Source organism: Aequorivita sinensis (genome assembly GCF_006346335.1).
In the GTDB taxonomy this organism is placed as follows: Bacteria; Bacteroidota; Bacteroidia; order Flavobacteriales; family Flavobacteriaceae; genus Aequorivita; species Aequorivita sinensis.
Genome location: NZ_VDMC01000004.1, coordinates 57672 through 173014 on the forward strand (window position 1 = coordinate 57672; position 115343 = coordinate 173014).

At 35.3% G+C, this 115343-nt stretch carries 119 protein-coding genes and 1 tRNA gene (2 of these 120 cut by a window edge); 39 read left to right on the plus strand and 81 right to left on the minus strand.

Annotated features, from left to right (window positions below):
- The 5 genes from FHP04_RS06940 to FHP04_RS06960 all read left to right on the plus strand — a co-directional run.
- Positions 1-400, plus strand: the 3' portion of a protein-coding gene (locus FHP04_RS06940; RefSeq protein ID WP_246051402.1) for a RidA family protein. It extends 11 nt beyond the left edge of the window; the window shows 400 of its 411 coding nt (coding positions 12-411); its start codon lies beyond the left edge, outside the window; the stop codon is at positions 398-400.
- A gap of 106 nt (positions 401-506) precedes the next feature.
- Positions 507-779 carry a DUF3764 family protein gene (locus FHP04_RS06945; RefSeq protein WP_139855372.1) on the plus strand — a complete coding sequence of 91 codons (273 nt, stop codon included), beginning with the start codon at positions 507-509 and terminating at the stop codon, positions 777-779.
- A gap of 189 nt (positions 780-968) precedes the next feature.
- Positions 969-1094, plus strand: a complete 126-nt coding sequence (locus FHP04_RS14780; protein WP_260402631.1) for a hypothetical protein — start codon at positions 969-971, stop codon at positions 1092-1094.
- A gap of 137 nt (positions 1095-1231) precedes the next feature.
- The gene (locus FHP04_RS06955; protein ID WP_139855374.1) at positions 1232-2752 is read left to right on the plus strand and encodes a tetratricopeptide repeat protein; all 1521 of its coding nucleotides are present in this window, start codon (positions 1232-1234) and stop codon (positions 2750-2752) included.
- Between the two features lie 106 nt (positions 2753-2858).
- A complete protein-coding gene (locus FHP04_RS06960) occupies positions 2859-4883 on the plus strand; it encodes a ComEC/Rec2 family competence protein (protein ID WP_139855375.1) in 2025 nt (674 codons plus the stop codon).
- Between the two features lie 26 nt (positions 4884-4909).
- On the opposite strand, the gene FHP04_RS06965 is transcribed toward FHP04_RS06960, so the two are convergent.
- From FHP04_RS06965 to FHP04_RS06980, 4 genes are all read right to left on the minus strand, one after another.
- The gene (locus FHP04_RS06965; protein WP_139855376.1) at positions 4910-5443 is read right to left on the minus strand and encodes a thioredoxin family protein; all 534 of its coding nucleotides are present in this window, start codon (positions 5441-5443) and stop codon (positions 4910-4912) included.
- A gap of 85 nt (positions 5444-5528) precedes the next feature.
- Entirely contained in the window at positions 5529-7313 is a 1785-nt protein-coding gene (locus FHP04_RS06970; RefSeq protein WP_139855377.1) for a peptide MFS transporter, read from the minus strand.
- Between the two features lie 201 nt (positions 7314-7514).
- Positions 7515-9104 carry a peptide MFS transporter gene (locus FHP04_RS06975; protein WP_139855378.1) on the minus strand — a complete coding sequence of 530 codons (1590 nt, stop codon included), beginning with the start codon at positions 9102-9104 and terminating at the stop codon, positions 7515-7517.
- A gap of 21 nt (positions 9105-9125) precedes the next feature.
- Positions 9126-11306 carry a S9 family peptidase gene (locus FHP04_RS06980; protein WP_139855379.1) on the minus strand — a complete coding sequence of 727 codons (2181 nt, stop codon included), beginning with the start codon at positions 11304-11306 and terminating at the stop codon, positions 9126-9128.
- Positions 11307-11661: 355 nt separating this feature from the next.
- On the opposite strand from FHP04_RS06980, the gene mgtE reads away from it, so the two are divergent.
- A complete protein-coding gene (mgtE, locus tag FHP04_RS06985) occupies positions 11662-12978 on the plus strand; it encodes a magnesium transporter (protein ID WP_139855380.1) in 1317 nt (438 codons plus the stop codon).
- Between the two features lie 85 nt (positions 12979-13063).
- On the opposite strand, the gene FHP04_RS06990 is transcribed toward mgtE, so the two are convergent.
- From FHP04_RS06990 to rpsL, 36 genes are all read right to left on the minus strand, one after another.
- Positions 13064-13978 (minus strand): dimethylarginine dimethylaminohydrolase family protein, encoded by a 915-nt coding sequence (locus FHP04_RS06990; RefSeq protein ID WP_139855381.1) that lies wholly within the window; start codon positions 13976-13978, stop codon positions 13064-13066.
- A gap of 63 nt (positions 13979-14041) precedes the next feature.
- On the minus strand, positions 14042-15328 hold the full coding sequence (locus tag FHP04_RS06995) for a citrate synthase (RefSeq protein WP_139855382.1): 1287 nt from the start codon (positions 15326-15328) through the stop codon (positions 14042-14044).
- Between the two features lie 180 nt (positions 15329-15508).
- The gene (eno, locus tag FHP04_RS07000) at positions 15509-16795 is read right to left on the minus strand and encodes a phosphopyruvate hydratase (RefSeq protein WP_139855383.1); all 1287 of its coding nucleotides are present in this window, start codon (positions 16793-16795) and stop codon (positions 15509-15511) included.
- A gap of 43 nt (positions 16796-16838) precedes the next feature.
- Positions 16839-17948 carry a glutamine-hydrolyzing carbamoyl-phosphate synthase small subunit gene (carA, locus tag FHP04_RS07005; RefSeq protein WP_139855384.1) on the minus strand — a complete coding sequence of 370 codons (1110 nt, stop codon included), beginning with the start codon at positions 17946-17948 and terminating at the stop codon, positions 16839-16841.
- A gap of 138 nt (positions 17949-18086) precedes the next feature.
- Entirely contained in the window at positions 18087-18563 is a 477-nt protein-coding gene (rplQ, locus tag FHP04_RS07010; protein WP_139855385.1) for a 50S ribosomal protein L17, read from the minus strand.
- Positions 18564-18706: 143 nt separating this feature from the next.
- Positions 18707-19699 (minus strand): DNA-directed RNA polymerase subunit alpha, encoded by a 993-nt coding sequence (locus FHP04_RS07015; RefSeq protein WP_139855386.1) that lies wholly within the window; start codon positions 19697-19699, stop codon positions 18707-18709.
- Positions 19700-19721: 22 nt separating this feature from the next.
- Complete coding sequence (rpsD, locus tag FHP04_RS07020) at positions 19722-20327, minus strand: 30S ribosomal protein S4 (RefSeq protein ID WP_139855387.1); 606 nt, start codon at positions 20325-20327, stop codon at positions 19722-19724.
- A gap of 132 nt (positions 20328-20459) precedes the next feature.
- Complete coding sequence (gene rpsK, locus FHP04_RS07025; RefSeq protein WP_139855388.1) at positions 20460-20861, minus strand: 30S ribosomal protein S11; 402 nt, start codon at positions 20859-20861, stop codon at positions 20460-20462.
- 11 nt (positions 20862-20872) lie between these two features.
- The gene (gene rpsM, locus FHP04_RS07030; RefSeq protein WP_139855389.1) at positions 20873-21247 is read right to left on the minus strand and encodes a 30S ribosomal protein S13; all 375 of its coding nucleotides are present in this window, start codon (positions 21245-21247) and stop codon (positions 20873-20875) included.
- Positions 21248-21250: 3 nt separating this feature from the next.
- On the minus strand, positions 21251-21367 hold the full coding sequence (gene ykgO / locus FHP04_RS07035; RefSeq protein ID WP_009779203.1) for a type B 50S ribosomal protein L36: 117 nt from the start codon (positions 21365-21367) through the stop codon (positions 21251-21253).
- Between the two features lie 48 nt (positions 21368-21415).
- Positions 21416-21631: a translation initiation factor IF-1 gene (gene infA, locus FHP04_RS07040; RefSeq protein WP_139855390.1), complete on the minus strand. Its 216-nt coding sequence runs from the start codon at positions 21629-21631 to the stop codon at positions 21416-21418.
- A gap of 104 nt (positions 21632-21735) precedes the next feature.
- On the minus strand, positions 21736-23079 hold the full coding sequence (secY, locus tag FHP04_RS07045) for a preprotein translocase subunit SecY (protein WP_139855391.1): 1344 nt from the start codon (positions 23077-23079) through the stop codon (positions 21736-21738).
- A gap of 12 nt (positions 23080-23091) precedes the next feature.
- On the minus strand, positions 23092-23544 hold the full coding sequence (rplO, locus tag FHP04_RS07050; protein ID WP_139855392.1) for a 50S ribosomal protein L15: 453 nt from the start codon (positions 23542-23544) through the stop codon (positions 23092-23094).
- Between the two features lie 14 nt (positions 23545-23558).
- Positions 23559-23738: a 50S ribosomal protein L30 gene (gene rpmD / locus FHP04_RS07055; protein ID WP_139855393.1), complete on the minus strand. Its 180-nt coding sequence runs from the start codon at positions 23736-23738 to the stop codon at positions 23559-23561.
- An 11-nt stretch (positions 23739-23749) separates the two neighbouring features.
- Positions 23750-24274, minus strand: coding sequence for a 30S ribosomal protein S5 (gene rpsE, locus FHP04_RS07060; protein WP_139855394.1), 525 nt, complete (start codon positions 24272-24274; stop codon positions 23750-23752).
- An 8-nt stretch (positions 24275-24282) separates the two neighbouring features.
- Positions 24283-24639 (minus strand): 50S ribosomal protein L18, encoded by a 357-nt coding sequence (rplR, locus tag FHP04_RS07065; protein ID WP_139855395.1) that lies wholly within the window; start codon positions 24637-24639, stop codon positions 24283-24285.
- A gap of 11 nt (positions 24640-24650) precedes the next feature.
- A complete protein-coding gene (gene rplF, locus FHP04_RS07070; protein WP_139855396.1) occupies positions 24651-25193 on the minus strand; it encodes a 50S ribosomal protein L6 in 543 nt (180 codons plus the stop codon).
- A 15-nt stretch (positions 25194-25208) separates the two neighbouring features.
- A complete protein-coding gene (gene rpsH / locus FHP04_RS07075) occupies positions 25209-25610 on the minus strand; it encodes a 30S ribosomal protein S8 (protein ID WP_139855397.1) in 402 nt (133 codons plus the stop codon).
- An 89-nt stretch (positions 25611-25699) separates the two neighbouring features.
- The gene (rpsN, locus tag FHP04_RS07080; RefSeq protein WP_139855398.1) at positions 25700-25969 is read right to left on the minus strand and encodes a 30S ribosomal protein S14; all 270 of its coding nucleotides are present in this window, start codon (positions 25967-25969) and stop codon (positions 25700-25702) included.
- A 3-nt stretch (positions 25970-25972) separates the two neighbouring features.
- The gene (gene rplE, locus FHP04_RS07085) at positions 25973-26524 is read right to left on the minus strand and encodes a 50S ribosomal protein L5 (protein WP_139855399.1); all 552 of its coding nucleotides are present in this window, start codon (positions 26522-26524) and stop codon (positions 25973-25975) included.
- 2 nt (positions 26525-26526) lie between these two features.
- Positions 26527-26841, minus strand: coding sequence for a 50S ribosomal protein L24 (rplX, locus tag FHP04_RS07090; protein WP_139855400.1), 315 nt, complete (start codon positions 26839-26841; stop codon positions 26527-26529).
- A gap of 13 nt (positions 26842-26854) precedes the next feature.
- Positions 26855-27223 (minus strand): 50S ribosomal protein L14, encoded by a 369-nt coding sequence (gene rplN / locus FHP04_RS07095; protein WP_045079247.1) that lies wholly within the window; start codon positions 27221-27223, stop codon positions 26855-26857.
- A gap of 2 nt (positions 27224-27225) precedes the next feature.
- Positions 27226-27489 (minus strand): 30S ribosomal protein S17, encoded by a 264-nt coding sequence (gene rpsQ / locus FHP04_RS07100; protein WP_139855401.1) that lies wholly within the window; start codon positions 27487-27489, stop codon positions 27226-27228.
- Between the two features lie 15 nt (positions 27490-27504).
- On the minus strand, positions 27505-27696 hold the full coding sequence (gene rpmC, locus FHP04_RS07105; protein ID WP_139855402.1) for a 50S ribosomal protein L29: 192 nt from the start codon (positions 27694-27696) through the stop codon (positions 27505-27507).
- Positions 27697-27707: 11 nt separating this feature from the next.
- Positions 27708-28127, minus strand: a complete 420-nt coding sequence (gene rplP / locus FHP04_RS07110) for a 50S ribosomal protein L16 (RefSeq protein WP_062622470.1) — start codon at positions 28125-28127, stop codon at positions 27708-27710.
- Positions 28128-28145: 18 nt separating this feature from the next.
- Positions 28146-28868: a 30S ribosomal protein S3 gene (gene rpsC / locus FHP04_RS07115; protein ID WP_139855403.1), complete on the minus strand. Its 723-nt coding sequence runs from the start codon at positions 28866-28868 to the stop codon at positions 28146-28148.
- Between the two features lie 4 nt (positions 28869-28872).
- Positions 28873-29283, minus strand: a complete 411-nt coding sequence (rplV, locus tag FHP04_RS07120) for a 50S ribosomal protein L22 (protein WP_139855404.1) — start codon at positions 29281-29283, stop codon at positions 28873-28875.
- A gap of 6 nt (positions 29284-29289) precedes the next feature.
- Positions 29290-29568, minus strand: coding sequence for a 30S ribosomal protein S19 (rpsS, locus tag FHP04_RS07125; RefSeq protein WP_139855405.1), 279 nt, complete (start codon positions 29566-29568; stop codon positions 29290-29292).
- Between the two features lie 3 nt (positions 29569-29571).
- The gene (gene rplB / locus FHP04_RS07130; RefSeq protein WP_139855406.1) at positions 29572-30396 is read right to left on the minus strand and encodes a 50S ribosomal protein L2; all 825 of its coding nucleotides are present in this window, start codon (positions 30394-30396) and stop codon (positions 29572-29574) included.
- A gap of 26 nt (positions 30397-30422) precedes the next feature.
- Complete coding sequence (gene rplW / locus FHP04_RS07135) at positions 30423-30713, minus strand: 50S ribosomal protein L23 (protein ID WP_139855407.1); 291 nt, start codon at positions 30711-30713, stop codon at positions 30423-30425.
- Between the two features lie 7 nt (positions 30714-30720).
- Positions 30721-31350 carry a 50S ribosomal protein L4 gene (rplD, locus tag FHP04_RS07140; RefSeq protein WP_139855408.1) on the minus strand — a complete coding sequence of 210 codons (630 nt, stop codon included), beginning with the start codon at positions 31348-31350 and terminating at the stop codon, positions 30721-30723.
- Entirely contained in the window at positions 31350-31961 is a 612-nt protein-coding gene (rplC, locus tag FHP04_RS07145; RefSeq protein ID WP_139855409.1) for a 50S ribosomal protein L3, read from the minus strand. Before rplC ends, rplD begins: the two co-directional genes overlap by 1 nt.
- A gap of 207 nt (positions 31962-32168) precedes the next feature.
- Positions 32169-32474: a 30S ribosomal protein S10 gene (rpsJ, locus tag FHP04_RS07150; protein ID WP_010181931.1), complete on the minus strand. Its 306-nt coding sequence runs from the start codon at positions 32472-32474 to the stop codon at positions 32169-32171.
- 11 nt (positions 32475-32485) lie between these two features.
- Positions 32486-34615 (minus strand): elongation factor G, encoded by a 2130-nt coding sequence (fusA, locus tag FHP04_RS07155; protein WP_139855410.1) that lies wholly within the window; start codon positions 34613-34615, stop codon positions 32486-32488.
- Between the two features lie 3 nt (positions 34616-34618).
- Entirely contained in the window at positions 34619-35095 is a 477-nt protein-coding gene (gene rpsG / locus FHP04_RS07160) for a 30S ribosomal protein S7 (protein WP_139855411.1), read from the minus strand.
- An 81-nt stretch (positions 35096-35176) separates the two neighbouring features.
- Positions 35177-35551 carry a 30S ribosomal protein S12 gene (gene rpsL, locus FHP04_RS07165; RefSeq protein WP_073215344.1) on the minus strand — a complete coding sequence of 125 codons (375 nt, stop codon included), beginning with the start codon at positions 35549-35551 and terminating at the stop codon, positions 35177-35179.
- A gap of 423 nt (positions 35552-35974) precedes the next feature.
- Here rpsL and FHP04_RS07170 point away from each other — a divergent pair, with 423 nt between their 5' ends.
- From FHP04_RS07170 to rlmB, 5 genes are all read left to right on the plus strand, one after another.
- Positions 35975-37672: a POTRA domain-containing protein gene (locus FHP04_RS07170; RefSeq protein ID WP_139855412.1), complete on the plus strand. Its 1698-nt coding sequence runs from the start codon at positions 35975-35977 to the stop codon at positions 37670-37672.
- A gap of 121 nt (positions 37673-37793) precedes the next feature.
- The gene (locus tag FHP04_RS07175; RefSeq protein ID WP_139855413.1) at positions 37794-40847 is read left to right on the plus strand and encodes a SusC/RagA family TonB-linked outer membrane protein; all 3054 of its coding nucleotides are present in this window, start codon (positions 37794-37796) and stop codon (positions 40845-40847) included.
- Positions 40848-40870: 23 nt separating this feature from the next.
- A complete protein-coding gene (locus FHP04_RS07180) occupies positions 40871-42301 on the plus strand; it encodes a RagB/SusD family nutrient uptake outer membrane protein (RefSeq protein WP_139855414.1) in 1431 nt (476 codons plus the stop codon).
- Between the two features lie 19 nt (positions 42302-42320).
- On the plus strand, positions 42321-42749 hold the full coding sequence (locus FHP04_RS07185) for a hypothetical protein (RefSeq protein ID WP_139855415.1): 429 nt from the start codon (positions 42321-42323) through the stop codon (positions 42747-42749).
- Positions 42750-42951: 202 nt separating this feature from the next.
- The gene (gene rlmB, locus FHP04_RS07190) at positions 42952-43689 is read left to right on the plus strand and encodes a 23S rRNA (guanosine(2251)-2'-O)-methyltransferase RlmB (RefSeq protein ID WP_139855416.1); all 738 of its coding nucleotides are present in this window, start codon (positions 42952-42954) and stop codon (positions 43687-43689) included.
- Between the two features lie 23 nt (positions 43690-43712).
- On the opposite strand, the gene FHP04_RS07195 is transcribed toward rlmB, so the two are convergent.
- Positions 43713-44507, minus strand: coding sequence for a rhomboid family intramembrane serine protease (locus FHP04_RS07195; RefSeq protein ID WP_139855417.1), 795 nt, complete (start codon positions 44505-44507; stop codon positions 43713-43715).
- 93 nt (positions 44508-44600) lie between these two features.
- On the opposite strand from FHP04_RS07195, the gene FHP04_RS07200 reads away from it, so the two are divergent.
- Positions 44601-45878: a replication-associated recombination protein A gene (locus tag FHP04_RS07200; protein ID WP_139855418.1), complete on the plus strand. Its 1278-nt coding sequence runs from the start codon at positions 44601-44603 to the stop codon at positions 45876-45878.
- Here FHP04_RS07200 and FHP04_RS07205 read toward each other — a convergent pair.
- From FHP04_RS07205 to radC, 6 genes are read right to left on the minus strand one after another with little or no spacing between them, the layout of a single operon-like run.
- On the minus strand, positions 45875-46681 hold the full coding sequence (locus FHP04_RS07205) for a hypothetical protein (RefSeq protein WP_158319125.1): 807 nt from the start codon (positions 46679-46681) through the stop codon (positions 45875-45877). The genes FHP04_RS07200 and FHP04_RS07205 overlap by 4 nt on opposite strands.
- Positions 46681-48072 (minus strand): DUF5723 family protein, encoded by a 1392-nt coding sequence (locus FHP04_RS07210; protein ID WP_158319126.1) that lies wholly within the window; start codon positions 48070-48072, stop codon positions 46681-46683. The genes FHP04_RS07205 and FHP04_RS07210 overlap by 1 nt, the downstream gene beginning before the upstream one ends.
- 25 nt (positions 48073-48097) lie before the next feature.
- A complete protein-coding gene (locus FHP04_RS07215; RefSeq protein WP_139855421.1) occupies positions 48098-48643 on the minus strand; it encodes a hypothetical protein in 546 nt (181 codons plus the stop codon).
- A gap of 49 nt (positions 48644-48692) precedes the next feature.
- Positions 48693-49382, minus strand: a complete 690-nt coding sequence (locus FHP04_RS07220; protein WP_139855422.1) for a YjjG family noncanonical pyrimidine nucleotidase — start codon at positions 49380-49382, stop codon at positions 48693-48695.
- Positions 49372-50667, minus strand: a complete 1296-nt coding sequence (locus FHP04_RS07225) for a DUF7033 domain-containing protein (RefSeq protein ID WP_139855423.1) — start codon at positions 50665-50667, stop codon at positions 49372-49374. The genes FHP04_RS07220 and FHP04_RS07225 overlap by 11 nt, the downstream gene beginning before the upstream one ends.
- A 6-nt stretch (positions 50668-50673) precedes the next feature.
- Entirely contained in the window at positions 50674-51369 is a 696-nt protein-coding gene (gene radC, locus FHP04_RS07230) for a RadC family protein (RefSeq protein ID WP_139855424.1), read from the minus strand.
- Between the two features lie 353 nt (positions 51370-51722).
- On the opposite strand from radC, the gene FHP04_RS07235 reads away from it, so the two are divergent.
- From FHP04_RS07235 to FHP04_RS07270, 8 genes are all read left to right on the plus strand, one after another.
- Positions 51723-52235 (plus strand): YceI family protein, encoded by a 513-nt coding sequence (locus FHP04_RS07235; protein ID WP_139855485.1) that lies wholly within the window; start codon positions 51723-51725, stop codon positions 52233-52235.
- Between the two features lie 113 nt (positions 52236-52348).
- Positions 52349-53227, plus strand: a complete 879-nt coding sequence (locus FHP04_RS07240; protein WP_139855425.1) for a pirin family protein — start codon at positions 52349-52351, stop codon at positions 53225-53227.
- A gap of 54 nt (positions 53228-53281) precedes the next feature.
- Entirely contained in the window at positions 53282-54259 is a 978-nt protein-coding gene (locus FHP04_RS07245; RefSeq protein WP_139855426.1) for a quinone oxidoreductase family protein, read from the plus strand.
- A gap of 168 nt (positions 54260-54427) precedes the next feature.
- Entirely contained in the window at positions 54428-55357 is a 930-nt protein-coding gene (locus FHP04_RS07250; RefSeq protein ID WP_139855427.1) for a DUF5996 family protein, read from the plus strand.
- A 39-nt stretch (positions 55358-55396) separates the two neighbouring features.
- Entirely contained in the window at positions 55397-55681 is a 285-nt protein-coding gene (locus tag FHP04_RS07255; RefSeq protein ID WP_139855428.1) for a GNAT family N-acetyltransferase, read from the plus strand.
- 38 nt (positions 55682-55719) lie between these two features.
- A complete protein-coding gene (locus tag FHP04_RS07260) occupies positions 55720-56613 on the plus strand; it encodes a pirin family protein (RefSeq protein ID WP_139855429.1) in 894 nt (297 codons plus the stop codon).
- Entirely contained in the window at positions 56610-57185 is a 576-nt protein-coding gene (locus tag FHP04_RS07265) for a TMEM175 family protein (RefSeq protein ID WP_139855430.1), read from the plus strand. Before FHP04_RS07260 ends, FHP04_RS07265 begins: the two co-directional genes overlap by 4 nt.
- 4 nt (positions 57186-57189) lie before the next feature.
- Positions 57190-57396: a (4Fe-4S)-binding protein gene (locus FHP04_RS07270; protein WP_139855431.1), complete on the plus strand. Its 207-nt coding sequence runs from the start codon at positions 57190-57192 to the stop codon at positions 57394-57396.
- Positions 57397-57531: 135 nt separating this feature from the next.
- Here the strand turns inward: FHP04_RS07270 and FHP04_RS07275 are convergent.
- The 16 genes from FHP04_RS07275 to mraZ all read right to left on the minus strand — a co-directional run bounded on the left by FHP04_RS07275 (position 57532) and on the right by mraZ (position 74444).
- Positions 57532-57605 (minus strand) — tRNA-Arg (locus FHP04_RS07275).
- Between the two features lie 118 nt (positions 57606-57723).
- Positions 57724-57975 (minus strand): GIY-YIG nuclease family protein, encoded by a 252-nt coding sequence (locus tag FHP04_RS07280; RefSeq protein WP_139855432.1) that lies wholly within the window; start codon positions 57973-57975, stop codon positions 57724-57726.
- 150 nt (positions 57976-58125) lie between these two features.
- Positions 58126-58575: a GatB/YqeY domain-containing protein gene (locus tag FHP04_RS07285; RefSeq protein ID WP_139855433.1), complete on the minus strand. Its 450-nt coding sequence runs from the start codon at positions 58573-58575 to the stop codon at positions 58126-58128.
- A 158-nt stretch (positions 58576-58733) separates the two neighbouring features.
- Positions 58734-60710 (minus strand): cell division protein FtsZ, encoded by a 1977-nt coding sequence (gene ftsZ / locus FHP04_RS07290; protein ID WP_139855434.1) that lies wholly within the window; start codon positions 60708-60710, stop codon positions 58734-58736.
- Between the two features lie 46 nt (positions 60711-60756).
- Positions 60757-62115, minus strand: coding sequence for a cell division protein FtsA (ftsA, locus tag FHP04_RS07295; protein ID WP_139855435.1), 1359 nt, complete (start codon positions 62113-62115; stop codon positions 60757-60759).
- A gap of 4 nt (positions 62116-62119) precedes the next feature.
- Entirely contained in the window at positions 62120-62836 is a 717-nt protein-coding gene (locus FHP04_RS07300) for a cell division protein FtsQ/DivIB (RefSeq protein ID WP_139855436.1), read from the minus strand.
- Positions 62826-64181 carry a UDP-N-acetylmuramate--L-alanine ligase gene (gene murC / locus FHP04_RS07305; protein WP_139855437.1) on the minus strand — a complete coding sequence of 452 codons (1356 nt, stop codon included), beginning with the start codon at positions 64179-64181 and terminating at the stop codon, positions 62826-62828. The genes FHP04_RS07300 and murC overlap by 11 nt, the downstream gene beginning before the upstream one ends.
- The gene (murG, locus tag FHP04_RS07310; protein ID WP_139855438.1) at positions 64181-65278 is read right to left on the minus strand and encodes an undecaprenyldiphospho-muramoylpentapeptide beta-N-acetylglucosaminyltransferase; all 1098 of its coding nucleotides are present in this window, start codon (positions 65276-65278) and stop codon (positions 64181-64183) included. The genes murC and murG overlap by 1 nt, the downstream gene beginning before the upstream one ends.
- A gap of 44 nt (positions 65279-65322) precedes the next feature.
- Positions 65323-66516: an FtsW/RodA/SpoVE family cell cycle protein gene (locus tag FHP04_RS07315; RefSeq protein WP_139855439.1), complete on the minus strand. Its 1194-nt coding sequence runs from the start codon at positions 66514-66516 to the stop codon at positions 65323-65325.
- A 50-nt stretch (positions 66517-66566) separates the two neighbouring features.
- Positions 66567-67904 (minus strand): UDP-N-acetylmuramoyl-L-alanine--D-glutamate ligase, encoded by a 1338-nt coding sequence (gene murD / locus FHP04_RS07320; RefSeq protein WP_139855440.1) that lies wholly within the window; start codon positions 67902-67904, stop codon positions 66567-66569.
- Between the two features lie 40 nt (positions 67905-67944).
- The gene (gene mraY, locus FHP04_RS07325; protein ID WP_139855441.1) at positions 67945-69177 is read right to left on the minus strand and encodes a phospho-N-acetylmuramoyl-pentapeptide-transferase; all 1233 of its coding nucleotides are present in this window, start codon (positions 69175-69177) and stop codon (positions 67945-67947) included.
- A 4-nt stretch (positions 69178-69181) separates the two neighbouring features.
- Positions 69182-70645: a UDP-N-acetylmuramoyl-L-alanyl-D-glutamate--2,6-diaminopimelate ligase gene (locus FHP04_RS07330; protein ID WP_139855442.1), complete on the minus strand. Its 1464-nt coding sequence runs from the start codon at positions 70643-70645 to the stop codon at positions 69182-69184.
- Positions 70642-72642, minus strand: coding sequence for a penicillin-binding protein (locus tag FHP04_RS07335; protein WP_139855443.1), 2001 nt, complete (start codon positions 72640-72642; stop codon positions 70642-70644). Before FHP04_RS07335 ends, FHP04_RS07330 begins: the two co-directional genes overlap by 4 nt.
- A 42-nt stretch (positions 72643-72684) precedes the next feature.
- Positions 72685-73005: an FtsL-like putative cell division protein gene (locus FHP04_RS07340; RefSeq protein WP_139855444.1), complete on the minus strand. Its 321-nt coding sequence runs from the start codon at positions 73003-73005 to the stop codon at positions 72685-72687.
- Positions 73006-73087: 82 nt separating this feature from the next.
- On the minus strand, positions 73088-73984 hold the full coding sequence (rsmH, locus tag FHP04_RS07345; RefSeq protein WP_139855486.1) for a 16S rRNA (cytosine(1402)-N(4))-methyltransferase RsmH: 897 nt from the start codon (positions 73982-73984) through the stop codon (positions 73088-73090).
- Positions 73971-74444: a division/cell wall cluster transcriptional repressor MraZ gene (gene mraZ, locus FHP04_RS07350; RefSeq protein ID WP_139855445.1), complete on the minus strand. Its 474-nt coding sequence runs from the start codon at positions 74442-74444 to the stop codon at positions 73971-73973. The genes rsmH and mraZ overlap by 14 nt, the downstream gene beginning before the upstream one ends.
- A 203-nt stretch (positions 74445-74647) precedes the next feature.
- Here mraZ and FHP04_RS07355 point away from each other — a divergent pair, with 203 nt between their 5' ends.
- The 5 genes from FHP04_RS07355 (at position 74648) to FHP04_RS07375 (ending at position 78461) form a co-directional block, all read left to right on the plus strand.
- The gene (locus tag FHP04_RS07355) at positions 74648-75412 is read left to right on the plus strand and encodes an alpha/beta fold hydrolase (RefSeq protein WP_139855446.1); all 765 of its coding nucleotides are present in this window, start codon (positions 74648-74650) and stop codon (positions 75410-75412) included.
- 54 nt (positions 75413-75466) lie between these two features.
- Positions 75467-76078 carry a ribosome biogenesis GTP-binding protein YihA/YsxC gene (yihA, locus tag FHP04_RS07360; protein ID WP_139855447.1) on the plus strand — a complete coding sequence of 204 codons (612 nt, stop codon included), beginning with the start codon at positions 75467-75469 and terminating at the stop codon, positions 76076-76078.
- A 154-nt stretch (positions 76079-76232) separates the two neighbouring features.
- Positions 76233-77027, plus strand: coding sequence for a DUF547 domain-containing protein (locus FHP04_RS07365; protein WP_139855448.1), 795 nt, complete (start codon positions 76233-76235; stop codon positions 77025-77027).
- A 163-nt stretch (positions 77028-77190) separates the two neighbouring features.
- The gene (locus FHP04_RS07370) at positions 77191-77934 is read left to right on the plus strand and encodes a TIGR04283 family arsenosugar biosynthesis glycosyltransferase (protein ID WP_139855449.1); all 744 of its coding nucleotides are present in this window, start codon (positions 77191-77193) and stop codon (positions 77932-77934) included.
- Positions 77935-78026: 92 nt separating this feature from the next.
- Positions 78027-78461 carry a hemerythrin domain-containing protein gene (locus tag FHP04_RS07375; RefSeq protein WP_139855450.1) on the plus strand — a complete coding sequence of 145 codons (435 nt, stop codon included), beginning with the start codon at positions 78027-78029 and terminating at the stop codon, positions 78459-78461.
- A gap of 82 nt (positions 78462-78543) precedes the next feature.
- On the opposite strand, the gene FHP04_RS07380 is transcribed toward FHP04_RS07375, so the two are convergent.
- The gene (locus FHP04_RS07380) at positions 78544-80145 is read right to left on the minus strand and encodes a DUF4139 domain-containing protein (RefSeq protein WP_139855451.1); all 1602 of its coding nucleotides are present in this window, start codon (positions 80143-80145) and stop codon (positions 78544-78546) included.
- Between the two features lie 70 nt (positions 80146-80215).
- A complete protein-coding gene (locus FHP04_RS07385) occupies positions 80216-81262 on the minus strand; it encodes a glycoside hydrolase family 113 (protein WP_139855452.1) in 1047 nt (348 codons plus the stop codon).
- Between the two features lie 128 nt (positions 81263-81390).
- Between FHP04_RS07385 and FHP04_RS07390 the strand changes: the two genes are divergently transcribed.
- The 4 genes from FHP04_RS07390 to FHP04_RS07405 all read left to right on the plus strand — a co-directional run bounded on the left by FHP04_RS07390 (position 81391) and on the right by FHP04_RS07405 (position 86581).
- The gene (locus FHP04_RS07390; RefSeq protein WP_139855453.1) at positions 81391-82698 is read left to right on the plus strand and encodes an NAD(P)/FAD-dependent oxidoreductase; all 1308 of its coding nucleotides are present in this window, start codon (positions 81391-81393) and stop codon (positions 82696-82698) included.
- Between the two features lie 7 nt (positions 82699-82705).
- Positions 82706-84292 carry a 4Fe-4S binding protein gene (locus FHP04_RS07395; protein WP_139855454.1) on the plus strand — a complete coding sequence of 529 codons (1587 nt, stop codon included), beginning with the start codon at positions 82706-82708 and terminating at the stop codon, positions 84290-84292.
- A 100-nt stretch (positions 84293-84392) separates the two neighbouring features.
- The gene (locus tag FHP04_RS07400; RefSeq protein WP_139855455.1) at positions 84393-85094 is read left to right on the plus strand and encodes a glycosyltransferase family 2 protein; all 702 of its coding nucleotides are present in this window, start codon (positions 84393-84395) and stop codon (positions 85092-85094) included.
- Complete coding sequence (locus FHP04_RS07405) at positions 85091-86581, plus strand: cellulose synthase family protein (protein ID WP_139855456.1); 1491 nt, start codon at positions 85091-85093, stop codon at positions 86579-86581. The genes FHP04_RS07400 and FHP04_RS07405 overlap by 4 nt, the downstream gene beginning before the upstream one ends.
- 82 nt (positions 86582-86663) lie before the next feature.
- Here the strand turns inward: FHP04_RS07405 and FHP04_RS07410 are convergent, their stop codons facing one another.
- The 12 genes from FHP04_RS07410 to FHP04_RS07465 form a co-directional block, all read right to left on the minus strand.
- A complete protein-coding gene (locus tag FHP04_RS07410; RefSeq protein WP_139855457.1) occupies positions 86664-88025 on the minus strand; it encodes a UDP-N-acetylmuramate--L-alanine ligase in 1362 nt (453 codons plus the stop codon).
- 84 nt (positions 88026-88109) lie between these two features.
- Complete coding sequence (locus tag FHP04_RS07415; protein ID WP_246051401.1) at positions 88110-89138, minus strand: tetratricopeptide repeat protein; 1029 nt, start codon at positions 89136-89138, stop codon at positions 88110-88112.
- Between the two features lie 59 nt (positions 89139-89197).
- Positions 89198-89719, minus strand: coding sequence for a DUF4136 domain-containing protein (locus FHP04_RS07420; RefSeq protein WP_139855458.1), 522 nt, complete (start codon positions 89717-89719; stop codon positions 89198-89200).
- 202 nt (positions 89720-89921) lie between these two features.
- Entirely contained in the window at positions 89922-90920 is a 999-nt protein-coding gene (gene obgE, locus FHP04_RS07425; RefSeq protein ID WP_139855459.1) for a GTPase ObgE, read from the minus strand.
- Positions 90921-90974: 54 nt separating this feature from the next.
- Positions 90975-91547 carry an adenylate kinase gene (locus tag FHP04_RS07430; RefSeq protein WP_139855460.1) on the minus strand — a complete coding sequence of 191 codons (573 nt, stop codon included), beginning with the start codon at positions 91545-91547 and terminating at the stop codon, positions 90975-90977.
- A 415-nt stretch (positions 91548-91962) separates the two neighbouring features.
- On the minus strand, positions 91963-93375 hold the full coding sequence (locus FHP04_RS07435; RefSeq protein WP_139855461.1) for a helix-turn-helix transcriptional regulator: 1413 nt from the start codon (positions 93373-93375) through the stop codon (positions 91963-91965).
- A 140-nt stretch (positions 93376-93515) separates the two neighbouring features.
- Positions 93516-95540 (minus strand): T9SS type A sorting domain-containing protein, encoded by a 2025-nt coding sequence (locus tag FHP04_RS07440; protein WP_139855462.1) that lies wholly within the window; start codon positions 95538-95540, stop codon positions 93516-93518.
- 267 nt (positions 95541-95807) lie between these two features.
- Complete coding sequence (locus FHP04_RS07445) at positions 95808-96908, minus strand: hypothetical protein (RefSeq protein WP_139855463.1); 1101 nt, start codon at positions 96906-96908, stop codon at positions 95808-95810.
- A 69-nt stretch (positions 96909-96977) separates the two neighbouring features.
- Positions 96978-97526: a GNAT family N-acetyltransferase gene (locus FHP04_RS07450; protein ID WP_139855464.1), complete on the minus strand. Its 549-nt coding sequence runs from the start codon at positions 97524-97526 to the stop codon at positions 96978-96980.
- Positions 97527-97630: 104 nt separating this feature from the next.
- Complete coding sequence (locus FHP04_RS07455; protein WP_139855465.1) at positions 97631-98539, minus strand: DMT family transporter; 909 nt, start codon at positions 98537-98539, stop codon at positions 97631-97633.
- 263 nt (positions 98540-98802) lie between these two features.
- Positions 98803-99117: a thioredoxin family protein gene (locus FHP04_RS07460; RefSeq protein WP_139855466.1), complete on the minus strand. Its 315-nt coding sequence runs from the start codon at positions 99115-99117 to the stop codon at positions 98803-98805.
- Positions 99118-99276: 159 nt separating this feature from the next.
- Positions 99277-99720 carry a hotdog fold thioesterase gene (locus tag FHP04_RS07465; protein ID WP_139855467.1) on the minus strand — a complete coding sequence of 148 codons (444 nt, stop codon included), beginning with the start codon at positions 99718-99720 and terminating at the stop codon, positions 99277-99279.
- A 260-nt stretch (positions 99721-99980) separates the two neighbouring features.
- On the opposite strand from FHP04_RS07465, the gene purK reads away from it, so the two are divergent.
- The 3 genes from purK (at position 99981) to FHP04_RS07480 (ending at position 103893) form a co-directional block, all read left to right on the plus strand.
- Positions 99981-101135: a 5-(carboxyamino)imidazole ribonucleotide synthase gene (gene purK, locus FHP04_RS07470; protein WP_139855468.1), complete on the plus strand. Its 1155-nt coding sequence runs from the start codon at positions 99981-99983 to the stop codon at positions 101133-101135.
- Positions 101136-101286: 151 nt separating this feature from the next.
- On the plus strand, positions 101287-101778 hold the full coding sequence (gene purE, locus FHP04_RS07475; RefSeq protein WP_139855469.1) for a 5-(carboxyamino)imidazole ribonucleotide mutase: 492 nt from the start codon (positions 101287-101289) through the stop codon (positions 101776-101778).
- Positions 101779-101874: 96 nt separating this feature from the next.
- Positions 101875-103893 carry a M3 family metallopeptidase gene (locus FHP04_RS07480; RefSeq protein WP_139855470.1) on the plus strand — a complete coding sequence of 673 codons (2019 nt, stop codon included), beginning with the start codon at positions 101875-101877 and terminating at the stop codon, positions 103891-103893.
- 18 nt (positions 103894-103911) lie between these two features.
- Here FHP04_RS07480 and FHP04_RS07485 read toward each other — a convergent pair whose 3' ends face one another.
- Positions 103912-104397, minus strand: a complete 486-nt coding sequence (locus tag FHP04_RS07485; protein WP_139855471.1) for a dihydrofolate reductase — start codon at positions 104395-104397, stop codon at positions 103912-103914.
- On the minus strand, positions 104394-104828 hold the full coding sequence (locus tag FHP04_RS07490) for a 2TM domain-containing protein (protein WP_139855472.1): 435 nt from the start codon (positions 104826-104828) through the stop codon (positions 104394-104396). Before FHP04_RS07490 ends, FHP04_RS07485 begins: the two co-directional genes overlap by 4 nt.
- 77 nt (positions 104829-104905) lie before the next feature.
- Between FHP04_RS07490 and FHP04_RS07495 the strand changes: the two genes are divergently transcribed.
- From FHP04_RS07495 to FHP04_RS07515, 5 genes are all read left to right on the plus strand, one after another.
- Positions 104906-105988, plus strand: a complete 1083-nt coding sequence (locus FHP04_RS07495; RefSeq protein WP_139855473.1) for an aminotransferase class V-fold PLP-dependent enzyme — start codon at positions 104906-104908, stop codon at positions 105986-105988.
- A gap of 127 nt (positions 105989-106115) precedes the next feature.
- Positions 106116-106628, plus strand: coding sequence for an inorganic diphosphatase (locus FHP04_RS07500; protein WP_139855474.1), 513 nt, complete (start codon positions 106116-106118; stop codon positions 106626-106628).
- Between the two features lie 299 nt (positions 106629-106927).
- The gene (locus FHP04_RS07505) at positions 106928-109432 is read left to right on the plus strand and encodes a sodium-translocating pyrophosphatase (RefSeq protein WP_139855475.1); all 2505 of its coding nucleotides are present in this window, start codon (positions 106928-106930) and stop codon (positions 109430-109432) included.
- A 153-nt stretch (positions 109433-109585) separates the two neighbouring features.
- Positions 109586-110851, plus strand: a complete 1266-nt coding sequence (locus FHP04_RS07510; RefSeq protein WP_139855476.1) for an MgtC/SapB family protein — start codon at positions 109586-109588, stop codon at positions 110849-110851.
- A gap of 8 nt (positions 110852-110859) precedes the next feature.
- The gene (locus FHP04_RS07515; RefSeq protein ID WP_139855477.1) at positions 110860-111855 is read left to right on the plus strand and encodes an App1 family protein; all 996 of its coding nucleotides are present in this window, start codon (positions 110860-110862) and stop codon (positions 111853-111855) included.
- A gap of 9 nt (positions 111856-111864) precedes the next feature.
- Here FHP04_RS07515 and FHP04_RS07520 read toward each other — a convergent pair whose 3' ends face one another.
- Both FHP04_RS07520 and FHP04_RS07525 read right to left on the minus strand, forming a co-directional pair.
- Positions 111865-112479 carry a deoxynucleoside kinase gene (locus FHP04_RS07520; RefSeq protein ID WP_139855478.1) on the minus strand — a complete coding sequence of 205 codons (615 nt, stop codon included), beginning with the start codon at positions 112477-112479 and terminating at the stop codon, positions 111865-111867.
- Positions 112480-112484: 5 nt separating this feature from the next.
- Positions 112485-113282 (minus strand): hypothetical protein, encoded by a 798-nt coding sequence (locus tag FHP04_RS07525; protein WP_139855479.1) that lies wholly within the window; start codon positions 113280-113282, stop codon positions 112485-112487.
- Between the two features lie 174 nt (positions 113283-113456).
- Between FHP04_RS07525 and FHP04_RS07530 the strand changes: the two genes are divergently transcribed.
- A complete protein-coding gene (locus FHP04_RS07530; RefSeq protein ID WP_139855480.1) occupies positions 113457-114338 on the plus strand; it encodes a GLPGLI family protein in 882 nt (293 codons plus the stop codon).
- A 201-nt stretch (positions 114339-114539) separates the two neighbouring features.
- Positions 114540-115343: the 5' end (the start) of a TonB-dependent receptor gene (locus tag FHP04_RS07535; protein ID WP_139855481.1), read on the plus strand. The gene runs 1956 nt beyond the window's last position; only the first 804 of its 2760 coding nucleotides appear in the window; the start codon lies at positions 114540-114542; its stop codon lies off the right edge, out of view.

The following is a 115343-nucleotide window of genomic DNA, read 5'->3' on the forward strand; positions in this document are numbered from 1 at the left end:
AACAATCAAAACAACTCCAGAGTATTTTCACCTACGTCCCGATGTTGAAAAAGCTTATAGCTATTCACACGCCATAAAAATTGGAGATGATATAAAAATCTCTGGTGCCGTAAGTATGGACGATGATGGTAACCCAACAGCCATTGGTGATCTGGAACAACAGATGAAAAATTGTTATGCTGACTTAGAGAAAATCTTAACACATTTTGGTTGCACGTTTGACGATGTGGTTGTAGAAAATGTATTCACTATCGATATGCCAAAGTTTTTGGAAGTTGCAGGATATCGTACAAAAATCTATAAAAAGCAATTTCCAACCGGTTCTTGGCTTGGTGTAAAAGAATTGGCTATTCCAGAATTTATGATCGAGATTGAATTGGAAGTACATAAACATCAATAAAACGGAACATTATGAAAACTCTTAAAACTTTACGTTATTAAAATATAAATATCGGAGCAGCTGAAAACCGTTTAGAGTAGGCATTCATAAAATAAATCACAATACAATGAAAACAGTAATTGTTCAACACGAGGTGAAAAATTTCATCGAATGGAAAAAAATTTTTGACGCAGATCAGTCCAATCTTCTAAAAGAAGGAGTTCAACTGAAAAATCTTTACAATTCGGCTTCAAATGCAAACAATGTAACCATGATTTTCGAGATACCTGATGAACCGGGATTATTTGACAAAGTAATGAGCGACCCGCAAAGACAAGCAGCTATGAAAATTGGTGGAGTAGTAAGCAAACCTACTATATCAATATTAAACAAAGTTTAGTATCACGATACCGATAAGACATGCACTAACAATTTAAATTACAATACAAGGACAACAGTAATAGGACGCCACAAAGTAGGCGATTTTAATACATGGCTTAAAGGCCATCAAGATCGGGTAGAATTATTTTCACCCTCAGTTTCTAGTTTTAAAACTTATCAGGATACAGATGATCCTAATTCAATAGTGTTGGTACTCGAAGTAACAGACATGGAAAAATTTAAAGCCATGCTAGATCGTACAGATAGTATAGAAGCTCAGAAAAGACATACAGTATTAAAACCGATTACTGTTTCAATGCCAGTAAATCCTTAACAACAGGTTTTGAAACATGGACTCAATTTTAAAAGCAAAAGCATGGTTCAAGTAATAGTTAGTTCAAAAAAAAAGCTTGTTTAGCTAAAGAAGAAATATGAAATGACTACCTTTAAACTATCTATAAACCACTAGTTATGAAATATATAACCTATTTTTTAATTCTGTTTACAATTATTTCCTGTAAACAACAAAAGAAAGAAAACATTCGATTAGGTGTTGTTGATTTATCTGTAAGTGGTAAAGAAAGTGCTCAACCTTATTTTGAAAAAGGACTTCTATTGTTACATTCCTTTGAATATGAAGATGCCCGCGATGCTTTTATAGAAGCACAAGAGGAAGATTCAGAAATGGCAATGGCTTATTGGGGAGAAGCGATGACCTATAATCATAGTTTATGGCAAGAACAAGATTATGAGGCTGCAACAAATGCCTTAAATAAGCTGGATAAAATTAAATTCGATAGTAATGAATACGAAATTGAACAGGATTTAATTAAAGCTGTGCGTATACTCTATGAACCAAAAATTGATAAGACCCAAAGGGATATCAATTATTCGAATTATATGGAGGAACTGCACAACAAATATCCTGATAACCAAGAAGTCTCAGCCTTTTATGCTTTATCACTATTAGGTTCGGTAGCTGAGGGCAGAGATGATGTTATTTATGGAAAAGGTGCCAAAGTTGCAAAAGGTATTTTAAACGAAAATCCAAAACATCCAGGAGCATTGCATTATCTAATTCACTCCTATGACGATCCCGAGCACGCCAACCTTGCTTTAGACGCTGCTAACATATATTCAAAAGTAGCCCCAGATGCTAGTCATGCGCTACATATGCCTTCACATATTTATGTTGCCATGGGAATGTGGGATAATGTTATTTCTTCAAATATAGATTCTTATCAAGCCAGCTTGAACCGAATGGAGAAAAAGGGATTAGATAATGATGCGCGTGGATATCATGCTTTTCATTGGCTAGAGTATGGATATCTTCAAAAAGGAAATTATGAGGAAGCGAGAAAAATGGTATTAGATATGCAAAAATACGCTACCGAAAAACCATCTAAAAAGGCAAGAACTCACCTCGTATTTTTAAAAGGAACGTATCTAGCCGAAACAGATGAATGGGATAGTGATATTGCAAACATAGCATTAGATATAAACGATTTAAATATTACCATTCGTTCACAATATCACTTTATAGAAGGAATGAAAGCATATACTAACGGCAATCTGAAAAAATTAGATAGCGTAATCGATGTTATGGAGCAAGACTATAATAGAGAGTCTTTTGTAGTTTCAAAAGGGAGTTCTAAATTGTGTTCTGCTGTTACTCGAGATGAGGCCAATGAAATGGATTTAAAAGAAGCTAAAATTAGACAAAACCAACTTCTGGCACTTCACGCTCAGCTAAAGGGTGACTCTAATTTAGCCGAACAACATTTTAAAGAATCCATTAGTATTGAAAACAGTATAAGTTACAGCTTTGGTCCGCCTACAATTCACAAGCCTACCCACGAACTTTATGCAGATTGGTTACTCTCTCAAAACCGAAATGAAGAAGCAGCAGCGCATTATAACCTAGCGCTAAAAAATGGCCCGGGTAGACTACGTGTTTTAAAAGGTATTGAAAACTCAAAACAAGTTATCTAAACCCATAAACAACTGAATTACTGAATATTAAGCTTCTATAAAATTGTAAATCGCGAAACTTCTTATATCTTTATAAGAATTCATTTTATGTTCAAAAGCCAGGCTTATGAAATTCATAAACTTCGCAATAGTTCGGTTTTCAATTTTTCTTACAATAGGGTTTCTTTCTGCACACTTCTACCCTGTTACAACATTTTTATTGCCTTATCTTTTAGCTTTTTTATTTGTTTTTGTGCTATTCTGGTTTTGGGCACGTAAACGAATTTTTCAATCTGTAGAATTAGGAATTGTAACATATTTATGTTTTTTCGCCATTGGATATGTGAGTTATCAGATGCGGTTGCCAATGTTCCAATCAAATCACTATACACATATTACAACTTCAGATATTCCTGAAATGCTTCAGTTAAAAATTACTGAAACATTAAAGGATGATAATTTTAACCATAAGTATTTGGCCGAAATTTATGAAGTAAATGGAAACAATTCAAAAGGAAAGATTTTAGTAAATGTTTCTAAAGACTCTATAGAAAGCAGGTTTTTAGTTGATGATCTTATATTAGTTTATTCAACTATTTCTGAGATCCCTAAACCTTTAAATCCACATCAATTTGACTATTCAAAATATATGAAATCACTAGGGGTTTATGGGAAATTGCATATATCTCCGAAGGAAATTATAAAACATCAAATTGGAGCCCCAACATTAAGAGGTTTTGCTCAAAATCGTCGTGCTAGAATTATAGAAAAACTTCAGAAAACAAAATTAGAAACAGATGAACGAGCAATCATTCAAGCATTAGTTTTAGGGGAAAAGAAAGATATAGATAAAAACCTATACGAAAAATATGCAGCGGCTGGAGCGGTTCACATACTTGCTGTTTCGGGCTTACATGTAAGTATCATTTATTTTATACTAAGCTTTTTATTAAAACCACTTTCAAGATTTAAGTACGGTTCATTAATACAAGTAATATCTATAGTTTTATCTCTTTGGGGTTTTGCTTTGCTTTCAGGTTTGTCACCGTCCGTTACAAGAGCTGTAACGATGTTTAGCTTCTTCGCCTTAGCCGAAGTATTAAACCGCGACACAAACGCTGTAAACACCTTATTCCTTTCTTATTTCACTTTATTGGTTATTAAACCGTTTTTACTGTTTCAAGTTGGATTTCAACTAAGCTATTTAGCCGTTTTCTTTATAATTTGGTTACTTCCTATTTTTCAAAATATTGGTTATTCAAGATATAAAGTTGTTCGTAAGGTTTGGACATTAATTGCAGTAACTATTTGTGCCCAAATCGGAGTATTGCCATTAAGTTTATTCTACTTTAATCAGTTTCCTGGCTTATTTCTTCTTACTAATATAGTTATCCTTCCTTTTTTATCAATAATAATGTGTGGTGGCATCTTGATAGTGATTTTAGCAAGTTTTGATTTCTTGCCAAATTGGTTAGCAGAGACCTACAATTTCCTAATAGAAAAATTGAATTGGTTTATTAACTGGATTGCTACTCAAGAACACTTTTTACTTGGCGATATACATTTTTCTGCATTAAAAACCATAAGTGCTTATTTAACAATTATAGCCTTTGCTTTATATCTTAAAAAGTTAACCTACCCTAGGTTAATTACTTCGTTAGTAACTATTGCCTTGTTAATTTCAGTATATATTTATGATGAAAACAGATATTCGAAAAGTCAATTAGTGGTATTTCAAAAAAACAGGCAAACTCTTCTAGCTTATCAAAATGGTAAAGACCTTAGCGTTTTTAAAAGTGACTCAACTGAAAACTTATCTCATGATTATCCAATAAAAGCATTTAAAACCAAACAGAATATTACATCATATTCTGAAAAGACACTTCCTTCTATTTTTAAATATAAAGACAAAAAAATATTGATAATCGATAGCTTAGGTGTTTACCCAAAGCACGAAAACATTCATACAATCATTTTATCCAATAGCCCGAAAATAAACCTCAACAGGCTTATCGATAGTATCAATCCAAGCCAAATTATTGCCGATGGAAGCAACTACCACAGTTATGTAGATAGATGGGAGGAAACTTGTAAACTAAAAAAGCTCCCATTTAGCCATACAGCTAAACAAGGAGCTTTCCTATTAGAATAACTCGAATATGAAACTTAGTGGTTATTCTAAAATGTATATTTAAAATTCTTTTGATATTCTTCCCAAGCAGAAGCAGTTGTTATTTTTAAATAATCATCACTTTGAATCATTTTAAGAAATATCTCCAATTGTTTAGGAGTTCTGTATCCTGGCACTGCTTGAATTAACTCACCATCTTCTTTAAAGAACACTACCGTTGGATAAGCATTAACTTTAAGAGCGTGAGCAAATAAATGCTGTGAGTTTCTACCTTTTCTATCTGGGTTATAGTTAGGATTAGTATATGTAAAATCTTTATACTTTATCTCTTCTGTACCTTCGGCATTAAACTTTACTGCATAGTAGTTTTTATTTATATACTCAATTACACTTTTATCGCTAAATGTATTTTTGTCCAGCATTTTACAAGGACCACACCAAGTGGTATAAACATCCATAAAAATCTTTTTCGGATTTTCTTTTTGGGCTGCTAAGGCTTCATTCATTGTCATCCAATTTATCTTTTGAGCTTTAACACTACCTAGTGTAAACAGGAAAACAATTATTAAAATATTTCTCATCAAATTCATTTTATTAATTCAAAAGTAAAGAAACAAAAAACGTTCCACAAAATGGAACGTTTTTTATAAATTAATGTAATATGCATTAACGAATTCCGTGCATTAATCTTTTCAATACTGGGTTTAAAAGCATTGCTATAAATCCAACAATAATTGGTACTACTGCAAAAATCAAGAAGAAAGTTCCTAAAGAATACTCCTCAGAAATTTTGTCAATCATACCTCCCATAGTGTTTGCAGCTTTTTGGCCTACAGCAATTGCTAAGTACCAAACTCCAAACATAAAACCTATCATTCGTGCAGGCACTAATTTACTTAGGTATGAAAGTCCTAATGGAGAAAGACAAAGCTCTCCCATAGTGTGGAATAAATATGCTAAAATTAAAAATATCATACTCACAGAAGCCGTTCTTGCTCCAGGAGGAATATCGGATGCACCATACGATAGAATAGCAAACCCTAGACCTAGTAAAACTAACCCAATTCCATACTTCATTGCAGCACTCGGATTGTATTTACTTTCCCACCATTTGGAGAATAACGGTGCTAAGGTAATAATGAAGAATGAGTTTAGAATTCCAAACCAAGTAGCATCTACTTTTAATTCTTCTGAAAAAGCTTTATCGTAAATACGATATAATACCAATGCCCAAACTAGAATAAAAGCTATTGCTAAAACAATATTAGAGGCACCAATTTTAGTAAATGTCTTTTTAAATATTAATACAATCACATACGTTATAATAATCAACGGAATGGTAGTTAATAAACCATCAATTATCTTAAAAATTATAGCTGCATTTCCTTCTAGGTTTCTATCGGTATAATCGCTCGCAAACAAGGTCATCGATCCTAAGGATTGCTCAAAGAAAGCAAAGAAAAACACTGTAAAAAGCGCAAAAATTGTAACTGCGATTAATCTATCTCTAACTATAGGTAAATAACGTGCGATACGTGTAATTAATAAAACTAAGAACATTGCCAGTGCCGCTAAAACAACCACATTTGTACCACTCATACCTCCTACTTCAAATGGAACTAAGGATTTAGAATATATCGTATCTAATGGATCATTAAACAAATACAATAAACCACCAATAGATGATAGTACTATTAACACATAATCAAATGTAGTAAATGGGTTAAGTTTTATCGCTGCTTCTACTTCCTCTTCAACTTCTTCTTTATCCGCACCTTCTTCTACATTTAAAACTATATCTTTTTTCTTTGAAGGTCTAGCTCCAACTTTCCCGAAGATTTTATGAGCTAATATAAACTGAAGCATTCCAAGGAACATAAAAATTCCTGCTAAACCAAAGCCATAAGACCATCCGTAATTTTCAGCTAAGTAACCACATAACATCATCCCGAAAAATGCACCAGCGTTTACTCCCATATAGAAAATGGTATAAGCACCATCTTTTTTGGATTCACGGGTTTTATACATTTCAGAAATAATAGAAGTAATATTCGGCTTAAAAAAACCAGTTCCAATTACTAATAGTGCCAAGCCCAAATAAAATGAAGCTGTTGTTTCCAATGCCATTGCTGCGTGACCTAGCGTCATTACAATACACCCAATTACAACGGCAATTCTATATCCTGTAAATTTATCGGCTATCCAACCTCCTATAATTGGGGTTAGGTATAATAGTGAAGCATATGTACCTATTAAAGACAGCGCGTGCTCACGAGGCCAGTCCCAACCAGGGTTATCACTCATTAAAGGAGCTGTTAGAAACAATATCAATAGAATACGCATTCCATAAAAGGAAAAACGCTCCCACATTTCAGTAAAGAATAAAATAAATAATCCAACTGGATGCCCTAAAACAGTGTCTTTAAATAAATTTTCAATATCCGTTTTCATTTGTATATGCTTTGGTTAGTTTTTTAAAAATTATGTTTTTAATTCTTGAAGTTAAAACCTATAAAGTTTTCACCTTTACATTTGCTTTTGATACTGTAATGTGTCTGACATAGTAATAGTTTATATTTTAAAAAAAATATTTGTTACTTTCTGTTTTATGTTCAGGTTTACTTAATTCAATTCATCGATATTCGAAAAGAATTAGTTTATCCCATGCATCATTTTCTTTAATTTCGGGTTGAATAGCAATAATAATACTGCTGCCGCAATTGGGATAGCAGCAATTATTAAAAAGAAAGTAGACATAGAATATGTTTCCGAAATTTTATCGATATAAGAGCCTGTCATACCAGCAATAAAGTTGGCAATTGCAGAAGCTGTAAACCAAAGACCAAATAATAAACCTGCTAGTCGTTTAGGCGATAATTTAGAAACATAAGACAAGCCTACTGGACTTAAACAAAGCTCACCTGTTGTGTGGAAGAAATAAGCTAAGATTAGCCAAATCATACTAACTGATGCTGTTTCAGCTCCTTGAGGAATACTATTAGCACCCACAGATAACACCACAAAACCAACTCCTACTAATGCTAACCCCATTGCGAACTTAACTGGACCTGAAGGATTCCATATTTTTTCCCACAGCTTACTGAAAGATGAAGCTAATGTGATAATAAAAAAGGAGTTTAAGATTTGAAACCAAGATACCGTAACTTCAGTATGCTCTAAACTGAATTCTCTATAAACTTTCCAAACACCTAAAATCCATATAATAATGAATGATATTGCTGTAAAAGTAATAGTTAAAGGGTACGCTTTAAAGATCTTCTTACCTAAGCCATATAGTACCCAAGACACAATAATGATTGGGAAAATTGTTAAGATGGCATCCACCCATTTAAAGATGGTTCCCGTACTTCCCTCTAATACTCTTTGTGTATAGTCTTTAGCAAAAACGGTCATAGACCCTCCGGCTTGCTCAAATGCAAAGAAGAAGAACATACTTGCAACCATTAATACACCAACAACTATTAATCTATCTCTTACAATATGTGGAGCTATTTCTTCTTCTTCATCTGCTCCACCAGCCATTGCATCTAATTCAGCTTGAGTATGTGTTCCTGGCTCTTCCCCTATTATTCCGAATATTTTACGTCCGAAATAGAACTGTAGCATACCGAATAGCATAAATACACCTGCTAAACCAAATCCATAATGCCAACCTACTTTTTCACCTATATATCCGCATAATAGCATTCCTAAAAATGCTCCTGCATTAATACCCATATAAAAAATGGTATATCCCGCATCTTTTTTAGTACTTGAATCTGGATATAAGTTTCCAACCATTGAAGAGATATTCGGCTTAAACATACCATTACCTACTATCATAAGCACTAGACCTATATAGAAGAATGTTGGATCTATCATTTCAAAGGCCATAGAAAGGTGACCTAAGGTCATAATTAATGCACCTAATAAAATAGCTTTTCTAAATCCAGTAAATTTATCGGCAATTATACCACCAATAAGTGGTGTTAAGTAAACTAAACCTGTGTACCAAGCATAAAGCTGCATAGCATCAGCATTCGTCCATTCCCAACCTCCTTTGGCTATTTCTGTTATTAAGAATACCGTCAATAACGCACGCATTCCGTAATAGCTAAAGCGTTCCCACATCTCTGTGAAAAACAAGATGAACAATCCTGCTGGATGGCCCATCACCATTTTATTATCAACACCTTTTTTAGCTAAATGCGCTATTAACTGAGGGTCATTTTCTTGGCTCATAAGATATAACTATTAAGTTTTTTAAAGATTATTTTTAATATATTCAGTCATTAAGGTATACAGGTGTAAACGAGTGTTTCCTCCATATATACCGTGGTTTTTATCTGGGTAAATACGCCAGTCAAATTGTTTATTGGCTTGCACCAGTTCTTCAATTAAGCGCATTGCATTTTGCACGTGCACATTATCATCTGCACTTCCGTGAATTAATAAATATTTTCCTTCTAGTCCGTCTACGTGAGAAAGTGGTGAGTTATTATCATACCCTGACGCATTCTCTTGTGGAGTTTGCATATAACGCTCTGTATAGATAGAATCGTAAAATCTCCAACTTGTAACCGGGGCAACAGCAATTGCCATTTCAAATGTTTCTGGTGCCTGAAATAATGCGTTAGACGACATAAATCCACCATAGCTCCATCCCCAAATTCCAGTTCTAGAAGAATCAATGTATGGTAAACTACCTAGTTTTTTTGCCGCAGCGATCTGATCTTCAACTTCATATTTACCCAGTTCTTTTTGAGTCATTTTTTTGAAATCACGACCTTTGAAACCAGTTCCTCGCCCATCAACACAAACAACAATAATATCTAATTGATTTACTAGCATTTCGTGCCAAAAGTCATTTGTACCCATCCAACTGTTTGAAACACTTTGCGAACCTGGTCCAGAATACTGAAACATAAATAATGGATATTGCTTAGACTCGTCAAAGTCTAAAGGCTTTATCATATACATATTCAAGTCTTCACCATTCACATTGATAGTAGAGTACTCTTTTGGTGAAATATTATAAGAGGCTAATCGATTCTTTAAACCGTTATTGTTTTTAATTTCACGTAATAGTTTGCCAGTTTTAGCTTCGTGAAGTGTATATACAAAAGGTGTTTTAGAATCTGAAAATGTATTAATAAAATAAGTAAAGTCTGAACTAAATGAAGCATTATTAGTTCCTATCTTTTGCGTTAAACGAACCTTATTTTTTCCCGATGGCAAAATAGAATATACATCGCGATTAATACTTCCATTTTCAGTACTTTGAAAATATATACGACCAGTATTTTGATCGAAACCGTAATATCTAGTTACTTCCCAAGGACCACTAGTAACTTGATGAAGAAGTTTTCCGTCTTTATCATATTGATAAATATGATTCCACCCATCTTTCTCGCTAGTCCAGAAGAAACTATTGTTATTTAAAAATGTAAGGTTGTCGGTTACATCAACATAAGCATCATCTTTCTCAGCTAAAATTAATTTTGAAGTATTGTTTGACGTATTTACAAAAACCAAATCAATAACATTCTGATGGCGATTGGTAAGTTGAACACTTAAAATATTATTGTCTTGCGTCCACAACAAACGTGGAATGTAGTAACTGTTATAGCTTGAAAGATCTACTTCAGAAGTTTTTTTACTTTTAAGATCGTATAGTTGTAATGAAACTTTAGAGTTTTTCTCACCCGCTTTTGGATACTTAAAAGTATCGGCAGAAGGATAAAGTTCCTTTCCGTATAAATCCATGTTGAATTGTGGAACTTCTGTTTCATCAAATTTAATGTAAGCCAATTTATCACCATTCACACTCCATTCAAAAGCACGAACAAATGCAAACTCCTCTTCATAAACCCAATCAGTAATACCGTTGATGATACTATTCTTTTTACCATCAGTAGTAATTTGAGCTGTTTCATTAGAATTCAAATCTTTTATAAAAAGATTGTTTTCAAATCCGTAAGCTATTTTATTCCCATCATTACTGAAAGTTGGCTCCTGTACTTTATTAGCAGAAACAAGGGTAAATTCTTTAGTTTTTACATTGTAAACATAATAAGTTCCCAATGTTGAACGACGATAAAGTTGTTGTAGCTCTGTTGAAAAAAGAATTTTAGATTCGTCCTTACTCAATTCATAAGAAAGCACTAAATCAATTCCTTTTAAATCTTTAGTATTTAAAAGTGTACTTACTTTTTTACCACTTTTATAATCGTAAACATCGATAGATGATTCTTTAGATTGGCGGTCGTAATTAAGCACTGCATATTCCTTACCGTTCTTCAGGGAACGTAGAACGTCAAGACCTTGAGTTCGAAATGCACCACCCCAAATTTCTTCAAGAGTTATGTCTTTTTGTTGGGCAGTAATAGCAGAAAATGCTGTGAAAAACAGCATTATAAATGAAAGGGAAATTAACTTCTTCAAAGTGTTAAAATTTGATAGGCCAAGTTTACTAATTTTTTGTGAAATTGAGGGTCGTTTTTTTGTTAAATAAGCCATTATAGCTCTATTTATTTGTAATTACAATCTGTTGTAACCCCACGCAATCCAATCTACATAGAAGAAAATATATTTTAATCCCTAAAAAATTAACTTTACATGGTTCCTTAAGCTTAATTAACAAGTTAATTTTATAATGTTAAAATAAATTACAGAAAAACACCAAAGACTAAAAACTAATTTACATTAAAGCCCTTTGTACCTTTATTGATTATATTTACGCAAGTTCACCTTTCCTATTTCTAAAAATAACACTTCATATCATTTCAATTATTTAGTTATGGTAAATTTTCAAAATCAACATCCAGCAGACGTAGCTGAGCAATTAAGAGATATGGACAACGACGAAAGAAACTTGTCTTTTTTAATGCTTACATCTGAAAAAAAAACTGAGGTTTTTCGTTTTTTAGAGCCATCATTTCAAATAAAGATCATCAAAGCTTTAGGAAACCAAGAGCTATCTGATGTTTTAAACAATCTACCTCCTGACAACAGAACTAAGCTTTTTGAAAATTTTCCAGACTATCTTATTAAGACTTCCATAAACCTTCTAAACCCTGAAGAAAGAGAGATAGCACTCAGTTTAATTGGCTATAAAAAAAATAGTATAGCGCGATTGATGACACCTCATTATATACAAACAAAAGCAGAAAAAACTGTTAGTGAAGTCTTATCATTTATAAAAAAAGAAGGAAAAAAGGCAGAGACTTTAAACTTTGTTTATGTCGTTGATAATGAAAACAAACTCATTGATGACCTTAGGATAGGACAATTACTACTAGCCGATTCTGACACAAAGATATCCGAACTAATGGACCATCACGTCTTAGCCATCACTTCTACAACGTCAGTAGAAGACGCTGTGGAAATTTTTGATAAGTACGATCGCTCAGCCTTACCGATTATCACAGAAAGTGGTGTATTAGTGGGCATAGTAACATTCGACGATATTTTAGACAGGGTTCAAGAACAAACCACTGAAGAAATTCAAAAATTTGGAGGTACTAAAGGATTAGAAATGTCGTACACAGAATCAACGCTTTTTGACCTTGTAAAAAAAAGAGCAAGTTGGCTAGTGATTCTGTTTTTTGGTGAAATGCTCACCGCTTCAGCTATGGGGATTTTTGAAGGAGAAATTGAAAAAGCGGTTGTACTTGCATTGTTTGTTCCTCTTATCATTTCAAGTGGTGGTAACTCAGGGTCTCAAGCAGCCTCATTAATTATTAGAGCTATGGCCTTAAAAGAATTAAAGCTAAGAGACTGGTGGTATGTAATGAAAAAAGAACTACTCTCTGGAGTGTTGCTTGGCGCAATTTTAGGATCTATAGGATTTTTACGAATATTATTATGGCAAAAAGTAGGATTCTACAATTACGGCGAGTTTTGGCTTGAGGTTGCATTAAGCGTTTCGGTTTCCTTAGTATTTATTGTTCTTTGGGGAACTCTTTCAGGCTCTTTAATTCCATTTATATTGAAATCATTTAAAATGGACCCTGCGACAGCTTCAGCTCCATTTGTGGCAACATTAGTTGATGTTACAGGAATAATTATCTTCTTTTCGATTGCAGCATTCTTCTTGGCAGGAAAATTATTGTAGCCAATTTCATTTTAAAAATAAAAAGCCATCCGCATGCGGATGGCTTTCATATATTTTTTAAACTTCTGTAAAATTCGCTGAGGTATTAATCTCGAATTAAAGGCAATGTAGAGCAACGTAGCAAACCCTCTTGCTTTGCAATCTCAGCATAAGGCACTTCTTCCACAGTAAAACCTTGCTCACGCAGCCAAGTGTTTAATCTTGTAAAATTCTTTTCTGAAATAACCACATCTGGAGAAATAGAAAAAATATTGCTATTCATGTCGTACATTTCTCTCTTGCTAATATGGAAACAATTTTCTTTACCGAAGAAATTAACGAGCCACTCGTACTCTTCGTCAACTAAAAATCCTTCTTTATGGATAATTGCTTTCCCTCTACCCAATGGCTGGAAGCAGCAATCTAAATGAAGTGCATTATCTTCAGCCACAGTGTTGCTTTTTCTTAGGCTAAAAGATTTAACTGTTTTATGCGGAAACAATTTTCGAAGGTGTTCTACCCCCTTCATGTTTGTTCTAGCAGTGATATAGTCTGAATAATCATCACCGTAATATGTTCCAACAAAGATATAATCTCCCCAAGGCATTACATCACCACCTTCTATATGTGCAGCTTCTGGGAATTCAATTATTTTTGAAGGGTCTATTTCATCAATTACCGAATGAATAGCATCTATTTCTTTACTTCTATCCTCAAGAATATTTGCTTTAAAGAACTTATCTTCAATTACGAAAGCAATATCTCTAGTAAAGATTTGATTGTAGTCTTCTATCGAATCTGGGCGGTAAACTTTTACGTTGTATTTTTCAAATACCGCAGCCACTGCTTCCATTTCCTTAACCATATCTTCATCTTTAGGATAAGTACCTGCTTTTATATGTTCTGCAGATTTTGGATCGTATGCGTCTTCTAATTTAGGAACAGGACCATTACTATCTGCGCGCCCGAGTACTACGGCACGTAGTTGTGAAATTTCGTCGTTTATATTCAACTTTATCATAATAGCAAATATAGAAAAAGCACCTCTATACCGAAGTGCTTTTAAATTTATTAGAAATAATAATTATCTTTTTTCAACTGTTTTAAATTCACGCAATTTTTCGCCGATATAAATTTGACGTGGACGTCCTATTGGCTCCTTGTTTAAACGCATCTCTCTCCATTGAGCAATCCATCCTGGCAAACGACCTAATGCAAACATTGGCGTAAACATTTCTACTGGAATTCCTAAGGCACGGTAAATAATACCTGAGTAAAAGTCAACGTTAGGATATAGTTTTCTCTCTACGAAATACGGGTCTTCTAAAGCTTCTTTTTCTAATGCTTTCGCGATATCTAAAATATCATCTTGGATTCCAAGATTTTCTAAAACATCATCCGCAGCTTTCTTTATGATTTTAGCACGTGGGTCGAAATTTTTGTAAACTCTATGACCAAAGCCCATCAATCTAAACGGATCGTTTTTATCTTTTGCTTTTGCCATGAATTTTTTAGTATCTCCACCATCGGCTTTTATTTCTTCAAGCATTTCAATAACAGCTTGATTAGCACCACCGTGAAGTGGCCCCCATAAAGCTGCAATTCCAGCAGAAATAGAAACAAATAATCCAGCGTGTGAAGAACCAACAATTCTCACTGTAGATGTAGAGCAGTTTTGCTCGTGGTCTGCGTGTAGAATCAACAATTTATCTAGCGCCTCTAAAACAATTTCGTTAGTAGTGTAGTCACCACTTGGCTTTTTGAACATCATCTTCAAAAAGTTGTCTACATAACCAAGTGTATCCCCACCATAGTCCAATGGAAGCCCCATACGTTTTCTGTATGTCCAAGCCGTTAAAACAGGGAATTTACCAAGAATCTTAACTATAGCCTTATACATATCCTCCTCACTATCAACATTGACAGACGATGGATTAAAAGCTACTAAAGCTGAAGTTAAAGAAGACAACACGCCCATTGGGTGTGCAGCTTTTGGAAATCCATCCAAGATTCTTTTTACATCTTCGTCAACGTGTGACTGCGCTTTAATATCTTCGTGGAATTTATTAAGCTGAACTTCAGTTGGCAATTCACCAAAAATTAGCAAATAGCATACCTCTAAAAAATGTGCTTTTTCAGCAAGTTCTTCAATGGCATAACCTCGGTAACGTAACACTCCTTTTTCACCATCTAAAAATGTAATAGCACTTTCGCAAGCACCCGTATTTTTATATCCTGGATCTAAAGTTACAACACCACCGGTACTGCTCCTTAGAGTTTTTACATCTATACCAATTTCATTTTCAGTTCCTTCCACTACCGGGAATTCATATTTTTTACCTTCTATTTCGAGGGTCGCCATCTTTGCCATAAAGTATCGTGTATATTTAATTTTTTCAGAAATGCTAAATTACAAAATTTCAAGCAATTTTTTTAAGTTTTGCCTATTAAGTTAGGTTAAAAAAACCTTAATACGCAGGGCATAGACATCATTTTTATAGACATAAAAAAACCTCGTCTAAAACGAGGTTTTAATTTACTTTATAAATGCCTAAATTTTAAAGGCATTTTGCTGTGGAAAGTATGCAACTTCACCCAATTGCTCCTCAATTCTAAGCAATTGATTGTACTTCGCCATTCTATCACTACGTGATGCAGAACCAGTTTTTATTTGCCCACAGTTTAATGCCACTGCAAGATCTGCAATAGTATTATCTTCTGTTTCACCACTTCTATGACTCATCACCGAAGTATATCCTGCATTATGCGCCATATTCACAGCTGCTATAGTTTCAGTTAAAGTTCCAATCTGATTAACCTTAATAAGAATTGAATTAGCAATACCTTCTGAAATACCTCTAGAAAGTCTTTCAACGTTGGTTACAAATAAATCGTCACCTACCAGCTGAACTTTATCACCAACCTTCTCAGTAAGATATTTCCAACCTTCCCAATCGTTCTCATCCATCCCATCTTCAATAGAAATAATTGGATATTTTGAACATAATTCGGCTAAATAATCTGCTTGCTCTGTAGAAGTGCGCACTTTTCCTTTCTCGCCTTCAAATTTGGTGTAATCGTATTTACCATCAACATAAAATTCTGCCGCAGCACAATCTAATGCTATCATAACATCATCACCCAATTTGTAACCAGCTTTTTCAGTAGCTTTTGCAATAGTATCTAAAGCATCTTCTGTTCCATTTAGAGTTGGAGCAAAACCACCTTCATCACCAACAGCAGTACTCAAACCACGATCGTGTAAAACTTTTTTAAGATTATGGAAAATTTCTGACCCCATTTGCATGGCATGAGCGAAATTTTTAGCCTTAACTGGCATAATCATAAATTCCTGAAATGCAATTGGCGCATCACTGTGAGAACCACCATTGATAATATTCATCATTGGCACAGGAAGTGTTTTAGCACTTACACCACCAACATATCTATATAAAGGCTGCCCTAATTCGTTTGCAGCCGCCTTAGCACAAGCCAAAGAAACCCCTAAAATAGCATTAGCCCCAAGATTTCCTTTGTTTGGAGTACCATCTAGCTCCATCATTGTTTTGTCTATAAGACCTTGTTCAAATACAGAAACACCTAATAGTGTACCTGCAATTTTTCCATTTACATTTTCAACTGCATTTAAAACGCCTTTGCCCATGTAATCTTTTCCACCGTCGCGAAGCTCTACAGCCTCGTGTTCCCCGGTTGAAGCTCCTGATGGCACAGCAGCACGGCCCATATATCCATTTTCAGTAATTACGTCAACCTCTATAGTAGGGTTTCCTCTAGAATCGAAAATCTGTCTAGCATTGATGTCGATAATGATACTCATTGCAATGTTATTAATTGTTAGTTGTTATTTGTTAAGTAAAATATTACTTGTGTTTTTCTATTATATCAATAAATTGATCAAAAAGGTATGACGCATCGTGTGGTCCAGGACTTGCTTCTGGATGATATTGTACAGAAAAAGCAGGCTTGTTTTTCAGACGAATCCCAGCTGCGGTATGATCGTTTAAGTGTTCGTGTGTTATTTCTATATTCGGATTAGCCTCAGCTTCTTCCCTATTGATTGCGAAACCATGGTTTTGAGAAGTAATTTCACCTTTACCTGTAATAAGATTCATTACTGGGTGGTTAATACCACGATGACCGTTGTGCATTTTATAAGTAGAAACTCCATTTGCTAGGGCCAACATTTGATGTCCTAAACAAATTCCAAACATTGGAAGCTCCTTATCTAGGATAGTTTTTACAACTTCAATTGCACTTTTTAACGGCTCTGGATCACCAGGACCATTTGAAATAAAGTATCCATCTGGATTAAAAGCTTCTAAATCTTCAAAACTTGAATTGTATGGGAATACTTTTATATAGCAATCACGCTCGGCAAGCATTCGTAAAATATTCTTTTTAATACCAAGATCCAAAGCTGAAACTTTATACTTAGCATTCTCATCTCCGAAGAAATATGGTTCTTTAGTTGAAACTTTTGAAGCTAACTCTAAGCCATCCATATTGGGAACATCGGCTAATTGCTTTTTTAGGCCTTCAATATTATCTACTTCCGTAGAAATTACGGCATTCATCGCTCCGTTATCTCGTATGTAATTTACTAACGCTCGTGTATCTACATCACTAATAGCAAGTAAATTATTTCTATTTAAAAATTCTTCTAGTGAGTCGTCAGCTGCCGGACGTGAATAGTGGTAGCTAAAATTACGCACCACCAAGCCTGCAATTTTAACACCTTCCGATTCTACTTCTTCTTTATTAGTACCATAATTCCCAATGTGAGCATTGGTGGCTACCATAATTTGACCAAAGTAAGAGGGGTCTGTAAAAATCTCTTGATACCCCGTCATTCCAGTATTAAAACAAACTTCACCAAAGGCCGAGCCTTCTTTGTTACCTACCGCTTTACCGTAGAACACAGTTCCATCTGCTAATAAAATAAGTGCTTTTTTTCGTGTTTGATATTTCATCTTTTGAAGGCTTTCAACCCATCGATAATCTTTGGGTGACAATTATTAGGTTTCTCAAAAATCTTTGCAAAAATAGTATAAAAAAAAGGGATAAACGAAAACGCTTATCCCTTTGTTATTTTATGAATAAAAAATCATTTATTCTTCTTCTTTTTTAGCTTGTGTAGCTTTTGCTGGAGCAGCTTTTGCAGCACCGCTTCCACGACGACTTCTACGAGTAGATTTCTTCTTGGTTGCTTTACCAACATTGTAGATTTCGTTGAAATCAACTAGCTCTATCATTGCCATATCAGCGTTATCACCTAGACGATTACCCAATTTAATAATACGAGTGTAACCTCCTGGACGATCACCTACTTTTGGCGCAACAGTTCTAAAAAGCTCTACAACTGCATCTTTTTGACGCAATTTAGCCATAACCAAACGACGGTTATGAGTAGTGTCTTCTTTAGACTTAGTTACTAATGGCTCAACAAATTGCTTAAGCGCTTTTGCTTTAGCAACCGTAGTGTTAATTCTCTTGTGCTCGATAAGAGAACTTGCCATGTTAGCCAACATTGAGTGTCTGTGGGCAGTTTTTCTTCCTAAGTGATTGTGTTTTTTTCCGTGTCTCATGACATTTTAGTTTTCATCATCTTGCTACAAAATCCGTTCATCGGAGAGCAAACTATGATGGGTTAATTTTAAAGATTTGAGATAATAGACGTGAGATATGAGACTAAAATCTAACATCTCACGTCTAAGGTCTCAAGTCTGTTCTAGTCTTTATCTAATTTATATTTTGCAAGGTCCATCCCGAAGTTTAGGCCTTTAACACTTACTAACTCTTCAAGCTCTGTAAGTGATTTTTTACCGAAGTTACGGAACTTCATCAAGTCATTTTTGTTGTAAGATACAAGGTCTCCCAAGGTATCAACTTCAGCAGCCTTTAAACAGTTTAGCGCACGAACCGAAAGATCCATATCTACTAATTTAGTTTTAAGCAACTGACGCATATGAAGAGATTCCTCATCATAAGTTTCAGTTTGTGCAATCTCATCAGCCTCTAAAGTTATGCGCTCATCGCTGAACAACATAAAGTGGTGGATTAATGTTTTTGCAGCTTCAGTCAATGCATCTTTTGGGTGAATTGATCCGTCTGTTTGGATTTCGAAAACCAATTTTTCGTAATCTGTTTTCTGCTCTACACGGAAGTTTTCAATACTGTACTTCACATTTTTAATTGGAGTGTAGATAGAATCTGTAAAGATAGTTCCTAAAGGAGCATTGGCTTTTTTGTTCTCTTCTGCAGGAACATAACCGCGGCCTTTTTCGATAGTAATTTCGAAATTAAGGTTTACCTTCTTATCCATATTGCAAAGAACCATATCTGGGTTCAATACTTGGAAACCTGAAATAAATTTTTGGAAATCGCCAGCTTTTAACTGATCTTTTCCAGAAACTGAAATAGTAACTGTTTCGTTATCTATTTCTTCAATTTGTCTTTTGAAACGAACTTGTTTCAGGTTCAAAATAATTTCGGTAACATCTTCCACTACTCCGGCAATGGTAGAAAATTCGTGATCCACGCCTTCGATACGTACCGAAGTAATGGCGAATCCTTCCAAAGAGGATAGTAATACGCGTCTTAATGCGTTACCAATGGTAAGACCGTAACCTGGTTCCAAAGGACGAAATTCAAATTTCCCTTCGAAATCGGTAGAGTTTACCATTATAACTTTATCAGGCTTCTGAAAACTAAATACTGCCATAATTGACTTTCTGTGTTTTTTATTATTTAGAATATAATTCTACAATCAACTGTTCGTTGATGTTTTCTGGAATTTGGATACGCTCAGGAATAGAAACGAAAGTTCCTTCCTTTTTCTCTCCGTTCCAAGTGATCCACTCATAAACGTGACTTGCGTTAGCCAATGAATCGTTGATTGCTGTAAGAGATTTTGATTTCTCTCTAACTGCCACTACATCTCCAGGCTTAAGTTGGTATGATGGAATGTTTACTTTTTCACCATTTACAGTGATGTGTCTGTGAGAAACAAGTTGTCTAGCACCTGAACGTGTAGGAGAAATTCCCATTCTGTACACTACGTTGTCTAAACGAGACTCACACATTTGAAGCAATACTTGACCTGTAATTCCAGGAGCAGCGTTTGCTTTCTTAAACATATTTCTGAACTGACGCTCTAAAATACCGTAAGTGTATTTTGTTTTTTGCTTTTCAGCAAGTTGAATTGCGTATTCAGATTTTTTTCCACGACGACGTGTGTTACCATGTTGTCCTGGAGGGTAATTTCTTTTTTCGAAAGATTTGTCGTCTCCGAAGATTGCTTCCCCGAATTTACGGGCGATTTTAGTTTTTGGACCAGTATATCTTGCCATTTCTAATTTAAGGTTTTGAAGAAAAACTAAATTAAGGTCGTTTTATAGAGAACACTTGGAGGCGCAATAAATTGCACCTCAAGCTCTCGATCCTTTAGTCTTTGATTCCTTCAGATTGATATTTACTATTTATTAAACTCTTCTTCTCTTTGGAGGACGGCATCCGTTGTGCGGCATTGGAGTAACATCGATAATTTCAGTTACTTCAATTCCTGCATTGTGGATAGATCTTATTGCAGATTCTCTTCCGTTTCCTGGACCTTTTACGTAAACTTTTACTTTACGTAAACCAGCGTCATGAGCAACTTTTGCACAATCTTCTGATGCCAACTGAGCAGCGTAAGGAGTATTTTTCTTAGATCCACGGAAGCCCATTTTACCGGCTGAGGACCATGAGATAACATCTCCATTCTTATTTGTTAACGAAACAATAATGTTGTTGAAGGAAGCAGTAATATGTGCCTCACCAACAGATTCAACATTAACTTTACGTTTTTTAACTTGTTTTGTAGTCTTAGACGTTGTCTTTGCCATAACTCTAGGTTTTATTTAGTTGCTTTTTTCTTGTTAGCAACAGTTTTACGTTTTCCTTTTCTAGTACGAGAGTTATTCTTAGTACGTTGTCCTCTTAATGGAAGACCTGTTCTGTGACGAATACCTCTGTAACAACCAATATCCATTAAGCGCTTAATGCTTAATTGAACTTCACTACGTAATTCACCTTCGATTTTGAACGATCCAACAGCGTCACGAATAGCACCGATTTCATCATCGTTCCATTCACTTACTTTTTTATCTTCGTCAACTCCGGCTTTGTTCAGAATATCTTGGGCACGGCTTCTACCGATTCCAAAGATATACGTTAACGCGATTACACCCCTTTTGTGCTTCGGGATATCTACACCTGCGATTCTTGCCATAACTTATCCTTGTCTTTGTTTGAACTTTGGGTTCTTTTTGTTAATTACATATAATCTACCTTTTCTGCGTACAATTTTGCAGTCGGCACTTCTCTTTTTTACGGATGCTCTTACTTTCATCTCTCTTTGATTTAATTTATTGTTCAATGAACCTGTGAGGTCCGTTGTTTAGTATCTGTATGTTATTCTCGCCTTAGTTAAATCGTAAGGGCTCATTTCAAGCTTTACTTTATCACCAGGCAACAATTTAATATAATGCATACGCATTTTTCCAGAAATGTGAGCGGTTACAATATGACCATTTTCCAATTCAACACGAAACATAGCATTTGAAAGCGCTTCAACTATACTCCCATCTTGCTCAATTGCGTTTTGTTTTGCCATTTTTTAATATAATTTAAATTAAAGGTGAATTTTAAAGAGTGCAAAAGTACGATAAACTTTTTAAAATCTCATACTTACACTTTAAATAGTTCACCCTATTACATTTAAGCTACCGCTTTTCTGTTTTTTCCTGTTTTCATTAAGCCATCGTAATGACGGTTTAATAAGTAGGAGTTTACTTGTTGCATGGTGTCGATAGCCACACCTACCATAATTAGTAGTGATGTACCACCATAGAATAATGCCCAACCTTGTTGGATCCCCATCAACTTAACTACGAATGCAGGGAAAATAGCAATAAGCGCTAAGAAGATAGAACCTGGAAAGGTAATTTGAGACATAATTCGATCTAAATATTCTGCAGTTTGACTTCCTGGCTTAATACCTGGAATAAATCCACCACTTCTTTTTAAGTCATCAGCCATTTTGTTCGTAGGAACAGTAATAGCAGTGTAGAAGTATGTGAAAATAATAATCAAGATTGCGAATACTACGTTATACCAAAGGCCAAATATATCACTAAATGTAGCTTGAACACCTTGAGCGAACTCGCTATCAGATAAACTAGCAACTGCAGATGGCACAAACATAATTGCTTGCGCAAAGATGATTGGCATTACTCCAGATGCATTTAGCTTTAATGGAATAAACTGACGAGCACCAAAAATATTCTTTTCATATCCGCCACTCGCTGTTCTTCTTGCATATTGTACTGGTATTTTACGAACAGCCATTACCAACATAATTGATAATAGAATAATCACAAACCAAATAACCAATTCAATAAGAATCATAATCAAACCTCCGTTTGATTCCATTACTCTTGAAACAAATTCTTGAGCAAACGATTGCGGCATATTTGCGATGATACCCACCATAATAAGTATGGAAATACCATTACCAACTCCTTTGTCGGTAATTTTCTCACCTAACCACATAGCGAATATTGTTCCTGTTACAAGTATAATTACAGATGAAACATAGAACATAAGGCTTTGCCCCATAACAAATGCTTCTGGTGGCACTCCCATTGCTGGAAGACCTGCAAGGTAACTCGGTGCCTGAACCAAACATATACCGATAGTTAACCATCTAGTAATTTGATTGATTTTTTTACGGCCACTTTCTCCTTCTTTCTGTAATTTCTGTAGGTATGGAACAGCAATTTGCATTAACTGTACTACAATAGAAGCTGAAATATAAGGCATAATACCTAAAGCAAAAACAGAAGCGTTGGCAAAAGCCCCTCCTGTAAATGCGTTTAGTAAACCACCAATACCGCCAGAGTCAAATTGACCTGCGAACTGTGCCAACATATCTGCATCTATCCCAGGTAATACTACTTGCGCACCAAAACGGTACACTAATAGCATTCCTAACGTAAGCAAGATGCGGTTACGAAGCTCTTCTATTTTCCAAACATTTTTTAAGGTATCGATAAATTTCATCCCTATCTTTTGTTACAATATTACTACTTCACCTCCGGCAGCTTCAATAGCTTCTTTTGCCGAGGCAGTAAACTTGTGCGCAGATACTTTCAGTTTTGCTTTTATCTCTCCTCTACCTAAAATCTTAACCATTTCATTTTTTCCAGCAAGACCTAAACCAAATAAGGTTTCAAAGTCAACGGCATCTTTTATTTTCTTGTCGTCAACCAATTGTTGTAAAGTATCGATGTTGATACCTTTATACTCCTTACGGTTGATGTTTGTAAATCCAAACTTAGGAACACGACGTTGTAATGGCATCTGACCACCTTCAAATCCAAGTTTCTTTGAATATCCTGAACGTGATTTTGCACCTTTATGTCCGCGGGTAGCAGTGCCACCTTTACCGGAACCTTGTCCGCGACCTACTCGCTTGCCTTTGTTTTTCGCCGATCCTGCGGCGGGTTGTAAGTTACTTAAATCCATTTTTTCGTGTTTCCTTATTTAGTTTCAACTGAAACTAAGTGATTAACTTTATTGATCATACCAAGTATGCTTGGCGTATCTTCGTGTTCTATGGTTTGTCCTATTTTACGTAGGCCAAGTGCTTCCATAGTTTGTTTTTGGTCTTTTGGGCGATTAATTACGCTTCTAACCTTTGTTACTTTTATTTTTGCCATCGCTTTGATATTTATCCTTTGAATACTTTTTCAAGTGAAATCCCACGTTGATCAGCGATTGTTTGGGCGCTACGCATTTGCAATAGAGCGTCAAAAGTTGCTTTAACAACGTTATGTGGGTTTGAAGATCCTTGAGATTTTGACAATACATCGTGTACTCCAACAGCTTCAAGTACCGCACGTACAGGTCCACCAGCGATAACTCCTGTACCAGGCGCAGCTGGGATAAGGTTTACGCGAGCACCACCGTACTTACCTTTTTGCTCGTGTGGAAGCGTTACTTTGTTAAGTGGAATACGAACTAAGTTTTTCTTAGCATCTTCAATAGCTTTTGCTATTGCGCTAGCAACGTCTTTGGATTTCCCAAGACCTTGTCCAACCACTCCTTTCTCATCTCCAACAACTACAATAGCTGAAAATCCGAAGGCACGACCACCTTTGGTCACCTTGGTTACACGTTGTACACCTACCAAACGGTCTTTTAAGTCAAGACCTCCTGGTTTTACTAATTCTACGTTTTTATAATCTTGATACATAATTTTACTTAGAATTTAAGGCCACCTTCTCGTGCACCTTCAGCTAATGATTTTACTCTTCCGTGGTATAGGTAACCGCCTCTGTCGAAAGCGATGGTTTCAACACCAGCTTTAACAGCTTTTTCTGCGATTAATTTCCCAACCATTTTTGCAGCTTCAACTTTATTTGTATTTGAAGCGTCTATCTCTTTATCTCTTGAAGATGCAGCGGTAATGGTTTTCCCATTTACATCGTCAATTATTTGAGCGTATATTTCTTTGTTGCTTCTGTAAACAGCCAAACGTGGACGACTTTCAGTCCCCTCAACCGTTTTTCTGATTCGCATGCGCAAACGCTCTCTTCTTTCGTATTTTGATAATGCCATAACTCTATTTGTTATGCAGATTTACCTGCTTTTCTTCTTAATTGTTCACCTACAAACTTGATACCTTTTCCTTTGTAAGGTTCTGGCTTACGGAAACTACGAATTTTTGCAGCTACCTGTCCAACTAATTGCTTGTCGTGCGAAGTTAGTTTTACAATCGGGTTCTTACCTTTATCAGATACGGTTTCCACTTTTACTTCTGGAGCGATATCCATAACGATGTTGTGTGAAAATCCTAAAGCTAAATCTAGTTTTTGTCCTTGGTTGCTCGCGCGGTAACCCACACCAACCAATTCTAATTGTTTAGTCCAACCTTTACTTACACCCTCAATCATATTATTAACTAAAGCTCTGTATAGACCGTGTCTTGCAGTGTGATCTTTAGAGTCTGAAGGGCGTTCCACTATTACGTGGTCATCTTCTACTTTCATGGTTATATCAGAGTATTCCTGAGATAACTCACCTAATTTTCCTTTTACGGTAATTACGTTGTCTTTAATATCAACTGTAACTCCTTGTGGGATTGCTACCGGGTTTTTACCTATTCTTGACATTTCTTTGTCTATTTTTTAGTAAACGTAACACAATACTTCACCTCCTACATTCTGAGCTTTAGCTTGCTGTCCTGTCATAACTCCTGAAGAAGTTGAAACAATAGCAATTCCTAATCCGTTCAGAATACGTGGAAGTTCTGTTGAACCTGCGTATTTACGTAAACCTGGTTTACTAATTCTTTGAATTTTCTTGATCACTGGCTCTTTAGTAAGCTTATCATATTTAAGAGCGATTTTGATGATACCCTGTGGAGTACTTTCGTCATCAAATTTGTAGCTCAATATGTAACCCTGATCAAAAAGGATTTTTGTAATCTCCTTTTTAAGATTTGACGCTGGAATCTCTACTACGCGATGTCCGGCTTTTGCAGCATTTCTAACTCTAGTTAGATAATCTGAAATTGGATCTATATTCATTTATTGATATTTGCGGTTGTGGTTTTTGCCCGTTAATCGAAACAAACCTTCAACCAATTTATATTAAATTTTGGAACAAATTATTGTTCTTACCAAGATGCTTTACGGACACCAGGAATAAGGCCTTGGTTAGCCAATTCACGGAATGTAACACGTGAAACTCCAAAAGTTCTCATATACCCTCTTGGTCTTCCTGTAAGTTTACAACGGTTGTGTAAACGTACTGGAGAGGCATTTTTTGGCAGTTTTTGCAAACCTTCCCAGTCACCAGCTTCTTTTAAAGCTTTGCGCTTGGCTGCATATTTTGCTACCATTTTCTGTCTCTTAACCTCACGGGCTTTCATTGATTCTTTAGCCATCTCTTAGTTCTTTTTAAAGGGTAACCCTAATTCTTGTAATAATGATTTCGCTTCTTTATCGGTTTTAGCTGAAGTAACAAATGTAATATTCATTCCTTCAATCTTCTTCACCTTATCGATATCGATTTCAGGGAAGATAATTTGCTCGGTAATTCCTAAAGAGTAATTCCCTCTTCCGTCAAAACCTGTAGCTTTAATTCCGTTAAAGTCACGTACCCTAGGCAATGCTGAAGTAACCAATCTATCAAAAAATTCGTACATGCGCTCTCCACGTAACGTAACTTTTACACCAATTGGCATACCTTTACGTAATTTGAAGTTTGCAACGTCTTTCTTAGAGATAGTTGGAACCGCTTTTTGCCCGGTTATCTTAGTAAACTCATCAACCGAATAGTCAATAAGTTTCTTATCAGCTACTGCTGCACCCACTCCGCGGGAAACAACAATACGCTCTAATTTTGGTACTTGCATGACGTTTGTGTAACCAAATTCGTCAGTAAGAGCATTGATCACTCTGCTTTTGTACTCGTCTTTAAGTCTTGGTGAATATGCCATAACTATATTGCTTGATTCGATTGTTTTGAAAACCGTACTTTTTTACCATCTTCCATTTTATATCCTACTCTTGTAGCTTTTCCAGATTTTGGATCTACTAAAGATAGGTTTGAAATATGGATAGGAGCTTCTTTCTTAACGATACCACCTTGTGGGTTAGCAGCGCTAGGCTTCTCATGTTTAGAAACCATATTTACTCCTTCTACGATTGCTTTGTTTTTGTCAAGGAATATTTTCATTACCTTACCTTCTGAACCTTTATGGTCTCCGGCAGTAACTACTACTGTATCTCCCGATTTTATTTTAAGCTTTGTCATCTTAGTTTTCATATTAAAGCACCTCTGGTGCCAATGATACTATTTTCATAAATTGCTTGTCGCGAAGTTCTCTTGCTACCGGTCCAAATACACGTGTTCCTCTCATTTCACCTTGTGGGTTTAATAAAACACATGCATTATCATCGAAACGGATGTAAGAACCATCAGGTCTTCTAATTTCCTTAACAGTACGTACTACTACTGCTGTAGAAACTGCACCTTTCTTAATGTTTCCATTAGGAGTAGCTTCTTTTACTGAAACTACTATTTTATCACCTATAGAAGCATACCTTCTTTTTGTACCGCCTAATACACGGATGCAAAGTACTTCTTTAGCACCGGTATTATCTGCGACTTTGAGTCTTGATTCTTGTTGTAACATAATTACTTCGCTCTTTCAATTATTTCTACTAATCTCCAACATTTGGTTTTACTTAAAGGTCTTGTTTCCATGATCCTTACTGTATCACCTTCATTGCAGTTGTTTGTCTCGTCGTGTGCAACGTACTTTTTCGTCTTTGTCACGAACTTTCCGTACATAGGGTGCTTTAATTTCTTAACCTCTGCAACTACAATAGACTTATCCATTTTGTTACTGGTTACCACACCGATACGTTCTTTTCTTAAATTTCTTTTAATTTCTTCCATCTTTCAGCTGTACAATTATTGCACTTCTCTATTAGTTAGTTCAGTCGCTATTCTTGCTATCACTCTTCTTTGAGATCTTAGTTGAATTGGATTTTCCAACGGTGAAATGGTGTGAGCCATTTTTAGGTCTACATAGGCTTTTTTAGTTTCAGCAAATGATTCCTGAAGTTCTGCCGTTGTTGCTTTCTTAATTTCTGATTGTTTCATCTTTCAAAAAATTATGCTTGGAAATCCCGAGACATTACAAATTTAGTTTTTACTGGAAGCTTTTGTGCTGCAAGGCGCAACGCTTCTTTAGCTGTTTCAACTGGTACACCAGATACTTCGAAAAGTATTCTACCTGGTTTTACTACAGCAGCGTAATATTCAACAGCACCCTTACCTTTACCCATACGTACTTCAAGAGGTTTTTTGGTAATTGGCTTATCTGGGAAAATCATAATCCAGATAGACCCCTCTCTTTTCATAAAACGAGTAGCAGCAATACGAGCAGCTTCAATTTGTCTAGCTGTAAGAAATTCTGATTCCAACGATTTTATACCGAAGGTTCCATACGCTAATTGATTACCACGTCCGGCATCACCTTTCATACGGCCTTTTTGATGTTTACGGTATTTTGTTCTTTTAGGTTGTAACATTTTCTTCTGTTTAAAAAATTACTTTCTGCGGCGTGCTTTGTTGCCACCGCGTCCTTGAGCACCTTTACCACCTTTTTTGCCAGTCGAAAGACCAACTAGTGGAGAAAGTTCTCGCTTTCCATATACTTCGCCTTTCATAATCCATACTTTAACACCCAATCTACCATAAGTAGTGTGTGCCTCAACTAAAGCGTAGTCAATATCGGCTCTAAAAGTTGACAATGGGATACGACCTTCTTTGTAAGATTCTGAACGAGCCATTTCTGCTCCGTTCAAACGTCCTGAAATTTGAACCTTAATACCTTCTGCATTCATACGCATTGTTGCTGCAATAGCCATTTTAATTGCACGACGGTATGAAATACGGCTTTCAATTTGGCGTGCAATACTAGCAGCTACCAAATACGCATCTAATTCAGGTCTTTTGATCTCATGAATGTTGATCTGCACCTCTTTGTCTGTAATTTTTTTAAGCTCTTCTTTTAGCTTGTCTACTTCCTGTCCACCTTTCCCGATAATAATACCAGGACGGGCAGTGGTTATAGTAACGGTTACAAGCTTAAGCGTACGCTCAATAATTACTCTACTCACACTAGCTTTACTTAAACGAGCGTGGATATATTTCCTGATCTTGTCGTCTTCGGCTAATTTGTCGCCGTAGTCGTTGCCTCCGTACCAGTTGGATTCCCAACCTCTAATGATACCTAAGCGATTTCCGATTGGATTTGTCTTCTGTCCCATTTAATTAATTGCTTTGTGTGTTATCGTTAGCTGCCAATACCAGTGTTACGTGGTTGGAGCGTTTTCTAATTCTGTGTGCACGGCCTTGTGGTGCAGGACGAAGTCTTTTTAACATCGTACCACCATCCACACGGATTTCTTTAACAAAAAGATCTGCGTCTTCAATTGAAGCATCTTCGTTCTTTTGCTGCCAGTTTGCAATAGCAGATAAAAGTAACTTCTCTAATTTACGAGAAGATTCTTTTGAACTAAATCTCAATATGTTAAGTGCTTTATCTATTTTCTCACCACGTACCAAGTCTGCCATTAAACGCATCTTTCTTGGTGAAGTGGGGCAATTGTTCAATTTAGCAAAGTATAATGTTTTCTTTGCCTCCTTGATTGCTTCTGCTCTTTCTCTTTTACGAACTCCCATGGCCTATTATTTTTTACCTTTGTTTTTAGCACCTGCATGACCACGGAATGATCTTGTAGGTGAAAATTCTCCTAGTTTATGCCCTACCATGTTTTCTGTTACATACACAGGAACAAATTGACGTCCGTTATGAACAGCAATGGTTTGACCAACAAAATCTGGAGTAATCATAGAAGCACGTGACCAAGTTTTGATAACGGTCTTCTTATTACCTTCAACATTTTGCTGAACTTTCTTGTCTAGTTTATAATGAACGTACGGTCCTTTTTTTAACGATCTTGCCATAACTTATTTCTTTCTACGTTCTAAGATATATTTATTACTTGCTTTCGTTCTAGTACGTGTTCTGTAACCTTTTGCAGGTATACCATTTCTAGAACGTGGGTGTCCTCCTGAAGCTTTACCTTCACCACCACCCATTGGGTGATCAACAGGGTTCATAACAACTGGTCTTGTACGAGGTCTTCTTCCTAACCATCTGCTTCTACCAGCTTTACCTGATACTAACAATTGATGATCGTGATTAGAAACCGCTCCAATAGTAGCTAAACAATTAGCCAATACCAATCTAGTTTCACCAGATGGTAATTTGATAGTTGCATATTTACCTTCACGAGCCATAAGCTGTGCGAAAGTACCTGCACTTCTAGCCATTACCGCGCCTTGTCCTGGACGAAGCTCGATGCAAGAAATAACTGTACCTAAAGGGATTGCCGAAAGTGGCATTGCGTTTCCAATTTCTGGAGCAACTGAGTCACCAGAAACAATATTTTGTCCAACTTGTAGTCCGCTTTGCGCAATTACATATCGCTTTTCACCATCTTGGTAATTTAAAAGCGCGATAAACGCTGTACGGTTTGGATCGTATTCAATACTAGCAACTGTAGCAGGAATTCCGGCTTTGTTGCGTTTGAAGTCGATAATTCGATATCTTCTTTTATGACCACCACCTTTGTAGCGCATGGTCATTTTTCCTTGACTGTTTCTACCACCAGATTTTTTAATCGGAGCAAGTAAAGACTTCTCCGGCTTATCGGTTGTAATGGCGTCAAAACCATTAACAACCCTAAAACGCTGACCTGGGGTGATTGGTTTTAATTTTCTTACTGACATTTTCGTCTAATTAGATCTAAGTTATCTTAGATGTTACTGTAAAAATCTATTGTATCACCTTCCGCCACCTGTACGATTGCTTTTTTGTAAGCATTCGTTTTACCAGTTTGGACACCTGTTTTTGTATAACGGGTCTTCCTATCAGGGCGGACATTTATTGTGCGAACTTTTTCAACAGAAACTCCGTAAGTGGCCTCAACCGCTTTCTTGATTTCTATCTTATTCGCCTTTGGGTTCACTACGAAACCAAAAACATTATTGTCTTCAGCATCTTTAGTAGCTTTTTCCGTAATTATAGGTTTAATTAAGATGTTCATCCTGTTTCTATTTACTTAAGTTTGTTTCAATTCCTTCCAAAGAACCTTCAAACAGCACTAAACTGTTTGCATTCATAATTTTGTATGTACTTAATTGTGAGCTAGTTACAACTTCAGTACCTTTCAAATTGCGAGAGGACAAATATACATTATTATTTAAGTCTCCCAACACAAATAAAGATTTTTTATCGTCTAGTCCTAAGTTCTTTAAAACCGACACAAAATTCTTTGTTTTAGGTGCATCAAAATTCAACTCTTCCATAACGTAGATCGCTTTGTTATTTGCCTTCATTGAAAGGGCAGATTTACGAGCTAAACGCTTAAGATTTTTGTTTAATTTGAATGAGTAGTTACGTGGACGAGGTCCAAACATTCTACCACCACCTTTAAAAACACCAGACTTGATGCTACCCGCACGAGCAGTACCAGTTCCTTTTTGTTTCTTTATCTTTCTAGTAGAACCAGCGATTTCAGCGCGTTCTTTTGATTTATGCGTTCCTTGTCTTTGATTTGCAAGGTATTGCTTTACATCAAGATAAACTGCGTGATTGTTAGGCTCTATTCCGAACACATCTGCAGAAAGTTCAACTTTTCTACCTGTGTCTTTTCCGTTAATGTCTAATACAGCTACCTTCATTATTTCTCAATCATTACATAAGAGTTTTTGTGTCCTGGGATTGCTCCTTTAACAACAAGTAAGTTCTTTTCAGCAACTACTTTTAAAACTCTTAAATTTTCTACTTTTACTCTTTCGTTGCCCATTTGTCCAGCCATACGCATTCCTTTGAATACTCTCGCAGGATATGATGCAGCTCCAATAGAACCTGGTGCACGTAAACGGTTGTGCTGACCGTGTGTAGCTTGTCCTACACCGCCAAAACCGTGACGCTTAACAACTCCTTGAAAACCTTTACCTTTAGATGTACCTACTACATCAACGTACTCTCCTTCGGTAAAAAGTTCCACAGTAAGTGTGTCACCTAATTTGTAATCTTCTTCAAAATACTTGAATTCGGCGACTTTGCGTTTTGCAACGGTTCCTGCTTTTTTTGCGTGCCCTTCAGCAGCTTTAGTAGCAGTCTTCTTGTCATCGAAACCAAGTTGAAGAGCTTCGTACCCGTCAACCTCTTTGGTTCTGACTTGGGTAACAACACAGGGTCCTGCTTCAATAACGGTACACGGAATATTCTTTCCGTTCTCGTCAAAGATGCTGGTCATCCCTATCTTTCTTCCAATTAACCCAGACATATTTATTAAATTAAAAATTATGAATTCCAAATGCAGAAGTCGATTCCTACATTCTTCCTTCGATTGTTTACTATTTATTGTTTGAAAAACAAACGGGATCAAAATAAATCCGATCCCGAATGTTACTTTGTTTTCCGTTTTTCCGTCGCTAACAAGCTCGGGACATTTTAGTGATCCTGAATTCAGAAAACTGAACTCAAAATTTTATCACACTTTAATCTCTACTTCTACACCACTTGGCAACTCTAACTTCATTAGAGCGTCAATCGTTTTTGAAGAAGAACTGTAGATATCCAAAAGTCTTTTGTAAGAACTTAATTGGAATTGCTCTCTACTCTTCTTGTTTACGTGTGGAGAACGTAATACTGTAAAGATTTTTTTATGTGTTGGTAAAGGAATTGGCCCTGTTACTACAGCTCCAGTACTCTTTACTGTCTTTACGATTTTTTCAGCAGATTTGTCCACCAAATTGTGATCGTAAGATTTTAGTTTAATTCTAATTTTTTGACTCATTGCTGAAATTATTATTCGTTAGCGGTTCCTCTTGCTGCTGCAATTACACTTTCTGATATGTTAGAAGGTGTTTCAGCATAATGTGAAAATTCCATTGTTGAAGTAGCACGACCTGATGACAATGTTCTTAATGTAGTTACATAACCAAACATTTCAGAAAGCGGCACCTCAGCCTTGATAACTTTAGCACCGGCACGGTCACCCATACTAGCGATTGTTCCACGACGACGGTTAAGGTCACCAACTATATCACCCATGTTTTCTTCAGGTGTAAGCACCTCAAGCTTCATAATAGGCTCAAGAATTACAGCTCCAGCTTTCTTAGCAACTTCTTTGAAACCAATTTTTGCAGCTAATTCAAAAGATAATGCATCAGAATCCACAGGGTGGAAAGATCCATCTTTTAAAGTAACTTTCATAGCATCAACCTCAAAGCCTGCAAGTGGTCCATTAACCATTGCTTGAGTGAAACCTTTTTCTACAGCTGGGATAAATTCTTTTGGTACGTTACCACCTTTAATAGCGTTAACAAATTCCAATCCAATTTTTCCTTCTTCAGCTGGCTCAAGTGTAAATACAATATCTGCGAATTTACCACGACCACCAGATTGCTTCTTGTAAACTTCTCTATGGTCTGCAACTTTAGTTACAGCTTCTTTGTACTCAACTTGTGGTTGACCTTGGCTTACTTCTACTTTAAATTCGCGACGTAAACGATCAACGATAACATCTAAGTGAAGCTCACCCATTCCAGAGATAATTGTTTGTCCAGAAGCTTCGTCTGTACGAACTTGGAATGTTGGATCTTCTTCAGCAAGCTTAGATAAAGCCATACCTAATTTATCAACATCCGCTTTTGTTTTTGGCTCTACCGCAACCCCGATTACTGGGTCTGGGAAATCCATACTTTCCAAAATAATTGGATGCTTTTCTGCTGTTAGTGTATCACCAGTTTTAATATCTTTAAAACCAACTCCTGCACCAATATCTCCAGCTTCAATAAAATCGATAGCATTTTGCTTGTTAGCGTGCATTTGGTAAATACGAGAAATACGCTCTTTATTACCAGTACGGTTATTTAGAACATATGATCCTGCATCTAAATGACCAGAGTAAGCACGGAAGAAAGCTAAACGACCTACGAATGGGTCAGTAGCAATTTTAAATGCCAGTGCCGCGAAAGGCTCTTCTACACTTGGCTTACGTAATTCTTCTTTTTCAGTATCAGGATTAACCCCTACGATACCTTCTTTATCCATTGGAGAAGGCAAGTAACGACATACAGCATCAATTAAGAACTGTACTCCTTTATTTTTAAATGAAGAACCACAAATCATTGGAATAATGCTCATATCCATTACAGCAGCACGAAGAGCAGCATGCACTTCATCCTCAGTAATAGAATCTTCATCTTCCATATATTTTTCTAGAAGGTTTTCGTCGTAAGCAGCAACTTCTTCAATTAGTTTACCGCGGTACATACGAACTTCCTCTTTCATATCTTCAGGAATTTCAACAACGTCGAAAGTTGATCCGAATGTTTCATCATGCCAAACAATAGCACGGTTTTTCACTAAATCAACAATTCCTTTAAAATCAATCTCTTCACCTAATGGCAATACGATAGGCACTGCATTAGAACCTAACATATCTTTAACCTGCTGGCACACGCCTAAGAAGTTAGACCCATTACGGTCCATCTTATTAACGAAACCAATACGAGGCACCTTATAGTTATCAGCAAGTCTCCAGTTTGTTTCAGATTGTGGCTCTACACCATCAACAGCACTAAACAAGAAAACCAACCCATCTAGTACACGCAATGAACGGTTTACCTCTACGGTAAAATCTACGTGACCAGGAGTATCGATTATATTAAAGTGGTATTCTTTAGTTTCTGGTAATGGTTGTGCATTTTCCATTGGAAATTTCCACTTACAAGTAGTGGCAGCAGAAGTAATTGTAATACCACGCTCTTGCTCTTGCTCCATCCAGTCCATAGTAGCAGACCCTTCGTGAGTTTCTCCTAACTTATGGTTTACCCCAGTGTAAAAAAGGATACGTTCTGTAGTTGTTGTTTTACCGGCATCAATATGCGCGGCGATTCCGATGTTTCTTGTGTATTTTAAATCTCTTCCCATTGTTTAGAATCTGAAATGTGAGAATGCCTTATTAGCTTCTGCCATTTTATGAGTATCCATGCGTTTTTTAACCGCAGCTCCTTCCTCCTTTGCAGCAGCAAGAATCTCAGCAGCTAATTTAGCAGCCATAGATTTCTCGTTTCTTTTTCTTGAATATGTAATTAACCATTTCATTGCTGTTGCAATTTTACGGTCTGGACGAATTTGCATAGGAATTTGGAAGGTTGCCCCACCAACTCTACGACTACGCACCTCTACGTGAGGCATAACATTAGAAAGAGCGTCTTTCCAAAGTTCTAACGCAGTTTTTTCGTCGTCTTGCTTCTTTTCTTCTACAATATCAATTGCATCGTAGAAAACTTTAAAAGCCACACTCTTTTTTCCATCCCACATCATGTTGTTTACAAAACGCGTAACCAACTGGTCGTTAAACCGTGGATCTGGTAAAAGGGGTCTTTTTTTGGCCTGTTTTTTTCTCATCTGTTGTTTTGTTAATTGTTAATCGTCAATGCTAATTATACAACCTAAGCTATAAAGCATCAGCTATTAACCGTTTTCATTTTACTTCTTTGGGCGTTTTGCTCCATACTTAGATCTACGTTGCGTGCGGCCTGCAACACCTGCGGTGTCTAAAGCTCCACGAACAATGTGGTATCTAACTCCTGGCAAATCTTTTACCCTTCCACCTCTAACCAATACTATCGAGTGCTCTTGGAGATTATGACCTTCGCCTGGGATGTATGCGTTAACTTCTTTACCATTTGTAAGCCTTACCCTTGCAACTTTACGCATTGCAGAGTTAGGTTTTTTAGGCGTAGTAGTATATACACGCGTACAAACACCACGACGTTGTGGGCATGAATCCAAAGCAACCGATTTACTCTTCTTGGTTATTCTGGTTCTTCCTTTACGTACTAATTGTGAAATTGTTGGCATATAAAATATGTATTATTACTGTTTAAAAATAAAACACCCCTATTTTTAGGGGATGCAAATGTAGAATAAATTTTTTACTAATCAAACCATACTAAATTAATTTTCAGCATACTTCCAATTTTTTTTCATAAAAGAGACGAAATAGGAAGTTGAAGCTTTAATTTTGAAGAATGCAAACTTAAACTTATTAAAATCACTCAACAACAATTAAATACCATATCACGTTTAAGGTTATTCAATAAAAAAAAGAAACTCAATATAAGTAAACACACTTTGCTTACCTAATTGTAAAGCCTACAAATACCCACTTAGCAGTGTTTTTATTCATGTGTAGTACAACAAAGCAACATACAGATATAAAAGAAATAACAATTTCTAAAGAAAACTAAAGTTATTCAAACACAAAGAAACTAGATTAAAAATTTGAAACAAGCTACCACACTATTTCTACTCCTTAATATATATACCTGTTGGTTCTTAGGAATAAACGCCCAGGAGCTTACACTTTCTGTAAAAACTGAAAAATCTATTTCACAAAACCTTATTGACTCGCTACAAATTCCGAAAACATTTAAAAACTATTCAGAAATTGAAAAAGAAACAGATACAATTTCACTGAAACTTCAACGAATGGGATTTATTGAAAGTGAATTTCTTCAAATAAATAAGAAAAACGATAGTAGCTATGTTGCAGCTTTTAGTCTAGGACGAAAATACAATCAAATAAAAATATATTATTCTGAAGAAAATTTCACCCGAAAAGAATTACAACGAATTTCAAACAATATTACAAATTCCTATTTTACGGTAAATTTTGAAGCCATAACAAGTTCTCTAAACAAACTAACCGCCATACGAAATCAAAAGGGAAATGCTTTTGCGCGTTTACGATTAACAGAATTTCAAATTAAAGATAACAATTTGCTCACTGCATCTCTTTTTGTAGACAACAAGGAAATAAGAACAGTCGACTCTATTATAGTAAAGGGCTATGAAAAATTTCCTGTTTCATATTTAAAACACTATGCAGGGATAAAAAAGGGCAAAGTTTTTAACAAAGTAAAACTTCTTAAACAAAACGACAATTTAAACAATCTAGGTTTTGCCTCATCCACAAAACCACCCGAAGCACTTTTTAGAAAAGACTCAACTACTGTGTATTTCTATCTAGAAAAACAAAACAACAACTTATTTGATGGAATACTTGGGTTTGCTACAGATGAGAAAACGCAAAAACTTAACTTCAATGGGTTTTTAAATCTTGAATTAAACAACAATTTGAATTACGGCGAACAATTACTCATCAATTACAAAGCTGATGGAGAAGAACAAGTGAGCTTTAGAACAAAGCTCACACTCCCCTACTTGTTCCAATCGCCTTTTGGCCTAAGCGGAGAGCTAAAAATTTTTAAAAGAGACAGTACTTTTATCACCTCCGAGCAACAAGTACGAACTACATATCAAATAAACCCCCAATCGGCTACATATATAGGATACAAAAGTTACGACTCTAGTAATCTATTAGATGAGGCTATTGCTGGCAATCCTATTGAAGATTTTAAATCTAATTTCTTTATAGCTGGCGCTTCCTACATAACCACCCAAAACAAAAAGCTTTTCCCTATAAAAAGCAAAATCACCTTAGAAGGAGGAATTGGGAATCGAAAAAAAAACAACAACAATGAAGATCAAATAGGTGTTGAAGCACTTATCAGCAACATTTTTAATTTAAACTTTAAAAACTCGATATTTATACAAAACGCCACTAACATTTTAATTAGCGATAGCTACCTAACAAATGAACTTTTCCGTTTTGGAGGCATAAATAGCATCCGGGGATTTAATGAAAATAGTATAGACGCATCATTCTTTTCCATTATTAACACCGAATATAGATATCAATTCAATGAAGAAGTATTTGTACACAGCATTATAGACTTAGGGTATTTTGAAAACCAATCTCTTACTTTAAAACAAAATCTATACAGCTTTGGTTTTGGGCTTGGCATCAACACCAACACCGGTTTGTTCAGACTAAATGTTGCAAACGGGAACACCGAAAACCAAGATTTTAATTTTTCAAACACTAAGATTCACATCAGTGTTTCGTCAAAATTTTAATAAATCCTTATAATACAAGGATTCACTTTGATAAGGAAAGTTAAAAATTGGGAGTAAATACTTGTGTAATTAACTTTTTATTGTGATTTTTGCCGTTGGCTAATTCAAATAATTTATAAAAATGAGAACAAAGTTTAGTGGAATCTTAACGCTACTACTAGCGTTAGTTGTGCAGCTTACCTTCGCACAACAAAAAACTATTACAGGTACGGTGACGGACGACACAGGTCTGCCATTGCCTGGTGCAAACGTTATAATAAAGGGTACAAGCTCTGGAACACAATCAGACTTTGATGGGTTATACTCCATCACAGCTAATGTGGGTCAAACGCTTACCTTTAGTTATGTAGGTTTTGACACCAAGGAAGTTAAAGTAGGAGCGCAAAACAGTATTAATGTTACTTTAAATCCAGGTGCAAGCCTTGAAGAAGTAGTTGTTACTGGGTATTCTACTCGAAACCAAACTGTGCAAACTTCAGCTGTTGTATCTATTTCAGCAACTGAACTTTCTCAAATGGCACCTACTACTAGCGTAGATAATATGCTACAAGGTAAAGCCGCTGGGGTGCAGGTAACTGCTGCTAACGGTAAGCCAGGACAAGGAGCTTTCGTTCGTATTCGTGGAACAGGATCTCTTGTTGCTGGTGCATCTTCTCCATTATACATAGTGGATGGCGCGCCAATTAGAGAGCAAGATCTTGCAGGTATCCCACCAGAGGATATCGAAAATATTTCGATTCTTAAAGATGCTCCAACTACAGCTAGATATGGTTCTAGAGGGGCTAACGGAGTAGTTGTAATTACTACAAAGAGCGGTAACAGAAATAGAGAAGCAAAAGTTCGCTTTAGCTCTAGATATGGTACTACTTCTAGAATTACACCAAACTTCGACATGATGAACGCTACTGAAAAGATGGCATTCGAAGCTCAAATGTATGCTATGGGTGTTGGTAACTCAACACTACCTGGTGTTGCAACAAATCCTGGGTCTCCAGAAAGAAATTTCTTATTACAAAATGAGACAGATTGGGAAGACTTAATCCTTAAGGATGGTATTATCCAAAATAATAGTGTTTCTATTTCTGGTGGTGCTGAAAAAGTAGATTACTACTTCTCTGTAACAAACGACAGAAACTCTGGTATTATTGATCAAATTGATGGTTTTGAAAGATTAGGTTCACGTTTAAACGTAAACTTTGAAGCAAAAGAATGGTTAAACGTTGGTGTAAACGTAGGTTACTCTCGCTCTATGAGTGATGAGCCACGTGACCGTAACAACGCTCAGAACCCATTCCGTGCAATGTTGGACTACAACCCATACGAAACTGAATTCTTATTAGACGAAAATGGAGCTGTTATTTTAGATGACAACGGTAACCCAACTTACAACCCAACGCGTGGTGGTTTCCCAGTAAGAGGAGCTTTATTAACTGAGCCTTCTGAGGATATTACTAACACATTACTTGGTAGTGTAGATGCAACAGTTACCTTTAACAAGAACTGGAGCTACACTTTTGCAGTTGCAGCTAACTGGAACGCAAAAAGAAGAGAGAGCTACTCAATGCCAGGAGGTATTCTAGACGTTATCTTAGAAGGTGCTGATAACCCTACAGGTAACAAGTTTGACGATCAACAACACCGTGTTGACCTTACTGTAAGTAATAGATTAAACTATCACTTCAATAGAAACAACCACGATTTTAACATCATGGGATTATACGAATACAACATGTACGAGTTTAACCGTCAGTTTGTAAGAAGTAAAGGTTTCCCTTCTCCATTATTAACTACTCAAGCTAACGCATCTACTTTGGATGACGGTTACACTAGTAGACAAAGATTAACGCTAGTATCTTACGGAGCTTTTGCCGAGTATGATTACGATGAGCGTTATTTAGTGGGTGCTACAGTACGTAGAGACGGATCTTCAAGTTTTGGTAGTGATGTAAAATACGGTACTTTCTATAGTGGAAGTCTTGGGTGGAACATAGCCAAAGAGAACTTCTTCTCTGTAGAGTCTATCGACGACCTTAAAATAAGAGCAGCTTACGGAACAGTTGGTAACAGATTAGGAATTCCTAATTATGCATCTCAAGGTACAGTAACTTTCGGTTCTTACCCTGGAGGTTCATCAACGCTTCCAAGTCAAATTGCAAACCCAGAAATTCAGTGGGAAACAACTGAAACAATCAACTTTGGGTTAGAGTTAAACATGTTTAACAAGCGTTTACGTTTTGTATCTGACTACTTTATTAGAAACACTACTGAATTATTATTCAGCATTCCTAAAGCATGGGAGTCTGGTGTTGGTTCTATTCCAGGTAACTTAGGGGAGATTCAAAACAAAGGTCTTGAAGTTGCACTACAAGGGGACATCGTACGTAATAATGATTTTAAATGGACTTTAGGAGGTAACATTATCTTCTTAGACAACGAAATCGTTTCTTTACCTGACGGGCAAGATATTTCTCCTGCTAATGCATTTAGCATTTTATTTAGAGAAGGTGCTAAAATTAACGAGCACTACTTAGTAAGATACGCAGGAGTTGATCCACAAACTGGACAAGCGCTTTACTACGGTGCAGACGATCAAAAATACACTGCTAACAACCTTCCAGAAGGTGAAAACCGTGTGTTACAAGGTAAATCTACAATGGCTGACAAAGAAGGTGGTTTCTTTACTGACTTAAACTACAAAGGTTTCGGACTACGTGCTGATTTCATCTTCAAATACGGAAACTGGATTAATAACATTGTAAGAGCACAACGTGAAGATCCAACCGACATTGACTCTAACAGATCTACAAGTGCGTTTAACTACTGGAAAAAACCAGGTGATACCGATGTACTGCCTAGCCCACGTTACGCTAACACTGACGCAGCTGTTGACTCTGACCAATACTTAGAGAAAGGTGATTATATAAGAATGAGAAACATTACTCTATCTTATACATTCCCTAATAGATTCTTAGATAAGACTCCTATCAGTAGTTTAAGAATTTATGCTCAAGGACAAAACTTATTGACATTCTCTAAATTCTGGGGAGATCCTGAAGTAGGTATTTCATCTGGTGAAACTATCTCATACGCGAATACTGTTGCTCCAGGAGAGGTTACATTATACAGTTACCCAAACACTAAGTCATACCAGTTAGGGATAGACGTAAGTTTCTAATTTTAAAAAAACAATAGCAAAAAATGAAAAAATTAATTTATAAAATAGCAGTTTTTGTTTTAGTTGTAGGAAGTTTAACTTCTTGCGATGACAAACTAGAGCAGATTCCTTTTGACGAATTTGGAACTGAAAATGCCTATACAAGTGCAAGAGATTTTGAAAATGCCGTAAGAGGTATCTACTCAACACTTACCGCTGGAACGTTTTATGGTGGAAGTGATGCAGGTGGTATGCTAGACATGCCAGATGTACTTTCAGACAACGTTACTTTAGCACAGATTGGACGTCAATCTAGAGCGAATAACCATAACTTTAGATATGAAGCGTCACAACCAGCGATGTCTGGATTGTATTCCAATGCTTACACCTTAATCTTTAGAGCTAACACTTTATTAGATAAGGCTGTAGGCTTTGAAGGTGAGAGCAAAGCGAACTTCGTTGCGGAAGCAAAGGCTTTAAGAGCACTTGCTTACTTTGACTTAGTAAGATTCTTCGGAAAAATACCAACCCAATCAGGTGATGCTAATGGAAGCTTAGGAGTTCCTTATCTAACTGAACCAGAACCAAACGCAACTCCAGCACGTGAAACTGTAGGTTTTGTATACGATCAGATTGTTGCTGACTTAGAAGAAGCTGCTGCAAACATCAATGACACTAACGGGGAAGGCCGTATGGGTAAAGATGCAGTAAACACTCTTCTTTCTAGAGTTTACTTATACATGGGAAAATGGCAAGAGTCTGTTAACGCAGCAAACAGAGTTACTGCTTCAGTAGCACCTAGAGCAGATGTTCCTGGGATATGGACAGACGAAAACGAAAGTGGATTATTATTCCACATTCCAATCGAGCCACCAGTACTTTCTAATACTATTGGTGTAATGTGGAGCCAAGGAGGATTAAATTCTATTACTCCAGAATACGTAGTTTCTTACGAATTATTCCAATTATATAGTAACGACGATATCCGTAAAGAGGCTTACCTTGCAGAAGGATCTAAAAGTGGAAGTGACTTTAACGTAATCTACAAATACTTTGGAAGACCAGGTGGAACTCAAGGGCAAGTAGACATCAAAATCTTAAGAGCTGAAGAAGCTATATTAAACAAAGCAGAAGCTTTATTTAACTTAGGACAAGAAGGACCAGCGAGAACTGCTTTAGATTTAGTAAGAACTAATCGCTACACAACGCCTCCAAGTGGAGAAACAGGAACTGCTCTTAGAGATGCTATCCGTTTAGAGCGTAGATTAGAATTTGCATTCGAATCTCATAGATTCTTCGACATTAAGCGTTGGGGTCTTGGTGTAGACCGTGAAAGTTTTGGTGATTTAGCTGATGGTTCAGGAGCTCCATCTGATGTATTGAACTTAGCTGCTGGAAGTAATAAATTCCAAATGCCAATATATCAAACTGCCATGGACTTAAATCCAAACTTAATTCAGAATCCTGGTTACTAATTTTTAAATACCAATACAAATGAAAAATATTAAAACAATAATCGCATTTTTATTTACAGCGGTACTATTAGTATCTTGTGAAACTTATGAAGATTACGACTCTGAGGCAACTGTTGTAGGTTTTACTAAAAATTCTAGTAACATTAACAGAGTACCAGAAGGTGGAACTAAAGAAGGTACAGTAACATTGTACGTATCTGATGTTTCTAACGCAGACAGAACTTTTACATTAGTAGATCTTCCTGCTGATGAATTCCCAACGGCAACAGATAACTACGAATACCCAAGTTCAGTTACTATTCCAGCTGGAGTTAGAGAAATTGAAGTTACTGTTACTGCTATTGACAACTCAATTTCACCAGACGACAGAACTTTCTTTATTCTTGCAGTACAAGAAGGTGAAGGTTATGTAACTGGAGGTCAAGTACTAATTGGTCTTAAAAACTAAGAACAAATAGGTTAGTACAAACCTTGAATTATATTAAACACCCTTTGGAGTTTCCAAAGGGTGTTTTTTTTATACAGCTATAACTATATCAATATATTAACTATGCCACACAAGTGTTTTTGAATTTAAAATCACAAGCATCAGTTTGTCAGTTAATTTATCTAATTTTACCATAAGCTAAAAAAATAATACTAAGAACTCAATGAGCGATAAGAACAATACTATTTTCGGTATATATCCAGTTAAAGAAGCTTTATCATCTAATGTTAATTTTGATAAAGTATTTATTCAAAAAGGAATTGATAGCGATAAAATTGAAGGGCTAATAAAAGATCTTGAAAAGGCGAATGTTACAATAAATATAGTTCCTTTTGAAAAGTTGAATAGATTAACTCGTGGTAATCATCAAGGGATTGTGGCAGTAACATCTCCTGTCGGATTTCACAGTTTAGAAAGTGTTGTGGAGAAAACATTGGAAAGCAATAAAACTCCCCTATTTCTAATCTTAGATCAAATAACTGATGTTAGAAATTTTGGAGCAATTTTACGTACTGCAGAATGTACAGGTGTAGATGCCGTTATAATTCAAAAATCAGGAGGTGCACCAGTTTCTGGGGATACCGTAAAAACTTCTGCTGGAGCAATATTTAAAATACCTATTTGTAAAGTAGATCATATTAAAGATGCAATCTTTTACCTACAAGGTTCAGGAATTTCCACCATTGCCGCAACTGAAAAAACTGATTCTGAAGTTTATAGCTTGGATTTAAAAAAGCCCTTAGCTATTGTAATGGGTTCTGAAGGAAAAGGAGTTTCTAAATCTGTATTAACCCTAGTAGACGAACGCGCTTCCCTCCCACTACTTGGAGAGATTAATTCCTTAAATGTTTCCGTAGCTTGTGGAGCATTTTTATATGAAGTGGTGCGCCAAAGACTATAATATAAATTTAACCTAATATAGTTTTAGTGTTCCCTTGATATTTTGTCGTCACTAATGCTATCCGAATTCTTTTTAAACGTATAAACAATTTTAACCCGTTTGGTAATTTGCTCAACGGGTTTTTCATTTTCTACAGGCTCTTCAATAACCTCTTTAGGCAGTTCAATAAAATTTCCATTTTCATCAAATTGTTTTAAAAATGGATCGTCATCGGGATTATAATCCTCTTTTTCCCATTCATATTTTTTATTCTGAATGGGATTTGTTTTAAAAATAAAGGAAAAAACAAGACCTACTAAAAAACCTGATAGATGTCCTTCCCACGAGATTTCAGGATTTACCGGAAATACATACCACAACAATCCACCATATAGAAAAACCACGGCTAGAGCTAAAGCAGTTAGCTGAAATTGTTTAGAGAAGATTCCTTTGAAAAATAGAAACGCAGCTAACATATAAACAACCCCACTGGCTCCAATATGAAGCGATTCTCTCCCTATTACCCAAGTAGCAAAACCTGTCAATAAAAGCCCAAATATTAAAACCTTCCACCGGATATTTCTATAGAAGTAAAACAAAGCTGAAGATAGAACAAACAATGGAATGGAATTGTTAAACAGGTGCTTTAAACTTCCGTGAATAAACGGACTAAATACGATGCCTCTTAGGCCCTCAATATTTCTTGGATATACACCAAATTTATTAAAGTTTACTCCAAAGCGAGATTCAAACCAAAATACAATCCATATCGACATTACAAACAGTAATGGATAACCAAAAACATCGGGCGTAAATTTTAATTGATTAGTGTTTTCCATAATTAAGAAGTAAGTTACAAAAAACAATCCCAAAATAAATTTATGATATAATGTCAGTGAATCCGATAGTATAAAATTGTAATTTTGAAGTCTATGAACGCACCACTTGCAGAACGAATACGCCCCACAACTCTCGAAGGATATTTAAGCCAACAACACTTAGTTGGTCCAAAGGGATCATTAACTTCGCAATTAAGCACAGGAATGATTCCATCGATGCTTTTTTGGGGTCCTCCAGGAACTGGAAAAACTACCTTAGCCAATATTATTGCCAATTATACAGATAGGCCTTTCTATACATTAAGCGCTATAGACAGTGGTGTAGCTGCAGTTCGTGAAGTAATTGAAAAAGCAAAAAAAAGCGATAATTTATTTTCTACAAAAAATCCAATTCTTTTTATCGATGAGATTCATCGCTTTAGCAAGTCGCAGCAAGATTCACTGTTAGGCGCCGTAGAAAAAGGATGGATAACACTTATTGGTGCTACAACAGAAAATCCAAGTTTTGAGGTAATTCCTGCATTATTGTCTAGATGTCAGGTTTACATTTTAGAATCTTTTAGCCGTGATGACATGGAAGCGCTTCTAAAAAGAGCTTTAGAAGAAGATGAAATTCTTTCAAAGAAAGACATAAAACTACAAGAAACTGAAGCTTTAATAAGACTTTCTGGCGGAGATGCACGAAAACTTTTAAACATTTTAGAGCTTGTTGTTCTATCAGAAAACACCGATAAGATTACAATTACCAACCATATAGTTATGCAAAAGGCACAAAAAAACACCGTGCTTTACGACAAAACTGGCGAGCAGCATTACGATATTATTTCGGCATTTATAAAATCAATTAGAGGAAGCGACCCTAATGCAGCAGTTTATTGGCTGGCGAGAATGATTGAAGGTGGAGAAGACATAAAATTTATAGCTAGAAGGATGGTAATTTTAGCATCCGAAGATATTGGTTTGGCAAACCCAAACGCATTACTCCTTGCAAACAGTACTTTTCAAGCAGTTAATTTAATTGGCTATCCTGAAGCTCGAATTATTTTAAGTCAATGTGCCATCTATCTAGCTACCTCTGCAAAGAGCAACGCATCATATAAAGCTATAGGTGAAGCGCAGAGTTTGGTTAGACAAACTGGCGACTTATCTGTCCCTTTATCCATTAGAAACGCTCCAACAAAGCTTATGAAGCAATTAGGCTATGGCAAGGAATATGAATATGCACACAATTATGAAGGCAATTTTGTGCCTCACGAGTTTTTACCTGAAGAAATAAAAGGCACTACCTTTTATAAACCTGGAAATAATGCAAAAGAAAACTCACTTAAAACGTATTTAAAACATCTTTGGAAGGACAAATACGACTTTTAATTTTGAAGTTTATAAACTTTTAAATAAGCTCCATCGTTAATTTTAAGATCACCAGAAGCATCAAAGGCCGCCTTTCCGGTTACACCTGAAGTATCAGTATATTCTAAATGATTGTTGTTTATAACTAAAGTACCTCTTAAAAGTAGTCCATCACTAGCTTTATTAGATTCTTCATAAAGTGAAAAACCTTTATCAGTTTTACGTAGCAAGAAGGTTTTCCCTAAATAAGTATAGTTTGAAAACTTAGCATCTGGGATGTAAATCTCTTTTGTAGTATTTGTATTCTCCTTTACTGTAGATGATACTACCTCCTCTGCTTGTATTTTATTAATAGTAACAACTTCTCTATTAACTGCAGATTTTTCACTCAAAAGAACTACATCTTTTTGCTTAACGCGAAGCGAATTAAAACTATTAAACGCTTTTCTTAATGCATCTTGATATGCTTTGTCGTATTGTTTAAACTTAGTTCTCCCTTCATGAGTTCTAAAAACCTCTTCCCCATTACAATCTCTCAAAACTACCTGGAGTTTAATGCCAATTATACTTTTTAATTTTTCAACATCAGCAAAAAGACCATCGCAACGATTTGCATTTGGAGCAAGATTTGCCATATATGCATTAAATCCATTTTTTTCTAAATAGAATTCTGTCATAGAATTCAATTTATACAAATCCTTTCCGTTTAAAAAATCGAATTGCTCTGGCACTATTACATAACTGTAATCGCTCAGTGTTTTGTTCTGAGAATTCACTGAAACACTTAAAAATAATGTTGCTAAAAAAAATAATATTCTTGTCATTAATCGTCAATAATAATGTTGAAACCTAGCTGTAAAGATACACTTTTTGCCTTTGCCAAATTACCGTATTTAAGAAGGTTGTCGGCAGCCACATAAAAATTTACCGACCCAACATCAGCAGAAACTCCTAAACCTACGTTTGAAAAAGAATAAGAATCTACGGTATAAGTAGCTTTTGCTGAAATAAACTCGTTTAGTCTTCTTTTGTAATAGAGCGTTCCTGCCAACTGTTGCCCTTTAGGTCGAAAAATAGAATAAAATTGAACTCCTACATTCTGTTTGTGTAAAACACCTTTATCCATATTCATGCAATCACAATCGTCTGAAGCAAAAAATCTTCCAAAACCAAAACTCAGGCCTGCATTAATTTTTACAGGTCTAAACTGAGTGTATTTATTGTGAATTGTATCGATTGGAATTTCACGTTCAAATTCATCCTCAATATCGTCATAATAAGGATAAGTAGATTCACCGTCACTTAATGCTGGAAAGATTAAATTAATTCCGTCGAGGGTATAATTTCCGTGGGCACGATAATTCTCTACATCTTTTCTATGAAAAATCGCCCCTACATCCAAGGCGCTAACCGTAAGTACAAAAGCATCGTTAATCTCATATGTAAAGCCCAAATCTACTCCTACCCCAATATTTCCACCAAATAAGGCTCTACCTAAAACTTCTTTAATTACTTCATTAGGACCATCAAGCTCCCGTAAGGAAGCATAACCAGAAGTTTCAACGCTTACATCGGCGTTTTCTACGGTATGCTCATAAATATTTTCCGAATTTTCATCACCAAGTCGGGTAACAAAGGTTCCAGTATTATTTACACTCCGATAACTAAACATACTCGAATAGAGCTTTAATCTAGCACCAACAGTAAGCTTTTCATTAATCTTTTTATTCATTCCAAAATGATAAACCGTCATAAAATCGCCAGTAGTGCTAACTTCACCTAAATCAAATTTATAGTCCAAATAATCAATGTTGCCTTCCCATGCCAATATTGCTAAATCTTTAGGGAAGTAACTTATAAAATCGAATTCTTGATAGATTCCTCCAGAAAAAAATATTTCATTCTTTGCTCTCCATCCAAAGTTTATCAACTCTAATTGCTGAGTAGCAGTAAAGAAATCGGTATTCTTCATTTCGAATATCTTTTTTGTGATTCTATCATTAATATTATTATTGCCATTTTTGAAAATATCATAAACCGAAACTCCTGAAGAACCACCGTTAATGTGAATTTGGGACAACAACGGAATACCATAATGTTTTTTGTGAATTACCTTACTTCCAGGGTTTAACATTAGAGATTGTGGGGTATCATCAAAACCATAGAGTATTTGCTTATTTTGAGAAATAGCCAATACTCCTACTAGGAATAACATTACAGTCAAAAAATTTCGCATAGTATTAATATTCCAAAAAATATGTGGTTTTGGATTTCATATTAAGCGTTCCTTGTAGGTTTTCGTTAGAAGATGGAATAGTTACTGAAACAACAACCTTATTAGCTAATGTAAGTTGCGATATAGCCTCCCCCTCAACAATATGTGTGAATTCAGTAATTACAGGCGTTGAAACTTCTCCTTGCTCTACGGCAGTCCCTGTTTCATAGGTAATATTGTTTTCTTCACTTAAAAACTCAAAGTCAACTTGAAAACTTCGCGGAATAGAATTTGTAAATTTGAAATAAAAATCAGCGCGTTTTAAACTCTCTTGTAAAGTGCTATCGTCCAAAAATTTAATTTCGGTTGTATCCCGCAATGTAAGAATGGGTGTACCATTAATTGTATCATAAAAGTCGCTTGCCTGCAGATTGAAATAGATTAAATCCAATTCCATTATTGGAGATAATGAAATATCTTCAGCTTGATCGAAATCGGTATCTCTAACGCACGCCGTAAAAAAAAGGCATAAAAAAAGACTGGAAATCGATATTACTAGCGTTCTTATCATAAGTTTCTTTAGGTTACTTATGCATAACGCCTTAAAAATTAAATTATTACTAGAGATAGTCCTTAATTTCAGATAGTTCCTTAACGGCAATAAAAGGTTTTTTCACTGCTTCATTTCGATAGTTATAAAACAATGTGTGCATCCCAGCATTTTGAGCTCCTAGGATATCGGCTTCAAAACTATCTCCAATCATTATGCTTTTGTCGGGAGTAACAGAAGCTTTTTCCATGGCGGTATAAAAAACAGTTGGATGAGGCTTTTTTAATCCAACCTCCTCCGATGTAGTTATAGTTAGGAAGTATTTTTTTAAACCGCTATTATCTATTTTTTTACGTTGAACCTCTTCAAAACCATTGGTTATAATATGAAGTCTATATTTTCCTGATAGATAATCTAAGGTTTCAAAGGTATTGCTAAACAAATAATTATCTCCAGGCAACTCATCTATATAACTATTCGCGAGTGAATCTATTAAATCTATAGTATAATCGAATGCTAATACATCAAATGTTTTTGACAATCTACCTCTTCTAAGTTCTTGTTTTGTTACGCGTTCTTCACGAAACATTCTCCAATACTCAAGATTAATTGGTTCGTAAACTTTTAAAAAATCGGAAAGTGGAATGTCTATTTCATGCTTTCTAAAAACGCGTTGGAATGCCAATCCAGAGTTTTTATCGAAATCCCAAAGTGTGTGGTCGAGGTCAAAAAATACATCCGTTATTTTCTTATTGAGCATATTCCTGTAGTTTTTCTGAAAATATTTTTCTCCATACCTTTTGATTATCTAAGGCAGAAAAGTCTTTGTTAGAGAAAGTCATTGTAAAAGTTCCATTAACGTCATCAACCGCTTTAAGCATTGTAGATACTGTTTTATCAATATCTGAAGCGTATTTCTTGTTAAATGCCAATGTAGTCATTGCTGACGGATGAATAATTAACGGAGTTTTAATTTCATAATCCAAATCATAAAAAAGAAAAGGGGTGCAAGTCCCTGCTCTAAACCCAACAGCGTCACGAAAAACCATAGTGAAATCTCGTTTTATTTCGAGCTCTACTAAGTATCTATATAAATCAGGAAGATTTACAAGATACTCCGAATTCATCGAACTAGTAAGTGAGCGATTTGTAATTTCTTGCATCCTTCTTTTTTCATCTTTCAACATTTCATAATTACCCAACGCATTGAACGAAAACATTAAACCCACCTCCTTATAGTCTGAAACATATTTTATAAGCATCTTAAACTTTTGCCGATGCGTGTTCATACTTTCGTTAAAAGACAAAGCGTCTCCTAGCATAAAAAAAACTGTAAGTTTAAAATTACTTCGCGTAGATTTATTCACCATCCACTTAAAAGTATCTAAAGGATCTCGCTTAAACCCTAAAATTACTTGGGTTCGTAAAATGACATCTCTAAATTTTGCTCGAAAAAAACTATCTAAATACCCCACAACTGTTCGGAATAAACCTTTTTGTTTATAGGCAAATGTTTGTGACGCTTCAATTACAGGGTGAATAACAATTTTCTTTTCGGGGAACTCCATTTTTGGAAAAGCCTCCAAAAGTTGTTCTTTAAATTTATATGCCCAGATATCGACAATTGGTTGTTGCAAAAAACCTTCTTTATACGCCAAACTTTCCGAGGCCATGAAACGTCCTAATTCATCTTTTACATGGGGGAGGTATTCTTCATAGCGAGTAATCATATAAAAACTAGCCGAAAAAATATCAAAGGGTAAAGAACTAATGTTCGAGACTGCAAAAAACCCAAAAGTATCATCCCACTTCTTAACCGTAATATCGGTAGCTTCAATCCCTTGTTGTTCTAATAGTCCGTGACTTTGGAAAAAAAGCTCATTCCCCATTGGTTTTTTCCCATATGAAATTTTAGGGCCTTGATGTGCAATAAATTCTTCAATACCTGAAGTAAACGCAATATCGATACCTAATATCCGCAAACATATATGCTTGAATATATAGGAAATTCTAGGAGTAACTTTTTGAGTGTAGATTAACAACATAGCGCGTTAAAGCATATTTTCATCGGCAAAGCTAAAATACGCTTTTTCAGTAATTATAAGGTGATCTAGGACCTTAATGTCTAAGCTTTCTCCAGCAACTTTGAGTTTTTTTGTTAATTGTATATCTGCTTGACTTGGTTTTAAAGTGCCCGAAGGATGATTATGAGCCATAATTATTCCTACAGCTCCTATTTGCAGTGCTTCCTTAAAAGCTAAACGAATATCAACCACAGTACCTGTAATTCCACCCTTACTTAATTGAACGCTTTTTATTATTTTGTTTGAATTATTTAAGTAAAGAATCCAAAACTCCTCGTGAGGAAGATCCCCAATTATTGGTTGAACATACTCAAAAACTGATTTACTTGAAGTAATCTTTTTTCTTTCCAATGCTTCACCTGTTCTTCTACGTCTACCCAATTCCATTGCAGCAGTAATTGAAACCGCTTTAGCCTCACCTATACCTTTAAACTCCGTTAAATCGGATATCGAAAGTCTTCCTAGTTCACTTAAATTATTATTTACCGAAGCAAGTATCCGCTGACTTAAAGACACAGCACTTTCGTTTCGGCTACCCGATCCAATTAATATTGCAATAAGCTCTGCATCGCTTAGTGCAATTCTACCTTTCAACAACAACTTCTCACGAGGGCGATCGTCTTCGTTCCAGTTTTTTATAGAAAATGAATGATTTTCCTCCATAATACTGTATTTAACACCTTAAAGATAGCGATGAAAAATGAGAAAGCGAAATCAAAAAACAATCATAACAAATTGACAATCAACACACAAAGAGCTTAGTCCTAAAAACTAAGTGCTGAAATAAATTTTGATAAGAATTTTCTTAATGACGATTTTAAATAAATTTCTCACATTATGATAATTTCGGTCTCACCTAGTAGTTTTTCAGTGGTATTCGCGCTATAATCTACTAAGCTTTAATTATTTAAAACAAGAATGATATATCACTTCTTAACATACATCAATGCACAGTAGAATTATGAACCGTAATTTTGTCTCAAATAATTACGTTTAACATAAAAAAATATATAATGATGAAAACAAACTGGAAATTAGACCCGACTCACTCTGAAATCGAATTCAAAGTAAAACACATGATGATTTCAACTGTAACTGGAAGTTTTAGCGAATTTGATGCTACTGCAGAAACAGAAGATGATTCTTTTAAAAATGCAGAATTCGCTTTTAATGCAAAAGTTGATTCAATTAGCACTAAAAATGAAGATAGAGACACGCATTTAAAGTCGGATGATTTTTTTAATGCGGAGCAATTCCCACAACTTACATTTAAATCTAAGTCATTTGACGGTGATAAAATGGTTGGCGACCTAACTATTAGAGATACAACCAAAGAAATCACTCTTGACGTAGACTTTAATGGTATAGCTGAAGACCCGTACGGACAAACTAAAGCTGGATTAGAGGCTACAGGAACAATAAACCGTAAGGACTTCAACTTAAGCTGGAGTGCAGTTACTGAAGCCGGTAATATTGTAGTGAGTGATAAAGTAAAATTAATCGCTAACCTTCAGTTTATCAAACAATAATAAAAATACTTTAGTTTTTATCCTAAAGGTCGGTAGATTAATGCTTCAAAATCGATTATTCGATCTGAAACTTTGTACCGACCTTTATTTATTTAATTTAAAACCTGGAAATAATGAAAACAAAAACAGTAGAATTTATAGCTAGCCCAAGAGAGCCGCATTTTGTTGGCGATGGTTTTCGCGTACATAATTTTATTCCTAGCGGTTTTCGTTTAGACATGCATCGGATGAATCCATTTATAATGTTGGATTACAATTCACCTTATAATTTCCCTCCGTCCGATAAACCAAGAGGTGTTGGTGTGCATCCACATAAAGGCTTTGAAACTGTAACTATAGCGTATAAAGGTAAAGTTGCACATCACGATAGCAGTGGCGGTGGCGGTGTAATTGGGGAAGGAGATGTACAGTGGATGACCGCAGCTAATGGAGTATTACACAAGGAATATCACGAAGAAGAATGGAGTAAAAAAGGCGGTGAATTTCAGATGGTACAACTATGGGTGAATTTACCTGCAAAGGACAAAAAATCTAACCCAAAATACCAAGCGATAAAAAATCAAGATATTGCCCGTTATAATTTACCAAATAACGCAGGAGTAATTGAAGTAATTGCAGGTGAATTTAAAGACACAAAAGGTTCTGCATCTACTTTTACTCCAGTTCATTTATTCAATGCAAGACTGAAAAAAGGGGGAAAAGCAGATTTTAGTTTTCCATCACATTACAACACTGCTTTGCTAGTATTAGAAGGTAATATAGTAGTAAATGGAGAAGAAAAAACACCAACAAATCATTTTGCATTAATGGCAAATGACGGAGAAAACTTCGAAATTGAAGCTACAGATGATGCATTAGTATTAGTTTTAAGTGGCGAACCAATAAACGAACCGATTGCAGCACAAGGTCCGTTTGTAATGAATACTAGAGAAGAATTGATTCAAGCTTTCAACGATTTTAACCTTGGTAAGTTTGGATATTTAGAAGACTAGTTTAATCTTCATTTTCTAAAATAAATATTTTAAAAACCTCAAAACCAAAAAAAAATGAAAGCAGCTATAATAGAGAGTTTAGGAGATACCCCTAAGTATAAGGATTTTCCAAATCCCAAAATAGAAAATGACGAGCAGTTATTATTGGAAGTAAAAGCGGCAGCTGTAAAAAACCTGGACAAAATTCGAGCTAGCGGCGAACACTACGCTAGTCATAAAGAAATGCCTGCTATAGTTGGAATGGATGGCGTTGGGTTTTTACAAGATAGCACTCGAGTTTATGCACAGGGTATAACTGGGATGATTGCTGAAAAAGCCTTAATTAATAAAAACAGCTATACATTAATTCCCGAAAACCTCGACTTTAATACAGCAGCGGCATTACCAAATGCTGTGTTGGGAGGTGCTATGGCGCTAAAAGTTAGAGGAGAAATAAAGCCTGGATATACTGTGCTTATAAATGGCGCTACAGGGGTAACGGGACAATTAGCAGTTCAACTTGCTAAGTACTACGGAGCCAAAACCATCATTTCCACAGGACGAAATCCTGAGAATTTAGAAAAAACAAAGCGCTTAGGAGCTGATAAAACCGTAAGCTTAAAGCAAGAGGATTCAGCCTTTATTGCCAAAATTCAAAATATCCATAAAGAAACTCCAATCGATTTAGTTATTGATTATCTATGGGGAAAGCCAATAGAATTAATAATTACTGCTTTAAAAGGTGGTGGACTTAACAATTTCACACACAAAACGCGAATTGTAACTGTAGGTTCGATGGCGGGAGAAAATATAAATTTAGCTTCAGGTATTTTAAGAAGTTCAGCTATTGAAATTTTAGGGTCAGGATTTGGAAGCCTTTCAAAAACAGATTTAGAAGGTTTTCATAAAGAAGTTCTTCCAGAAATGTTCCAGTTAGCTGCAGATGGCAAGCTAAAAATTGAATTGGTTCAAGGTGATATTAAAGACATAGAGCGTTTATGGGAACAGAAAATAGATTCAGGAAAACGCCTAGTAATTTCAATTAACCAATAGTTCTAAAGTATTAATTATATGTTATAATTCGCTAACCATCCTGTAATTGCCACAACAAAAAGCAAGAAATTTAGTAACTTGATAGACTTTTAATTTTCTTCAAAAAACTAATTAATGCTTCAAAAGCTATTTTCATAGTTTTTTGAATTCTAATCTAAAATAAACAGCATGAAAAATCAAATTCAATTACCTAGTCTTTCATATAAGGAGAATGAGCAAAAGAAGATGACCTTACATCTGTTTTTACAAATTATTGGTAAAATTCGTTTAAAAATGACTCCCAGAAAAAATCACTGGTGGTATATTACAGAATATGTAGAAACTCGTGGATTTACAACGGGTCCTATTCCTTACAATTTAGGAGCAGATCAATTTGATATATCAATTAATGTTCAAAATCATCAATTAGAGGTTAACACAAGCCAAGGAGATTATGAACACTTCCCTTTAAACGACAAACTTACAGTAGCAGATTTTTATAAAAATATAAAGGAGATACTTAATAAACTCAACATAGCAGTTTCTATAGTAGATAAGCCTTTTGATTTAAATATTGATAAACCATTCTCAAAGATTACGGAATACCATCACTACGATAAAAAGTACACTAAAGATTTATGGAGATCAATGTTATGGATAGGTAATGTGTTTAAAGAATTTAGTGGCCGTTTTTATGGCAAATCTTGTCCTGTTCAGCTTTATTGGCATTCCTTCGATTTGGTAGTTACTAGGTTTAATGGAAATGAAGCACCTCCTATGCCTTCGGAAGCGAGATTATCTGATAAAGATGCCTATTCGCATGAATGTATAAGCTTTGGCTTTTGGGCAGGCGACGAAAATGTTCCAGAACCTGCATTTTACTCTTATACTTATCCTTCCCCTGAAGGAATTGACAAGGAAGAAATATCACCTAAATCTGCCGAATGGATTGAAAGCAATGGCAGTCCTATGGCACTTCTAAAGTATGGAGCCTTGTTGAAATCAGAAAACCCAAGAAAAGATTTACTTGACTTTCTAGAGTCTACTTATCAAGCAGGAGCTAAAAAAGCTAATTGGGATATCGAGAAATTTAGAGTTCCTGAGTTAGAAAAATTATAATAAGTAATCTATACTTAAGACCACTTAAATCGAAATAAAATGACAAAAATAGTGCTTGAAGATAATGGCAAAAAGGGACGTTTTGTTATCTATGACAATAATGAAGAAGCAGGTGAAATGACTTTTACTTGGGCTGGAAAAGAAAAGTTTATTATTGACCATACAGAAGTGAATGATAAGTTTGGTGGAAAAGGATATGCCAAACAACTTGTAATGGCAGGTGTTGATTACGCTCGTGAGAACGGCTTAAAAATTATCCCACTTTGTCCATATGCAAAAATGAGATTTGATAGAGATGAAAGTTTAAGAGACGTCTTGGCTTAAACTTAAATTATAAATTCATTTAAACAAATAAATAAATTATGTCTAATACCGAATTAATTATAGAAGAACGCGCCGCCGATATTGGAAACTTTATGGTAGGACGATTATTGCCTTTCAGACAAAAACGCTCTGTAGGTCCATTTACATTTATAGACCATATGGGACCAGCAACTATGGCTAAGGACCAAAACCTTGATGTTGGACCACACCCACACATTGGTTTATCTACATTAACATACCTGTTTGAAGGATCTATTCAACATAAAGACAGTCTAGGTTCAGATATCGAAATTAAGCCTGGAGCTGTTAATTGGATGACTGCAGGTAAAGGTGTGGTTCATTCTGAAAGAACACCTGATTATTTAAGAAATACCGAAAAAACGTTACACGGACTTCAAATTTGGGTAGCCTTACCTAAGCATTTAGAACAATCAGAGCCTACTTTTTTTCATATAAAAGAAGAAGATATTCCTCAATGGAAAGAACAAGGCGCAGAGTTTAAATTAATTGCTGGTAAAGCTTTTGACAAAACCTCACCAGTTCCTGTACACAGTGAGTTGTATTTTATTGAAATAAAAAGCACGGATAAGCAGCAGATAACTATTGGAGAGGATCTTTATGGCGAGAGTGCTTTATATATCTTGGAAGGCAGTATCAATGCCGACGGTTACAATTACGAGCCTAAACAAATTCTAGTTGCCAAGGATAGTACATTGTGTTCCTTTGAAATGGAACCGAATACTACAGTCTATATTTTTGGTGGAATTCCTTTTGAGGAAGAACGATATATCCACTGGAACTTTGTGAACTCAGACAAAGATGTTATTGAAAAAGCTAAGAAAGATTGGAAAGAGCAAAATCTAGAAGCCTTTCCAAAAGTGGTGGGAGATGAAGACGATTATGTTCCACTTCCAGAACCACGCAGGTTATGAAAACTGGGAGATTAGAGGCCTTTAGCGACGGCGTATTAGCCATAATAATTACTATTATGGTTTTAGGCATGAGTGCTCCTGAAGGTTATACTTTTGATGCTTTAAAGCCTATACTACCTGTATTTCTTACTTATGTATTAAGCTTTGTATATGTAGGGATTTATTGGAATAATCACCATCATCTGTTACAAGCGGTGAATAGAGTAAACGGGAAAATTTTATGGGCCAACCTTAACTTATTGTTTTGGCTTTCGCTTTTCCCATTTGCCACAGATTGGATGGGTAAAAACCATTTTGAAGCAAATCCTACGGCAATCTACGGTGTAGTATTATTTATGGCTGCTGTAGCATTTAAAATAATGGTATATTGTGTAATCCTTAGCGAAGGTAAAAATTCGAACATAGGTAAGGTTTATAGCAAGGACAAAAGAATGAATCTGTCACTTTTATTATACTTTACAGGCGTTGTCTTTTCTTTCTTTTTCCCAATCATTAGTTTAATGATATACTTAGGAGTTGCCTTGATGTGGATAGTGCCCGACCCGAGAATTGAAAGAACTTTAAAGGATTAATACTATGGATACAAAAGAGTATACAAATGGAGAAGTAATCATTTTATGGAAAGCGGAAAAATGCATCCACTCAGGTATATGTGTAAAAACTTTACCAAAAGTTTACAATCCTAAAGAAAGGCCTTGGGTAAAACCAGAAAATGCGACATCAGAAGAGTTAATAAATCAAGTATCTAAATGCCCTTCTGGAGCTTTAAGTATAAAGCAATAAGCTAAGTTGGCAAAATAAAACTATTACTCAAATCGGTTTTAAATTGCTTTAAACTCAAGGCAGTATTAGAAAATGAAAAAGCTATACTCAAATTCAATTTTGTTTGAATTGATGTATAGCTTTTTATTTTATTAGTGACCGCGGAGGGATTCAAACCCCCAACCCTCAGAGCCGAAATCTGATGCGCTATTCAGTTGCGCCACGCGGCCATTAACAATATTTAAACACGAAATAATTTTTTCTTATAAATTCATATCAATCACAGCCGAAATCTAATGCACCCAGCCCGAACGTGTTTAATGACAGTTGCCACAAGAGACATTTAATTTAGTCATGCGGCAGAATTAAATTTATTTTTCTCCATCTTCTACCTGCAGCACTTTTCAAATATTTTTCTCTTTCTCTAGCTTCTTTTCTAGTTAAATATTCTTCCGTATGAATAATTTCCCAGGGAATATAAGCTTTTGTTGATTGAGTCTTACCAGAATTATGTTCCTTTAATCTTTTTGTACAGTCTTTAGACATTCCTACATACATCCTTTCAAATTCTTTACTATAAAGAATATATACATAATACATTTCTAACCATTTAAAGCTCGAATCCGAAATCTGATGCGCCCCGCCCGAACGTGCCTAACGACAGTTCGGCTCGGGCGGGTATTCAGTTGCGCCACGCGGCCAATTCAGTTTTCAAAAATATCTTCTTTTGAAGAATTAATAAAATCTAATTTAAGACAACCTTGATTTTACAACTATCGATATCGTTTTCCCATCTGCTTTTCCAGCCAGTTTTCCACTAGCAATGCCCATAACTTTTCCCATATCCGCCATAGAAGAAGCTCCAGTTTCTGTGATAATTTCATCTACTATTTTGCTTACTTCTTCAACACTTAGCTGCTTTGGCAAAAATTGCTCGATTACTTTAGCTTGAAGCAATTCTGGCTCAGCAAGATCTTCACGCCCTTGTTCCTTATAAATAGCAGCACTATCTTTTCTTTGTTTTACTTGCTTTTGAAGGATTTTAATTCCTTCTTCTTCAGATATTTCTTGTTTTGAACCTGTTTCAGTTTGAGCTAAAAGCAATGCTGATTTAACAGATCGCAAAGCTTCTAATGATTGAGTGTCCTTTGATTTCATTGCGGCTTTCATAGCCTCCATCACCTTATCTTGTAAACTCATTATAGTGTTTTTTTGTATGCACGAAGATACTTATTTAAGCTGAAATGTATCAGCTTATGGATTCACTTTTTTTAATCTTAAATATCATAAATCAAAAAGGTCCGAAACCAATTAAGATTTCGAACCTCTACTTTAAGTGGGGAGAAATATTCACTTAGTTAATCTACATTATCGTGTAAAAATGAGTTGTTTCTACGCAATTCAATTCCGTCATCTTCGATGTTTACCGAAGTCCTAGAAATTGTTGATTCTTCACTGGTATCATTAAGATCTATACCCATACGCTTATAAGCGGGTTGTCTTTCAATTTCATCAATACGTGAAGGACTGTTCTTAAACTTGTAATTAAACTCCTTCATTTTACGCTTGCGCTCTTCTGTACGATCGCTTAGTATCTTTGAAATAGGAGAGTTTAACGGGTCTTCTATTTCCTTGCTTTCGCTATCATTTGGAGATTGCTCAGTTACTGTTCTTTTTACAAATTCAATTTCGTTTTCCTCAATAGCTTCAGACTTATGGTTTGATGGTTTTGCGTTATTTAAGGTATTTTCAACCTCTTGATAGTCATCTAGACTATATCTTTTAATACCATCATCTGAAACTTCAGTTACAGGCACAACTTCTACGTGATCTTCAACCTCTATTTCTTCGAGATTAAAAATTGTTTTTTCTTCTCTATTATTTGTTTCTGCCGGCTTTCTTTCAACAGGTTTTATAGGAAGATCAAACATTAATATTTGATCGTCGTTGTCTTCACCTTCTGGCTTAGAATGTCTAACTTCTTCCGCTGAATTTTTTGTTGAAGCCTCAACAATAACAAATTCGTTTACATTTATTTTATCTACTTCTACTTGCTCAAACTCTTCAATTCTTTCAGCTTTTACCTCTTCGTATGATACTGGTAAATTCTTTAGAAGCTCTGAAGTATTTATATATCCTTGAAACGATGGTCTTTGTTCAATCTCATCATCGTCAAAAAGCGTGTGTTTAACCACAGGGGCTTCAGCTTTAGGCTGAGAAGTGATAGGAGTCTCTGGCAGTCTTACAGGTCCAGAAGTAGCTTTTGGTGTAAGATTTTGCTCCGCTTTTTGATCATCTCCAAGCGTGTGGATTATTTTTTTTGTTTCGGTGTTTACAATCTCATTTTGTTGTTCAACATTAAATCCTGTGGCGATTACAGTAATAGAAATTGATCCTTCTAAGCTCTCATCTTCACCAACACCCATAATAATATTGGCGCTGTGTCCAGCTTCATTTTGAATGTGATCACTGATTTCACCTATCTCATCGATAGTAATCTCGTCGGACCCAGAAACGATAAGCAACAATACGTTTTTGGCACCTTTGATTTTATTATCGTTAAGTAATGGAGAATCTAATGCTCTTCCTATGCCTTCTTTTGCTCTATTTGCACCAGATGCAGTAGAACTACCCATAATAGCTGTTCCACTATTAGAAAGAACTGTCTTAGCATCTCTAAGGTCAATGTTTTGAGTGTAGTGATGTGTAATAACCTCGGCTATACCACGAGCAGCGGTGGCCAAGACTTCATCAGCTTTAGAGAAACCAGCTTTAAAACCTAAGTTCCCATATACTTCACGAAGTTTATTATTATTAATTACCACTAATGAATCTACATTTTGACGTAGTTTTTCTACTCCAATTTGAGCTTGTTCATTTCTTGTTTTACCTTCAAATTGGAAAGGAATAGTAACTATACCCACAGTAAGTATATCCATATCCTTAGCCATTTTGGCGATAATTGGAGCGGCACCTGTTCCAGTACCTCCACCCATACCAGCAGTAATAAAAATCATCTTGGTATTTGTAGTTAGCATAGTTTTAATTTCTTCCATACTTTCTACAGCAGATTGTTCACCAACCATCGGATTTGCTCCTGCACCTAGACCTTCAGTTAAGGAAACCCCTAATTGAATTTTAATAGGCACTGGGCTATTTTCTAATGCCTGTGCATCTGTATTACATATCACGAAATCTACTCCCTTTATGCCCTGACTGAACATATGGTTAATTGCATTACTACCTCCACCACCAACGCCAATAACCTTAATCACATTTGATTGGTTTTTTGGCAAGTCGAATGAAATGTTCTCAAATTCTGTGTTGCTGCTCATATTTTTGTTTTTAATTGCAATTTTTATTTTTCTTCTTTTTCCTTTATTATTCTGCGTTATCGAGGAACTCTTTAAATTTTTCGGCCCATTTGTCAAAAATACCTCGACCACGTCTAGTGCCTTTTTTTTCTTCTTCTACTTCTTCTCTTTCAGCTTCTACTTCAGGATGCTGAACGGCTTCTTGTTTGTCAGTCTCTTTAACTTCCTCTTCAGTTGGGAATGTTCTCATCAATGATGATTTCTCCTTACTTTCAAGACTATTCATCACTAACCCTACTGCTGTTGCATACATCGGACTTGTAGTTTCAGGGTCGCTATCTCCAGCTAAATGTTCGTTTGGATATCCAATTCGTGTATCCATACCTGTAGCGTACTCTACAAGCTGTTTTATATGCTGAAGCTGAGCTCCCCCACCTGTTAGCACAATACCAGCAATTAATTTCTTCTTCTGCTCTTCGTGCCCGTAGTTTTTTATTTCAATATAGGCTTGCTCAATAATCTCCATAACTCGAGCGTGAATTATTTTTGAGAGATTTTTTAAGCTAATTTCTTTTGGTTCTCTTCCTCTTAATCCTGGGATTGAAACAATTTCATTGTCTTTATTCTCTCCAGGCCAAGCAGATCCAAATTTTATTTTAAGAAGTTCAGCTTGTTTCTCGATAATCGAACAACCTTCTTTAATATCGTCTGTGATTACATTACCTCCAAAAGGAATTACTGCCGTGTGACGAATAATTCCATCTTTAAATATCGCTAAGTCAGTTGTTCCACCTCCTATATCGATTAATGCTACCCCAGCTTCTTTTTCTTCTTGACTTAATACAGCTCTTGCTGATGCTAAGGGCTCTAGAGTGATTGCTGATAGCTCTAACCCTGCACTTTTTATACAGCGTCCAACATTTCTAATTGAAGAAACCTGCCCTACAACTACGTGAAAGTTTGCTTCTAATCGCGCTCCGTACATCCCGATAGGTTCTTTAATTTCTGCTTGTCCATCAACTTTATAATCCTGTGGTAATACGTGAAGAATTTCTTCCCCAGGAAGCATTACAAGCTTATGAACTTGGTTACATAAAGCATCAATATCTTCATCTTTAATTACCTCCTCACCATCTGGTCTAGTAATGTAATCGCTATGCTGAAGGCTTCTAATATGTTGTCCTGCGATACCAACAACAACATCCTTAATCTTCATTCCTGAAGAAGTTTCTGCATCTTGTACCGCTTGTTGAATGGATTGAATGGTTTGTGTAATGTTATTCACAACACCACGATGAACGCCAAGACTTTTTGCCTTGCCTATCCCCAACACTTCCATTTTACCATAATCATTTTTTCTACCAATCATAGCTACTATCTTGGTAGTTCCTATATCCAATCCTACAGCAATATTATCGTTTTCCATGGCCTTACTTTTTTGTGGCTATCACTTGACTATCAAATTTCAAGTTCACCTTGTTGTACCCGTATAGCGTACTATCTTTTTTTGTTTTTTTATAAAATGCTTTAAAGTTTTGAAACTTCTTTTCAATGTGTACTGGTTTCCCAAAAAATACATTAAAATTTACTTTTCTCAATTCCAGTTCAATTTCTCCATCTGCCCGTTGATGCACCCCAATAACACTCCTTTTCATAAACTCATCTTCCTTTATTTTCAGCAATAAGTCGGTAAGTTCAGAGAACTCACTTTCCGAAGCACCAGTAATTATAGGCACTCTTGCTGAATACACTTCAGATAACGGCATTACCTTTCCGTCTGAATCTAAGTAATAATCTGGTGTAGCAGACACTCTACCAATGGGTTCGCGCTGTTCTATCCTTGCGCATAACTTTCCATCAATGGTTACATACACCTGAGCATCGCGAATCATAGGATTTCCTATCAATCTATACTCCATCTCTCTCAAAGCTAAGGCTTCTTTAGATATGTCCGAAACCTTCTCGTAACTTTGTATCAACAATTTATTAACGTTATCAAAAGTGATAAAAGGGCTGTTATTATCAACAAATACAACGTCTATTTTGCTAATTTTTCTAGCTTCATTTCGCTTTTTTGTAAAGCTAAAAAGGAAGCCAATTAACCCCAGCAAAAGAATAAGTTTTATGTAAATAATACTACGCCTCATCTTTAAACTTTTGGGTTAACTTATTAACTTCAGCACCAATGTCTCCGGCACCCACCAACAATTTCACTCTACAATCCGACTGTGATAAAACTTCAGCTAAATCTGATTTTGAAACCAAGATTTTATGCTGAGAATCAATCTGATTTAATAACCATTCTGAAGTAATTCCTTCAATTGCCTCTTCTCTAGCAGGATAGATATCCAGCAACACCACTTCATCAAATTGCGATAGACTTCTCGCAAAACCTTCTGCAAAATCTCTTGTTCTAGTGAAAAGATGTGGCTGAAAAACAATCTGCTTACGATTATTTGGATACATTTCTTCAACAGCTTGATGCAAAGCGTCTATTTCAGTAGGATGATGTGCATAATCATCAATTAAAACAAGTTTATCAGTTTTAATTTTATACGAGAAACGGCGTTTTACCCCTTTAAAACTCGCAATTGCGTTTTTAAGACAAGAAACAGATGCCCCAGCTAACAATGCCATTCCCATTGCCATAATAGCATTGGTAAGATTGTGATGTCCTGGTAAATTAATTGTAAGATCTTTAATAACCTCATTTGGTGTTTTCAAATCGAATAGATATGCTCCATCCTTTACCCTTACATTTTGGGCTTCATAATCTGCAGTTTCCTGAACCGCAACAGCCATTCCATTTAAAGGCAAGCCTATCTTTATTAGAACGTTTTCTTTCTTATCAACTAGTTCAGCAAAAGTTGTAAATGCATTTTCAATTTCTGAAGCGTCTCCATAAATATCTAAATGGTCAGCATCCATCGAAGTTACGCAAGATATGTCTGGACGAAGCTGAAGGAACGATCGGTCAAATTCATCTGCTTCAACCACTGTAATTTCACTTCCTTTATAAATAAAATTGGAATTGTAATTCTCCGCGATTCCTCCCAAAAATGCTGTTATTGGCATGTTACAAGCAGCCAATAAATGTCCTAAAATTGCAGATGTTGTAGTTTTTCCGTGTGTACCTGCTACAGCTAAACAAAGTGTATTTTTGGACACCTCTCCTAAAAGCTGAGCACGTTTTACAATTTGAAACTCTTCAGAAATAAAATAGTTTAAAATTGTATTGTTCTTAGGAATTGCAGGGGTGTAAACTATTAAAACATTATGCTTTACCTTCACCTCAGATTGAAGTTCTGAAATTTCATCTGTAAAAGTTACTGGTATCCCTTCTGCAACCAATTCGTCTGTTAAGTCAGTTGAAGTTTTATCGTACCCAAAAACAGCTTTGCCTTGCATTTTGAAATACCGTGCAAGAGCACTCATCCCGATGCCGCCAATACCTACGAAATAAAAGGTCGTTATGTTTTTTAGGTTATTCATTAATTGTTGTTCTTCAATAATTTCTCAATCTCTTCAACTATTTCTATTGTGGCATTTGGTTTTGCCAATGCCAATATATTTTTTGAAAGCATTTCCTGCTTTTCTATAGAGGAAAATAAATCTGAAAATTCCTTTTCAAAATTTGTATCCAACTCATTTTCTTTAATCAAAATAGCGGCATTTTTTTCCGAAATTGCCAACGCGTTTTTTGTTTGATGGTCTTCTGCAACATTTGGCGAAGGGATAAATACAACTGGTTTTCCCACCAAGCATAATTCTGAAACCGATAGCGCTCCCGCTCTTGAAATAATAAAATCTGAAGCTGCATAAGCCAAATCCATTCTGTTTAAAAAAGTATGGACTTGTACATTTTCATTTCCTTTATTTTTATAGGTTTCTTCGTAAAATTTCCCACATTGCCAGATAACTTGTAAGTTGATTCTTTCAAAAAACGGCAATGATTTTTCAATTAATTGATTTATTCTTCTAGCACCTAAACTACCTCCTAAAACCAAAAGTGTTTTTTTGTCCCTATTCAGTTTAAAGAAAGTAAGTGCTTCTTCTCTTTTTAAAGAAATATCCAACAAATCTTGTCTTACTGGATTTCCCGTTAACTTTACTTTATCAGAAGGAAAAAATTTCTCCATTCCTTCATAAGCCACACATATTTTCTGAACTTTACTACTTAGCCATTTATTGGTAATTCCTGCGTGACTATTCTGCTCTTGAATTAAACAAGGTATATTTTGCTTTGCAGCCATTCGCAATAGCGGCGCACTTGCATAACCTCCAGTTCCAATTGCAGCATCAGGTTTAAATGTTTTTAAAATAGACTTTGATTTCATTAAACTTGAAACCAGCTTTAACGGGAAAGCTAAATTTTGCAATGAAAGACTGCGTTGCAATCCAGAAATCCAAAGACCTTTTATTTTATATCCTGCTTGTGGGACTTTTTCCATCTCCATTCTGTCCTCTGCTCCCACAAATAAAAATTCAGCGTCAGGGAAACGAGTTTTCAACTCATTTGCTATAGCAATAGCTGGGTAAATATGACCCCCAGTACCGCCTCCTGATATGATGAATTTTTTGTTTTTCAATTTTTTACTTTCTTCTTTAATACACTAACAACACTTGTTGTATTCTAAATGGTTTCACTTAAAACATCAAGTGGATTTTCTTCCTCTTCTTCTTTTGCTGGGACTTCTCTTTTTGCACTCACACTCAAAATCATTCCCAACGCCAAACATGTCATCCAAATAGAGGTTCCACCACTACTGATTAAGGGTAAGTTTTGTCCAGTTACAGGAAACAATTCGACTGCCACAGCCATATTTATCATCGCCCTGAAAATAATAGGAAAACCTACTCCAATGACTAGTAGTTTGGTAAATACCGACGGTGCTTTATGAGCCACTACCACTATTCGAAATAACAAAAACAGATATATAGCCATTAAGGTTAACCCTCCAATCAAACCAAATTCTTCAACTATAACCGCATAAATAAAATCTGATGATGATTGTGGTAAGAAATTCTTCTGAACACTTTTTCCTGGACCTAATCCAGTAATACCTCCAGAGGCAATAGCAATTTTTGCTTTTTCTATTTGATAATCTGCTTCTGTATCTTCTTTATCAGCAAAATTTTCTACCCTACTTATCCAAGTATCTACGCGGTTAGGAAATACTCCAGGAAATGCCTTGGCAGTTAGGACAAATAATGTTAAAAACAGCAACCCTGCACCAAGTATAACACCAAGATATTTTAATGGATATCCTCCTACAAAAACAAGCATAACAACCATTACAAAAAATATTGCAGTGGTAGAAAAGTTAGCAGGTAGAATTAAACCAAGAACGATAAACACTGGTCCCCAAAGGAGTAAAAGTGTTTCTTTAAAAGAAACTTCTTTATCTTTAATACGAGCCAAATACCGCGCAACATATGTCATTAACACTACCCCTGCTAAAGTTGATGTCTGAAAGCTTAGTCCAACAAATGGCAACCTAATCCATCGGCTTGCGTTTGCACCCCCTATAGTTGTACCTTGTGATAGCGTAATTACTAACAGGAATACTATAATAGGCAACCCAATTATAGAGAGCCCTCCAAAGTAATTATAGGGTATTCTATGCACTGCATACAACACAATAAAACCTAAAATTAAATGTGCTAAATGTCGCAATAGAAAAGGTAATGTATTTCCATCATTGTTATACAAATATGCAAGATTGCTACTTGCACTATAAACAGGCAGGAAAGATATAAGTGCTAGAAGCCCTACTATCCCCCAGATTGCTCTATCTCCTTTTGTATATTGGAAAATATTTATCATTTACCTTTTTCCGCTATTGGTTTATGTTTTTAATTCTTTTTTATGCCTTATTACAAGTTTCTTACAGCATCTTTAAACTGCCTTCCTCGGTCTTCGTAGTTTTCAAATAAATCGAAGCTTGCACATGCAGGAGAAAGTAGAACTGTATTATTTCTTTCGGCTACTTTATACGCAACTTGAACAGCCATTTGCATTGAATCTACTTCAACAATTGTATCTACTATATTGCCAAAAGCACTAATTATTTTTTGATTATCAACACCTAAGCAGATAATCGCTTTTACCTTTTCATTAACTAATGGAAGTAATTCGTTGTAATCATTGCCTTTATCAACACCTCCAACAATCCAAACAGTTGGATTTTCCATACTATCTAAAGCAAAATATGTAGCATTTACATTTGTTGCCTTTGAATCATTAACATACATCACATTATTGATTTTAAGCACATTTTCAAGTCTGTGTTCTACACCGTGAAACCCTTCAAGACTTTCTCTAATTGTTTGTTTACGTATTCTCAATAATGTAGCTACTGTTGATGCAGCCATTGCATTCTTTACATTGTGTTCTCCCTGTATTCCTATTGTTGCGATTGGCATAGTGAATTCTGTATTATTTATTTTAATTATTATATCGTTATCTCTTCTAAATGCTCCTTGTTTCAATTCTTTTTTTAATGAAAAAGGAAGCGGTTGTGATTTTATGGGATTCTGTGAAAGCCATTTTATGATTTCCTCATCGTCGGCATCATAAATGAAAAAATCCTGCGATGTTTGATTCAATATTATTCTGAATTTGGACTCGATATAATTTTCATATTTATAATCGTATCTATCCAAGTGATCAGGACTCAAATTGATTAATGCTGCAATGTGAGGTGAAAATGTTTCAATACCATCTAGCTGAAAACTACTTAGTTCTAATACGAAGTGATCGTATTTAGATTCTGAAACTTGTTCTGCAAAACTCTTTCCTATATTACCTCCAAGAGCAACATTTAACCCACCGTTTTTCAACACTTCATAAGTTAAACTTGCAGTTGTGGTCTTCCCATTACTTCCTGTAATTCCAACAATTGTCGCGCTTGTATATTTAGAGGCAAATTCAATTTCTGAAATCACCTTTACTTTATTTTCGCGCAACTTTCTCACTATTGAAGCAGTTTCAGGAATACCCGGACTTTTCATTACAACATCGGCAGAAAGAATTTTCTCTTCAGAATGACCTCCTTCTTCCCATTCAATCTCATTATTTAAAAGAACTTGTTTGTACTTATCTTTTATTTTTCCAAAGTCTGAAACAAACACTTCAAACTTCTGTTTCTTACCCAATATGGCCGTACCTACTCCACTTTCTCCTGCGCCAAGAATGACCAATTTTCCTTTCATGTTTACTTATATTTTCGTTAAAACGTGAAACTTCACATCTCTATCGAATTTTTAGCGTGACGATGGTTATTATCGCCAAGAATATTCCTACAATCCAAAATCGTGTTACAATTTTGCTTTCATGAAATCCTTTTATTTGATAATGGTGATGCAATGGCGACATTCTAAAAATGCGTCGACCCTCACCATATTTTTTCTTTGTGTATTTAAACCAACCTACCTGCATTACTACAGAAAGATTTTCCATTAGAAAAATTCCGCAGAGGATTGGGATTAACAACTCCTTTCTTACTGCAATTGCTATAACTGCTATAATTCCTCCAATAGTTAAACTACCAGTATCTCCCATAAATACTTGTGCAGGATAGGTGTTATACCATAAAAACCCAATAAGAGCACCAACAAAGGCAGTGATAAATATGGTCATCTCTCCCGTATTTGGGATATACATTATGTTGAGATAGTCGGAGAAAATAACGTTACCCGAAACCCAGGCAAACAATGCTAGTGTCACCCCTATTATCGCTGAAGTTCCCGCAGCAAGTCCATCTATTCCATCGGTTAAATTTGCGCCATTTGAAACTGCAGTAATTATAAAAATCACAATCGGTATAAATATCAACCACACATAGCTTTTGTAGCCCTCTCCTGCCCAACTAATTAAAGTGGCATAATCGAATTCATTTTCTTTTACAAAAGGGATAGTAGTTAACATCGACTTATCCTTTACATAAAACTGGTCTACTGGTCCTTTGGCTATAATTTCGGTTTGAGCACCTGGTGTTGTAGTGTTGTGCTGCACAACGATGTCTGGATGAAAGTACATTGTAACCCCTACAAAAAGCCCTAATCCAACCTGACCAATTACCTTGAACCTCCCTGGTAACCCTTCTTTATCATTTTTAAATTTTTTGATATAATCGTCAATAAACCCAATTACTCCCATCCAAAGTGTGGTAACAATCAAGAGGATTACATAAATATTTTCAAGTTTTGCAAATAGTAAAACAGGGATTAATGTTGCTAGAATTATTATTATTCCGCCCATCGTTGGCGTTCCTGCTTTTTCATTTTGACCTTCTAAACCTAGATCGCGGATGGACTCCCCAACTTGTTTTCTTCTTAGATAGCTAATGATCTTTTTTCCATAAACGGTTGCAATAAACAGCGATAAAATAACTGCTAAACTTGCTCGGAAGGTAATGAAGTTAAATAACCCCGCTCCTGGCAAATCGTATGTTTTGTCTAAGTATTCAAAGAGATAATAGAGCATTAGATTATTTATTTAATAGCGTTAAAACTTCTTTTACAATTTTAAAATCATCAAAATCAAAACGTTCACCATTAATCTCCTGGTAAGTTTCATGACCTTTTCCAGCAATTAAAATAATGTCGTTATCATTAGCCATTTGGCAAGCCGCTTTTATGGCTTCTTTTCTATTTGTTATAGAAATTGTTTTTTTATAATGTTCAGCAGGTACTCCTGCTTCAACTTGTTCAATAATTCTATCTGGATTTTCAGTACGAGGATTATCACTAGTAAAAACCACTTTTGTGCTTAACGTAGCGGCTATTTTCCCCATTACTGGACGCTTGGATGTATCGCGATCGCCGCCACATCCTACAACGGTTATCACTTCTTCATTTCCTGTACGAATACTATTTATTGTTTCTAATACATTCTTTAAAGCATCAGGAGTGTGCGCATAATCTACGATTGCGGTTATCTTCTTTTCTGAAATTAAATATTGAAATCTCCCATCTACACTGTCTAGAGTGCTAATTAATTGAAGGGTTTCAAGCTCTTTTAATCCTAATAACTGGGCCGTGCCGTAAATTGCAAGTAGGTTATACACATTAAAGCCTCCTATCAACTTCACCCATAATTCTTGATTGTTGATTTTAATAAGTTGACCAGAAAATTGACTTTCTAAGATTTGCGCTTTAAAGTCTGCAAATGTTTTTAAAGCGTAGGTTTGTTTCTTTGCTTTAGTATTCTGAAGCATAACTGCCCCATTTTTATCGTCAGCATTCACCAAAGCAAAAGCAGTGTTTGGTAAATTATCGAAAAACGACTTTTTTACATCGCGATATTCTGCAAAATCTTTGTGGTAATCTAGATGGTCGTGAGATAGGTTTGTGTAAACACCACCAGCAAATTTTAAAGCCTCTGTTCGTTTTTGGTGAATACCATGTGAACTCACTTCCATAAAACAGAACTCTACACCTGCATCAACCATTTTACGTAAATAACTATTTATCGTGATTGAATCTGGGGTTGTATGTGAGGTTTTATGCTCGGTATCCCCTACCATTATATTCACAGTTGAAATCAACCCAACTTCCATCCCAGCTTTTTTGAAAAGCTTGTATAAGAGTGTAGAAATTGTTGTTTTCCCATTGGTTCCCGTAATCCCAACCAGTTTTAAGTCTTCTGATGGGTTCCCATAGAAGTTCGCTGCCATAATTGCTAAGGCTTTATGCGAATCGGCCACCTGAACATAGGTAATTCCATTTACAATGTTTTCAGGTAGTGTTTCACATATAATCGCCAAAGCTCCTTGATCTGCAGCTTTTTTTATGAATTGATGCCCGTCAGAAACAGTTCCTTTTATGGCTACAAAAACATCGTTCAACGATACCTTTCTAGAATCAAATTCTAGATTACTAACAGCCACAGAAGTACTTCCAACGACACTTTCGATGGTTACTTTATATAATATGTCCTTTAAAAGAATCACGATAATTTTAAGGTTATTAATTTGCCCTTTTCTAGGGTTTCTCCTGATTTTATGGATTGACTCGTAACCGAACCGTTACCCACAACTTGCACTCTAAGCCCAAGATTTTCTAGTATAGAAACCGCATCCATCCCCGCCATTCCAGTAACATTTGGAATAGTTTTGTGTGACTTTTGAAGCTTAGCATAATATTTTTCGAAATCTTGTTCCATTTCTGGATCTGGTGTTTCTATATTTTTTACATCATCTATGTTTCTAGATTCAGTAAATATTTTTTGAGCAATTCTTTTAAAAACAGGCCCAGAAACATCAGCTCCGTAAAATCCCTTTTTAATACTCGGCTTGTGAATTATCACTATACACGAGTACTTCGGGTTTTCAACAGGGAAAAATCCAGCGAATGATGAAATATATCGAGGATTGCTATTCCAGTCTTTGTGCCAATATTCCGTACGTGCAGTTCCGGTTTTACCCGCCATTGAAAAATCTGGAGAGTACAATGATCTACCAGTACCACGCTCGACGGTATTTTTCATAATCTCCTTAATTTCATTCAAGGTCTTATCTGAACAAATTTTAGGATTAATGATTTTTGTATCGTAAGTAGTTACTTTTTCATTCCATGCACGAACCTCTTTGATAAAACGTGGTTTTACCATAACTCCATTATTAGCGATAGCATTATAAAAAGTTAAGGTCTGCAAAGGAGTTATTTCAAGATTATACCCATAGGCTATAGAAGGAAGCGCGTTCCTACTCCATTTCTTATCCCCTGGTTCCGGAATCATAGGCTCACCTTCCCCTTTAATAGCCACACCTGTTTTTTCATTTAGGTGCCAGCTCTTTAAGCGGTTTATAAATTTGTTTGGGTTCTTTGAATACCCTTCATCAATAATTGTAGCCAATCCTATATTGGAAGAAACCTCAAGAGTTCTAGCTGCAGAAATTTCACCATACCCGCCTCTTTTAGAGTCGTGAACAGGCTTGCCGTAAAATACTTTTCTACCATTTCCGGTGTCGACTACAGTACTTGTATCAACAACTTTGTCTTCCAAAGCTGCCATCAATGCCATTACTTTAAAAGTTGAGCCCGGTTCGTGAGATTCGCCAACAGCGTAGTTCAGTTTTTCGTAATAAGTACCATTAGATGCCACACCCAAGTTTGAGACAGCTTTAATCTCTCCAGTAGCCACCTCCATCACTATTACTGTTCCGTGGTCAGCCTGATAGTGCTCTAATTGCTTTAACAAAGCGTGATGTGCAATGTCTTGAATATTCACATTAATAGTAGATACAATATCGTAGCCGTCTTGTGGTTCTATTTCGTTTTCGTCAAAAATTGGCTTCCACTGACCTTTGGAGATTTTTTGTTTTAGTCTATGGCCTTCTTTTCCTGTAAGTAAATCGTTGAATGCTCCTTCAAGACCAACAGCATAATAACCTGGGCGATTATAAGCTTCATTACCTACAGTACGCTGGGCTATTTTTCCTATTGGATGCTCACGAACCGTACGTTGCTCTACTATAATCCCACCTCTATTTGGTCCTTTATTAAAAAGAGGTAGATTTCTCACCTTAATATAATCAGAATACCCAAGGTTTTTTACTACAGATACGTACCTGTTTTTATTAGCTTTAGCCTTTCTAAACTTGTTTTGATAATAAGAAACTGGTTTCCCAAACATTTTACTAAGACCTTCAGAAAGCGGCTTAATATTTTCATTAAAATCCTTATCTTCTGGAGCTAAAGCGTCAAACCGTATATCGTATTTGGGAACTGAAGTAGCTAACAAACTACCATCATCAGCATACACATTTCCTCTATTAGCAGGTATTATAAAATTTTTGGTAGTATTTTGTTTAGCGAGTTCACGATACTCATCTCCATCAACAAATTGAATATTTATCAACTTGATGCTTATGGCAAAAGCAAACAACAACATACACCCTGCAACGATGTATAGTCTGTTTAATATGTTTCTTTCGTCAAATGCCATTTTTTCTCTATCAGTATTCTTTTTTAATGTTTTATAGTATTCTTACTCCTCTTCACTAACAATTCTTATACGTTTAGGAGGAGTTGTTGAAGGCTGCAAGCCTTGATCTTCCATTGCAGCAATTATTTTACTTTCCATTCTAGTTTGCATCAACTGCATTCGCACATCTACATACTCGCTTTTCAACTCTTTTACCTGTGCATTTAAACCTGATATTTCGTGCACTTTTTTGTCTGCGTTATGTGAAGATGCAATCATTATCAGAGCTAAAAGAGAAAGAAATATGATGAAGCGCCAATTCTTTAACGCCTCGTCACTTACCAAGAATTTCCCTTTTACTATGTTATAAAAGCTTTCCTTCAAAACTTACGATTAGAGATTTATTAATTATCGAAATACCTGCTTCTACTTCCTTTTAACCCAAAATTTATTGAACCACGTCTTCTTACAACTTCTCAGCAATACGAAGTTTTGCACTTCTAGCTCTATTGTTCATTTTTATCTCCTCCTTGGTAGGAACGATAAATTTTCCAACGGCTTTAAATGGAACTTCAAAATTTCCAAACACATCTTTTTCAGGCTCACCCTCAAACAATCCATTACGGATATACCTTTTAACCAACCTATCTTCCAAAGAATGGTAACTTATTAAGCTTATACGCCCACCGGGCTTTAAAACCTCGTTGGTCTGTAATAAAAACTCCTTAAGAGCTTTTAATTCTTGATTCACTTCTATTCTAATAGCTTGATAAATCTGTGCTAGAATTTTATTTTCTTTATGTGCTGGCAAAAACCTACTCAGCACTTTTTTAAGCTGCTCGCTTGTTTTAATTTTTTCTTCTTCCCTAGCCGCAACTATCACTCTTGCCATTGCTGGTGCACTTCTTAACTCACCATAGTTTGCAAGCACATCTCGCAATTGCTCCTCTTCATATTTATTAACAACTGTATAAGCCGAGAAATTTGTTTCGCGATTCATTCGCATATCCAAATCCGCTTCAAAACGAGTTGAAAAACCTCTTTCTGCAACATCAAACTGATGTGAAGAAACCCCAAAGTCTCCAAGTATTCCATCTACTGTTCGAAATCCGTGAAACCGTAAAAATTTCTTTAGAAATCGAAAATTCTGATTTATCAACAAAAACCGCTCATCATCAATCGCATTAACCAAAGCATCTTTATCTTGATCAAATCCAATCAGCTTTCCCTCTGGCCCTAACCTGCTTAATATTTCACGAGAATGTCCGCCACCACCGAAAGTAACATCAACATAAACCCCGTCTGGCTTAATATTTAAACCATCCACAGTTTCCTTCAATAAGACTGGATTATGATAGTCCATTTTCTTCTTCAAAATTTTTACCCATTACTTCTTCGGCTAAATCAGCAAAATCTTCTGGCGAAACAGAAATAGATTCCTCGTACTTGTCTTTATCCCAAATTTCTAATTTCTCTATCGCTGAAGAAACAACCAATTCTTTATCTATTCCCGCAAAAGACATCAAGTCCCTCGGTATTAACAATCTACCTGCAGCATCAAGCTCTACCACCTTAACTCCTGCTGTAAACATTCTAATAAAATCGTTGTTTTTCCTTGTAAACCGGTTAAGCTTACTCATCTTCTTCATCATCTCCTCCCATTCTTTCATAGGATATAATTCCAAACACGGTTGAAAAACCGCTCTTTTAATCACAAACCCTTCTTGCACCACCGAAGCCAACTGCTTTTTAAGCGGCGCAGGCACCATGACACGTCCTTTTGCGTCTGCCTTACATTCGTATGAGCCTATTATATTGAGCATTACAGAAAATTCCTGTTTGTGATTTGTAGATTCAAATATATATATATTTTACCACTTTTTACCACATTATACCACATTGTTAATAAATTTTACCACATTGATGTCATTGCTTCACCAACATTTGAAAACAAAGGCTAATTTTAAGTAGAGTGTATGAAAAATTTTTGTTTACTTTTGTTTCTAATAAATTGCACCAACCAAGTATGACTAACAACTTAAAGAAAGAAGGAAAATTTTCATATTTAGAAATAGGTGAAGGGACGCCAATCATAATACTTCATGGCCTTATGGGTGGATTAAGCAATTTTGATGGAGTTGCAAATTTCTTTCCTCCGAAGGGTTACAAAATTCTTATTCCCGAATTACCCATTTACAAAATGACCTTATTGCGAACAAATGTGAAAACTTTCGCCAAGTATGTTGGTGATTTTATAGACCATTTAGGTTACGGTGAAGTTATTTTACTTGGAAACTCCTTAGGCGGGCACATAGGCTTGCTTTGCACCAAATTATATCCTGAAAAAGTTAAGGCCTTAGTTATCACTGGAAGTTCCGGTTTATACGAAAGTGCCATGGGAGAAAGTTACCCAAAACGCGGGGATTACGAGTACATAAAGAAAAAAGCTGAAAACGTATTTTATGATCCAGCGGTAGCAACAAAAGAAATTGTTGACGATGTATTTGAAACCGTAAACGACAGAAATAAGTTAATTAGAACTCTTGCCATTGCCAAAAGTGCCATTAGACACAATATGGCAAAGGATTTACCGAAAATGCATACTCCTACCTGTATTATTTGGGGAAGAAATGACAATGTTACACCTCCTGAGGTTGCTATTGAATTTGACGAACTTCTTCCAGATTCGGAACTTTTTTGGATAGATAAATGTGGGCACGCTGCTATGATGGAACACCCTGATGAGTTTAATGAAATACTTTACGCTTGGTTACAAAAACGTAAATTTTAATTGTTCCTAGTTTTATAAAAACTTATTTCTCTATAAAATCCTAAATAAAAATAAATGCACATTAAATCGGCAGAATTTGTAATGAGCAATAGCGATGTGGACAAATGTCCAAAAGATCGCTTGCCTGAATATGCATTTATTGGGCGAAGTAATGTTGGTAAGTCTTCTCTTATCAATATGTTGATGCTTCGTAAAAATTTAGCAAAAACCTCTGGACGACCAGGAAAGACTCAGCTTATCAACCACTTTTTAGTTAATAAAAATTGGTATTTAGTCGATTTACCTGGATACGGGTATGCGCGAGTTTCGAAAAGCAGCAAAAAAACATTTCAAAAATTTATTACTGATTATTTTGCTAAAAGAGAGCAAATGATTCTCGCATTTGTACTTGTAGACTGCCGTCACGAACCTCAACCTATCGATTTAGAGTTCATGACTTGGCTAGGCGAGAATGGTATTCCTTTCAATATTATTTTTACAAAAGCAGACAAATTAAAACCAATGGCATTGGAACGCAACCTAAAAGCATATACAGACAAAATGCTGGAAACTTGGGTAGAAATGCCAAAGTACTTTGTGACCTCAGCCAGTAGTTCAGTAGGAAGAGATGAGCTTTTAAATTATATAGATGAATTAAATTCAAATATAAATCGCACTGAATTTTAATCATCTTTACTTGAGGTAAAACTTCTCGTTAAAAAAGAATCTCACAGTTTATTCAACTTTTAATTGGAATAACCTCCACATCTCCATAACTTCGTTTATATTGGAACAGATTTTTGCTTTAATCTGAATCATTACCACAAATAAACCTAAGATTATGAAGAACTTACCCAGCCTTACCACAATTCTTTTTCTTCTATTTTCTTTTAAAAGCTGCGCTACATTTTCATCGGTAGGATTAGATAATCACTATATCATGGATGGAAATTCTAATTTAACATCAACAGACAATTCTACGATAAAAATTAACCACAACACTTGGAATGCACTTCTCAAAAAACACGTACAAAACAACGGATTAGTCGATTACAAAGGGTTTATAAAGGATGAAGCTAAATTAAACGACTACTTAAGAATGCTTTCTCTTAATCAACCTAATAGCACTTGGAGTAAACCTAAAATATTAGCCTATTACATTAACCTGTACAACGCTGCCACTGTTAAACTTATAATTGAAAATTATCCTGTAAAAAGCATTAAAGACATAAGTCGTCCTTGGTCTAAAAACAGAGTTTTAATAGGGAATGAAAAGATTTCCCTAAACAATATTGAACATGGAATTCTGCGAAAGATGAACGAGCCTAGAATTCATTTCGCGTTAAATTGTGCTTCTATCTCCTGCCCTAAACTTCTAAATGAAGCTTTTACTGCAGATAAAATAGAACAGCAGCTAGAACGAGTTACAAATGAATTCATCAACAGTAAAGAAAATAACATTTCGATTTCTGAAGCTATGATTTCATCTATATTTAAATGGTACAAAAAGGATTTCTTAGTTAACGAGAAGAAAGATTTAATTGGTTTTATAAACCAATATTCGAAAGTCAAGATAAATTCAAATACGACAATTACATATTTGGATTACAACTGGAATTTGAATGAAACAATCTGAAATAACTAATAAGCCATTTTATTCCGAGTTGGTATAATCACTTCAAATAGTTCAGGTTTACGAAGCTATTATTAGCAATCATCAGAAAACTATCCTAGTGGCTTTTTCATCCATAATATTCGACATTTAGTAATTTGTATATTCCCATAAATAAATCAGCATAATGCTTTCCATTATAATCCCGGTATTAAATGAAGATCAAATCATCGAAAAGTTACTTTTTCATTTAAAGGAAAATAGTTCAGGTGAAAATGATATTGAAGTAATAATAGTAGATGGTGGAAGCACGGATAATACTAGGGATTTAATTAAAGACTTCAGCAAACAAACCTCGACCCCTGAGAAGTCTCAAAACGTAAAAAAAAGAATTTCCTTTCAGCTTTTTACTTCAGAAAAAGGACGGGCTAAACAAATGAATTATGGGGCAAAACAAGCTTCTTCCGAATCCCTTTACTTTCTCCACGCCGATTCTTTCCCGCCAAAAAATTATGATACGTTTATTTTATCTGAAATAAATAAAGGCAATATTGCTGGATGTTTTAGACTGAAGTTTGACAGTAATCATTGGTGGTTAAAACTTGCTGGATGGTTAACGAGATTTAAATGGAAGGGATGCAGAGGCGGAGATCAAAGCCTTTTTATTTCTAAAAAACTTTTTAATGAAATCGGTGGATTTGATGAGAGCTATATTATTTACGAAGACAATGTTTTAATTAACGAACTATACAAAAGAAAGTCTTTCATTGTTATTCCACATTCCCTAACAACCTCTGCTAGACGTTATAAAGAATTTGGAATTTGGCGTTTGCAATATCATTTTTGGGCAATTCATTTAAAGAAATGGTTAGGTGCAAATGCAGATGGATTATATGCATACTATTCAAAAAATATTTCCAAGACACAATAACACACCATTAGGTAAATATCAGAAATACTGCAGTTTAGTTTAATATCGCATTATTTTTTTCGATATTGTAGTAAATTTTAAAGATAAACTATATGAATATTTTTGAGGCAATTAGAAAAGATCACGATATACAACGCGAACTTTGTCGCTTGGTTACTTCAACCTCTGGCGATTCAAAAGAGAGAAAGCAAAAGTGGCAAGAGTTAAAACACGAATTGCAAATTCACGCAGATGCTGAAGAACGGACTTTTTACGCACCGTTAATTCACAATGATATGATGCAAGAGCACGCACGTCATGGAATTGCTGAGCACCACGAAATGGATGAACTTATTGAAAAAATTGACGATACCGATATGGATTCACCTGCATGGCTAGTTTACGCCAAACAACTATGTGAAAAAGTTGAACATCATCTAGAAGATGAAGAACACAGCTTCTTTCAATTAGCAGGAAAAGTGTTTACCGAATCTCAAAAAACAGATATCGCAAAAGATTATTTAAAGCAAATGAAAGAGAACAGGTAAATTCAATAATTTGATGTTCTAGAACTCCCGCTAACATAAATCAAACCTAACAAGTTTTAAAAACCTGTTAGGTTATTTTGTTTTACATTCCAGATATCACCTTATCCTTAGGAAGTTTTACAGAATAAGAAAATTTCAACTTCTTAGTTTCTCCAGCTTTTAAGTTTAAACTCCAAGTAAGCTCTCCTCTATCGGTATTCACATCTGCATTAGAAGTATCAACAAGCTTGATTTCTATATCTTTTTCAGTTGATAGCGGGAACTGTTCTTTTACATCAATTTTCACCGATTCACTACGAGTGTTTTTAACAGAAATCTCATAAGTATAAACTCGTTTTTGAGAATTGCCAAAGAAAGAAGTACTCCCTTCCTCATTCACTCTTTCACGCTTTGTAACAATACGTTCGTCTCTCCCTAAACTTAAGGTTAATTTTTCTTCAGTTGAATTGGGATTAATATATGAGCTACCAGCAAAATTATTATCGATAATCAAATTCGCACTGCCTGGCAAAAGGTTAAGCTTACTCCAATTTGAAATTTTTGCAATTAAGAAAGCTGTTTCGTCCAATCGAGGTGCAGTAAGATAGGAGTATTCTGCAGGCAAGTCATATTTCTTTAATCTAACTGCCTGTGGTTTTTGATTCGAATAAATATCATAAGGTGTATTTATTACAAATGAAGTTGACAGTTGATTCTCCTCAACTACTGCCATCTCATTTCTAGTGGCTCCATCTTCCATTACTTCCACTTGTACACCAGCAATTTTACCTTGTAGTCTCTGAGGGAGCGGAGCAGCAGGTTGATAAAAACCTACCCACCACGGATTTAATTGTGGCGCATTGTTATTGCGTTTCGGATTTCCACTTGAAAAAGCCAATTTCACTTGCTTCCAATCAATTCCTGTAGCTTGTGAAACATTAGCGTTGTATACTAACTGTACAGGCTCATTTAGGTTATCTACTCTTACTTCATAAAAAGGTGTCCAAGACACATTATTCGTAAAATAATGGATGTCAAAATTTGTTTTCACAGCTCTATTAGAATTCAATCGAACAACTAATTGCCCTGCATTTTGTCCATTACCACCAGCTTCTTGTAACTGATTATTTAACTTATTAACTATCTTTTGTTGTTCTGCTTCTTTACTTTTCAAGTCCAAAATATTTGCAGAAAGGGTTTTATATTCTTCTCTGTAATATTTTATCATTGTAGCCATACTCGTCGGGGACACTCCATTTTGCCCACCAAACTTTCTATTTTCTTCCAATAATGCTAAAGTGCTTTCCTCACCTTTTCGGGAAGTTATTATTTCGTCTAAAGTGTTTTTAGCTTTGTCGTATTTACGCTTTACCTCTAAATATTGAGCGCTTTGATTTTCCCCTTTTACCAAATAATCTCTTTCAAAAGATACCGAAAGAATTGTTATTTGGCTATTATCACTTGTAATACGAATACTATTGGGATCAACATTTTGTGCAATCTGACTAATTACAAGTTCAGAACTTCCATTAGGCACAGAAAATTGACTAATTGTATGATGCATACTTGCTCCACGCCCATATATTGTTACATCTTCTAAAGAAGCTGTAGTTTCTAATGTGTTTTGTGCAAACCCTATTTGTGTTGTTATCGTCAAAACAAGAAATACTATTGGGAGTGGAAAAAGTTGTATAAGAGTTTTCATAAGCAATTTGTTTTTTATCGATATATCCAATATTTGTGCCGAGCTCGAATAACCTTAAAATTATTCCTAATTATTTGGAGTAGTATTTTTTCACCACAGTTTCGGCCGACTTGTTTTGAGGGGTAAATTGACTATCATTTTCACCACCTACTTTATCGTGTGCGATAAACCATTTCCAAAGAAAACCTCCTGCAAACCAATTTTCATCCCAAATAGATTGGTATAGCCCTTCTAATAAATTAGATTGAGCTTGAAAATTCACCGAATTCATAGACCTATCACTTTTCCAAGGTTCTTTTCCACTATAATCTACACTTCGATACCCATATTCTGTAAAAAGAATTTTTTTACCTTTTTCCTCTGAAAGGGCTTTCAACTCAATTTGCCATTTCTCAAAACCCGATTTTATTTCAGCAATAGTTGGAGTCTGACTATTAGAAACAGGGAAATACGCATCAACCCCAATATAGCCTAAAACATCCCAAAAAGGAACTCTTTTATATTCGTCCCAATTGGCTGCATAAGTAAGTTTTCCACTATAAACTACGCGAACTTCTGTAACTAATTCACGCCAGTAATCGGGCCTGTGAATTATAAAGTTTTCCAATTCGGTACCAATACAGAATATTTCAACATCTTTCCGTTCAGCTAATCGAGCATAATCTAATATGAAGTTTTTATAGGAGCTTTCTAAACTCAACCAATCTTCTTCAGAGTTCATCTTAATTCCACCCGTGAATTCTCCCCGCCAAACCCATATTTGGGGCTTTATCATTACCTTAATACCATTCTTCTGAAGTGTATTTACATATTGCTCAACACCAATTATAGTTTCTCCAAACCATTGCCTTTCTGAATTATATATTAACTCTGGATGTTCAACATTCTTGATAAATCCAAAAGGCATAATTGCAGCGTAATTAGCATTGATACTTAATAAAGGTTCGATATTTTTTTGTTTAACCGAATCGCTAGAAGACACCAAGCTTACTCCATTAATTTTTGTTATATTTTCTATTTTCGACTCTTCGTGTTTTGCTAAATCTTTCTTTTGCACACAACTAACAAACTGTGTAAAAAGCATAATGTAAATTAAAAAAGTGTATCGTTTTATCATAGTATCTTCTGTAGCCTATGAAATTAAGTTAATAATTCAAAAACTAAAAAATAAATCTACACTTTTAAATATGCTCTAATTGTAATTGTGTAGTTTTATAAATAATCGAATAAGATTATAATCAAACTATGGAGCACGTTGTTATTATAGGTAATGGAATAGCAGGAATCACTGCTGCTAGGCATATTCGAAAGCTTTCAGACAAAAAGATAACTATACTATCTGCAGAAACAGAGTATTTCTTTTCTCGCACGGCATTGATGTATGTGTATATGGGGCATATGCGATGTCAAGACATAGAGCCTTACGAAAGTTGGTTTTGGGAAAAAAATCGATTAGAACTCAAAAAAGCCTATGTAGAAAGAGTAGATACAGACAACAAAACTTTATTCTTTAAAGAAGGTGGTTCTATTAGTTACGACAAATTAATTATAGCTAGTGGATCTGTTACAAATACCTTTGGTTGGGAGGGTTTAGATTTAAATGGTGTTCAAGGTTTAGTAAACAAGCAAGACTTAGAAACTTTAGAAAAAAATGCTCCCAATAATAAGGCATGTCCTCACGCAGTGATAATTGGCGGTGGATTAATTGGTGTTGAATTGGCCGAAATGCTTCGCACTAGGGATATAAAAGTTACAATGCTAGTTCGAGAGGAAGGCTTTTGGGCAAATGTGCTTCCATTGCCAGAAGCAGAAATGATTTCACAACATATAATCTCACATGGTGTAAACCTAAAACACCTCAGCAATCTCGAAAAAATTATTGGTGATGCAGATGGAAATGTTAAGGCTGTAATCACAAAAGAAGGGGAAGAAATCCCTTGTTCTATTGTGGGAATAACCACTGGAGTAAAACCTAATATTTCGTTTTTGAAAAATTCAAAAATTGAAACTGACAGGGGTATTTTAGTCAACAGAAAATTAGAAACAAACATTAAAGATGTTTACGCTATAGGAGATTGTGCTCAACAACGAGAACCCATTGGTCTTCGACCTGCAATTGAAGCGGTTTGGTATACAGGTAGAATGATGGGAGAAGCTCTTGCTCAAACTATTTGTGGTAATCATTTTGAATACAACCCGGGAAATTGGTTTAACAGTGCTAAATTTTTCGACATAGAGTATCAAACTTACGGATGGGTATTTTCAGAAGAAAGACGAAAGGATTACGAGGAGCAGTTTCACTGGAAATGCAGAAGCAATTTACGAGCTGTAACTGTATCTTATCATAAAGAAACTCGAGAATTTTTAGGAATAAATACTTTTGGAATTAGAATGCGACACGAAGTTTTTGATAGGTGGTTAAATGAAAAACGCGGTGTTGAATATGTTATAAAAAATCTTAGCCAGGCTAATTTTGATCCCGAATTTTTCAGTAGATATGAAAAAGAAATTGCGAATGAATTTTCATCAATTACCCAATTAGCTACATCTTAATAAAATTATGAGTACAGTTCAAAGAAATATGTCCCTTACAGGAGAACCGCCAAAAACCATAAACGGTCAACAAAAAATCGCATCTGCTATTGGGTTGATTGGCTTATTGATTTTGGCATTAGCTCTTTTTAATGTGGATTTTCCCAATAAATCGGTTTGGCTAACAGCTTCCCTAACTGCAATTGGAGGAGGAACTATTTGGTTTTCTATTGCGGCGTATAGCAATAAGCACGAAGGCATAAAAAACGACGGTATATATTTTAAGTCGTTAACCTCAAAAGGTTTTTGGGGATGGATTTTAGGGATTTCCCTAACTTTATTCTATGTATTACTCTATTGGTTTCCACAATATCTAGGATATGTGCAAGGTGGAGATAACAAAGGTGTTGTTGCTCTTTTTGATCCATTAAGCAAATTTTTAAATGGTGGACCTGCAAGCCAATGGTTTCTATATGGCACACTTTATACCTTGGCAATTTTAGCCTTCGGAATAAAATTTATTTTAAAATACAGACATAATAAATACGAAAAGTTAAGAACATACTCTGTAATGTTTTTTCAGTTAGGGTTTGCCTTTATTATACCTGAATTAATGCAACGCCTAAATAGCGAAACCTTTTCATTACCGTATTACGACTTAAAGAATATTTGGCCTCTAAACCACTATAACTTCGAACAATATAGAGTTGATGATTTTATTTCTGCAGGTAATATCGGAATTGGACTATTAATATTTGGTATTGCTTCCATATTTATAATCACTCCTATCCTAACGTATAAATACGGAAAGCGTTGGTATTGTTCATGGGTTTGTGGTTGTGGTGGTCTTGCTGAAACCGCTGGAGATCCTTTCCGTCATTTAAGTGATAAAACGCAGGTGGCTTGGAAAGTTGAAAGATGGGTAATTCACAGTGTATTAGTTTTTGTAGTATTAATGACCACAGCAGTTGTGCACTCTTATTTAGGTGACGATACTTCCAAATATTGGCTTACAAAAGATGTTTTCCTCATAAGTGTCGGTGTATTTTTAACCTTGGTTTTTACAGGGGTTTGGGTTTTTAAAAGAGAAGAAATTCAAAAAGACGCTCGCATTGGGTCTATAGCATACTTTGTAATTATCATCACCTTGATAGCCCTGCATTTCACGACTGGAAAAACTTTATTCCTTTTTGATGCTGAAACGCTGCGTTCAACTTATGGATTTCTTATTGGTGCTGTTTTTAGCGGGGTAATTGGCGTTGGCTTCTACCCTATTTTTGGCAGTCGAGTTTGGTGTCGCTTTGGTTGTCCTATGGCAGCGATATTAGGATTTCAACAACGTTTATTTTCAAGATTTAGAATTACTACCAATGGAGGCCAATGTATTAGTTGCGGAAATTGTTCTACATATTGCGAAATGGGAATAGACGTTCGCGCTTATGCCCAAAAAGGAGAAAACATTGTTCGCTCTAGCTGTGTAGGCTGTGGAATATGTTCGGCTGTTTGCCCTCGTGGTGTTTTAAAACTTGAAAACGGACCATTAGAAAAAAGAATTAATCCTAATGAAATACTACTAGGAAATGATTTAGACCTAATGAACTATGTAAACAAATAATCCATATTTAGTCTTAGATTCCTACTAGGTTTGTATCCACATTCAAGTGATTGTCAGATATTTTTCTGAAATTCGCAATTTTAAAATTCTAAAGCATTTAATGTCCAACAACATCAAAGTAATTATTCCGGCCTTCAATGAAGAAGACGCTATTGCTAAAGTAATTGCGGAAATTCCAGAAATTGTTTCAGAAGTAGTTGTTGTAAATAATAATTCTACAGACAATACTGCAAAAGTTGCTGAGGACTCAGGCGCCACAGTATTACTAGAACCAAAAGCGGGATATGGTTATGCATGCTTAAAAGGAATGGAATATATTGCTAATCTAGAAAAAGCTAAACAACCAGATATTATCGTTTTTCTAGATGGTGACTATAGCGATTACCCTTCAGAATTAACTAGAATTGTAGCACCTATTATCGAAGATGATGTAGATTTTGTTGTAGGCGCTAGAGTAAAAGAACTTATGGAAAATGGTTCTATGACCTTACCTCAACGCTTCGGAAATGCTCTTGCAACCAGGCTTATGAAGCTTTTCTTCAATTCAACTTTTACAGATTTAGGGCCCTTTAGGGCTATTAAATACGATAAGTTACTAGCTTTGCAAATGGAGGATAAAACCTACGGATGGACAGTTGAAATGCAACTTAAAGCATTGAAAAAGAAGTACACTTATGTTGAAATCCCTGTTAAATATAGAAATCGAATAGGTGTCTCAAAAGTTTCAGGTACGGTAAAAGGTGCTATATTTGCAGGCGTAAAAATTCTAACCTGGATTTTTAAATACAGTTTCAAAAAATGATTCTTGAATCAATAATCATTGCAATATATTCCATTGCCCTTCTCCTCATTTTCATGTACGCGTTGGCGCAACTTAACTTGCTATTCAATTATCTTAACGCAAGAAAAAAACATAAAGAATCTCCTACGTTCAATTTTTCAAACGCCGAGGAAATCCCTTTTGTAACCATTCAGCTTCCAGTTTATAATGAGCTGTATGTTATGAAACGCCTACTAGACAATATTGCTCTTATAGACTATCCTCCCGACAAATTAGAGATTCAAGTTTTAGACGATAGTACAGATGAATCTTTTGAAACAACCGCCAAACACATTCTCGAACTAAAAAAAACAGGTCTCAATATTCAGCATATTTCTCGCGAAAATAGAGTTGGATTTAAAGCTGGAGCGTTGAAAGAAGGTTTAAATATTGCAAAAGGTGAGTATATAGCCATATTTGATGCAGATTTTCTTCCACAAAAAGATTGGTTAAAAAAGACAATCCCTTACTTTAAAGATCCTGAAATTGGCGTGGTTCAAACTCGCTGGGGACATATAAATCGAGATTATTCTATTCTTACTCGTGTTCAGGCTTTTGCTTTAGATGCACACTTTACTCTTGAGCAAGTAGGCAGAAACAGTAAAGGTCACTTTATCAACTTTAATGGTACCGCTGGTGTTTGGCGAAAAGAATGTATTCTTGATGCGGGAAATTGGGAAGGTGATACACTAACTGAAGATTTAGACCTTAGCTACCGCGCACAACTAAAAAAATGGAAATTTAAATATCTGGAAGATGTAGAAACACCTGCCGAGCTTCCCGTAGTAATTAGTGCTGCACGTTCGCAACAATTCAGGTGGAATAAAGGAGGGGCTGAAAACTTCCAAAAAATGGCTAAGCGAGTTTTAAAGAGTGATAACATTTCAAATAAAACAAAAGTTCACAGTTTATTGCATTTGCTAAATAGCACTATGTTTTTAAACATTTTGATAGTTGCTATCTTAAGCATTCCGATGCTTTACATTAAGAATGAGTACGAGCATCTAAAGGTATATTTCTATGTAATGAGCTTTTTTGTAATAAGCACCATCATATTTTTTGTGTGTTACTGGTTTACTTTTAAAAGCATTTATGGCGGTGGATTTAAGCGATTTTTGAAGTACACAGCGATGTTTTTTACTTTTTTCTCAATAGCCATGGGCTTTTCCGCACATAATTCTATCGCTGTTTTAGAAGGACATTTCGGTAAAAAAAGTGACTTTATTCGAACACCAAAATTCAATATTAGCAATTTGAAAGAGGGATGGAAGGGAAATAAATATATTGCTAAAAATATATCTCCAAATGTAATTATTGAAGGTGTATTAATGATCTATTTCGCCTTTGGAATGTACAGTGCTTTTATTGTAGGAGACCAGGGCGGCGACTTCGGACTTTTCCCTTTTCACCTAATGCTATTTCTAGGATTCGGATTTGTATTTTTTAAATCATTAACATCGAAGGCATAAGGTATAAACGTATATCGGAAAGAAATTGGACTTAAAACTTTCACTATCACGAAAAGTCCTAAGTCCTACATCTTATCTTTTATTAAATTTTTTCTACATACCCCTTAACCTCCTGAAAATCCAAACCGCCATAATTCCCACTACTCATTAAGAGTAAGCTTGTGTTCTCGTAATCCTGAGAGAAAAGATAAGTCTTGAAATCCGCCGGATTTGTGAAAACGACTAAATCCTTACGATCGAAAGCCCCTTCAATCTGTTCCCTTTTTATTGCCTCCAACTTTTTTATCATTACAGCGTGAGGTGAATAGAAAACTACCGCACTATCTGCTGCATCTAGCGCTCCTTTATATTCCTTTAAAAACTCTGGATTAAGACTACTATAGGTGTGTAATTCTAAACAAGCAATCAATTTTCTATCTGGGTATTGATTTTTTACTGCTTGAGTTGTAGCCTTTACCTTGCTAGGGGAATGCGCATAATCTTTGTAAGCAACAGCAGTAGCTGTTTCAGCTATCTTTTCTAAACGCTTGCTTGCGCCTTTAAATGTCGCAATGGCTTCGTAAAAGCCTTTTGCATCTATTCCCATTAATTGACAAACGCCTCTTGCGCCTGCTAAGTTGTTTAAATTGTGCTTTCCAAAGATTTCAACAGCCAACGAGCCTTCTGATGTATTTAGAATTGTTGTTCCGCCTTGAACCTTATAATCAGGTGTTTTATAAGGATATTTCTTAATTGTATTAATTGTCGCTTCAACTACGCGTTTTACCTCGGCATCTTCTTCATTGTAAACTATAGCGCCGTCTGCTGTGATTTCATTTAAAAATATTTCAAACTGCTCTACATAGTTTTCGTAAGTTGGAAATACATTGATGTGGTCCCAAGCAATTCCACTTAACAGGGCTATATTCGGTTTGTAAAGGTGAAACTTTGGTCTTCGATCTATAGGTGAAGAGAGATATTCATCTCCTTCTATTACCATAAATTCATTATCATGAGTGATTTTAACCATAGTGTCAAACCCCTCTAATTGCGCTCCAACCATATAATCAACATCTTTTTCGTGGTAATTCATCACGTGTAAAATCATAGAAGTAATCGTGGTTTTACCGTGAGAGCCTCCAATTACAACACGTGTTTTATTCTTAGATTGTTCGTATAAAAACTCCGGATAACTGAAGATTTTTAATCCGAGTTCCTTTGCCTTTAAAAGCTCAGGGTTATCTGCTTTAGCGTGCATTCCGAGGATTACAGCGTCTATATCTGAAGTTATCTTTTCTGGAAACCAACCTACATTTTCTGGCAACAATCCTTTCGCTTTCAATCTACTTTTTGAAGGTTCGAAAATTTCATCATCACTTCCAGTTACGTTTTCTCCTTTTTGATTTAATGCCAATGCTAAATTGTGCATTGCACTACCGCCAATGGCTATAAAGTGTATTCTCATACTTAAGTTGAATAATTTATGAGTTTAAAGTTTAAGTGTAAAGATACTTTTTCTAATTCTGAATTCTTAATTCACAATTCAGAATTATAGTGCGAGAATGATTGATTTCTCTTTAAGAGCCTCTTTAAAATCTACTTGTACTAGCAATGCTTTATTTATCCAAGTAAGTGCAATTTCCTTTTCCCGTAGGTTTTTATAAATCTGAGCCAATCGATAGTAAGCCCATTTCTTAGATATATTATCTTTTATTGAATGATTAGCTAAAAACTCACTTAAAGAATCTATTCCAATTTGTGAATCAAGATTATACTGCGCCGAAATCTCTCCTATTCGGTAATTTAAATGATTGTGTTTATGTATTCGTATAGAGGTAGAAGCAATTTCTATAGCTTTTTGGGGATAATCATTTTTTTCATATAGATTTATAAGTTTTTCATAGGTATGAGGTGATCCTCCTACTTCAATTGCCTTTTTATAATTGTATTCTGCATCCTCAATCTTTTTATAAAATTCAGCAATATGCCCCAAAGCTAGGTAGCCATCCACTTTTGAAATCGCTTCTAACTCACTTGCATAAGAAATGGCTTTTTTCTCACTTCCACCAAAGAAAACTGGCAATTGTATATAAAGTTCTATCAACGCCCAACGCGCTTCTATATGTTGCCGGTTTAATTCAATAGCACGTTCAAGATGATATTTTATTTCTGATAGATATGTTACCGCCCGAAGCCGACTAACAGTCATTGCTTTCATTCCTAAAGCACCACCGTATTTAAAATGATAATTAGCGTTGGATTCATCATCTGCTACCAAATCTTTATAATAAGAAAGTGCTGTATCCCACTCCTTACTATAACCAGCTATATCTCCTAAGTATTCTCGAGTTTTTATATGACTAGGATGTAATTTTAGATATTCTTCAAAAATAGGCTTTGCCTTGATGAAATTTTCTTGTTTGAAATATTCTTCAGCCTGTTTGTAATTGGTTTGGGCGTTTATAAATACAGGAAATAATATAAAGAAAATGAAAAACAGTAAAAACATCCGTCCCCTTACTTCCCCTCCCCTCACATTTAAGAATTTATAACTTTTATTATAATTTAAAATTTGCAATTTGTACTTTCTTCTTGGAATTTGGAATTTGGAATTTGGAATTTGGGAGTTAGGATTTGTTATTTTTTAGAAGGTGGATATTTCCTCAAAATTTTCTGAATAACCGATAAGTAGTAGGCTTCTTTTCCCTCTGGCTTTGACCTCTCTTTCATTTCACCCTCTGCAACAGCTTGCCACACCAAGTCATCTTTAACAACATCAATAAAGTCCATTGTAAGTCTTTGGTTTACTACTTTTCCGCCAATAGGAATTCCACCACTTACGCCTACACCAACATTACGTCCGCTACCGCCAACGCCAATACCGATAGTATTTCGTGAATTCGAAATGTTTTCACGCGCATAAAAATTAATGTACAATTGAGGCGTTTCACTTTTCACGAATCCTCGTTGATGCATAAGACTATCCGTAATCTGAATAATACGTTTATCATCCAATTCATTTAGACCTGAGTCTATTGTAGGGAAGTAATTATAGGAAGTGTATTTTGTGAAGTCTGCCTGCTTATCATAATCTACCGCTACAGAAGCTCCACAAGAAGTTAAAACTGTTGTGACTAAAAGTATCCAGAAGTATTTCATTGCGTTTTCTTTTCAATAAAAATACGCAAAAAAGAAAGTTTGTGATTCGCTAGCTTGTTCTTTAACAGTTTGTTTCAATGCTAAATTGAATTAATATTAAAAATAGCCGATCATTTTCTTACTTCGGCTCCGCTCGCCAAACTAGAATTGCTGAGTTATAATTAGATTTCTAAAAAATATTAGGTAAGCTTGGTGGCTGGAATTAATTAAGCATTTTCCATAGTTTATCCTTCAACTCAGTAAGCCCTTGTTGTGCAACTGCTGAGATAAATAAATATGGAATTCCCTTAAACTCTTTATCCAGAACCTTTTTCATTTCAGCTTTAAGTTCGTCGTCTAGCATATCGCTTTTGCTAATTGCCAAAAGACGTTCTTTATCTAAAAGTTGTGGATTGTAACGGCGTAATTCATCAACAAGAATATCGTACTGCTCTTTAATATCCGGCGCATCGGCTGGAATTAAAAACAGCAAAGTAGAGTTTCTCTCAATATGACGTAAAAATCGATGCCCAATACCTTTTCCTTCTGCTGCACCTTCAATAATACCTGGAATATCTGCAACTACAAATGTTTGGAAGTCGCGGTATTCTACAATACCTAGGTTTGGTTTTAAGGTTGTAAACTCGTAGTTGGCAATTTTCGGCTTAGCAGCAGTAATTACTGAGAGTAAAGTTGACTTTCCTGCATTAGGAAAACCTACTAAACCTACATCAGCAAGAATTTTTAGCTCAATAATGATATCTACCTCTTCTCCTTCTTCACCTGGTTGAGCGTATCTTGGAGTTTGATTTGTAGACGATTTAAAGTGTGCATTTCCAAGACCGCCACGACCGCCTTTTGCTACAACTTTTTCTTCGCCATCTTCAAGGAGTTCGAAGAGAATTTCTTCAGTTTCCTTATCGCGAACAACTGTTCCTATCGGAACTTCAATATACACATCTGCACCATCGGCACCTGTACTGGTTTGCTTACTACCAGCTTGCCCGTGTTCTGCTCTAAAGTGTCGTTTAAATTTAAGATGATATAGCGTCCAAAGGTTTTTATTGGCTTTTACAATTACGTGTCCACCACGACCACCATCCCCTCCATCGGGGCCTCCTTTAGGAATATACTTTTCCCGTCGCATGTGTTTACTGCCTTGCCCTCCCTTTCCGGAAGTAACATGAACTTTAACGTAATCTACAAAATTGCCTTCAGTCACTTTATTTTTCTGTTTGTTGTTTGTTCTTTATTATTGGACAATCCAATATATAAACTACAAAGTATCAATTACTTTACTTAATCTTTCAGTTATTTCTTCAATACTTCCTTCACCATTAACACCGTAATACATTCCTCTCTTCTCGTAATAATCTTTTAAGATAGCGGTTTCATTGTAGTAAACCTTAATGCGATTACGGATAATACTTTCATCAGCATCATCTGCACGACCACTAGTTTTTCCTCTTTCTAAAAGACGTTGAACTAAAACCTCATCATCAACTTCCAAAGCTACCATTGCATTTATTTGAGAATCTTTATCATCCATTAGATGTCCTAAAGCCTCTGCTTGAGCTTCAGTTCTTGGGAAACCGTCAAATATAAAGCCGTTAGAACCGCAGTTTTTATCAACTTCATTACTTAACATATCAATGGTAATTTCATCTGGCACTAACTTTCCTTTAGACATGAACGACTTGGCTAAATCACCAAGTTCTGTTTTGTTTTTAATATTGTATCTAAATACATCTCCAGTTGAAATATGAACTAGATTATACTTTTCTTTTAGAAAATTAGCTTGAGTACCTTTTCCTGCTCCTGGAGGGCCAAATAAAATAATATTGGTCATGGGTGTTTTTTAATGGTTGTAAAAAATGAAGTTGCAAATTTACGAAATTTCAGGCAGTTGCGGTTATGACCATAAAGAAATATAATTACATCAAGTTTCCATCTTAGAGGCAAAAACAACAAAAAAACAGTGTAAACACCTAATTACAAATTGATTAAATAAAATAAAAATAAAAAAACTATCCTAATGCAGCTAGCATTAAAAGACGATTTTAGTGAATTTTTTAGAAAATTAAGCGTAAAATTAAAGCGAAATCCTCTTATTTATGAAGTTGGAAACATACTTTTTAAGCTAACACTCTGACAATGTTGACTGTGGTTGATGTAGTTTTAAAATTTTTGACAGCTCAATAATAGGTTGTTAAAAGTTATCGTCTTCAGTTTATACCTAAAAAAACCTAGCAACTTGACTAAAACTAGTCAGATATATTTTTAATGTACGCTGAAGGTGTGCTACCGGTAATTTCTTTAAATGCGGTAGTAAAACTACTTTGTGAGACAAATCCGCTTTCCTCTGCCAAATAGCTTATTTTGTAAGATCGATATTTTGCATCGGAATTAAGCTTATCTACTATATATTGAATCCTTAACGAATTGATATACGCATTGAAACTTTTATTCTTAGATGCATTTATTATAGAAGACAAGTAACGCGTGTTGGTGCCCAATTGTTTGGCTAAGCTTGCGATACGTAACTGTTTATCTAAATAAAGTTTAGAGTTTTCAAATTTTCGAAGTTTTTCTAAAATTTCTTCCTCCGTTTTATCCGAGATTACAGTGCCTTTTGAATTATCAATATCAACACTTTTATCAGCCCTAATTCTGGTGTAGTATTTATTCCCGAAATAGATTAATAACAATAAACAAAGTAATCCGATGGAAACATATAACTGTCTATTTCTTACAATTATTTTATATGCAGCCTCTGTTTGCTTTTTACGATACAATCCTTCTATTAAGGCAACCTTTGCTTTACGAGTACTTTGTTGAGTTTTGAAAAAATGATTTTGAAGTCTTTTTTCATAAAACAATAAGCTATCTTCATTTCCTTTATTACTCCAGTATTTAATCGCTTCGTTTAATAAAACAGGCTCAAGTTCAACATCAAATAAATTAACAACCACTTTTGGGTTTTCTACACTATCTGTATGAATCAGGTTTAAATACGTTCTTGAAGCCTGACTTAAAGGCTTAACATTAAAATCTTGAATTACTTTATTAAAATAGAGGCTAGAAGAGTCATTTTGGTGCGGGTAATACAATTTTGCAATTTGAAACTGAATAAAAGGCTTTCTTTCATCCTTTTCATCCATTTTATCAAGTATCTCTTTTAAACCTGATATTTTATTTTCTGTTTGTTGGGCTTTTAAATACTTAACTTTAAGTAACGCTAAATCAACCGCATATTTTTTCTTTATGTTAGAATTCAGGTTGTTGTAACTTTTTAATGCTTTCTCATAAACAGTGTTACCTTCTCCCTCTAAGTTAAGATCTTTATAAAGAGTAGCTAGCTCACGCCAATATTCAAATTGTAAATCCGTACTTGGGGAATTAGCGATACTGCTTTCAATTTTTTGTGAAATTGCAACTGCTTCTTCATACTCACCAAGCAACCTATTTATTTGTAATTTCTTGATTTCAATAGCAACAGATTCTTCCTTATTGGTGTTTTTAAGTAAGTAATCGTAGAGTTTAAGTGATTTATAAGGATCGTTAAATCGACTTTCGATTGCTTCAATAAATAACTTTTCTTCTTCCGAATTTTGTGCTTTAAGAAGCTGAGCGCCTAAAACCACAAATAATACGCTAAAAAAAAGATTAAGTTTCATAAAACCTCATTGTTCTGAAGTACAAAACTACATCATTTTACTAACCTTATAGATTCGTATTTTAATAAAAAAAACTCCTCAACTATTTAATAATTGAGGAGTAGTACAAACAAAAGAAAGAAATCACCAATAATCCTAAATTACTTTTTTATGAACTTCAACTGCTTTAAAGTTCCATTATTCAAAGTAACCTTAGCAATATATAAACCACTAGTTAAACTAGAAACATTTATGGAGCCCTGAGTATCTTTCATAGGTTCATTCATTAAAAGATTCCCTGAAATATTGTAAATCTGAATAGATTCTATTGAGACTCCTGCATTAACATTTAACATTTCGGATGTTGGATTAGGATATAATGAAAACTGTGTTACCTCATTGTTTTCAACACCCAAAATAGATTCAAATGGAAGTCTGTAAAAGTCCGTCTGCATTTGGTAATTGCCTGTTTCGTACTGAACAGTCATTTTATTAAATGCACCATTTCCATCGGTAAGAAAGTTAGACCCGATAACGTTTCCTATACCTGTATCACCTCTAAATTCTACTAGCTTATCTTCATTGCTCTTTGAAACCACTAAATTGTTGAAATTAGAACCATCTGTGGCCATTTGCTTATAGATGTACATGAAGTATAACTCACTATCATCTACAAATAAATTAGGAATAAGAGCAAACCTCGTTAATATAGGTTGGAAAAGAACTACATCTTCAGGTAAAAGAAATCTATGCCTTTTAAAAAGCGAACCATCTCTCTCATACTCATTTACAACTCCAAAAATATTTCCATTTTCTTCATCTGGTTCGCCTAATCCAACTAGATAGTTATAAGAATACCCTTTTTGAATTCTATTGAAATCAGCAGAAATTTGATCACCATTGTGATTTGCATCCAAAATCAACTCGAAAGACCAGCTTTCTATATTAAAAAACCCAAGGTTAGTAGCCATGCCATCAGCTCCCATCAAAAAGCCTAACTGATTGTCATGACCATCAACACTATTAATCTCCATAAAACTGTCAATAACGTATTCATTAAGCTCGTGAATCATTTCACCATCTTCGTTTGCAACCATATATGTATTCCACTCATTATCCGCAATCATATCGTAATAAGTTATACCATAAACTACCTCTAACTTACTATCCGAATTAAAAATATCACTCGAAATATCATAGGTTTGGTCTCTATAGAATACTCCAAATTGACCCATTGGGATTACAAATTGTCCTGCATCTGGATACCTTGTGTCGATGTCTAAATACATTGTTTTCACCTCTTCTAAATTAAAATCTAATAACTTAATAACTAGATTATTATCTGGAAATACCTCTAAGGTTGCATTATCCATAAACAAATGCTTATAATGTGCCAAAGCAACATATTCTACACCGTCAATAGTTATAAAGTTGAAAGGAGAACCCATTAAAAAGTTTATCAATTCTGAATTATAAACATAGCTATTATCTAACTCCCAAGTAGCAGCATTAAAAGCTTTAATAGTTACATCACTATCATCGGCCATATAAGTAAATACCTTATGATTACCAGCAGCATCAATTTTAGTTTCAGCTGAATATCCGTCAAGCTGTTGCAATATTTCACCTTCGTTATTTACTACCCAAACTTCCCAAACTTGATCGTCTGGACCTGGATCTACACCTTCAAAATAATGAAGGAAAATCATAAATTCGTTATTGCTATCAGCGTTAAAAAAGTTTGATGAATAATGATTTACCACCTCTATTTGATTTGCCGATTCTGGCACTTCAATAGTAAAATCATCAACTATTTCGATATCATCATTATAAGTTTTTACCGTGTAGATATTCCCAATTCGTTCTGAGGAATAAAGTATTTCACCGCCGTTCTCAACTTTGTTAATCACCCCCCATCTAAGCACATCTATTTGTGCATAAGGCTCGAATTCTGAAGTTGTGCGATTTGAACTATTTGCAACGGCTCCACCCTGCGAATCATTTTTAAAAGGAGAAGTTACAATTTCTGGCCTATTAAATTCCGTTAGGTTATAATGCTTAAAAGCTCGAATTTCTTTTTTGCGCATTTCAATAGTGTGACCATTGGAAGTTGAAGATTGTGGAATTTGCGCAATTGCTGCTACTGAAATTAACATCAGCAATACAAGTGTAGTTTTAAATTTCATTAGAAATAATTTTATGTGAAGTAAAATTTGAAGAGAACAAAACAACTAAAAAGATACCTCAACAAAAAATTGAAAACCACTGAATTTAACGAAAATTACGTAAATTCATCAAGACAAAAACAAATTCAAAAAACTAATAACCAACACTTTATATTCACATTAAAAGATTTTAGACAAATTAGAAGAATTCTTTGAAAACTGCACAAGAATACACGATTGAAAAAGGTAACACACGTTGAATGTTTAGAATTTTAAAGGTTAGCATCGTTATTTATTTTTAACCCAATTCCACAGTTGCCAAGCTGAAATCATCATTGCAATTACCAAAAGCCCATATAGAATGTAATCTAAAAACTTTAAACTTTTATCTGTTTCAAGAGGCTGCTCTTCGACAAACTGAAATACATTTTCAAATTGTCTATCCTCGAGTTTCTCAATTTCTTTAGCTGAGCTACTATATTTTTTTCGATATAATTCATATTTGTTTTTGTCGCCTAAAGCCAAATAATTCTCTTTCAAAAGAAGGTATAATTCTGATTTAATTTTTGGATTTTGTGTAGTATCGATAATATTTAGAATTTGCACCACACTATCTTTTGCTGCAACAAAATTTCCTTCTCGAGTAGATACTTTAGCAAGACCAATATTAGCCTTATGCATATATTCTTCTAGGTCGTTTTGAACAGCAATAAAATAAGCCTTTTGAAAATTTGTTTTCGCTAGTTTTAAATCGTTGAGTTCTAGCAAGCAATTTCCTTTCTCTAGAAATACTAAAGCCAGATTGTTAAGCGAAACAGAGTTTTCTGGAATTGTTTGATAAGAAGCTATGGATAAATTGTAATTTTTGATAGCGTATTCACAATCTATCTCATCTTTATACCCATTCCCTTTTATTGCGTAGATATTACCACGAGAAACCGCCATTGCTTCTTTAGACAGATTAGAGCTTTCTATAAGCTCTTCTGCTCTATCCAAATATTCTCTAGAAATAGCATTTAAATGAGATAATTGATATTGTTCTGCCAATAATCCTAAAGCCCATATTTTATATTGAGTATTACCCGAACTTTCTGCCAATTCCCAAGTTTTTGAAGCATATTTCAAAGATTTTCCATTTTGATTGAGAGCTGTATAACCGTTAACCATAGTCACCAGAGCATAAATCTTTGTTTCCAATAGTTCTGCTTTTTGGTAAACCATTGTACTTAAAGCCACAGCTTTTTGAGCATCTTGATAAACACTTAAATTTGCCTCTTCAAGTTCTTTAGCAAATTCTTTTTGGGATTGGGCACTACATAATTGTGGCACAAATAAGCAAGAAAAAAGCCATATTATGGTTAAAATAAAAAGTGATTTATAAGAATGCATGCCTATTTGCAATTTAGGGAATTGGGGATTTACAAATATAATCTATACATTTTTGTATAACGATTAGTATCACCCTCGATTTTGAAGCTTTTGCCACTCCGTTTTTGTCAAGGTATAGAAATTGTGAAGCACTTCTTCATAGAAAAATTCATTTCGTTTAATAAGTCCCGATTTTGCCAAGATAAAATTTGAAGCAGAATGATTTACGTCTGCGATTCCTACAATCTCATCAAAACCTAAATTTTGAAATCCGTGATTTAATGAGGCTATAGCCGCTTCTGAAGCATATCCTTGGCCCCAATATTTTTTCAGAAATCGATATCCTAAATCATAGTAATTAGTCTTGTCGTTTACCACATCGGTAATTAACCTAAATCCACTCCACCCGATAAAAGCTCCACTTTCTTTTTCAACTACTGCCCATCTGCCTATTCCGTTGTCACGGTATTGCTGTTGTATATTATTAATTATTTTTGTTGCTTCCTCCATGGTAGAAATCGGTTTATTTCCTAGAAAAACATGAACATCTGGATCTGAATCCATAGCGAACATCGCCTGAACATCGGAATCCATTATATCGCGCATAAGTAAGCGCTCTGTCTCTAAGTGTATTGTCATATTATTATATCTAATGAAGAAAAAAGCTTTAACTCAAGAAATGACTTTTAAATTCCTAAGTAAAAAACTAATTCTATAAACTAAATCCTAACTGTCAATTTCCATTAAGCCTGCTTTCCACCTTTAAAGCGCAACTGTCTAAAACTTATCTTATCGAAAGTTAGTCCACCTACAATTAGAAAGAGTCCGATGATAGTTGGAAACCTAATAGGTTCTTCCAACACAAAATAAATTACTACTAAGGATAAAAAGGGTACTAAGTAAACAAGATTACTCACTTTGGCTGCAGTGATAGATTTTTTAAGTGCGATAGACCATATTACGAAAGTAATCCCCATTTCAAATAAGCCGACATATACCGCACCTCCAAATGATTTGATATCTACAAATACTATTTCTGAAGTGAGTAATAAGGCGATGAGGATATAAATAAATCCGAAGAAAAAGTTTAGGAACAACTTACTTAGCTCATCGCGTTCGTCTTTAATATTAAAAATCCAAAACAGAGCCCAGATTACTGCAGAAGCAAGACCGAATAACACGCCTTGCCCATTGGTAAACGACAAGTTAATTAAGTTCCCGCCAGTGGCAATAATAAGCACACCTATAAAACTTATGCCAATTGCAACTAAGTTTTTTAAACCTATTTTTTGTTTGAGTAAAGGCACAGCTAATAAGCTAAGCATTATCGGCCAAGTATAATTAAGTGCTTGTGCCTCTTGGGCAGGCAAAAGCTCATAAGCTTTAAACAAAACGATATAATACAAAAACGGATTTATAGCACCGTAAAAAGCCGATCTTAAAAAAGCTTTTGAAGGGAGTTTGGCGAGGTTACCAAATTTCTTGGTTACAAGCATAAGGATACTCAGGGTTAATAATGCTGTGGCCGATGACCAAAATAACAACTGTAAAAAGCTATAGCTCTGTAGCGCTATTTTCATACTAGTTGCAACCGTACTCCACAACAGCACCGCTATACCTGCATAAATATATGCCTGTTTCTGATTTTTCATTTAAAACCTTATTTGGATGTTTAAAAGTATGATTTTTTTTTAGTCGTGACCGACTAAGATTTAAAATAGCTCCGTTAAAGAATATAAGACGCAGAACTTGTTCCAAATAAATTAATAGTTAAATCATATTCATTTAATAGATTTTTGTAGTTTTTTAGGCCTCTAAGCGAGCTGTTTTTCAATGAAAATGATAAAATCGCGGTTTTGATTCGTACTATAAATTTTTTAGATAAATGGAAGGTTCATCTGAATAATCGTCAAAATCAAAACAACATCTTATACGGACGTTCAATTTTCTCCTGCAATTCTTGAATACTCATCAATCTAACTTTTCTTAAAAATTCTTTTCCTTCAAAAAACACTAATAATGTGGGAGCCGAAAAAACTCCCAACTCTCCAGAAATACCAGGGGATTTATCTATTTCTACGTGAATGAATTTTACTGCGGGGAAATCTTCAGAAAACAACTCTTCTACTTTTGGCCTTAGCGCATGGCAAACTCCACAATTAGGCGCAGAAAAGTAAACCGCAACTGCAGCTTCAGTTTCTACCAAATTATTTAATGTTTCTACATCCATATTTTATGAATTTATTGTTTTCAATTAGAATTACAGACTTTAAGGGTAAGTTCCATTACCAAGTCTTACTCGTTAGATTGCATTTAGTCTTAAGTCCTAAAGCAAAGCAATCTTATGTCTGAGCGACGATAGATTGTCTTTAAATCAAAACCTTAATTTTTAAGAATTTTCATTGTTAGCCTTGTTCATTCTCACAAAGTTATAAACTCCTTTTCCTTCCGCTATCAATTTTTCATTTTGAAACGCTTTCATTCTAGCTACAAGAATTCTATTTCCAAATCTTATTATTTTACCTTCTACCATAATAGCTTCGGGTTCTGCACCTCTAAGATAATCCACTCTTAAATCGATAGTAGAAATTTTATCTTGTAGTGAAGTAAAGTGCATAGCACCAATTACACCGCCCACAGAATCCATAACGGTAGCAATAACGCCTCCGTGCCATCTGTTATTTCTAAAATCGCCTACCAATTCTTTTCTAAATGGAACGCTAATTCTCACAAAATTCTTTTCGAGCAAGTCTATTTTCAATCCCAAAAACTTATGCATTGGGATACTTTTTTCAAAGGTGGTTTTAATAAGTTCTGTATTATCGAGGAGCATATTTTTGAGTTATTTTCTAAAATCAACTTTTACAAATCACGTGATTTTATAAAGGCTGACATTATATTCTTAATTCCTTCAAATGTAAAAATAAACCTGCAGAACAAATGCCAAATAAATACAAATGAATTTTATGAATTATTATTATTGAAATCAATCAATGTAGAATCTAAATAACCAATTAGCAAATCTATAATGCAAAGTCCAGTCAAAGTATCGAAATAACTATCTTTGCAAATTATAAAAAACCAATAATCAATATGAACTACTTCTCCACCAACTTCACCCTCGGCATTCTTGGCGGCGGACAATTGGGAAAAATGATGTTATACGAAACCCGAAAGTGGGACATTCGCACTCACGTTCTCGACCCAAGCAATGAAGCTCCCTCCAAAATAGCGACAGATTACTTTCAACAAGGTGATTTAATGGACTTTGAAACCGTTTATAACTTCGGAAAAAAAGTAGATGTACTTACTTTTGAAATTGAAGGTGTAAATGTGGAAGCTTTAGAAAAGCTGGAAAACGAAGGTGTGAAAGTTTATCCTAGTGCCGCAACCTTGCGAAATATTCAGGATAAAGGAGTGCAGAAGCAGTTTTATAAGGAACATAAAATCCCTACTTCTCCTTTCAAAATTTACAAGGATAAAAATGAGCTAAATGAAGCCATTGTAAGAAAGGAGCTGCATTTCCCATTTGTATGGAAAAGTTGTACTGGCGGTTATGATGGAAAAGGCGTAAGCGTTATTAGAAATGCTGAAGATATTATCCCGCTATCTTCTGATGCTTGTATAGCTGAAAAGCTAATTCCATTTAAAAATGAACTTGCTGTAATTGTTGCAAGAAATCCTTCAGGGGAAGTAAAAACGTATCCAGTTGTTGAAATGGAGTTTCATCCAGAAGCCAATCAAGTAGAATACGTGATATGTCCCGCGAGAATAGACGAAGCTGTTGCCAATAAAGCAAGAGCTTTAGCTGAAAAAGTATCGGAGTCGTTTAAGCACGTCGGACTTTTGGCTGTAGAAATGTTTCAAACCGAAGACGATGAAGTTTTAGTAAACGAAGTAGCGCCAAGACCACACAATAGCGGTCATTACAGCATTGAATCTAGCTACACCAACCAATTTGAACAACAGATTAGAGCTATTTTAGACTTACCTTTAGGTAATACCGATAGCAAAGTAGGTGGAATTATGGTTAATTTAGTTGGTTCAGAAGGACATACAGGTCAGGTTGTCTATAAAAACATAGAAAAAATACTAGCGATGGAAGGAGTAACGCCTCACATTTACGGTAAAAAAGAAACGCGTCCATTTAGAAAGATGGGCCACGTAACCATAGTAAATAAAGATCTCGACAAAGCACGAAAAATAGCGGAAGAAGTTAAGAAAACAATTGAGGTTGTTAGTGAGTAAATTATAGATCTCTCATGCACTCCAGCAAATAAATAATATTAATTAAAAATCACTTTGTCCCCTCGAGCGCAGTCGAGAGGTCAATACTAAGCAAGATTCGTCTTAATAAGTAGGTCTCGACTGCGCTCGACCTGACACAGAACTAAAAAACATGAGCAAAGTAGCAATAATAATGGGAAGTACTAGCGATCTGCCAGTGATGCAGGACGCTGTAGATATTTTAAAAGAATTCAACATTGAAGTGGAAGTAGATATAGTTTCTGCTCACCGCACACCAGAAAAGCTTTTTGATTACGGTAAAAATGCTCATACCCGCGGAATTTCGGTAATTATTGCTGGTGCTGGAGGCGCTGCCCATCTACCTGGAATGATTGCTTCACTTTCACCTTTACCAGTTATCGGTGTTCCAGTGAAATCTAGTAACTCAATCGATGGTTGGGATAGCGTATTGTCTATTTTACAAATGCCAGGCGGTGTTCCTGTAGCTACAGTTGCACTTAATGGCGCTAAAAATGCAGGTATTTTAGCCGCACAAATCATTGGATCGTCAGATAAATCTGTTTTGGATAAAATTTTAGCCTACAAAGAAAGCCTTAAAGTAAAAGTAGAAGAAGGCGCGAAAGAAGTTCGTAGTGGTAAGTGATGAGTGGTGAGTGGTGAGTGGCTAAAATTAATTAATCGATTTTGACTCACCTTTTTTGAGTCGAAAAATCTAACGTCTAAAATCTAAAAACTTTCAATGAATCCTTTATTACAATCTTATAACACAGCCCCATTTTCAAAGATTGAAAACAAGCATTTTCTTCCTGCAATTACAAAGTTAATTGAAGAAACAAAAGCTGAAATTGATGCTATAACTTCAAATTCTGACGCTCCTACTTTTGAAAACACAATTGAAGCATTAGAATTTAGTGGTGAAAAGTTAGACCGAGCTACAAGTATTTTCTTCAACCTAAACAGTGCAGAAACAAACGATGAAATTCAGAAATTAGCACAGGAAATCTCCCCTATGCTAACCGAATTCGGCAATGATATGTTGTTGAATGAAGCCCTTTTTGAAAGAGTAAAAGCTGTATATAATCAAAAGGACACATTAGACCTTAATGAAGAACAACAAATGTTGCTCGATAAAAAGTACAAAGGTTTTTCAAGAAATGGAGCCAATCTTTCAGAAGAAAAGAAAAAAAAACTTAGAAAAATAGACACCGAACTTTCTAAGTTAAAACTCACTTTTGGAGAAAATGTACTAGCAGAAACTAACAAGTTTGAACTTCATATTACCGATGAAAAGGATTTAAGTGGTTTACCTGAAGGGGTAATTGAAGCTGCTTCTCAAACTGCAGAAGAAAAAGGAAAAGAAGGTTGGGTTTTCACTTTGGACTACCCTAGCTATGTTCCATTTTTAACCTATGCCGACAATCGTGAATTGCGTAAAAAAATGGCAATTGCATTTGGTGCAAAAGGGTTTAATAATGACGAATTTGACAATCAGAAAAATGTACTTCAGATTGCTCAATTACGTTATAAAAGGGCAAATTTATTGGGGTATAAAAGTCACGCACAATTTGTTCTTGAAGAGCGAATGGCAGAAACTCCTGAAAAAGTAAAGTCTTTTTTAAACGAATTACTGGAAAAAGCAAAACCTGCAGCTAAAAAAGAATTTGATGAATTAACCGCTTTCGCAAAAGAACTAGATGGAATAGATCATCTCGAAAAATGGGATGGCGCTTATTATTCAGAAAAGTTGAAACAAAAACTTTTCAACCTTGACGACGAAAAGCTAAAACCATACTTCGAATTAAAAAATGTAATAAACGGAGTTTTTACCGTTACACAAAAGCTGTATGGACTACACTTTAAAGAAGTTCAAAATATAGACAAATATCATCCAGAGGTAAAAACTTACGAGGTAAAAGATGACGAAGGAGAATTAGTTGCACTATTTTATGCAGACTTCCATCCACGTGCAGGCAAGCGCAATGGAGCTTGGATGACTTCGTATAAACCTCAGCAAACAAAAAACGGTACAAACGATAGGCCTCATGTTTCTAACGTTTGTAATTTCACCAAGCCTACTGCCAGTAAACCTTCACTTCTTACATTTAACGAAGTAACCACCCTCTTCCACGAGTTTGGTCACGCCTTACACGGTATGCTTGCAAACACCCAATACCCTAGCCTATCAGGAACTAGTGTTTATTGGGATTTTGTAGAATTACCAAGTCAGATTTTAGAGAATTGGTGCTACGAAAAAGAGACTTTAGAACTCTTTGCTACACATTACAAAACCGGAGAGGTAATCCCGATGGAGTATGTGGAGAAAATAAAAGAATCAGCTACTTTCCTTGAAGGGATGGCAACACTTCGCCAATTGAGCTTCGGAATGTTAGATATGGCTTGGCACAGCCAAGACCCAAGTGGAATTAACGAAGTAAAAGCCTTTGAGTTTGCTGCATTTGAAGACACTCAGTTATATCCGGATGTAAAAGAAAATTGTATGAGCACTTCGTTCTCACATATTTTTCAAGGCGGTTATTCGGCAGGATATTACAGTTATAAATGGGCGGAAGTGTTAGATGCAGATGCATTTGCATATTTCCAACAAGAAGGGATTTTTAGTAAAAAAGTAGCTGATAAGTTTAAAAACTTCGTGCTTTCACAAGGAGGAACTATGGACCCAATGGAATTATACATTAAATTCCGCGGACAGAAACCAGACCCAGAAGCGTTATTAAAGCGTGCTGGATTGTTGAAGTAAAAACTTAAGCGAAATTAATTAACGACGAACCCAAGTTTGATAGGTGAAAGCATATTTATGCTTTTCATCTATCTCATGACGGGTTTCCGATTCCAATTTCCATTCGTCGGTAGAAAATTCAGGGAAAAATGTATCGGCATTAGCAAAAGTTCCGTGAACACGAGTTAGCTCAATTTTGTCAGCAAGGGACAATCCTATTTTATAAATTTCACCGCCACCAATAATAAAGGGTTGAGAGTCATTTTTTGCGATTTCTAATGCTTCTTCCAAACTTTGCACACTCACTGCACCCAACTTCTCATAATTTTTATCACGTGTAATTACAACATTAGTTCTATTGGGAAGCGGCTTGTCTAAAGATTCAAATGTTTTACGCCCCATAATTACGTGATGACCACTGGTAAGCTTCTTAAAACGTTTAAAATCGTCAGGCAGGTGCCAAATCATTCCATTTTTTGCTCCTAATTCGTTGTTTTCGGCCGCGGCAGCAATCATTGTTATCATTGTACGTCTGGAGGTAATAGGTTGTCTGCTTCGTTTTTTTTTGTGAAATCGTCAGTTTTTGGCAATTGCAATTCGCTATCAACTTGCTTTTGAAGTTCTGCAATTTTCTCTGCTTGTCTTGCTTTTAACTTTTCAAGTTGTCTGTCTTCCCATTCCTTATCCATAAATTTATTCATCACAAAAACATTGAAAAGATGAATCAAAAAGATAAAAGTCCAAATTAAAATTGCCCATATAAACCAATCTTTTATCAATGTTTCGTTACCATAACCCAATACAGGATTTATAATAATAAGGATAATTGAACCTACTAAAAACAAAATAAAGTGACGCATTAAGTTCTTTTTCTGCTTAATTCGTCTACGTGCATATTCGTATTGCTCACGCTGTTCGGCGTCTATTCTGTCTGTTTTTTTAGTTTTTGAGAACATAGTTAGTTACTTTCGTTACACAATCACGATAACTTTCTGTAAAAATACCTAAATTTCGCAGTAATGGCATAATTCATATGAAAGAAATAAGAAAACACTTTCCCAGCCTTAACACCACAGTGTATCTCGATACCGCTGCAAATGGTTTAATTCCGAAACCTGTGATAGACTGGAGACGAATTCAGGATGATGATCTGCTAAACAATCCTGTAGCTTTTCGTGCGAATCATCAAGAAATTATTGCAGACACAAAGAATGAGATTTCACGATTCTTTGGAGCTTCGCTTAATACAATTGCTTTAATCCCAAATTTCTCATTTGGGATAAATAGTGTTTTGGAAGGCCTTCCTAAAAATCAGAAAATACTATTATTAAATAATGATTACCCTTCAGTAAATTGGCCTGTTGAAAGTAGAGAGTTCAATGTGTGTTATGCTGAAATAGATGAAAATCTTGAAAAAAACATTGAAACATCCATTGAAAAGCACAAACCTGAAGTGTTTATTTTCAGTATTGTACAGTGGCTAAGTGGAATTAAAATAGATTTCAACTTCTTAAAACAACTAAAAAATAAATACCCGAACTTACTGTTAATAGCTGATGGCACGCAGTATCTAGGTACAGAAGTTTTCAATTTTGAAGATAGTCCTATTGATGTATTAGCCACAAGTTGTTATAAGTGGCTTACATCTGGATTCGGAAATGGAATATTATTTATTAAAGAAACTGCTCAACACCGAATATCGCCTAAAACTATAGGATTTAACTCTGCAGCTACGTTTGAAAGTTCAGCCTCAGACACTGCTTTTATAAAACATTTTGAGCCTGGCCATCAAGACACTTTAAATTATGGAAGTATAGCACAAGCCATTAAGTTTCAAGAACAATTTGGCCGAGATGTGTTGTATCAACAGATAAAGTCAATTTCGGAACTAGCCAAAGAAAGCTTTACCGAACTTGGATTACTCTCAAACAAAACACTAGGTCGTCGAAACCACTCTTCTATTTTCAACTTACAATGCGATAAGGATGTTTTTAAAAGACTAAGAGAAAACAATATTGCGTGTTCTTTACGAGGAAACGGTATAAGAGTAGGGTTTCATTATTACAACACTAAAGAGGATTTAGAACATTTACTTCAAGTTCTTAAGCAAGGCTAGATCAACTTTTCATTATAAAAAAACATAAGTTTCTATTAAGTAGTGGAAAACACTGTGCAACTACTTTCCCATTAAGAAGGAAAGCAGTACTTTTGCACCCTCAAAATAAATTACTTAAAAAATTATCATGAATAAGACATTCGACGTACTAATAGAAATTCCAAAAGGAAGCCGTAACAAATATGAATACGACTTTGAGTTAAAGAAAATTCGTTTCGACCGTATGCTTTTTAGCAGTATGATGTATCCTGCCGATTATGGTTTTATTCCAGAGACATACGCAAAAGATGGTGATCCTTTGGACGTACTAGTGTTAGGTCATGAGCCTACATTCCCTATGTGTGTGATGGAAGTAAAGGCTATTGGAGTTTTCCATATGGCTGATGAAAAAGGACAAGATGAAAAAATTATCTGTGTACCTGTATCAGACCCAATCTGGAGCCAGTTAAACGATTTAGAAGACCTTAACCCTCACTTGAAAAAAGAAATTGAGCATTTCTTTAAAGTATATAAGGATCTTGAAAAGAAACGTGTAGATGTAGGTGGATGGGGCGATGCTGCTGAAGCAAAAGAAATTTACGAGCAATGCATTAAGCGTTACGAAGAGACTCCTGAAGTACACGGAAAATTCAGTATCTAAGAGACTCTCTTAAGCAAACAATACATTTCATATTAAGGACGTAAAACTCAAGACTATAAGGTCTTTTGTTTTTACGTCCTTTTCCTTTTTAGGCACATTTTCAAGAAACTTCAATTTCAACTTTCCATCACTTCCAGCAATTATACAAATACATAACTTTAACAGTATCAGTGAAAAAACCATAATTTTTCCATTTTATTTTTGATTTTTATACCACAAAAATAGCTGTTTTATATCCCAATCCATTTTCCTATTTTTGAGAGTAACATAATAACAACCAACCTTAAACTAAATTTTTTATGGAATCATTGATGATTTATGCGCCTATAGTTATGGCGTTATTAGGCCTTTTATTTATGGCCGTAAAACGTTCTTGGGTAATGAAACAAAACCCTGGAGATGGTAAAATGAAAGAAATAAGCGACCACATTTACGAGGGTGCTTTAGCTTTCTTAAATGCCGAATATAGATTACTCGCTGTCTTTGTTATAATAGTAAGTATCGCTTTGGCAGTTGTTTCATTCGTTGTTCCTACTACAGATATATTAATTGTTGTAGCCTTTATTTTTGGAGCTGTGTTTTCTGCTTTAGCCGGGAATATGGGAATGAAAATAGCCACAAAAACAAACGTTCGTACTACCCAAGCAGCTAAAACAAGTTTACCTAATGCGCTTAAAATATCTTTCGGCGGTGGTACAGTAATGGGACTTGGAGTTGCAGGTCTAGCGGTATTAGGACTTACCGCATTTTTCATCTTCTTCTTCCATTACTTTATGGGAGGTGTTTGGACGAACACTATGGATATGACAATTGTTCTTGAAACATTAGCTGGATTCTCTCTAGGAGCTGAATCTATCGCATTGTTTGCAAGAGTTGGTGGTGGTATTTACACAAAAGCTGCCGATGTTGGCGCCGACCTTGTTGGTAAAGTAGAAGCTGGAATCCCAGAAGATGATCCACGTAACCCAGCCACAATTGCTGATAACGTAGGTGATAACGTAGGTGACGTTGCAGGTATGGGTGCCGATTTATTTGGTAGCTATGTAGCAACAGTTCTTGCTGCTATGGTTTTAGGAAACTACGTAATAAAAGATATGGGTGGAGCTATCACCGATGCATTTGGTGGTATAGGACCAATTTTACTTCCAATGGCAATTGCAGGAGTTGGAATTATCATTTCGGTTATAGGTACTATGCTAGTGAAAATAAAAAGCAATGACGCTAAGGAAGCTCAAGTTATGGGTGCCTTAAATATTGGAAACTGGGTTTCTATTATTCTTGTTGCTGTTTCGTGCTATGTTCTAGTGTTATGGATGCTTCCTGAAACTATGAATATGAGTTTCTTCGGAGAAGGACTTCAAGAAATTTCTTCAATGAGAGTATTTTATGCCACACTAGTTGGTTTAGTTGTAGGAGCAGTGATTTCATCCATTACTGAATATTACACAGGATTGGGAAAGAAACCTATTCTAAAAATAGTACAACAATCCTCAACTGGTGCAGGAACTAATATTATTGCAGGTTTAGCAACGGGAATGATTTCAACATTTCCTTCTGTAATACTTTTCGCAGGAGCAATTTGGGCTTCTTATGCATTTGCTGGTTTTTACGGAGTTGCCCTAGCTGCTTCGGCAATGATGGCTACTACCGCAATGCAGTTAGCAATTGATGCTTTTGGTCCTATTAGTGACAACGCAGGAGGTATTGCCGAAATGAGCGAGCAAGACCCTATTGTTAGAGAGCGTACCGATATTCTAGACTCAGTAGGAAATACCACTGCTGCAACCGGAAAAGGGTTTGCAATTGCTTCGGCAGCACTTACATCTTTAGCGCTATTTGCAGCCTATGTAACTTTTACAGGAATTGATGGTATTAACATCTTTAAAGCACCTGTGCTAGCGATGCTTTTTGTGGGAGGTATGATTCCAGTTGTTTTTTCGGCTTTAGCAATGAATGCAGTTGGAAAAGCAGCAATGCAAATGGTAAATGAAGTAAGACGTCAGTTTAGAGAAATTCCAGGAATTATGGAAGGTACTGGAAAACCTGAATACGACAAATGTGTGGCTATTTCAACCAAGGCTTCTTTAAGAGAAATGCTATTACCTGGTATTATGACTATTGGTTTCCCTATTGCAATTGCTTTTATTCCGATGATCTTTGGAATGAACAATATGGCGATTGCAGAAATGCTTGGTGGATATATGGCTGGAGTAACCGTAAGCGGTGTACTTTGGGCAATCTTCCAAAACAACGCTGGTGGAGCTTGGGACAATGCTAAAAAATCTTTTGAAGCAGGCGTTATGATTGACGGTAAAATGACTTACAAAGGTAGTGACGCCCATAAAGCTGCTGTAACTGGTGATACTGTAGGTGATCCATTCAAAGATACTTCAGGACCTTCTATGAATATTTTAATAAAACTAACTTGTTTAATCGGACTGGTTATCGCACCAATTCTAGGAAACCACGACAACAATGTTATTACCGCTGAAACATCGACAGAAGAGGTTTACATTATAGATGCTGAAGGCAACAAAACTGTATTAACCGATAAGCAAATAAAGTATATTGAAACAGGAAAAACCATCACTGAAGGTGACAACTTAAGAAACAAAACTGAAACGATGGTTGAGTGGTTGAAAAACGACAACAACGACCAGGTTACAGCAAATGTTACAATTACAAGAACTGTTGACGGGATAGAAAGCATAGAAACTAAAACTTTTACAGGTACTGAAGAAGAAGTTCGTTCACAATTAAAAGATGTAGATGGAATGAAAATAAAAGTGAAAGACAAAGAGTAAACCGTAACATATCATAATTAAAACGGATAATATTTTTAAAGCCTGCTAAGTTTATACGTCTTGCAGGCTTTTTTTACTCAAGCAATATTAATTTTATATTTCTGAAATCTATTTTCGGAATCCCTGATTAACTTTTATTACTTTAGTACTTATATGAATTACGAGGACATTATAACTTTAGCCATTGGGTTTGGATTAGGAATGCTTGTTGGTCTTCAACGCCAAAAAAGCGATCACGAAATGGCAGGGGTTAGAACATTTACACTCATTTCGCTAATGGGTGTTGTTTCAGCCTTTTTAGCTCGAGATTTTAACAATCCATTTATTCTTCCTGTTTTAGGAATCTGTCTTACAGCCTTATTAGTAACAGCCAATGTTATTAAGCTAAAAAAGTCTAATGAAACAGATATAGGGCAAACCACAGAGGTAGCAGCGCTACTTATGTTTGCTGTTGGAGCTTATTTAGTAATGGGTGATCGGGTAATTGCCGTTATCGTGGGCGGTTCTATAGCTATTCTACTTTACTTAAAAGAACACCTACATGGTTTTATAGAAAAACTAGAAGAAAAAGACCTTGCCGCTATAATGACTTTTGCGGGAATTTCCCTCGTAATCCTCCCTCTCCTACCCGATAAAACTTTTGGCCCTCTAGATGTTTTAAACCCAAGAAATATCTGGTTAATGGTAACCTTAATTGTAGGGATAAGTGTAATAGGCTATTTCATCTATAAATTTGTTGGTAAGAAAGTCGGCATAATCTCTAATGGAATCTTAGGAGGACTAATTAGCAGCACAGCCACAACTGTTAGTTACGCGCGAAAAACTAAAGAGACAAAATCCATTAACAAACTAGCAGCATTTGTTATTTCAGCAGCCTCTGCAGTTGCGATGGTAAGAGTATTAGTAGAAGTTGGTGTAGTTGTCCCAGAAAAATTTTCAGAACTTTTCCTACCACTTATTGCTGTATTCGTTGTTATGGCTATTATTTGTGTAGGTCTGTTTTATATCATCAGTAAAAACGGTGGAGATGATAAAATGCCTGAACCTGAAAATCCAGCACAGTTTAAAAGTGCCTTGATTTTTGGATTGCTATATGGTGCTATTCTTTTAGCTGTGGCATTCACTAAACAAGAATTTGGAAATGATGCGCTCTATGTGGTGGCTATAATTAGTGGACTTACTGATGTTGACGCGATAACATTATCTTTATCTCAAATGATGAAATCTGGAGGATTAAACACCTCTACTGGTTGGCGTTTAATATTGTTAGCTTCACTTTCTAACTTAGCTTTTAAAGGAGTTATGGCAGCAGTTTTAGGCACACGTCAATTGGCAAAATGGATAGGAATTTCCTTTGGAATCACAATTGCTTTTGGTTTAACCATAATGTGGTTATGGCCTGATACTTGGCATTTTTAAAAAAGACTATGTTTAAAAAAGACCCGATTCAGATTGTTACTTTTCGCAGTTATGGCACTGCTAACCACCTTTATGCCAAGGGTCGATCTATTCAAGATGAGGATATAGACCTAAACCAAACAGGTTTATTCAACTTATTAAGAAATAGTTGGAAGCGATTTATTACCGACAAAGTAACGAATGCCAAACTCACACTCACACTCCCTGACAATAGAACAATTTCAACTGTAACGGACAGCCAAGGTTATTTCTTAATTGATGAAACCATAGAAAATCTACTTCCCTTAACAGATGAAGAAGGTTGGATGCAATTTTCAATTTCTTTTACCGAAAATAAAAGCGGAAGAAAAATACAACAAGACAACAAGTTTAAAGGTGAAATTCTTATTCCAAAAAACACAGCGAAATACGGAGTAATTAGTGATATTGATGACACCATTCTTCACACTGGACTTACCTCTCGATTAAAATGGGCTGTAATAAAAAACACATTTTTTAAAAGTGCTGATAAGCGAATTCCGTTAAAAGGTGCCGCAGATTTTTACCAAAAATTACACGACGGAAAATCTGGAAATGATTGTAACCCTATTTTTTACGTAAGTCATAGTCCTTGGAATTTATACAATTATTTAGAAGTTTTTCTAGAGGTCAACAACTTCCATAAAGGGCCTATTCTACTGCGAGATTTTGTAAATCCTTTCGCTAAAAAATACAAAGCTGAGAAACCTCAAAAGCAAACTGAAATTATTAATATCTTAAAAACTTACCCCAAATTGCCATTTATATTAATAGGTGATAGCGGACAACACGACCCTGATATCTACCAAGAAATCACCGAGTCATATCCTGGGCGAATTTTAGCTATCTATTTAAGAGATGTAAATCGCAGGAAGAAAATGGAACGTGTAAAAAACCTTTATAAAAATTACACAAGAGTGCCTGTACTTTTAGTGGACGACACCGAAGCCGCAATTAATCACGCAAAAGATCAAGGGTTTATATAAATCTTAATTTTAAAATAAGCCGTGTAGTTCAGCATCGATTTTATTAATCACCTCTCCAAGATGTTCCTGATTATCTACAAAGTCTAAATCATCAACATCTAATATAATAAGATTTCCCTTATCATAACCGTGAATCCAGGCTTCATAGCGCTCGTTTAACCGGCTTAAATAATCTATGCTAATTGAATTTTCATAATCACGACCGCGTTTGTGAATTTGTTTCACAAGGTTTGGAATACTACTACGCAGATATATCAATAAATCTGGCCCTTCGGTAACACTCTCCATAAGTTCAAAAAGCGATCTGTAATTTTCGTAATCACGATTAGTCATTAAGCCCATCGCGTGAAGGTTGGGTGCAAAAATATATGCATCCTCATAAATAGTTCTATCTTGAATTACACTCTTTCCCTTTTCACGAATATCTAATATTTGGCGAAAACGACTATTCAAAAAGTAGATTTGAAGATTAAAAGACCAACGCTCCATCTGATTGTAAAAATCATCTAAATACGGATTGTCTTCCACATCTTCATAATGGGGTTGCCACTTGTAATGTTTTGACAATAACCTTGTAAGCGTAGTTTTACCTGAACCTATATTTCCTGCAATTGCAACGTGCATATTATTTAATTCTTTGGGATAGTTAGTGAAAAGATGTGCAAATATTTGCCGTCATAAATATAAAGCAAATCATTAGTAAGCTGCAAGTCTTTAATATTCATTTCTGCCACATCTAACTTTACGGTTTCTCGTGGTTTATCACCATTCCTTTTTGCAAAATCGGGAATGTAATAAAGCGTATTCTCCTTTAGTGCAATCAAGTTTTCATTTTGTTGAACGATTTTTTCATATTCTTCTGAAGGAGCTTCATTGAGAATACTTCCGTATATATTAAAAGCGCGTAATTTCTTTTCGGTTAAAGTGAAACAATAATTAAAGTTACTCGCCTGAGACACTAGTTTTCCAGGAAAAGGTTGTGATACCACAGTTTGCAATTTAGAACCGTAATTGTACAGTTCAAGTTGCTGCGTATCTACATTAAAAACCCACAAACTATTACTACCTGCATTTGTAGCAGTACTAACATTCAAAAATTGCGGCAAATTATTAAAACTAATTCTTTGAATTTCACTTAACTTATTATCGAGTAAAACCACTGTATTGGTGTCTTGAAAAAACACAACAACTTTTAAAGGGTTTATAATATCAACTGAAGTAATTCTCCCCAACTGAAGATCGTTGAACTTAAAATTCCCATCAGCTCCCCTCTTGTTTAGAACACGATCTTTAATAAAATAGGTATTCTTGTAGTTGTCTACTCCAATAAACCTATCAGCACCTAACGGAGTCTTACTCTCTAAGTTTAAACTTTGAGCAATACTAAATTGACCAATTAGTAAAAAGAATATTAGAAGTGGTTTCATAAAGTTGGCAAGTTACAAAATGTGGTGATACCCTAAAACGTAAAATTATGTAACACATTATACATTCACTCGTCTTAGTATTAGTGAACTATAGTTTGTTGTATTTAAATATATTATTTTTAAGCAATTTACTTCATGTTCATTAACTTTAAACTTACCCTTAATTACAATTTTATGATACGATATATTTTAATTTTTCTCCTTTTATTTTCGGTTTCTTTAAACGCACAAAGTATAAGTGGGCAAGCTTTTTACGAATCTAAAACAACTGTAGACTTAGATGAAATGGGAGCTGGCAGACGCGAAATGACTGAGGAAATGAAAAAAATGGTTTCTCAGATGATGAAAAGCGCATTAGAGAAAACCTACATCCTCACTTTTACAAAAGACGAATCTATTTATAAAGAAGAAGAAAAACTTGATGCAACACCAATTAACCCAGGCTTCAGAATGATGATGAATAGCTTTACTCCTGGAAGTCAATACAAAAACCTAAAAACAGGACAAATTGTAGAGGAAAATGAATTCTTTGGAAAACAATTTTTAGTGACAGACTCTATAAAATCGTTGGATTGGCAGATGACGAAGGATACTAAGCAAATAGGACAGTACACCGTATTTAAAGCTATTGCCATGAAAAAAGTTGACCCAACCGATTTTAGTATGGCTCGTCCAAAACGCGACAGAAAAGGTAAAGATGAAAAGGAAAATACTGAAGTTGAAAAAGATTCTACAAATTTTGACGACCCAATGGATATGATTGAAATTCCTGAAGAAATCGAGGTTACTGCTTGGTTTACACCACAAATCCCTGTAAGTAATGGCCCTGGAGAGTTTGGAGGATTACCTGGCTTAATTATGGAGTTGAACGTTTATAGAACCACATTGCTATGTTCAAAAGTTGTAATAAACCCAAAATCTGCCGAAAAAATTGAAGCTCCTAAAAAAGGAAAGAAAGTAACTCGTGAAGAATACATCAAAATTGTACAGGAAAAAACTGAAGAGTTGCGTGAAAATTTCCAAAACAGAGGTGGAAGACGTGGCGGTGGATTCTAGGAGAAAACGTAATTGAAATCGAAATCGAAATTGAAAATCTGTTTCACGCGGAGAGCGCAAAATTTTTCGCAGAGCACTTATAGAGATAACGATTTCTCTGCGTTCTAAGCGATAAACACTGCGGCCTCTGCGAGAAAAAACAAGCAAAATTGAACTTTAGAATTATTAAAATTACTGTCGAAAACAGTATAAAACCAACCAATGAACAAAATCTTCACCTTCATTTTAATAATGCTCTCCATTTCACTTTCAGCGCAAAGCATCAAAGTAAAAGGAACCATTAAAGATAGCCTTGGCAATCCCTTGGAATTTGCCAATGTAATTGCTAGTGTTAAAACTACAGGTGAAACAGAGTCCTATGGAATTACAAATCATCAAGGTCGCTACCAACTCGATCTTCCAAAAGGAAATACTTACACTTTAACCGCAAGTTTTTTAGGTTATGAAACCAAAAAACAAACAGTTTCCGTTCCCACTGAATCTGATAATATCGATTTAAACTTCATTTTAAATCCGCAGGAAAATCAATTAGACGATGTAGAAATTGTTTACGAAATGCCTGTAACAGTAAAAGGTGATACCATTGTTTACAACGCAGATAGTTTTACCAATGGCAATGAACGCAAGCTTGGTGATGTAATGAAAAAACTTCCTGGAGTGGAGGTTAATGACGATGGTGAAATTCAGGTAGAAGGGAAAACGGTTAGCAAAGTAATGGTGGAAGGGAAAGATTTCTTTGACGGCGACAGCAAGCTCGCTACTAAAAACATTCCAGCCGATGCAGTAGACAAAGTAGAAGTACTTCGAAATTACAATGAAGTGGACCAAATGCGTGGACTTGGGAACGATCGAGATAATGTTGCGATTAACATAAAATTAAAAGAAGGAAAGAAAAACTTTTGGTTTGGAGAAGTCACTGCAGGTGCAGGAATTGCTGATGAATACGGTGAAGATAGCGGCCGTTATTTGGTTCATCCAAAATTATTTTACTACAGTCCCAAATAC

What these genes read in the sequence shown, in the direction of transcription:
- FHP04_RS07480 (WP_139855470.1), top strand. Translation starts at nt 101,875, where the DNA reads ATGAATCCTTTATTACAATCTTATAACACAGCCCCATTTTCAAAGATT.
- FHP04_RS07240 (WP_139855425.1), top strand. Translation starts at nt 52,349, where the DNA reads ATGAAAACAAAAACAGTAGAATTTATAGCTAGCCCAAGAGAGCCGCAT.
- FHP04_RS07495 (WP_139855473.1), top strand. Translation starts at nt 104,906, where the DNA reads ATGAAAGAAATAAGAAAACACTTTCCCAGCCTTAACACCACAGTGTAT.
- radC (WP_139855424.1), bottom strand. Translation starts at nt 51,369, where the DNA reads ATGGAGGAAAATCATTCATTTTCTATAAAAAACTGGAACGAAGACGAT.
- FHP04_RS07420 (WP_139855458.1), bottom strand. Translation starts at nt 89,719, where the DNA reads ATGAAATACTTCTGGATACTTTTAGTCACAACAGTTTTAACTTCTTGT.
- rpmD (WP_139855393.1), bottom strand. Translation starts at nt 23,738, where the DNA reads ATGGCAAAAATAAAAGTAACAAAGGTTAGAAGCGTAATTAATCGCCCA.
- FHP04_RS07250 (WP_139855427.1), top strand. Translation starts at nt 54,428, where the DNA reads ATGAAAAATCAAATTCAATTACCTAGTCTTTCATATAAGGAGAATGAG.
- rplE (WP_139855399.1), bottom strand. Translation starts at nt 26,524, where the DNA reads ATGGCATATTCACCAAGACTTAAAGACGAGTACAAAAGCAGAGTGATC.
- FHP04_RS07185 (WP_139855415.1), top strand. Translation starts at nt 42,321, where the DNA reads ATGAAAAATATTAAAACAATAATCGCATTTTTATTTACAGCGGTACTA.
- FHP04_RS07205 (WP_158319125.1), bottom strand. Translation starts at nt 46,681, where the DNA reads ATGACAAGAATATTATTTTTTTTAGCAACATTATTTTTAAGTGTTTCA.
- FHP04_RS07405 (WP_139855456.1), top strand. Translation starts at nt 85,091, where the DNA reads ATGATTCTTGAATCAATAATCATTGCAATATATTCCATTGCCCTTCTC.
- FHP04_RS06965 (WP_139855376.1), bottom strand. Translation starts at nt 5,443, where the DNA reads ATGAGAAATATTTTAATAATTGTTTTCCTGTTTACACTAGGTAGTGTT.
- FHP04_RS07450 (WP_139855464.1), bottom strand. Translation starts at nt 97,526, where the DNA reads ATGACAATACACTTAGAGACAGAGCGCTTACTTATGCGCGATATAATG.
- FHP04_RS07505 (WP_139855475.1), top strand. Translation starts at nt 106,928, where the DNA reads ATGGAATCATTGATGATTTATGCGCCTATAGTTATGGCGTTATTAGGC.
- FHP04_RS07500 (WP_139855474.1), top strand. Translation starts at nt 106,116, where the DNA reads ATGAATAAGACATTCGACGTACTAATAGAAATTCCAAAAGGAAGCCGT.
- FHP04_RS07280 (WP_139855432.1), bottom strand. Translation starts at nt 57,975, where the DNA reads ATGTATTATGTATATATTCTTTATAGTAAAGAATTTGAAAGGATGTAT.
- rpsQ (WP_139855401.1), bottom strand. Translation starts at nt 27,489, where the DNA reads ATGGAAGAAATTAAAAGAAATTTAAGAAAAGAACGTATCGGTGTGGTA.
- FHP04_RS07335 (WP_139855443.1), bottom strand. Translation starts at nt 72,642, where the DNA reads ATGGCATTTGACGAAAGAAACATATTAAACAGACTATACATCGTTGCA.
- ykgO (WP_009779203.1), bottom strand. Translation starts at nt 21,367, where the DNA reads ATGAAAGTAAGAGCATCCGTAAAAAAGAGAAGTGCCGACTGCAAAATT.
- purK (WP_139855468.1), top strand. Translation starts at nt 99,981, where the DNA reads ATGAACTACTTCTCCACCAACTTCACCCTCGGCATTCTTGGCGGCGGA.
- FHP04_RS07390 (WP_139855453.1), top strand. Translation starts at nt 81,391, where the DNA reads ATGGAGCACGTTGTTATTATAGGTAATGGAATAGCAGGAATCACTGCT.
- FHP04_RS07380 (WP_139855451.1), bottom strand. Translation starts at nt 80,145, where the DNA reads ATGAAAACTCTTATACAACTTTTTCCACTCCCAATAGTATTTCTTGTT.
- FHP04_RS07300 (WP_139855436.1), bottom strand. Translation starts at nt 62,836, where the DNA reads ATGAGGCGTAGTATTATTTACATAAAACTTATTCTTTTGCTGGGGTTA.
- FHP04_RS07370 (WP_139855449.1), top strand. Translation starts at nt 77,191, where the DNA reads ATGCTTTCCATTATAATCCCGGTATTAAATGAAGATCAAATCATCGAA.
- FHP04_RS07410 (WP_139855457.1), bottom strand. Translation starts at nt 88,025, where the DNA reads ATGAGAATACACTTTATAGCCATTGGCGGTAGTGCAATGCACAATTTA.
- infA (WP_139855390.1), bottom strand. Translation starts at nt 21,631, where the DNA reads ATGGCAAAACAAAACGCAATTGAGCAAGATGGGAGTATAGTTGAAGCG.
- ftsZ (WP_139855434.1), bottom strand. Translation starts at nt 60,710, where the DNA reads ATGAGCAGCAACACAGAATTTGAGAACATTTCATTCGACTTGCCAAAA.
- FHP04_RS07285 (WP_139855433.1), bottom strand. Translation starts at nt 58,575, where the DNA reads ATGAGTTTACAAGATAAGGTGATGGAGGCTATGAAAGCCGCAATGAAA.
- FHP04_RS07465 (WP_139855467.1), bottom strand. Translation starts at nt 99,720, where the DNA reads ATGCTCCTCGATAATACAGAACTTATTAAAACCACCTTTGAAAAAAGT.
- FHP04_RS07215 (WP_139855421.1), bottom strand. Translation starts at nt 48,643, where the DNA reads ATGATAAGAACGCTAGTAATATCGATTTCCAGTCTTTTTTTATGCCTT.
- FHP04_RS07435 (WP_139855461.1), bottom strand. Translation starts at nt 93,375, where the DNA reads ATGAAACTTAATCTTTTTTTTAGCGTATTATTTGTGGTTTTAGGCGCT.
- mraZ (WP_139855445.1), bottom strand. Translation starts at nt 74,444, where the DNA reads ATGCTCAATATAATAGGCTCATACGAATGTAAGGCAGACGCAAAAGGA.
- murD (WP_139855440.1), bottom strand. Translation starts at nt 67,904, where the DNA reads ATGAAAGGAAAATTGGTCATTCTTGGCGCAGGAGAAAGTGGAGTAGGT.
- FHP04_RS07365 (WP_139855448.1), top strand. Translation starts at nt 76,233, where the DNA reads ATGAAGAACTTACCCAGCCTTACCACAATTCTTTTTCTTCTATTTTCT.
- rplP (WP_062622470.1), bottom strand. Translation starts at nt 28,127, where the DNA reads ATGTTACAACCTAAAAGAACAAAATACCGTAAACATCAAAAAGGCCGT.
- FHP04_RS07400 (WP_139855455.1), top strand. Translation starts at nt 84,393, where the DNA reads ATGTCCAACAACATCAAAGTAATTATTCCGGCCTTCAATGAAGAAGAC.
- FHP04_RS06995 (WP_139855382.1), bottom strand. Translation starts at nt 15,328, where the DNA reads ATGGCAAAGATGGCGACCCTCGAAATAGAAGGTAAAAAATATGAATTC.
- FHP04_RS06960 (WP_139855375.1), top strand. Translation starts at nt 2,859, where the DNA reads ATGAAATTCATAAACTTCGCAATAGTTCGGTTTTCAATTTTTCTTACA.
- FHP04_RS07510 (WP_139855476.1), top strand. Translation starts at nt 109,586, where the DNA reads ATGAATTACGAGGACATTATAACTTTAGCCATTGGGTTTGGATTAGGA.
- FHP04_RS07195 (WP_139855417.1), bottom strand. Translation starts at nt 44,507, where the DNA reads ATGGAAAACACTAATCAATTAAAATTTACGCCCGATGTTTTTGGTTAT.
- ftsA (WP_139855435.1), bottom strand. Translation starts at nt 62,115, where the DNA reads ATGGAAAACGATAATATTGCTGTAGGATTGGATATAGGAACTACCAAG.
- FHP04_RS06970 (WP_139855377.1), bottom strand. Translation starts at nt 7,313, where the DNA reads ATGAAAACGGATATTGAAAATTTATTTAAAGACACTGTTTTAGGGCAT.
- rpmC (WP_139855402.1), bottom strand. Translation starts at nt 27,696, where the DNA reads ATGAAACAATCAGAAATTAAGAAAGCAACAACGGCAGAACTTCAGGAA.
- rplC (WP_139855409.1), bottom strand. Translation starts at nt 31,961, where the DNA reads ATGTCTGGGTTAATTGGAAGAAAGATAGGGATGACCAGCATCTTTGAC.
- FHP04_RS07225 (WP_139855423.1), bottom strand. Translation starts at nt 50,667, where the DNA reads ATGTTGTTAATCTACACTCAAAAAGTTACTCCTAGAATTTCCTATATA.
- FHP04_RS07395 (WP_139855454.1), top strand. Translation starts at nt 82,706, where the DNA reads ATGAGTACAGTTCAAAGAAATATGTCCCTTACAGGAGAACCGCCAAAA.
- murC (WP_139855437.1), bottom strand. Translation starts at nt 64,181, where the DNA reads ATGAATAACCTAAAAAACATAACGACCTTTTATTTCGTAGGTATTGGC.
- rpsL (WP_073215344.1), bottom strand. Translation starts at nt 35,551, where the DNA reads ATGCCAACAATTTCACAATTAGTACGTAAAGGAAGAACCAGAATAACC.
- rlmB (WP_139855416.1), top strand. Translation starts at nt 42,952, where the DNA reads ATGAGCGATAAGAACAATACTATTTTCGGTATATATCCAGTTAAAGAA.
- secY (WP_139855391.1), bottom strand. Translation starts at nt 23,079, where the DNA reads ATGAAATTTATCGATACCTTAAAAAATGTTTGGAAAATAGAAGAGCTT.
- FHP04_RS07270 (WP_139855431.1), top strand. Translation starts at nt 57,190, where the DNA reads ATGGATACAAAAGAGTATACAAATGGAGAAGTAATCATTTTATGGAAA.
- rpsG (WP_139855411.1), bottom strand. Translation starts at nt 35,095, where the DNA reads ATGAGAAAAAAACAGGCCAAAAAAAGACCCCTTTTACCAGATCCACGG.
- FHP04_RS07015 (WP_139855386.1), bottom strand. Translation starts at nt 19,699, where the DNA reads ATGGCAGTATTTAGTTTTCAGAAGCCTGATAAAGTTATAATGGTAAAC.
- FHP04_RS06990 (WP_139855381.1), bottom strand. Translation starts at nt 13,978, where the DNA reads ATGATAAAGTTGAATATAAACGACGAAATTTCACAACTACGTGCCGTA.
- FHP04_RS07375 (WP_139855450.1), top strand. Translation starts at nt 78,027, where the DNA reads ATGAATATTTTTGAGGCAATTAGAAAAGATCACGATATACAACGCGAA.
- FHP04_RS07440 (WP_139855462.1), bottom strand. Translation starts at nt 95,540, where the DNA reads ATGAAATTTAAAACTACACTTGTATTGCTGATGTTAATTTCAGTAGCA.
- FHP04_RS07525 (WP_139855479.1), bottom strand. Translation starts at nt 113,282, where the DNA reads ATGAAACCACTTCTAATATTCTTTTTACTAATTGGTCAATTTAGTATT.
- FHP04_RS07515 (WP_139855477.1), top strand. Translation starts at nt 110,860, where the DNA reads ATGTTTAAAAAAGACCCGATTCAGATTGTTACTTTTCGCAGTTATGGC.
- FHP04_RS07255 (WP_139855428.1), top strand. Translation starts at nt 55,397, where the DNA reads ATGACAAAAATAGTGCTTGAAGATAATGGCAAAAAGGGACGTTTTGTT.
- FHP04_RS07260 (WP_139855429.1), top strand. Translation starts at nt 55,720, where the DNA reads ATGTCTAATACCGAATTAATTATAGAAGAACGCGCCGCCGATATTGGA.
- FHP04_RS06975 (WP_139855378.1), bottom strand. Translation starts at nt 9,104, where the DNA reads ATGAGCCAAGAAAATGACCCTCAGTTAATAGCGCATTTAGCTAAAAAA.
- FHP04_RS07175 (WP_139855413.1), top strand. Translation starts at nt 37,794, where the DNA reads ATGAGAACAAAGTTTAGTGGAATCTTAACGCTACTACTAGCGTTAGTT.
- FHP04_RS07245 (WP_139855426.1), top strand. Translation starts at nt 53,282, where the DNA reads ATGAAAGCAGCTATAATAGAGAGTTTAGGAGATACCCCTAAGTATAAG.
- FHP04_RS07520 (WP_139855478.1), bottom strand. Translation starts at nt 112,479, where the DNA reads ATGCACGTTGCAATTGCAGGAAATATAGGTTCAGGTAAAACTACGCTT.
- mgtE (WP_139855380.1), top strand. Translation starts at nt 11,662, where the DNA reads ATGGTAAATTTTCAAAATCAACATCCAGCAGACGTAGCTGAGCAATTA.
- rpsN (WP_139855398.1), bottom strand. Translation starts at nt 25,969, where the DNA reads ATGGCTAAAGAATCAATGAAAGCCCGTGAGGTTAAGAGACAGAAAATG.
- FHP04_RS06955 (WP_139855374.1), top strand. Translation starts at nt 1,232, where the DNA reads ATGAAATATATAACCTATTTTTTAATTCTGTTTACAATTATTTCCTGT.
- rplO (WP_139855392.1), bottom strand. Translation starts at nt 23,544, where the DNA reads ATGGATTTAAGTAACTTACAACCCGCCGCAGGATCGGCGAAAAACAAA.
- FHP04_RS07490 (WP_139855472.1), bottom strand. Translation starts at nt 104,828, where the DNA reads ATGTTCTCAAAAACTAAAAAAACAGACAGAATAGACGCCGAACAGCGT.
- rplR (WP_139855395.1), bottom strand. Translation starts at nt 24,639, where the DNA reads ATGGCATTATCAAAATACGAAAGAAGAGAGCGTTTGCGCATGCGAATC.
- FHP04_RS07210 (WP_158319126.1), bottom strand. Translation starts at nt 48,072, where the DNA reads ATGTTATTCCTAGTAGGAGTATTGGCTATTTCTCAAAATAAGCAAATA.
- rpsM (WP_139855389.1), bottom strand. Translation starts at nt 21,247, where the DNA reads ATGGCAAGAATCGCAGGTGTAGATATCCCGAAGCACAAAAGGGGTGTA.
- FHP04_RS07220 (WP_139855422.1), bottom strand. Translation starts at nt 49,382, where the DNA reads ATGCTCAATAAGAAAATAACGGATGTATTTTTTGACCTCGACCACACA.
- rplW (WP_139855407.1), bottom strand. Translation starts at nt 30,713, where the DNA reads ATGAACATCTTAATTAAACCTATAATTACGGAAAAAGCTACTAAAGAT.
- FHP04_RS07265 (WP_139855430.1), top strand. Translation starts at nt 56,610, where the DNA reads ATGAAAACTGGGAGATTAGAGGCCTTTAGCGACGGCGTATTAGCCATA.
- FHP04_RS07200 (WP_139855418.1), top strand. Translation starts at nt 44,601, where the DNA reads ATGAACGCACCACTTGCAGAACGAATACGCCCCACAACTCTCGAAGGA.
- rplB (WP_139855406.1), bottom strand. Translation starts at nt 30,396, where the DNA reads ATGTCAGTAAGAAAATTAAAACCAATCACCCCAGGTCAGCGTTTTAGG.
- FHP04_RS06945 (WP_139855372.1), top strand. Translation starts at nt 507, where the DNA reads ATGAAAACAGTAATTGTTCAACACGAGGTGAAAAATTTCATCGAATGG.
- FHP04_RS07430 (WP_139855460.1), bottom strand. Translation starts at nt 91,547, where the DNA reads ATGACCAATATTATTTTATTTGGCCCTCCAGGAGCAGGAAAAGGTACT.
- rplN (WP_045079247.1), bottom strand. Translation starts at nt 27,223, where the DNA reads ATGTTACAACAAGAATCAAGACTCAAAGTCGCAGATAATACCGGTGCT.
- FHP04_RS07315 (WP_139855439.1), bottom strand. Translation starts at nt 66,516, where the DNA reads ATGATAAATATTTTCCAATATACAAAAGGAGATAGAGCAATCTGGGGG.
- eno (WP_139855383.1), bottom strand. Translation starts at nt 16,795, where the DNA reads ATGAGTATCATTATCGACATCAATGCTAGACAGATTTTCGATTCTAGA.
- yihA (WP_139855447.1), top strand. Translation starts at nt 75,467, where the DNA reads ATGCACATTAAATCGGCAGAATTTGTAATGAGCAATAGCGATGTGGAC.
- carA (WP_139855384.1), bottom strand. Translation starts at nt 17,948, where the DNA reads ATGAAATATCAAACACGAAAAAAAGCACTTATTTTATTAGCAGATGGA.
- rpsS (WP_139855405.1), bottom strand. Translation starts at nt 29,568, where the DNA reads ATGGCAAGATCGTTAAAAAAAGGACCGTACGTTCATTATAAACTAGAC.
- rpsH (WP_139855397.1), bottom strand. Translation starts at nt 25,610, where the DNA reads ATGAATATAGATCCAATTTCAGATTATCTAACTAGAGTTAGAAATGCT.
- rpsJ (WP_010181931.1), bottom strand. Translation starts at nt 32,474, where the DNA reads ATGAGTCAAAAAATTAGAATTAAACTAAAATCTTACGATCACAATTTG.
- FHP04_RS07385 (WP_139855452.1), bottom strand. Translation starts at nt 81,262, where the DNA reads ATGATAAAACGATACACTTTTTTAATTTACATTATGCTTTTTACACAG.
- rpsE (WP_139855394.1), bottom strand. Translation starts at nt 24,274, where the DNA reads ATGTATCAAGATTATAAAAACGTAGAATTAGTAAAACCAGGAGGTCTT.
- mraY (WP_139855441.1), bottom strand. Translation starts at nt 69,177, where the DNA reads ATGCTCTATTATCTCTTTGAATACTTAGACAAAACATACGATTTGCCA.
- rsmH (WP_139855486.1), bottom strand. Translation starts at nt 73,984, where the DNA reads ATGGACTATCATAATCCAGTCTTATTGAAGGAAACTGTGGATGGTTTA.
- FHP04_RS07455 (WP_139855465.1), bottom strand. Translation starts at nt 98,539, where the DNA reads ATGAAAAATCAGAAACAGGCATATATTTATGCAGGTATAGCGGTGCTG.
- FHP04_RS07235 (WP_139855485.1), top strand. Translation starts at nt 51,723, where the DNA reads ATGAAAACAAACTGGAAATTAGACCCGACTCACTCTGAAATCGAATTC.
- FHP04_RS07355 (WP_139855446.1), top strand. Translation starts at nt 74,648, where the DNA reads ATGACTAACAACTTAAAGAAAGAAGGAAAATTTTCATATTTAGAAATA.
- purE (WP_139855469.1), top strand. Translation starts at nt 101,287, where the DNA reads ATGAGCAAAGTAGCAATAATAATGGGAAGTACTAGCGATCTGCCAGTG.
- rpsC (WP_139855403.1), bottom strand. Translation starts at nt 28,868, where the DNA reads ATGGGACAGAAGACAAATCCAATCGGAAATCGCTTAGGTATCATTAGA.
- FHP04_RS07460 (WP_139855466.1), bottom strand. Translation starts at nt 99,117, where the DNA reads ATGGATGTAGAAACATTAAATAATTTGGTAGAAACTGAAGCTGCAGTT.
- FHP04_RS07485 (WP_139855471.1), bottom strand. Translation starts at nt 104,397, where the DNA reads ATGATAACAATGATTGCTGCCGCGGCCGAAAACAACGAATTAGGAGCA.
- FHP04_RS07530 (WP_139855480.1), top strand. Translation starts at nt 113,457, where the DNA reads ATGATACGATATATTTTAATTTTTCTCCTTTTATTTTCGGTTTCTTTA.
- rplV (WP_139855404.1), bottom strand. Translation starts at nt 29,283, where the DNA reads ATGGGAGTTCGTAAAAGAGAAAGAGCAGAAGCAATCAAGGAGGCAAAG.
- rplQ (WP_139855385.1), bottom strand. Translation starts at nt 18,563, where the DNA reads ATGAGACACGGAAAAAAACACAATCACTTAGGAAGAAAAACTGCCCAC.
- FHP04_RS07445 (WP_139855463.1), bottom strand. Translation starts at nt 96,908, where the DNA reads ATGCATTCTTATAAATCACTTTTTATTTTAACCATAATATGGCTTTTT.
- FHP04_RS07180 (WP_139855414.1), top strand. Translation starts at nt 40,871, where the DNA reads ATGAAAAAATTAATTTATAAAATAGCAGTTTTTGTTTTAGTTGTAGGA.
- rplF (WP_139855396.1), bottom strand. Translation starts at nt 25,193, where the DNA reads ATGTCAAGAATAGGTAAAAACCCGGTAGCAATCCCACAAGGAGTTACA.
- rplD (WP_139855408.1), bottom strand. Translation starts at nt 31,350, where the DNA reads ATGAAGGTAGCTGTATTAGACATTAACGGAAAAGACACAGGTAGAAAA.
- fusA (WP_139855410.1), bottom strand. Translation starts at nt 34,615, where the DNA reads ATGGGAAGAGATTTAAAATACACAAGAAACATCGGAATCGCCGCGCAT.
- rpsK (WP_139855388.1), bottom strand. Translation starts at nt 20,861, where the DNA reads ATGGCAAAGACAACGTCTAAGACTACAAAACAAGTTAAAAAACGTAAA.
- rpsD (WP_139855387.1), bottom strand. Translation starts at nt 20,327, where the DNA reads ATGGCAAGATATACTGGTCCAAAAACTAAAATCGCCCGTAAATTCGGG.
- rplX (WP_139855400.1), bottom strand. Translation starts at nt 26,841, where the DNA reads ATGACAAAGCTTAAAATAAAATCGGGAGATACAGTAGTAGTTACTGCC.